The organism is Mesorhizobium sp. M0768, assembly GCF_040320195.1.
In the GTDB taxonomy this organism is placed as follows: Bacteria; Pseudomonadota; Alphaproteobacteria; order Rhizobiales; family Rhizobiaceae; genus Mesorhizobium.
On the sequence record NZ_JAMYPD010000012.1, the window covers coordinates 1 to 110,461 of the forward strand.

118 protein-coding genes and 1 pseudogene (1 of these 119 cut by a window edge) are annotated in these 110,461 nt (G+C 62.8%); 73 read left to right on the forward strand and 46 right to left on the reverse strand.

From position 1 onward, the window contains the following. Nucleotides 1-136: 136 nt before the first annotated feature. Both NKI08_RS16940 and NKI08_RS16945 read right to left on the reverse strand, forming a co-directional pair. Nucleotides 137-1,087, reverse strand: coding sequence for an alpha/beta fold hydrolase (locus NKI08_RS16940; RefSeq protein ID WP_352771006.1), 951 nt, complete (start codon nt 1,085-1,087; stop codon nt 137-139). Nucleotides 1,088-1,313: 226 nt separating this feature from the next. Beyond that, nucleotides 1,314-3,353: a lytic transglycosylase domain-containing protein gene (locus NKI08_RS16945; protein WP_352771184.1), complete on the reverse strand. Its 2,040-nt coding sequence runs from the start codon at nt 3,351-3,353 to the stop codon at nt 1,314-1,316. Nucleotides 3,354-3,680: 327 nt separating this feature from the next. Here NKI08_RS16945 and dapA point away from each other — a divergent pair, with 327 nt between their 5' ends. From dapA to NKI08_RS16965, 4 genes are all read left to right on the forward strand, one after another. Further along, nucleotides 3,681-4,562 (forward strand): 4-hydroxy-tetrahydrodipicolinate synthase, encoded by an 882-nt coding sequence (gene dapA, locus NKI08_RS16950; RefSeq protein WP_254820184.1) that lies wholly within the window; start codon nt 3,681-3,683, stop codon nt 4,560-4,562. A gap of 25 nt (nt 4,563-4,587) precedes the next feature. Beyond that, on the forward strand, nt 4,588-5,067 hold the full coding sequence (gene smpB, locus NKI08_RS16955; protein ID WP_023768487.1) for an SsrA-binding protein SmpB: 480 nt from the start codon (nt 4,588-4,590) through the stop codon (nt 5,065-5,067). A 106-nt stretch (nt 5,068-5,173) separates the two neighbouring features. After that, on the forward strand, nt 5,174-5,902 hold the full coding sequence (locus NKI08_RS16960) for a glycoside hydrolase family 25 protein (RefSeq protein WP_352771008.1): 729 nt from the start codon (nt 5,174-5,176) through the stop codon (nt 5,900-5,902). Nucleotides 5,903-6,009: 107 nt separating this feature from the next. After that, complete coding sequence (locus NKI08_RS16965) at nt 6,010-6,486, forward strand: hypothetical protein (protein ID WP_352771010.1); 477 nt, start codon at nt 6,010-6,012, stop codon at nt 6,484-6,486. A gap of 75 nt (nt 6,487-6,561) precedes the next feature. Here the strand turns inward: NKI08_RS16965 and NKI08_RS16970 are convergent, their stop codons facing one another. Together NKI08_RS16970 and NKI08_RS16975 are read right to left on the reverse strand one after the other, a co-directional pair. Then, nucleotides 6,562-7,239: a uracil-DNA glycosylase gene (locus tag NKI08_RS16970; protein WP_352771011.1), complete on the reverse strand. Its 678-nt coding sequence runs from the start codon at nt 7,237-7,239 to the stop codon at nt 6,562-6,564. Continuing rightward, the gene (locus tag NKI08_RS16975; RefSeq protein ID WP_023677774.1) at nt 7,236-7,817 is read right to left on the reverse strand and encodes a LabA-like NYN domain-containing protein; all 582 of its coding nucleotides are present in this window, start codon (nt 7,815-7,817) and stop codon (nt 7,236-7,238) included. Before NKI08_RS16975 ends, NKI08_RS16970 begins: the two co-directional genes overlap by 4 nt. Nucleotides 7,818-8,094: 277 nt before the next feature. On the opposite strand from NKI08_RS16975, the gene rpoZ reads away from it, so the two are divergent. The 19 genes from rpoZ to NKI08_RS17070 all read left to right on the forward strand — a co-directional run bounded on the left by rpoZ (nt 8,095) and on the right by NKI08_RS17070 (nt 26,754). Further along, a complete protein-coding gene (gene rpoZ / locus NKI08_RS16980; protein ID WP_023677773.1) occupies nt 8,095-8,496 on the forward strand; it encodes a DNA-directed RNA polymerase subunit omega in 402 nt (133 codons plus the stop codon). A 111-nt stretch (nt 8,497-8,607) separates the two neighbouring features. After that, the gene (locus NKI08_RS16985; RefSeq protein WP_352501814.1) at nt 8,608-10,836 is read left to right on the forward strand and encodes a RelA/SpoT family protein; all 2,229 of its coding nucleotides are present in this window, start codon (nt 8,608-8,610) and stop codon (nt 10,834-10,836) included. A gap of 93 nt (nt 10,837-10,929) precedes the next feature. Continuing rightward, nucleotides 10,930-11,508 (forward strand): orotate phosphoribosyltransferase, encoded by a 579-nt coding sequence (gene pyrE / locus NKI08_RS16990; protein WP_023677771.1) that lies wholly within the window; start codon nt 10,930-10,932, stop codon nt 11,506-11,508. A gap of 42 nt (nt 11,509-11,550) precedes the next feature. After that, on the forward strand, nt 11,551-11,961 hold the full coding sequence (locus tag NKI08_RS16995) for a VOC family protein (protein ID WP_352771014.1): 411 nt from the start codon (nt 11,551-11,553) through the stop codon (nt 11,959-11,961). 230 nt (nt 11,962-12,191) lie between these two features. Beyond that, a complete protein-coding gene (locus NKI08_RS17000) occupies nt 12,192-12,773 on the forward strand; it encodes a DUF2062 domain-containing protein (protein ID WP_023677769.1) in 582 nt (193 codons plus the stop codon). After that, nucleotides 12,770-13,183 carry a holo-ACP synthase gene (gene acpS, locus NKI08_RS17005; RefSeq protein ID WP_352467214.1) on the forward strand — a complete coding sequence of 138 codons (414 nt, stop codon included), beginning with the start codon at nt 12,770-12,772 and terminating at the stop codon, nt 13,181-13,183. Before NKI08_RS17000 ends, acpS begins: the two co-directional genes overlap by 4 nt. A gap of 77 nt (nt 13,184-13,260) precedes the next feature. Then, nucleotides 13,261-14,010 (forward strand): signal peptidase I, encoded by a 750-nt coding sequence (lepB, locus tag NKI08_RS17010; RefSeq protein ID WP_352471047.1) that lies wholly within the window; start codon nt 13,261-13,263, stop codon nt 14,008-14,010. Between the two features lie 4 nt (nt 14,011-14,014). Next, entirely contained in the window at nt 14,015-14,740 is a 726-nt protein-coding gene (rnc, locus tag NKI08_RS17015) for a ribonuclease III (RefSeq protein WP_352501816.1), read from the forward strand. After that, nucleotides 14,737-15,663 carry a GTPase Era gene (gene era / locus NKI08_RS17020; RefSeq protein ID WP_352771017.1) on the forward strand — a complete coding sequence of 309 codons (927 nt, stop codon included), beginning with the start codon at nt 14,737-14,739 and terminating at the stop codon, nt 15,661-15,663. The genes rnc and era overlap by 4 nt, the downstream gene beginning before the upstream one ends. A gap of 368 nt (nt 15,664-16,031) precedes the next feature. Continuing rightward, nucleotides 16,032-16,736 (forward strand): antitoxin Xre/MbcA/ParS-like domain-containing protein, encoded by a 705-nt coding sequence (locus tag NKI08_RS17025; protein ID WP_502899624.1) that lies wholly within the window; start codon nt 16,032-16,034, stop codon nt 16,734-16,736. A 363-nt stretch (nt 16,737-17,099) separates the two neighbouring features. Beyond that, complete coding sequence (locus NKI08_RS17030) at nt 17,100-18,188, forward strand: porin (protein WP_352771021.1); 1,089 nt, start codon at nt 17,100-17,102, stop codon at nt 18,186-18,188. A 117-nt stretch (nt 18,189-18,305) separates the two neighbouring features. Then, nucleotides 18,306-19,094 carry a DNA repair protein RecO gene (recO, locus tag NKI08_RS17035; RefSeq protein WP_352771023.1) on the forward strand — a complete coding sequence of 263 codons (789 nt, stop codon included), beginning with the start codon at nt 18,306-18,308 and terminating at the stop codon, nt 19,092-19,094. A gap of 151 nt (nt 19,095-19,245) precedes the next feature. Next, nucleotides 19,246-19,419 (forward strand): hotdog fold domain-containing protein, encoded by a 174-nt coding sequence (locus NKI08_RS17040; RefSeq protein WP_352771025.1) that lies wholly within the window; start codon nt 19,246-19,248, stop codon nt 19,417-19,419. Between the two features lie 84 nt (nt 19,420-19,503). Continuing rightward, nucleotides 19,504-22,221: a DUF2339 domain-containing protein gene (locus NKI08_RS17045; RefSeq protein WP_352771028.1), complete on the forward strand. Its 2,718-nt coding sequence runs from the start codon at nt 19,504-19,506 to the stop codon at nt 22,219-22,221. Nucleotides 22,222-22,376: 155 nt separating this feature from the next. Further along, entirely contained in the window at nt 22,377-22,895 is a 519-nt protein-coding gene (locus NKI08_RS17050) for a sigma-70 family RNA polymerase sigma factor (RefSeq protein WP_023719875.1), read from the forward strand. Continuing rightward, nucleotides 22,892-23,683 (forward strand): anti-sigma factor family protein, encoded by a 792-nt coding sequence (locus NKI08_RS17055; RefSeq protein WP_352471054.1) that lies wholly within the window; start codon nt 22,892-22,894, stop codon nt 23,681-23,683. The genes NKI08_RS17050 and NKI08_RS17055 overlap by 4 nt, the downstream gene beginning before the upstream one ends. Nucleotides 23,684-23,892: 209 nt before the next feature. Next, nucleotides 23,893-24,999: a peptidase C39 family protein gene (locus tag NKI08_RS17060; RefSeq protein WP_352471055.1), complete on the forward strand. Its 1,107-nt coding sequence runs from the start codon at nt 23,893-23,895 to the stop codon at nt 24,997-24,999. Continuing rightward, nucleotides 24,996-26,459, forward strand: coding sequence for a RimK family ATP-grasp domain-containing protein (locus NKI08_RS17065; RefSeq protein WP_352448993.1), 1,464 nt, complete (start codon nt 24,996-24,998; stop codon nt 26,457-26,459). Before NKI08_RS17060 ends, NKI08_RS17065 begins: the two co-directional genes overlap by 4 nt. A gap of 22 nt (nt 26,460-26,481) precedes the next feature. Then, nucleotides 26,482-26,754 carry a DUF3303 domain-containing protein gene (locus tag NKI08_RS17070; RefSeq protein ID WP_023719871.1) on the forward strand — a complete coding sequence of 91 codons (273 nt, stop codon included), beginning with the start codon at nt 26,482-26,484 and terminating at the stop codon, nt 26,752-26,754. Between the two features lie 129 nt (nt 26,755-26,883). Here NKI08_RS17070 and NKI08_RS17075 read toward each other — a convergent pair whose 3' ends face one another. The 3 genes from NKI08_RS17075 to ygfZ all read right to left on the reverse strand — a co-directional run bounded on the left by NKI08_RS17075 (nt 26,884) and on the right by ygfZ (nt 30,579). After that, entirely contained in the window at nt 26,884-29,022 is a 2,139-nt protein-coding gene (locus NKI08_RS17075; RefSeq protein WP_352771031.1) for a putative bifunctional diguanylate cyclase/phosphodiesterase, read from the reverse strand. A gap of 64 nt (nt 29,023-29,086) precedes the next feature. Beyond that, on the reverse strand, nt 29,087-29,719 hold the full coding sequence (locus NKI08_RS17080) for a YfbR-like 5'-deoxynucleotidase (RefSeq protein ID WP_023719870.1): 633 nt from the start codon (nt 29,717-29,719) through the stop codon (nt 29,087-29,089). Further along, nucleotides 29,719-30,579 (reverse strand): CAF17-like 4Fe-4S cluster assembly/insertion protein YgfZ, encoded by an 861-nt coding sequence (ygfZ, locus tag NKI08_RS17085; RefSeq protein ID WP_352771033.1) that lies wholly within the window; start codon nt 30,577-30,579, stop codon nt 29,719-29,721. The genes NKI08_RS17080 and ygfZ overlap by 1 nt, the downstream gene beginning before the upstream one ends. A gap of 83 nt (nt 30,580-30,662) precedes the next feature. On the opposite strand from ygfZ, the gene NKI08_RS17090 reads away from it, so the two are divergent. Continuing rightward, on the forward strand, nt 30,663-31,994 hold the full coding sequence (locus NKI08_RS17090) for a dihydroorotase (protein ID WP_352540781.1): 1,332 nt from the start codon (nt 30,663-30,665) through the stop codon (nt 31,992-31,994). Here NKI08_RS17090 and NKI08_RS17095 read toward each other — a convergent pair. The 4 genes from NKI08_RS17095 to NKI08_RS17110 form a co-directional block, all read right to left on the reverse strand. Then, on the reverse strand, nt 31,991-32,791 hold the full coding sequence (locus NKI08_RS17095; protein WP_352771035.1) for a hypothetical protein: 801 nt from the start codon (nt 32,789-32,791) through the stop codon (nt 31,991-31,993). The two genes, NKI08_RS17090 and NKI08_RS17095, sit on opposite strands and share 4 nt — an antisense overlap. An 80-nt stretch (nt 32,792-32,871) precedes the next feature. After that, nucleotides 32,872-33,129, reverse strand: a complete 258-nt coding sequence (locus tag NKI08_RS17100) for a hypothetical protein (RefSeq protein WP_023677749.1) — start codon at nt 33,127-33,129, stop codon at nt 32,872-32,874. A 372-nt stretch (nt 33,130-33,501) separates the two neighbouring features. Beyond that, nucleotides 33,502-33,879 (reverse strand): TIGR02301 family protein, encoded by a 378-nt coding sequence (locus NKI08_RS17105; protein WP_352771037.1) that lies wholly within the window; start codon nt 33,877-33,879, stop codon nt 33,502-33,504. 48 nt (nt 33,880-33,927) lie between these two features. Continuing rightward, the gene (locus NKI08_RS17110; RefSeq protein ID WP_352771039.1) at nt 33,928-34,353 is read right to left on the reverse strand and encodes an NUDIX hydrolase; all 426 of its coding nucleotides are present in this window, start codon (nt 34,351-34,353) and stop codon (nt 33,928-33,930) included. A gap of 123 nt (nt 34,354-34,476) precedes the next feature. Between NKI08_RS17110 and NKI08_RS17115 the strand changes: the two genes are divergently transcribed. Beyond that, nucleotides 34,477-35,238 carry an SOS response-associated peptidase gene (locus tag NKI08_RS17115; protein ID WP_352771041.1) on the forward strand — a complete coding sequence of 254 codons (762 nt, stop codon included), beginning with the start codon at nt 34,477-34,479 and terminating at the stop codon, nt 35,236-35,238. 55 nt (nt 35,239-35,293) lie between these two features. Here the strand turns inward: NKI08_RS17115 and NKI08_RS17120 are convergent, their stop codons facing one another. Continuing rightward, on the reverse strand, nt 35,294-35,443 hold the full coding sequence (locus tag NKI08_RS17120; RefSeq protein ID WP_023677745.1) for a hypothetical protein: 150 nt from the start codon (nt 35,441-35,443) through the stop codon (nt 35,294-35,296). Between the two features lie 412 nt (nt 35,444-35,855). Between NKI08_RS17120 and cysS the strand changes: the two genes are divergently transcribed. The 8 genes from cysS to rarD all read left to right on the forward strand — a co-directional run bounded on the left by cysS (nt 35,856) and on the right by rarD (nt 42,877). Beyond that, nucleotides 35,856-37,325: a cysteine--tRNA ligase gene (gene cysS, locus NKI08_RS17125; protein ID WP_352771044.1), complete on the forward strand. Its 1,470-nt coding sequence runs from the start codon at nt 35,856-35,858 to the stop codon at nt 37,323-37,325. Further along, nucleotides 37,322-37,708 (forward strand): VOC family protein, encoded by a 387-nt coding sequence (locus tag NKI08_RS17130; protein WP_352471065.1) that lies wholly within the window; start codon nt 37,322-37,324, stop codon nt 37,706-37,708. The genes cysS and NKI08_RS17130 overlap by 4 nt, the downstream gene beginning before the upstream one ends. Nucleotides 37,709-37,714: 6 nt before the next feature. Continuing rightward, on the forward strand, nt 37,715-38,206 hold the full coding sequence (locus NKI08_RS17135) for a GFA family protein (RefSeq protein ID WP_023677742.1): 492 nt from the start codon (nt 37,715-37,717) through the stop codon (nt 38,204-38,206). Beyond that, entirely contained in the window at nt 38,203-38,679 is a 477-nt protein-coding gene (locus NKI08_RS17140) for a GFA family protein (RefSeq protein WP_352771046.1), read from the forward strand. The genes NKI08_RS17135 and NKI08_RS17140 overlap by 4 nt, the downstream gene beginning before the upstream one ends. Further along, nucleotides 38,676-39,632: a prolyl aminopeptidase gene (pip, locus tag NKI08_RS17145; protein WP_352771048.1), complete on the forward strand. Its 957-nt coding sequence runs from the start codon at nt 38,676-38,678 to the stop codon at nt 39,630-39,632. Before NKI08_RS17140 ends, pip begins: the two co-directional genes overlap by 4 nt. After that, nucleotides 39,629-41,251, forward strand: a complete 1,623-nt coding sequence (gene cimA / locus NKI08_RS17150; protein WP_352471068.1) for a citramalate synthase — start codon at nt 39,629-39,631, stop codon at nt 41,249-41,251. Before pip ends, cimA begins: the two co-directional genes overlap by 4 nt. Nucleotides 41,252-41,254: 3 nt before the next feature. After that, entirely contained in the window at nt 41,255-41,794 is a 540-nt protein-coding gene (locus NKI08_RS17155) for a hypothetical protein (RefSeq protein WP_352501831.1), read from the forward strand. 150 nt (nt 41,795-41,944) lie between these two features. Next, on the forward strand, nt 41,945-42,877 hold the full coding sequence (gene rarD / locus NKI08_RS17160) for an EamA family transporter RarD (protein WP_023677738.1): 933 nt from the start codon (nt 41,945-41,947) through the stop codon (nt 42,875-42,877). Between the two features lie 55 nt (nt 42,878-42,932). Here the strand turns inward: rarD and NKI08_RS17165 are convergent, their stop codons facing one another. Further along, nucleotides 42,933-43,223, reverse strand: coding sequence for a muconolactone Delta-isomerase family protein (locus NKI08_RS17165; protein WP_352771050.1), 291 nt, complete (start codon nt 43,221-43,223; stop codon nt 42,933-42,935). A 155-nt stretch (nt 43,224-43,378) separates the two neighbouring features. Between NKI08_RS17165 and NKI08_RS17170 the strand changes: the two genes are divergently transcribed. Continuing rightward, on the forward strand, nt 43,379-44,230 hold the full coding sequence (locus NKI08_RS17170) for a LysR family transcriptional regulator (protein WP_352771052.1): 852 nt from the start codon (nt 43,379-43,381) through the stop codon (nt 44,228-44,230). A gap of 73 nt (nt 44,231-44,303) precedes the next feature. On the opposite strand, the gene NKI08_RS17175 is transcribed toward NKI08_RS17170, so the two are convergent. Beyond that, a complete protein-coding gene (locus tag NKI08_RS17175) occupies nt 44,304-44,915 on the reverse strand; it encodes an LOG family protein (protein ID WP_352471073.1) in 612 nt (203 codons plus the stop codon). Between the two features lie 114 nt (nt 44,916-45,029). Here NKI08_RS17175 and NKI08_RS17180 point away from each other — a divergent pair, with 114 nt between their 5' ends. The 4 genes from NKI08_RS17180 (at nt 45,030) to NKI08_RS17195 (ending at nt 49,313) form a co-directional block, all read left to right on the forward strand. Further along, nucleotides 45,030-46,535 (forward strand): LysM peptidoglycan-binding domain-containing protein, encoded by a 1,506-nt coding sequence (locus NKI08_RS17180; RefSeq protein WP_352771055.1) that lies wholly within the window; start codon nt 45,030-45,032, stop codon nt 46,533-46,535. A gap of 60 nt (nt 46,536-46,595) precedes the next feature. Further along, nucleotides 46,596-46,970 (forward strand): ArsR/SmtB family transcription factor, encoded by a 375-nt coding sequence (locus NKI08_RS17185; protein ID WP_352637880.1) that lies wholly within the window; start codon nt 46,596-46,598, stop codon nt 46,968-46,970. A gap of 19 nt (nt 46,971-46,989) precedes the next feature. Then, nucleotides 46,990-48,876 carry an ABCB family ABC transporter ATP-binding protein/permease gene (locus NKI08_RS17190; protein WP_352771057.1) on the forward strand — a complete coding sequence of 629 codons (1,887 nt, stop codon included), beginning with the start codon at nt 46,990-46,992 and terminating at the stop codon, nt 48,874-48,876. Between the two features lie 89 nt (nt 48,877-48,965). Further along, on the forward strand, nt 48,966-49,313 hold the full coding sequence (locus NKI08_RS17195; RefSeq protein WP_352771059.1) for an antibiotic biosynthesis monooxygenase: 348 nt from the start codon (nt 48,966-48,968) through the stop codon (nt 49,311-49,313). Between the two features lie 5 nt (nt 49,314-49,318). On the opposite strand, the gene NKI08_RS17200 is transcribed toward NKI08_RS17195, so the two are convergent. Further along, nucleotides 49,319-50,185 carry an SMP-30/gluconolactonase/LRE family protein gene (locus NKI08_RS17200; protein ID WP_352771060.1) on the reverse strand — a complete coding sequence of 289 codons (867 nt, stop codon included), beginning with the start codon at nt 50,183-50,185 and terminating at the stop codon, nt 49,319-49,321. 265 nt (nt 50,186-50,450) lie between these two features. Here NKI08_RS17200 and NKI08_RS17205 point away from each other — a divergent pair, with 265 nt between their 5' ends. The 3 genes from NKI08_RS17205 to NKI08_RS17215 all read left to right on the forward strand — a co-directional run bounded on the left by NKI08_RS17205 (nt 50,451) and on the right by NKI08_RS17215 (nt 52,447). Further along, complete coding sequence (locus tag NKI08_RS17205; RefSeq protein WP_352771062.1) at nt 50,451-51,149, forward strand: phosphatidylserine decarboxylase; 699 nt, start codon at nt 50,451-50,453, stop codon at nt 51,147-51,149. 3 nt (nt 51,150-51,152) lie between these two features. Then, nucleotides 51,153-51,968, forward strand: a complete 816-nt coding sequence (locus NKI08_RS17210) for a CDP-alcohol phosphatidyltransferase family protein (protein ID WP_023677728.1) — start codon at nt 51,153-51,155, stop codon at nt 51,966-51,968. A 215-nt stretch (nt 51,969-52,183) separates the two neighbouring features. Continuing rightward, on the forward strand, nt 52,184-52,447 hold the full coding sequence (locus NKI08_RS17215) for a hypothetical protein (RefSeq protein WP_352771064.1): 264 nt from the start codon (nt 52,184-52,186) through the stop codon (nt 52,445-52,447). A gap of 121 nt (nt 52,448-52,568) precedes the next feature. Here NKI08_RS17215 and NKI08_RS17220 read toward each other — a convergent pair whose 3' ends face one another. After that, complete coding sequence (locus tag NKI08_RS17220) at nt 52,569-54,791, reverse strand: AMP-binding protein (protein ID WP_352771066.1); 2,223 nt, start codon at nt 54,789-54,791, stop codon at nt 52,569-52,571. A gap of 157 nt (nt 54,792-54,948) precedes the next feature. Then, complete coding sequence (locus NKI08_RS17225) at nt 54,949-55,356, reverse strand: tautomerase family protein (RefSeq protein ID WP_352771068.1); 408 nt, start codon at nt 55,354-55,356, stop codon at nt 54,949-54,951. A gap of 112 nt (nt 55,357-55,468) precedes the next feature. Here NKI08_RS17225 and NKI08_RS17230 point away from each other — a divergent pair, with 112 nt between their 5' ends. Next, nucleotides 55,469-56,323 (forward strand): LysR substrate-binding domain-containing protein, encoded by an 855-nt coding sequence (locus NKI08_RS17230; protein WP_352771070.1) that lies wholly within the window; start codon nt 55,469-55,471, stop codon nt 56,321-56,323. A 196-nt stretch (nt 56,324-56,519) separates the two neighbouring features. On the opposite strand, the gene NKI08_RS17235 is transcribed toward NKI08_RS17230, so the two are convergent. Continuing rightward, nucleotides 56,520-57,428: a DMT family transporter gene (locus NKI08_RS17235; RefSeq protein ID WP_502899634.1), complete on the reverse strand. Its 909-nt coding sequence runs from the start codon at nt 57,426-57,428 to the stop codon at nt 56,520-56,522. Between the two features lie 320 nt (nt 57,429-57,748). Here NKI08_RS17235 and NKI08_RS17240 point away from each other — a divergent pair, with 320 nt between their 5' ends. Continuing rightward, nucleotides 57,749-58,255: an OsmC family protein gene (locus NKI08_RS17240; protein WP_352448969.1), complete on the forward strand. Its 507-nt coding sequence runs from the start codon at nt 57,749-57,751 to the stop codon at nt 58,253-58,255. Nucleotides 58,256-58,289: 34 nt separating this feature from the next. On the opposite strand, the gene NKI08_RS17245 is transcribed toward NKI08_RS17240, so the two are convergent. The 14 genes from NKI08_RS17245 to rpsF all read right to left on the reverse strand — a co-directional run bounded on the left by NKI08_RS17245 (nt 58,290) and on the right by rpsF (nt 70,656). Next, nucleotides 58,290-58,511 (reverse strand): hypothetical protein, encoded by a 222-nt coding sequence (locus NKI08_RS17245; protein WP_254820234.1) that lies wholly within the window; start codon nt 58,509-58,511, stop codon nt 58,290-58,292. A 133-nt stretch (nt 58,512-58,644) separates the two neighbouring features. Next, nucleotides 58,645-59,274: a hypothetical protein gene (locus NKI08_RS17250; RefSeq protein WP_352471082.1), complete on the reverse strand. Its 630-nt coding sequence runs from the start codon at nt 59,272-59,274 to the stop codon at nt 58,645-58,647. 80 nt (nt 59,275-59,354) lie between these two features. Beyond that, complete coding sequence (locus NKI08_RS17255; protein ID WP_254820236.1) at nt 59,355-60,095, reverse strand: SDR family NAD(P)-dependent oxidoreductase; 741 nt, start codon at nt 60,093-60,095, stop codon at nt 59,355-59,357. 74 nt (nt 60,096-60,169) lie between these two features. Beyond that, nucleotides 60,170-61,639 carry an amidophosphoribosyltransferase gene (purF, locus tag NKI08_RS17260; protein ID WP_023677717.1) on the reverse strand — a complete coding sequence of 490 codons (1,470 nt, stop codon included), beginning with the start codon at nt 61,637-61,639 and terminating at the stop codon, nt 60,170-60,172. 125 nt (nt 61,640-61,764) lie between these two features. Further along, complete coding sequence (locus tag NKI08_RS17265; RefSeq protein ID WP_023677716.1) at nt 61,765-62,436, reverse strand: CvpA family protein; 672 nt, start codon at nt 62,434-62,436, stop codon at nt 61,765-61,767. Nucleotides 62,437-62,483: 47 nt separating this feature from the next. After that, a complete protein-coding gene (gene radA, locus NKI08_RS17270) occupies nt 62,484-63,902 on the reverse strand; it encodes a DNA repair protein RadA (protein ID WP_352471084.1) in 1,419 nt (472 codons plus the stop codon). After that, nucleotides 63,902-64,507, reverse strand: a complete 606-nt coding sequence (locus NKI08_RS17275) for a hypothetical protein (protein ID WP_352771073.1) — start codon at nt 64,505-64,507, stop codon at nt 63,902-63,904. The genes radA and NKI08_RS17275 overlap by 1 nt, the downstream gene beginning before the upstream one ends. Nucleotides 64,508-64,532: 25 nt before the next feature. Next, nucleotides 64,533-66,023, reverse strand: coding sequence for a replicative DNA helicase (locus tag NKI08_RS17280; RefSeq protein WP_023677714.1), 1,491 nt, complete (start codon nt 66,021-66,023; stop codon nt 64,533-64,535). A 206-nt stretch (nt 66,024-66,229) separates the two neighbouring features. After that, nucleotides 66,230-67,198, reverse strand: coding sequence for a small ribosomal subunit Rsm22 family protein (locus NKI08_RS17285; RefSeq protein ID WP_352771075.1), 969 nt, complete (start codon nt 67,196-67,198; stop codon nt 66,230-66,232). 3 nt (nt 67,199-67,201) lie between these two features. Beyond that, a complete protein-coding gene (locus tag NKI08_RS17290) occupies nt 67,202-67,525 on the reverse strand; it encodes a YnfA family protein (RefSeq protein ID WP_352771077.1) in 324 nt (107 codons plus the stop codon). An 82-nt stretch (nt 67,526-67,607) separates the two neighbouring features. Further along, the gene (locus tag NKI08_RS17295; protein WP_352471088.1) at nt 67,608-68,897 is read right to left on the reverse strand and encodes a cyclopropane fatty acid synthase; all 1,290 of its coding nucleotides are present in this window, start codon (nt 68,895-68,897) and stop codon (nt 67,608-67,610) included. Between the two features lie 153 nt (nt 68,898-69,050). Further along, nucleotides 69,051-69,635, reverse strand: coding sequence for a 50S ribosomal protein L9 (gene rplI, locus NKI08_RS17300; protein WP_352542730.1), 585 nt, complete (start codon nt 69,633-69,635; stop codon nt 69,051-69,053). Between the two features lie 272 nt (nt 69,636-69,907). Then, nucleotides 69,908-70,156, reverse strand: a complete 249-nt coding sequence (gene rpsR / locus NKI08_RS17305; protein WP_006203718.1) for a 30S ribosomal protein S18 — start codon at nt 70,154-70,156, stop codon at nt 69,908-69,910. Further along, nucleotides 70,156-70,656, reverse strand: a complete 501-nt coding sequence (rpsF, locus tag NKI08_RS17310) for a 30S ribosomal protein S6 (RefSeq protein ID WP_292663863.1) — start codon at nt 70,654-70,656, stop codon at nt 70,156-70,158. The genes rpsR and rpsF overlap by 1 nt, the downstream gene beginning before the upstream one ends. A gap of 501 nt (nt 70,657-71,157) precedes the next feature. Here rpsF and NKI08_RS17315 point away from each other — a divergent pair. Next, nucleotides 71,158-71,214, forward strand: a pseudogene (locus tag NKI08_RS17315) (hypothetical protein); the annotation flags it as partial. Between the two features lie 926 nt (nt 71,215-72,140). Here the strand turns inward: NKI08_RS17315 and NKI08_RS17320 are convergent. Beyond that, nucleotides 72,141-74,066 (reverse strand): LTA synthase family protein, encoded by a 1,926-nt coding sequence (locus tag NKI08_RS17320; RefSeq protein WP_352771080.1) that lies wholly within the window; start codon nt 74,064-74,066, stop codon nt 72,141-72,143. Nucleotides 74,067-74,313: 247 nt separating this feature from the next. Here NKI08_RS17320 and fabD point away from each other — a divergent pair, with 247 nt between their 5' ends. From fabD to gmk, 9 genes are all read left to right on the forward strand, one after another. Continuing rightward, nucleotides 74,314-75,291: an ACP S-malonyltransferase gene (gene fabD / locus NKI08_RS17325; RefSeq protein ID WP_352771082.1), complete on the forward strand. Its 978-nt coding sequence runs from the start codon at nt 74,314-74,316 to the stop codon at nt 75,289-75,291. 52 nt (nt 75,292-75,343) lie between these two features. After that, nucleotides 75,344-75,565 carry a type II toxin-antitoxin system RelB family antitoxin gene (gene relB, locus NKI08_RS17330; RefSeq protein ID WP_352467166.1) on the forward strand — a complete coding sequence of 74 codons (222 nt, stop codon included), beginning with the start codon at nt 75,344-75,346 and terminating at the stop codon, nt 75,563-75,565. Further along, nucleotides 75,549-75,815, forward strand: a complete 267-nt coding sequence (locus NKI08_RS17335; RefSeq protein ID WP_352471092.1) for a type II toxin-antitoxin system RelE family toxin — start codon at nt 75,549-75,551, stop codon at nt 75,813-75,815. Before relB ends, NKI08_RS17335 begins: the two co-directional genes overlap by 17 nt. 54 nt (nt 75,816-75,869) lie before the next feature. Beyond that, on the forward strand, nt 75,870-76,607 hold the full coding sequence (gene fabG / locus NKI08_RS17340) for a 3-oxoacyl-[acyl-carrier-protein] reductase (protein WP_352471093.1): 738 nt from the start codon (nt 75,870-75,872) through the stop codon (nt 76,605-76,607). 187 nt (nt 76,608-76,794) lie between these two features. Further along, nucleotides 76,795-77,031, forward strand: a complete 237-nt coding sequence (locus NKI08_RS17345) for an acyl carrier protein (protein ID WP_006203723.1) — start codon at nt 76,795-76,797, stop codon at nt 77,029-77,031. Between the two features lie 34 nt (nt 77,032-77,065). Further along, on the forward strand, nt 77,066-78,328 hold the full coding sequence (gene fabF / locus NKI08_RS17350) for a beta-ketoacyl-ACP synthase II (protein ID WP_352454402.1): 1,263 nt from the start codon (nt 77,066-77,068) through the stop codon (nt 78,326-78,328). Nucleotides 78,329-78,421: 93 nt separating this feature from the next. Continuing rightward, nucleotides 78,422-79,648: an endolytic transglycosylase MltG gene (gene mltG / locus NKI08_RS17355; RefSeq protein ID WP_352471094.1), complete on the forward strand. Its 1,227-nt coding sequence runs from the start codon at nt 78,422-78,424 to the stop codon at nt 79,646-79,648. Nucleotides 79,649-79,786: 138 nt separating this feature from the next. After that, complete coding sequence (locus NKI08_RS17360; RefSeq protein WP_352471095.1) at nt 79,787-80,677, forward strand: YicC/YloC family endoribonuclease; 891 nt, start codon at nt 79,787-79,789, stop codon at nt 80,675-80,677. Nucleotides 80,678-80,710: 33 nt separating this feature from the next. Then, nucleotides 80,711-81,367: a guanylate kinase gene (gene gmk / locus NKI08_RS17365; RefSeq protein WP_023677701.1), complete on the forward strand. Its 657-nt coding sequence runs from the start codon at nt 80,711-80,713 to the stop codon at nt 81,365-81,367. Here gmk and NKI08_RS17370 read toward each other — a convergent pair whose 3' ends face one another. The 7 genes from NKI08_RS17370 to lptF all read right to left on the reverse strand — a co-directional run bounded on the left by NKI08_RS17370 (nt 81,368) and on the right by lptF (nt 89,414). Then, entirely contained in the window at nt 81,368-81,661 is a 294-nt protein-coding gene (locus NKI08_RS17370; protein WP_352501853.1) for a DUF1330 domain-containing protein, read from the reverse strand. Nucleotides 81,662-81,735: 74 nt separating this feature from the next. After that, nucleotides 81,736-82,569 (reverse strand): 16S rRNA (adenine(1518)-N(6)/adenine(1519)-N(6))-dimethyltransferase RsmA, encoded by an 834-nt coding sequence (gene rsmA, locus NKI08_RS17375; protein WP_352771086.1) that lies wholly within the window; start codon nt 82,567-82,569, stop codon nt 81,736-81,738. Nucleotides 82,570-82,636: 67 nt separating this feature from the next. Next, complete coding sequence (gene pdxA / locus NKI08_RS17380; RefSeq protein ID WP_352771088.1) at nt 82,637-83,656, reverse strand: 4-hydroxythreonine-4-phosphate dehydrogenase PdxA; 1,020 nt, start codon at nt 83,654-83,656, stop codon at nt 82,637-82,639. A gap of 12 nt (nt 83,657-83,668) precedes the next feature. Continuing rightward, on the reverse strand, nt 83,669-84,595 hold the full coding sequence (locus NKI08_RS17385; RefSeq protein WP_352453231.1) for a peptidylprolyl isomerase: 927 nt from the start codon (nt 84,593-84,595) through the stop codon (nt 83,669-83,671). A 117-nt stretch (nt 84,596-84,712) separates the two neighbouring features. Further along, on the reverse strand, nt 84,713-87,130 hold the full coding sequence (locus NKI08_RS17390; protein WP_352453232.1) for an LPS-assembly protein LptD: 2,418 nt from the start codon (nt 87,128-87,130) through the stop codon (nt 84,713-84,715). Next, nucleotides 87,130-88,215 (reverse strand): LPS export ABC transporter permease LptG, encoded by a 1,086-nt coding sequence (gene lptG, locus NKI08_RS17395; RefSeq protein WP_023677695.1) that lies wholly within the window; start codon nt 88,213-88,215, stop codon nt 87,130-87,132. The genes NKI08_RS17390 and lptG overlap by 1 nt, the downstream gene beginning before the upstream one ends. After that, complete coding sequence (gene lptF, locus NKI08_RS17400) at nt 88,212-89,414, reverse strand: LPS export ABC transporter permease LptF (RefSeq protein ID WP_352471099.1); 1,203 nt, start codon at nt 89,412-89,414, stop codon at nt 88,212-88,214. Before lptF ends, lptG begins: the two co-directional genes overlap by 4 nt. A gap of 354 nt (nt 89,415-89,768) precedes the next feature. On the opposite strand from lptF, the gene NKI08_RS17405 reads away from it, so the two are divergent. From NKI08_RS17405 to NKI08_RS17425, 5 genes are all read left to right on the forward strand, one after another. Next, complete coding sequence (locus tag NKI08_RS17405) at nt 89,769-90,935, forward strand: flavin-containing monooxygenase (protein WP_352771091.1); 1,167 nt, start codon at nt 89,769-89,771, stop codon at nt 90,933-90,935. 73 nt (nt 90,936-91,008) lie between these two features. Further along, nucleotides 91,009-91,392 carry a VOC family protein gene (locus tag NKI08_RS17410; RefSeq protein WP_352771186.1) on the forward strand — a complete coding sequence of 128 codons (384 nt, stop codon included), beginning with the start codon at nt 91,009-91,011 and terminating at the stop codon, nt 91,390-91,392. 49 nt (nt 91,393-91,441) lie between these two features. Then, entirely contained in the window at nt 91,442-92,938 is a 1,497-nt protein-coding gene (locus NKI08_RS17415; RefSeq protein ID WP_352471102.1) for a leucyl aminopeptidase, read from the forward strand. A gap of 38 nt (nt 92,939-92,976) precedes the next feature. Further along, nucleotides 92,977-93,426: a DNA polymerase III subunit chi gene (locus NKI08_RS17420; RefSeq protein ID WP_352771093.1), complete on the forward strand. Its 450-nt coding sequence runs from the start codon at nt 92,977-92,979 to the stop codon at nt 93,424-93,426. A gap of 92 nt (nt 93,427-93,518) precedes the next feature. Beyond that, nucleotides 93,519-94,436 carry an aminoglycoside phosphotransferase family protein gene (locus NKI08_RS17425; protein ID WP_352771095.1) on the forward strand — a complete coding sequence of 306 codons (918 nt, stop codon included), beginning with the start codon at nt 93,519-93,521 and terminating at the stop codon, nt 94,434-94,436. A gap of 37 nt (nt 94,437-94,473) precedes the next feature. Here NKI08_RS17425 and NKI08_RS17430 read toward each other — a convergent pair whose 3' ends face one another. Next, on the reverse strand, nt 94,474-94,938 hold the full coding sequence (locus tag NKI08_RS17430) for a carboxymuconolactone decarboxylase family protein (protein WP_352771097.1): 465 nt from the start codon (nt 94,936-94,938) through the stop codon (nt 94,474-94,476). A gap of 85 nt (nt 94,939-95,023) precedes the next feature. On the opposite strand from NKI08_RS17430, the gene NKI08_RS17435 reads away from it, so the two are divergent. The 5 genes from NKI08_RS17435 to NKI08_RS17455 all read left to right on the forward strand — a co-directional run bounded on the left by NKI08_RS17435 (nt 95,024) and on the right by NKI08_RS17455 (nt 98,613). Next, nucleotides 95,024-95,695: a TetR/AcrR family transcriptional regulator gene (locus NKI08_RS17435; RefSeq protein ID WP_352771099.1), complete on the forward strand. Its 672-nt coding sequence runs from the start codon at nt 95,024-95,026 to the stop codon at nt 95,693-95,695. A 4-nt stretch (nt 95,696-95,699) separates the two neighbouring features. Further along, entirely contained in the window at nt 95,700-96,311 is a 612-nt protein-coding gene (locus NKI08_RS17440; protein WP_352771101.1) for a hypothetical protein, read from the forward strand. Next, nucleotides 96,308-97,156, forward strand: coding sequence for a 23S rRNA (adenine(2030)-N(6))-methyltransferase RlmJ (locus NKI08_RS17445; RefSeq protein WP_352771103.1), 849 nt, complete (start codon nt 96,308-96,310; stop codon nt 97,154-97,156). Before NKI08_RS17440 ends, NKI08_RS17445 begins: the two co-directional genes overlap by 4 nt. Before the next feature lie 125 nt (nt 97,157-97,281). Next, entirely contained in the window at nt 97,282-97,734 is a 453-nt protein-coding gene (locus NKI08_RS17450) for a hypothetical protein (protein WP_352739653.1), read from the forward strand. A gap of 126 nt (nt 97,735-97,860) precedes the next feature. Next, on the forward strand, nt 97,861-98,613 hold the full coding sequence (locus tag NKI08_RS17455) for a sulfite exporter TauE/SafE family protein (protein ID WP_352617666.1): 753 nt from the start codon (nt 97,861-97,863) through the stop codon (nt 98,611-98,613). 38 nt (nt 98,614-98,651) lie between these two features. Here the strand turns inward: NKI08_RS17455 and NKI08_RS17460 are convergent, their stop codons facing one another. Beyond that, nucleotides 98,652-99,287: a TetR/AcrR family transcriptional regulator gene (locus NKI08_RS17460; RefSeq protein WP_352617669.1), complete on the reverse strand. Its 636-nt coding sequence runs from the start codon at nt 99,285-99,287 to the stop codon at nt 98,652-98,654. A gap of 62 nt (nt 99,288-99,349) precedes the next feature. On the opposite strand from NKI08_RS17460, the gene NKI08_RS17465 reads away from it, so the two are divergent. From NKI08_RS17465 to NKI08_RS17475, 3 genes are all read left to right on the forward strand, one after another. Further along, the gene (locus NKI08_RS17465; protein ID WP_352771106.1) at nt 99,350-99,880 is read left to right on the forward strand and encodes a DinB family protein; all 531 of its coding nucleotides are present in this window, start codon (nt 99,350-99,352) and stop codon (nt 99,878-99,880) included. A gap of 495 nt (nt 99,881-100,375) precedes the next feature. After that, nucleotides 100,376-100,795, forward strand: a complete 420-nt coding sequence (locus NKI08_RS17470) for a hypothetical protein (RefSeq protein ID WP_352771108.1) — start codon at nt 100,376-100,378, stop codon at nt 100,793-100,795. Nucleotides 100,796-101,280: 485 nt separating this feature from the next. Beyond that, a complete protein-coding gene (locus NKI08_RS17475; protein ID WP_352472598.1) occupies nt 101,281-101,877 on the forward strand; it encodes a glutathione S-transferase family protein in 597 nt (198 codons plus the stop codon). Nucleotides 101,878-101,954: 77 nt separating this feature from the next. Here the strand turns inward: NKI08_RS17475 and NKI08_RS17480 are convergent, their stop codons facing one another. Next, a complete protein-coding gene (locus NKI08_RS17480; RefSeq protein WP_292662341.1) occupies nt 101,955-102,605 on the reverse strand; it encodes an outer membrane protein in 651 nt (216 codons plus the stop codon). A gap of 419 nt (nt 102,606-103,024) precedes the next feature. Here NKI08_RS17480 and NKI08_RS17485 point away from each other — a divergent pair, with 419 nt between their 5' ends. The 7 genes from NKI08_RS17485 (at nt 103,025) to NKI08_RS17515 (ending at nt 108,610) form a co-directional block, all read left to right on the forward strand. Then, nucleotides 103,025-103,801 carry an SDR family oxidoreductase gene (locus NKI08_RS17485; protein ID WP_352771110.1) on the forward strand — a complete coding sequence of 259 codons (777 nt, stop codon included), beginning with the start codon at nt 103,025-103,027 and terminating at the stop codon, nt 103,799-103,801. Then, a complete protein-coding gene (gene uvrC / locus NKI08_RS17490) occupies nt 103,798-105,876 on the forward strand; it encodes an excinuclease ABC subunit UvrC (RefSeq protein ID WP_352771112.1) in 2,079 nt (692 codons plus the stop codon). Before NKI08_RS17485 ends, uvrC begins: the two co-directional genes overlap by 4 nt. 100 nt (nt 105,877-105,976) lie before the next feature. Next, on the forward strand, nt 105,977-106,573 hold the full coding sequence (gene pgsA, locus NKI08_RS17495) for a CDP-diacylglycerol--glycerol-3-phosphate 3-phosphatidyltransferase (protein WP_023719790.1): 597 nt from the start codon (nt 105,977-105,979) through the stop codon (nt 106,571-106,573). Between the two features lies 1 nt (nt 106,574). Next, nucleotides 106,575-106,832 carry a molybdopterin converting factor subunit 1 gene (gene moaD, locus NKI08_RS17500; RefSeq protein WP_023677674.1) on the forward strand — a complete coding sequence of 86 codons (258 nt, stop codon included), beginning with the start codon at nt 106,575-106,577 and terminating at the stop codon, nt 106,830-106,832. Between the two features lie 3 nt (nt 106,833-106,835). Next, nucleotides 106,836-107,315, forward strand: coding sequence for a molybdenum cofactor biosynthesis protein MoaE (locus NKI08_RS17505; protein ID WP_352771114.1), 480 nt, complete (start codon nt 106,836-106,838; stop codon nt 107,313-107,315). Nucleotides 107,316-107,380: 65 nt separating this feature from the next. Beyond that, on the forward strand, nt 107,381-108,148 hold the full coding sequence (locus NKI08_RS17510) for a YbaY family lipoprotein (protein ID WP_352771116.1): 768 nt from the start codon (nt 107,381-107,383) through the stop codon (nt 108,146-108,148). A gap of 192 nt (nt 108,149-108,340) precedes the next feature. Continuing rightward, on the forward strand, nt 108,341-108,610 hold the full coding sequence (locus NKI08_RS17515; RefSeq protein ID WP_352667151.1) for a hypothetical protein: 270 nt from the start codon (nt 108,341-108,343) through the stop codon (nt 108,608-108,610). 75 nt (nt 108,611-108,685) lie between these two features. Here NKI08_RS17515 and NKI08_RS17520 read toward each other — a convergent pair whose 3' ends face one another. The 3 genes from NKI08_RS17520 to NKI08_RS17530 form a co-directional block, all read right to left on the reverse strand. Beyond that, nucleotides 108,686-109,294 carry a class I SAM-dependent methyltransferase gene (locus NKI08_RS17520; RefSeq protein WP_352457647.1) on the reverse strand — a complete coding sequence of 203 codons (609 nt, stop codon included), beginning with the start codon at nt 109,292-109,294 and terminating at the stop codon, nt 108,686-108,688. 257 nt (nt 109,295-109,551) lie between these two features. Next, entirely contained in the window at nt 109,552-109,974 is a 423-nt protein-coding gene (gene ndk, locus NKI08_RS17525) for a nucleoside-diphosphate kinase (protein WP_352771119.1), read from the reverse strand. 239 nt (nt 109,975-110,213) lie between these two features. Then, nucleotides 110,214-110,461, reverse strand: the 3' portion of a protein-coding gene (locus NKI08_RS17530; RefSeq protein WP_352771121.1) for a DUF1905 domain-containing protein. Its footprint extends 49 nt past the window's final position; the window shows 248 of its 297 coding nt (coding positions 50-297); the start codon falls outside the window, past its right edge; the stop codon is at nt 110,214-110,216.

Consider the following 110,461-nt stretch of genomic DNA (forward strand, 5'->3'; position numbering starts at 1 on the left):
TGCTCCGGTCTCCCGTCCGCCACCGCACCTGCCTTCATAGCAGAGTCGGCAAGAAACAAGTTACAAGGATGCCGGCAGGCAGGTGAGGGGCGGTGCCGGCATTGATAAAATTATTTCACCGCTAATTCCGGAACTGTCAACGGCCGTCGGAATGCTTTGACCGACGCAAACCTGCGCGTGAATTACTGAGATTTACTTCAAGCCGCCCCGTCCGCTCGGCCCGGTCAAGAAAACCAGCGATCCTGCCCGGCAGGATCCCGGACTCCAAAAACGGTGCATGCCCCTGGCCGTCGGCGGTGATCGTCTCGATATCGGTATGGCGCGTCCGCATCTGCTCGAGCGTTTCGGCGGACAGCAGCTTCGAATTGGCGCCGCGTACGACGAGCATCGGGATGGCCGCCAGCGCGTCGAACTGTGGCCACAGATCTGGCAGCGGCCGGCTGGGATCGAGCTCCGCCAGCGTCTCGACCAGGTTCGGATCGAAATCGGGCAGAAATCCCTCCTCGGTCTCGCGGTAGAGGGCTGATGCCATCCGCTCCCAATCCGCATCGGTCAGCGCCGCAAAATCCGCGCCATGGGTACTGCGCAGGCCGCGGACCACCTCTGCGTACGCCTTCGGCCTGGGCGCGGGATCGAGATAGAAGCGGATATGGGCGAGACCTTGCGACTCGATCACCGGGCCGATGTCGTTGAAGACGATGGCCTTCAGCACGGGCGGCCGCATCGCCCCGAGCACATGGATGATCAGTCCGCCGCGCGACGTCCCAATGAAGGCTGCCTCCTCGATGCTCAGCGCCGCCAACCCGGCAAGGATATCGCCCGCCTCGATGCCGATATTGTAATGGCCGATATCGGCATCGTAGGCAGACTGCCCGCGCCCGCGATAGTCGAAGGCGACGACGTTGCGCTTCGCCCGCGTCGACAGGAAAAGCGCCAATTCGTGAAAGTCACGGCAATTGCGGGTCAGGCCGGGCAGGCAAACGACTGGCCAGCGGCCGGAATTCGCTTCGCCGTAGATGCGGGCGTGCAGGGACAGCCCGTCCGGCGCGGCGTAGAAGAAATCGGAGAAGCCTTCGTCGTTTGGCATGTACACTCGATTCCGTGCTGCTGTCAGATCGTTGCGACTGCTACAGGCGAGGGCAGGGGCGGTCAAATTGGGGCTCCTTCTCTGCTTGTGGGAGAAGGTGGATCGGCGCGTTAGCGCCGAGACGATTGGGGGTGTTGGACGGAGCGTTGTCGGAACCAAGCTGGAGCACCCCTCATCCGACCGAGCTTCGCTCGGCCACCGTCTCCCACAAGGAGAGAAGGAAAGGCTAACCCCGGCCGTTCACCAGATCTCCGACAATATCGTACTTGCCGGAGATACGCATCTTGTAGACCTCGTAATTCTCCATCACGCGCTGAACGTAACTTCTTGTTTCCGTATAGGGAATCCGCTCGATCCAGTCGACGACTGCGTCGACGTCCTTGCCGCGCGGGTCGCCGTATTTCGTCACCCACTGGGCGGCGCGGGCGGGGCCGGCATTATAGCCGGCGAAGGTCAGCACGTAGGAGCCGTCGAAGCGGCCGAGCTGCTCGCCGAGAAAGGCGGCGCCGAGCGTTGCATTGTAGCCGGCATCAGTGGTCAGCCGCGCCTGCGAGAAAGTCATGCCGGCCTTCTTCGCCAATTGCTTGGCCGTGCCTGGCATCAGCTGCAGCAGTCCGCGTGCGCCGGCGCTGGAGACGGCGCCGATGTTGAACTCGCTTTCCTGGCGGGCAATCGCATAGGCCAGCGCCTTGCCCGAGCCGGAAATGTTGGCGGTGTCGGGAATGACGCCGAGCGGATGCGACAGCGCGCCGACGTCGATGCCACGTGCGCCGGCGATCTTGCCGACCTTCAGCGCCATGAAATGGTTGCCTTGTCTTTCCGCCAGCATCGCAAGCAGCGCCAGTTCGCCGGGGCTGCTCAACTGCCCGGCAAGGTCGCGGTAGAGGGTTTCGGCATAGCGGTCATAGCCTGCCTGCTGCAGCCGTTCGATGGCGCTGACCGCCTCGCGGGTGGCAAAATTCCGGCGGTCGGCGGCACTTGGCTGGGGGTAGACGATGTTGAGGGTCTGCCGGCCGACGCGCTCGCCGGCGAGCTGGCCGTAAAAGGTCGTGCCGTAGCTGGCGGCGCGGCTGAAAAAATCCTTGGCATTGCCGGGCCCGCCGACTTCGGCGGCACGGCCGAGCCAGTAATAGGCGCGCGACAGCGACATCGGCCCTTGGGCGAGCTCCGCGATTTGCGCAAAATGCTTGGCGGCGGTGCTCGGGTCGTTGAGGCCGCGCAACGCGTACCAGCCTGCATGGAATTCCGCCTCGGCAGCATTGGCGGGACTTTCGGCGGCATGCGCGGCGACTATTCTGTAGGCGGTCTTCAGGTCGCCCTGGTCGACCAGCTCGCGCGACAGCACCCGGCGTTCGACCCACCAGGCGTCCGGATCGACCAGAGCGTCGCGGTCGCCCGGCGCCTTCAGCACCAGCGCGGCGGCATCGGAAAATTTCTGTTGCTTGCGCAGATATTCGGCTTCGGCAAACAGATAGCCGGCCGCCCGCTGCGCTGCCGGCACCGCCTTCAGCAGCTTGGCCGCGTTCTTGTCGCCTTTGGTGACTGCCGCCCAGGCATCGGCCAATTGCTGGGCGCCGGCGAGACCGGCGACGCGCAGCGCCGAAGCGACCCGATCGGCATAAAACATGCGCTCCATGCGGAAGCGATGGTCGGCGGCCGGGATCAGCGCGCCGAACTCGCGGATGACCGCCGCCTCGTCCCCGGCTTCGAGCTTTTCGGTGCGCCAGAATGGCGACAGCACCGAGCGCGCCGCCTTGGTATTGCCTAGCGCTACATAGGAGCGCGCAAGGATCACCACGCCCTCGAAGGTCAGCGGCTGGCTGCCGTCGAACGCCCGCACCACGACCTGTGGCGCGGGGTTCTCGCGATAGAGCGCGCGCTCGCTGTTCTTGCGCAAGGCGATCGTGCCCGGCCAGTTCGGCAGCATCTTCGCGGCATCGGCGATTTCGCCGCTCGGCACCTGGTCGCCGCCATAGAGCGCAATCGCCCAGGCAAGGATGTGCCGATCGAGCGATTTGGCCGGCAGCGCTTCGCGCACCTGGCGCGCGCGCTGAATGTCGTTTGCCGCAAGCGCATCGAGAGCGCTCTTCAGCGCCGCGACGCTGGCGGATGGCGAAGGGGACTGCTGCAGTGCATCGTTCTGCGGCTCCGTCATCGGGATCGCCGACGTGACCTGCCCATCGACGCTGCCGCCGATCGCCGCGCCAGGGATCAGCACAACGATCGCGCCGAGAAGCGCGAAAAGATGAGGCCGCCTGGTCGGCATGGATTTGGTCATTTCCTATTCTTCGATGCTACCACTGGCACAGATGAACTGCAGCCTATTCGTCTGTGATGAAGGGCCCGTAAAGAAAACCTTATCGAGGTCGTTCGAATTGCAATTGCTGGCGCAATGCTTGCCGCGCAACAATGTCGAGACTATGGTGCGCCGCTTCGCTTTCCGCTAGAAGGCGCGCACGACAAACACCTACAGCGCCGCGGGTCTTCTCAGACGCGCAAAGGACGCTGTAGCAATTTAAATTTGGCGCATAACCCTTTCCGAAATCGACTGCGATTTTCGGGGTCATGCGCTAGTCCCAAGGAGTTGGACGACATGCTAAGAGGCTCGCTGACCGCGCTCGTCACACCGTTCGAAAAGAGCGGCCGTTTCGACGAGAAAGCCTTTCGCGCGTTCATCGCCTGGCAGATCGCCGAAGGCACGACGGGCGTGGTCCCGGTCGGCACCACCGGCGAGTCGCCGACGCTGTCGCATGACGAGCACCGCCAAGTCGTCAAGGTTTGCATCGAGGTCGCCAAGGGCCGGGTTCCGGTCGTCGCCGGCGCCGGCTCCAACAACACCGAAGAGGCGGTCGGCCTAGTCCAGTATGCCGAGAAGGCGGGCGCCGACGCGGCTCTTGTCGTCACGCCCTATTACAACAGACCGACACAGCGCGGCCTCTATGCGCATTTCGCCGCCGTCGCCAAGGCAACCAGCCTGCCGATCATCATCTACAACATTCCGCCGCGCTCGGTGGTCGACATGAGCCCCGAGACGATGGGCCAGTTGGTGCATGACTTCAAGAACATCGTCGGCGTCAAGGATGCCACCGGAAAGGTCGAGCGGGTTTCGGAGCAGCGCGCCACCTGTGGCAAGGATTTCATCCAGCTCTCCGGCGAAGACGCCTCGGCGCTCGGCTTCAACGCGCATGGCGGCGTCGGTTGCATCTCGGTGACGGCAAATGTCGCGCCCAGGCTTTGCGCTGAATTCCAGGAGGCAACGCTTTCCGGCGACAGCGCCAAGGCGCTCGACCTGCAGGACCGTCTGTTGCCGCTGCACAAGGCGATTTTCATGGAGCCCGGCGTTTCCGGCGCGAAATATGCGCTGTCGAAGCTGGGCAAGGTCGAGAACGTGCTGCGCTCGCCGCTAATGACGGTCGAGCCGTCGACCGCCGAGAAGATCGACGCGGCGATGAAGCACGCCGGCTTGATAAACTAAGGATGAGGCGCCACCTCTCCGCATCATGAATCAAGTCAGAAAAGCCGATCCCAACAACAAGACCGTTGCGGAAAACCGCAAGGCGCGGTTTTCCTATGAGGTGCTCGACACGATCGAGGCCGGCCTGGTGCTGACCGGTACGGAAGTGAAATCGCTGCGCCAGGGCCAGGCCAATATCCAGGACAGCTACGCCTCGGTCGAGGGCGGCGAGATCTGGCTGATCAACTCCTATTTGCCGGAGTATCTGCAGGCCAACCGCTTCAACCATGAGCCGCGCCGCCGCCGCAAACTGCTGCTCAACAAGCGCGAGATGGCCAAGCTGGCGCAAAGCGTCGACCGCGAAGGCATGACGCTGGTGCCGCTGAAGATCTACTTCAACGACCAAGGCCGTGCCAAGCTGCTGCTCGCCGTTGGCCGCGGCAAGAAGCTGCACGACAAGCGCGAGACCGAAAAGCAGCGCGACTGGTCGCGCGAGAAGGGCCGGCTGCTGAAGGAGCGAGGGTGAGGAGCGGTCCGCGAAGCGGAGGAAAAGCCAGCGATTTGGCTTTTCGAGCGACGAACGCCCGGAGCCATAGCGGCGGGCAGGGCGGACCAAAAGGGATAGGTCTCGTTTGAAAAACCGGATCGTCTTGTGGGGCGCGGCCGGTCTGCTCGTGGCGGGCCTCGTTTTGGCCGGCGGCTATACCTACTTCCAGACATTTTCTCCGGACCGCGGCAAATATCCGGTCAGGGGCATCGACGTCTCCCATCATCAGCGGCAGATCGACTGGCGCCGTGTTGCCGCCGACGATGTCGCCTTCGCCGTGATCAAGGCGACGGAAGGCGGCGATCATGTCGACGATGCCTTCGCCGCCAATTTGCGCGGGGCCCGCGCCGCCGGTCTTGCCGTCGGTGCCTATCATTTCTTCACCTTCTGCAGACCGGGTGCGGATCAGGCACGCAACTTCATCTCGGTGGTGCCGCACGATCAGCCTTTGCTGCCGCCGGTGGTAGACATCGAGTTCGGCGGCAATTGCCCGCAGCGGCCAACTCCCGAACAGCTGAGCGCCGAACTCTCCGCCTTCCTCGGCCCGGTCGAGGCGGCGTTCGGCAAGACGGCGATCCTCTATGTGACCGACGAGGCGGCGCAAGCCTATGCCGGGCAGCTAGCCAGCCGCCCGCGCTGGCTGCGTTCGCTGGCGCTGCGGCCGGGCCATGACAACTGGATCTACTGGCAGTATCACAACCGGGGCCGCGTCGACGGCATCAGCGGCGACGTCGACCTGAATGTTCTCCAGGGCGGACCTGCGACGCTGGCCGCATTGTTTGCCGCAGCGCCTGAAGCGACAGCGTCGGATTGATGCTATTCCTGTCCACCAAAACACGCTCGATGGCACGAGGACAGAGCGACGAGGCGTTCCCCATCTGGCTATTCATATCGCAGGCGGCGCCGTGCTAAGTACATTTGATGCCGGAGCGCCCTTCATCAACCAATGACAGCAACGCCCCGCCTGCTGCGACGGACGGCGGCGACCCCCGCCTGGCATTTGTCTATGCGGAGGCGGTGCGTGGCCTCCAGCACCAGCAGGGCGTGGTTGAAAGTCTCAATACGCGCGCCGGCAATCTGATCTTCGCAACCGCGTTCGCGAGTTCTCTCCTCGGAGGCAGGGCGCTCCTGGATGGCGTGGGGCCCTGGGACTGGCTGGCGCTGATATTGCTTTTTCTTATCGGGCTGCTGGTCGCGATTATGGTGTGGCCGTACTATAACTATACGTTCCGTTTCGATCCAGAGAAGCTGCTCCAGGACTTCGTCGATCAGCACCCTCCCGCAACCCTGGACGGGATGCACCGAGCGCTTGCGCTGCGCATCAAATCCGACATGGCCAGCAATTGGCGGATCATCCAACGCCTGCGCGTCGCGCTGCAGCTTGCACTGTTTCTGTGATTGCTGGATCTCCTGGCCTGGTTGTTCGCGATCGCCCGAATCTAGGGCTCGTGCCCTGGCGGGCATCGTCCGACTCTATGTCTTCAGAAAAGCTTCTATCTGACTGAAGACGTTGACGAACATCGCTTCCGTCAACACGCCGGTATTGGTGTTGTAGCGCGAGCAATGATAGCTGGAAAACAGCGTGATGCCATTGGCCTGCTGCTGCCCACCATGCCGGAACGGATAGGCGGCAACGCGTTGGCCGAGCGCCCGCACGGTCGACTGGTGCGCGATCGAGCCAAGCGCCAGCACAGCGCGCAGATTTGGAAATCGCGCGATCGTCGGCACCAGGAACGTCCGGCAGGTCGCTATCTCGGCGCCAACCGGCTTGTTGTCCGGCGGCACGCAGCGCACCGCATTGGTAATCGCCGTACCGACAAGCTCCAGCCCGTCATCCGGTCGCGCTTTGAATTCGCCGCGCGCAAAGCCGTGCGCGATCAGCGTGTTGTAGAGCAGGTCGCCGGCAAAATCGCCGGTGAAGGGGCGCCCCGTCCGGTTTGCCCCGCGCAGGCCCGGCGCCAGCCCGACGATCAGCAGACGCACCGCATCCTCGCCTTCCGGCGGCAAAAAGGTCGGCACCGGCGCGTTGAACCAGGACGGCTCGCGCCGCCGCCACTCGGCGATGAAATCGTGCAACCGCGGGCAGAGCGGGCAATCGCGATCGGGTTCGGGGGAGACGACCAGGGGCGCGGTCAAGGTAACGACCGTCAATAGTCTTCCTCGTCGACTTCGGCCGGTTCGGGCCGGCGCACCGGCCGCTCCGACGGATCGCGGCCGACTTCATTCTTGAGCGTCATCAAGTCGATGAAATGATCGGCCTGGCGGCGCAGATCGTCGGAGATCATCGGCGGCTGCGAAGCCATGGTCGAGACGATCGACACCTTGCGCCCGCGCCGCTGCAGCGCCTCGACCAGCGTGCGGAAATCGCCGTCGCCCGAAAAGATGACATAATGGTCGACGACATCGGCAAGCTCGAGCGCATCGACGGTCAGCTCGATATCCATATTACCCTTAATCTTGCGCCGGCCGGTCGAGTCGGTGAATTCCTTGGCCGGTTTGGTCACCACCTTGAAGCCGTTATAGTCGAGCCAATCGATCAGCGGCCGTATCGAGGAGTATTCCTGATCCTCGACCAGCGCGGTGTAGTAATAAGCGCGCAGCAGATAGCCGCGTTTCTGGAAGCTCGCCAGAAGTTTGCGGTAATCGATGTCAAAGCCCAGCGCGCGCGAGGTGGCGTAGAGATTGGCACCGTCGATAAAGAGAGCGATTTTTTCACGAGGATCGAACATGGAAAATGTCCTTTTTCGAAATAAGCGGTCGTCTAAATGCGTGGCGACTATCGGCCGGTCTGATAGTAGACCTGTTGGCCTCCATCGTTCGAGATAACGCCAGTTTTACGGCAATCCAAGGCACCATGCCGCACCGCAAGCAATTGTGATCGGCGCTGTGTCGCCGCAGGCGGCCCGCGTCAGAGCTGCGCACCGCCATAAAAGCTTGTATTTTGGCGGCGTTCGGGTTATGGACCGCGCCTGTTTTCCATAAATCCAGGCATGAAAGGGGCAACTCATGGCCCGCGTAACCGTTGAAGATTGCATCGACAAGGTCGACAACCGCTTCGAGCTGGTGCTCTTGGCCGGCCACCGCGCCCGTCAGATCAGCCAGGGCGCGCAGATCACCGTACCGCGCGACAACGACAAGAACCCGGTCGTTGCGCTCCGCGAAATCGCCGAAGAGACGCTGTCGCCGGACGACCTCAAGGAAGATCTCATCCATTCGCTGCAGAAGCATGTCGAGGTCGATGAGCCGGAAGCCGACGGCGAGGCGATTGCCGACCAGACCGGCAGCGCCGTTGCAGCCACCGATGCCGACGACGCCGAGGACAACGTCACCTTCGATCGCATGACCGAAGAAGACCTGTTGGCCGGCATCGAAGGCCTGGTGCCGCCGGAAAAAAGCGACGATTATTGATCTTAGCGACAACTGCCGACACTTTCGCGTCGGCAGTTTCGTGGCTATCTATGACATGCGCCGTACGCCAGTGCGGCGCATGATTCATTTCAGCATTGCGAGATCCCGCCCATGATGCGTCAGTATGAGCTTGTCGAGCGCGTGCAGCGCTACAAGCCTGACGTCAACGAGGCGCTGCTCAACAAGGCCTATGTTTACGCCATGCAGAAGCATGGCCACCAGAAACGCGCCTCCGGCGACCCGTATTTCTCGCATCCGCTCGAAGTCGCCGCCATCCTCACCGAAATGCACATGGACGAGGCGACGATCGCCGTTGCCTTGCTGCACGACACGATCGAGGACACCACGGCGACCAGGGCCGAGATCGACGAATTGTTCGGCCCGGAAATGGGCAAGCTGGTCGAGGGCCTGACCAAGCTGAAGAAGCTCGACCTCGTCTCGAAGAAGGCCGAGCAGGCGGAGAACCTGCGCAAGCTGTTGCTGGCGATCTCGGAAGACGTGCGCGTGCTTCTGGTCAAGCTCGCCGACCGCCTGCACAATATGCGCACGCTCGACCATGTGCCGGAAGCCAAGCGCCTGCGCATCGCCGAAGAGACGATGGACATCTATGCGCCGCTGGCCGGCCGCATGGGCATGCAAGGCATGCGCGAGGAGCTGGAAGAGATTGCCTTCCGCTTCATCAATCCGGAAGCCTACCGCGCCGTCACCGCACGGCTGGCCGAAATCTTCGAGCGCAACAAGGGCGTGCTGTCGGAGATCGAGAAGGCGCTCTCCGCGCTGTTCGACAAATATTCGATCAAGGCCGAGGTCAAGAGCCGGCAGAAGAAGCCGTGGTCGGTGTTCCGCAAGATGGAAGCCAAGGCGTTGTCCTTCGAGCAGCTGTCCGACATCTTCGGCTTTCGCGTCGTCGTCGATACCGTCGAGGACTGCTACCGGGCGCTCGGCGCCATCCACACCACCTGGTCGATGGTGCCCGGCCGTTTCAAGGACTACATCTCCACGCCGAAGCAGAACGACTACCGCTCGATCCACACTACCATCGTCGGCCCGTCGCGCCAGCGCGTCGAATTGCAGATCCGCACCTATCAAATGAACAAGATCGCCGAATACGGCGTCGCTGCTCATTCGATCTATAAGGATACCGGTGGCAAGATGAATGGTGCCGCCCATGCGATCTCGAAGGAAACCAATGCCTATGCCTGGCTGCGGCGCACCATCGAGCAGCTTGCCGAAGGCGACAATCCCGAGGACTTCCTCGAAAACACCAAGCTGGAACTGTTTCAGGACCAGGTATTCTGCTTCACGCCGAAGGGCATGCTGATCGCGCTGCCGCGCGGCGCCACGCCGATCGACTTTGCCTATGCCGTCCACACCGACGTCGGCGACACTTGCGTCGGCGCCAAGGTCAATGGCCGCATCATGCCGCTGATGACGGAGCTGAAGAACGGCGACGAGGTCGAGATCATCCGCTCGAAGGCGCAGGTCCCGCCGGCGGCGTGGGAATCGGTGGTCGTTACCGGCAAGGCACGCTCGGCCATCCGCCGCGCCACCAAGAACGCCATTCGCAAGCAATATTCGGGTCTCGGTATCCGCATTCTGGAGCGCGCCTTCGAACGCTCTGGCAAGACCTTCACCAAGGAAAGCCTGAAGCCGGTGCTGCACCGGCTGGCGCGCAAGGACATCGAGGATGTGTTGGCCGCGGTCGGCCGAGGCGAAGTTGCCTCCACCGATGTCATGAAGGCGGTGTTTCCCGACTACAAGGACGAGCGGGTCACGCTGGTAGCGCCCAAGCAGCGCGAGGAGGGCTGGTCGAAGATCCGCAACGCCGCCGGCATGCTGTTCCAGATTCCGGGCCGCGCCGCACGCAAGGACAAGAACCAGCCGCGCGACGACGCGGTGCCGATCCGCGGTGTGCGCGGCGATCTGCCGGTGCGCTTCGCGCCGGAGGGGGCAGTGCCAGGCGATCGCATCGTCGGCATCGTGCAGCCGGGAACCGGTATCACCATCTATCCGATCCAGTCGCCGGCGCTGCAGGCCTTTGACGACCAGCCCGAGCGCTGGATCGACGTGCGCTGGGATATTGACGAGCGTACCAAGGAGCGGTTCCCGGCGCGCGTCTCGGTCACCGCCATCAACGCGCCGGGTTCGCTGGCCGACATTGCACAGGTCGTCGCATCCAACGACGCCAATATCCACACTCTGTCGATGGTGCGCACCGCGCCCGATTTCACCGAAATGCTGATCGATCTCGAAGTGTGGGACCTCAAGCACTTGAACCGGCTGCTGTCGCAGCTAAAGGACAATTCGAGCGTCAGTGACGCAAGGCGCGTGAATGGGTGAATAGTGAATAGTGAATAGTGAATAGTGAATAGTGAAGAGGGTGCTCTCACTACCATTCACCATTCACCATTCACCATGGACATGGAGTGAACGATGAACACCGATGAAGTGCTGGGTATTTTTCGCGAGGCCGGCGCCGTGCTCGAAGGGCATTTCATCCTGACGTCGGGCCTGCGCAGCCCGGTCTTTCTGCAGAAAGCGCGTGTTTTCATGCATGCCGACAAGACTGAGCGCTTGTGCAAGGCGCTCGCCGAAAAGATCCGCACTGGCGTGCCCGGCAGGATCGACTACGTCGTCGGCCCGGCGATCGGCGGGCTGATCCCGGCCTATGAGACCTCGCGCCATCTTGGTGCGCCGGCGATCTGGGTCGAGCGGGAAGGGGGCGAATTCAGACTGCGCCGTTTCGAGATCGCCAAGGGATCGCGCGTTGTCATTGTCGAGGACATCGTCACCACCGGCCTGTCGATCCGCGAGACCATCGACTGCCTGCGCGGCCTTGGCGCCGAAGTCGTTGCCGCCGCATGCATCATCGACCGCTCGGCCGGCAAGACTGATGTCGGCGTGCCGCTGATCGCGCTCGCCGAATATGAAGTTCCGGCCTATCCGGCCGACAGGCTGCCGCCCGAGCTCGCCGCCATACCGGCGATCAAGCCGGGCAGCCGCAATATCTAATGCATGTCGCCCAAAAGTGTGCGGCGGTTTTGGGACAACGACATGCATAAAAACAAGTCAAGAGGCGCTGCCGTGATTGCCGGCATCGATCATTTCGTGCTGACAGTTCGTTCGGTGGACGATACCTGCGCCTTCTATCAGCGCGTGCTTGGCTTCAAGCGCCTCGACGAGCCGGACCGACCAACGGCGCTGCTGTTTGGAATGCAGAAGATCAATGTGCATCAGGTCGGGCGTACCTTCGAGCCGAAGGCCAAGGCGCCGACGCCGGGCTCCGGAGATTTCTGCTTGATTGCTGCCCGGCCGCTCGCCGAGATATGTGCCAACCTCGCCGCCAATGGTGTGGTGATAGAGATCGGCCCGGTCGAGCGTGTCGGCGCTCGGGGCGCGATGATGTCGGTCTATTTCCGCGATCCGGACGGCAACCTCGTCGAGGTCAGCGAATATCGATCCTAAGTGACGCTCCTTAAATTCGCCGCGATCATGCCCTGTTCAGAACGGCGATACCCAAGGCTGGCGCGACCGGCCACCGAGCGGATGCCCTCGGCCTCGTTGTTCTTCGGCCAGCGCATCGCTATATCAAAGTCGTAGTTGCTTTTCGGCGACCGCAGAGCGCAGCATAGGCTGTCGCGCCTGGCTGGAAAGGCCGGCGTGAAGCCATCGACGGAACTAGGAACAGGAACAGAGTGCTTTTTCGACGGCGCAAGCCTGATGGTTTTTTCGAGCGGGTGCGTACTTATTTGTGGCCGCGCCGCTCGTTCTCGCGCTCGCTGCGGTATTTCTCCAAACGCATCCTGCGGCTTAGGGCCACGCCGCATGCCGTGGCCGCCGGTGTTGCGGCGGGCGTATTCGCGTCGTTTTTCCCGCTTGGCTTTCACTTCATCATTGCTGCCATCCTGTGCTGGCTGATCGCCGGCAATCTGGTCGCGGCAGCACTCGGCACGGTCTTCGGCAACCCCCTGACCTTTCCACTGCTATGGGCCGCCTCCTGGGAGGTCGGCAAGCTGATCCTGCATGAACACCTGCCGGCGCATGGCCCGCCCGCGCATCTCGGCGACATGCTGCATAATCTTTCCTTTGCGCAATTGTGGGGACCGGTGCTGAAGCCGATGACGATTGGCGCAATACCGCTCGGCCTGGTTTTCGGCCTGCTGTTTTACGGCATCACCCGCTGGGGCATGGTCACTTTCCACGAGCAGCGCCGCAAGCGTCTGGCCGAAAGAGCGGCAAAGGCTGGAAAAACCGGGCCGGAAGTTCCTGCCGAATGATTATCGGTATCGGCAGCGACCTCATCGACATCAGACGCATCGAGAAGTCGCTGGAACGCCATGGCCAACGCTTCATCCAGCGCATCTACACCGAGATCGAACAGGCGCGGTCCGAAAACCGCGCGGCGCGTGCGGCCTCCTACGCCAAGCGTTTCGCTGCCAAGGAAGCTTGCGCCAAGGCATTGGGCACCGGTATGGCGCAGGGTGTGTTCTGGCGCGACATGGGGGTCGTCAACCTGGCCAGCGGCAAGCCGACCATGGCGCTGACCAATGGGGCGGCAGCGCGGCTGGACGAAATTCTGCCTGAAGGGCACCGCGCGGTGATCCACCTCACCATCACCGATGATTTTCCGCTCGCTCAAGCCTTTGTGATCATTGAAGCGTTGCCGGTCGAAGAAGCGCCACATTGATTGCATCTGACCACCGGCATGACGTTGCCCAGCGCGCGCCGAGACTCTATACCATCCAACGCACAATCGAGGACGACATGAGCGTGGCTGAAAAAACCCAGAAGAAATCCGGCGGACTTGGCGAAACCGTCAGCGTCATAGTCCAGGCCCTGCTGCTTGCGCTGGTCATCCGCACGCTCCTGTTCCAGCCGTTCTCGATCCCGTCCGGGTCGATGCGGCCGACTTTGCTCGAAGGCGACTATCTCTTCGTCACCAAGTGGTCCTACGGCTTCTCCCGCTATTCACTGCCGTTCGGGCCGAACATCTTTTCGGGCCGCATCTGGGGCTCAGAGCCGAAGCGCGGCGACGTGGTGGTGTTCAAGTTTCCGCCGGATCCTTCTGTCGATTATATCAAGCGCGTCGTCGGCCTGCCGGGCGACAAGATCCAGGTCAAGGATGGCCAGCTCTTCATCAATGACGTGGGCGTGCCGCGCGTCAAGGTCGGGCAGATCGACAACCGCGACATCACCGAGGAGAACGGGCCGGTCGATGTCTATCGCGAGACGCTGCCGAACGGCGTCAGCTACGACACGCTCGACCTGACGCAGGCTTCGATCGGCGACAATACCAAAGAGTTCAAGGTGCCGCCCGGTCACTATTTCATGATGGGCGACAATCGCGACAACTCGTCGGACAGCCGCTTCACCGTCGGCTTCGTGCCGGACGAGAATTTGGTCGGCCGCGCCAACCTCATTTTCTTCTCGATCGGCGGCAGCGCCAGCCCGCTCGAAATCTGGAAATGGCCGTCACTGATGCGCGCCTCGCGCCTGTTCCATTTCGTCAATTAGGGCCATGGCGGCGACGAAACGGCTGACCGCCGATGCGCTCGCCGAGGCGCTCAGGGAGCGCACCGGCCACAGTTTTGGCGACCATCAGCGTCTGCAGCGGGCGCTGACCCATGCCAGCGCTCGCGGCAGTCACGCCGGCATCGACTACGAACGTTTCGAATTCCTGGGCGACCGCGTTCTCGGCCTTGTCGTTGCCGATATGCTGCTGGCGGCATTTCCCGACGCCGCCGAGGGTGAGCTGTCGCTGAGATTGAACGCTCTGGTCAACGCTGAAGCCCTGGCGGAAATTGCCGAGGAGATCGGCCTGCCGGAACTTATTCGCGCCGGTTCGGACGTACGCGGCCTCGACGGGCGCAAGCGCGTCAATCTGCGCGCCGATGCATTGGAATCGCTGATCGCCGTGCTCTATCTCGACGGAGGGTTGGAAGCGGCCCGTGCCTTCATCCACAAATACTGGCAGCCGCGCTCGCAAGCCATTGACGCCGCCCGTCGCGATGCGAAAACCGAACTCCAGGAATGGGCGCATCAGGCGGCAGGCGCAGTGCCGGTTTACATAATCGACAGCCGCGAGGGACCGGACCACGATCCGCTGTTCACCGTCAGTGTCAAGGTCGGCGCCTATCCGCCGGCGACCGGCAGCGGGCGCTCCAAGCGCGAGGCGGAGCAGGCTGCAGCCGCGGCACTTCTGCAGCGGGAAGGCGTCTGGCTCGATCAAGGGAGTGCCGCATGACCGCCACCGAAGCTCCGGCAACAGAAGCTCCCGCTACCCGCTCCGGCTTCGTCACGCTGATCGGCGCGCCCAATGCGGGGAAATCGACGCTGGTCAACCAATTGGTCGGCGCCAAGGTGTCGATCGTGACGCACAAGGTGCAGACCACGCGCGCTATCGTGCGCGGCATTGCCACCCACAACAACGCGCAGATCGTCTTCGTCGACACGCCGGGCATATTCAAGCCGAAGCGCCGGCTGGACACCGCGATGGTGACCACAGCGTGGGGCGGTGCCAAGGACGCCGATATCGTGCTGCTCTTGATCGATGCCGAGCGCGGCATCCGGGGCGATGCCGACGCCATCCTCGAGCGGCTGAAGGATGTTCGGCAGCCGATGGTGTTGATCCTCAACAAGGTCGATCGGGTGAAGCACGAGACGTTGCTGGCATTGTCGGCGGCAGCCAACGAAAGGGTGCCGTTCAAGCGCACCTTCATGGTTTCGGCGCTGACCGGGTCCGGCTGCAAGGACCTGCTCGACTGTCTAGCCGAGACCCTGCCGGCCGGACCCTGGTACTACCCGGAAGACCAGATCTCCGACCTGCCGATGCGCCAGCTCGCCGCCGAGATCACCCGCGAAAAGCTCTATCTCAGGCTGCATCAGGAACTGCCCTATTCCTCCCATGTCGAGACGGAGAAATGGGAAGAGAAGAAGGACGGCTCGGTGCGCATCGACCAGACCATCTATGTCGAGCGCGACAGCCAGAAGAAAATCGTGCTCGGCCATAAGGGCGAGACGATCCGCGCCATCGGCCAGGCGGCACGCATGGAAATAGCAGGCATACTCGAACAGAAGGTGCACCTCTTCCTGTTCGTCAAGGTGCGTGAGAACTGGGGTGACGATCCCGAGCGCTACCGCGAAATGGGGCTCGAATTTCCGCACTGAGCCTGTTTGGGCGATCCGCAGAGCGGCCTGTTGGCCGCCTCAGGATTCTGAGAGGTCGCCGGGGTGCCCGATCGGTCGACTTGCATCTTGAACAGCCGCCGAATCAATCCGGGAGGCCATGCGCCGACCACGTTGGTCGAGCCGTTTCTTATTGGCACCGGCGCGGCCCGAAATCCTGAGCGGGTTCTGAGAAATTTCCGATATTTCATGCAGAACCGGCCAGTTAGACCGGTTCGAGCACCTGCCGACACTGCGATCGTCCATGGTTCCCGTTCGTCGTCTCTCCGTCACACACTCTGCCTATAGGCTGTGCGAAAGACCCGCTTCCGAGCAAACCGGAACCGGCGGGCAAGCAGCCAGATCAGGACATGACAGGGACTTGGAATCGCATCGACCGCATCCGTCAGACCGAGTTTGCAAACGCCGTCGCTGTTGAGATCGAGCGCGTGCTGGCGCGGCAAGGCAACGTGACGAACAGCGATGCGGTCGTTGCAGCGGGCAGGGTCGCCGGCGCCGTTGCCGCCGCCGTCGCTTTGCTTGCGCCGACCGACATCAGTGCGATCGACACCATGCAGGAAAGATTACCCGGCATGGCGTCGCGTTTCGTGCGGATATTGGCAGACGAAGCGGCGGAACGCCGTGCCCGGACGCATCTGTCGACGGCGCACGAAGGCCAAGGGGCAGACATCCAACGCCTGGCCGGAACGGGCGACCTCGACTCGATGCGGCTCGAGGAGTGGGCCGGTCGGGTCGCCGGGTCGACGTTCCTGCAGCAAAATCTCGGCATATCGCGCTCGACCCTGCATCGCTGGCAGCGGAGCGGCACGGTCGTTGCGTTGCGCACCGGTGGCCGCAAACATGTATTTCCTTTGGCGCAGTTCATCGACGGCAGGCCGGCGCCGGGTATCAAGGAAGTGTTATCCGCGATGCCCGATCCACGGCATGCCTGGTCGTGGCTGATCGGCCCCGCGCCCGGCCTCGCCGGACGTATTCCCATTGAAATGCTCAAACGGGATCTGGTGGCGGAAGTCTTTCTTGCCGCACAGAACGCAGCGATGGCGAAGTCGGCTTGATCTCGCTGCCAACGTTAGAAGTCTATTCCAAAAAAAAGAACACGTAGAAGGAATGCATGTCGGGTGCCGATCGGTTTGCCGGCTGATGGCATAAGTATATTTTTGTACAATTGTGACAGTGTCTCGTTTGTTCCGATGGGCAAATGTGAAGCAAATATGAAGTGATATTTGTGCAACATGGATTTATTCTGTTATGCAAACATTGATTATTTTTGGAATGTCATTGAGACTGGAATGCGGATGAGTATGTTCGCCGCCTGAAGAGGGGGTGCGGTGCGCGCCTTTTTCGACGTGGGTGAGGCGTTCAGCCGTTCAACCCATGAATCCAAAGCCATTTTTAACTTTGACTGGAGAGGTCAGAAAATGAATATCAAGAGCCTTCTTCTCGGCTCAGCCGCGGCATTCGTCGCGGTCTCCGGTGCGCGCGCCGCCGACGCTGTTGTGGTCGCCGAGCCGGAACCCGCCGAATACGTCAAGATTTGCGACGTCTACGGCGCCGGCTACTTCTACATTCCCGGCACCGAGACCTGCCTGCGCATTGGCGGCTATGTCCGCTATGACGCCAGCTTCGGCGACGCCGGCCGCGTTTTCGATGGCGCGACGACACACGACCTTTTGGACGGTGACGAGCAGCAGACCTGGAACAAGAATGCCCGCTTCGATTTGAAGACGTGGACCGGCCAGGAAACTGAGCTCGGCACGTTGAAGACCTATACCGAGACCCGTTTCAACTTCGGCAATACCAAACGCACCGTGAGCGGTGTTGATTTCAGCGTGCAGGACAACAAGGCGGTTACCCTGAACTTCGCCTGGATCCAGCTTGGAGGTTTGCGCGTCGGTAAGGATGAAACTGTCTATGATTCGTTCATCGGTTACGCCGGCAGCGTCGTCCAGGACACTATCATTCCTTACGGCACCAAGGACACCAACCTGATCAGTTACTATTTCGACGGCGGCAATGGCTTTACGGCAGTCGCCTCGGTCGAAACGGGCTCCGGCGCTGACCAGTCGATCGACAGCTACGTTCCGTTTGTCGTCGGCGGCGTGAAATACAAGGGCGACTGGGGTGCGATCACTGCGGTCGGCGCCTATAACAGCACGTCGGAAGAATGGGCCGGCAAAGCTCGCCTCGACGTCAAGCCGATTACTGAGCTGACCCTGTTCGTGATGGCGGGCTACGGCAGCGACGACAACGTCGCGAAGAACTTCTACAAGCCGTGGACTGGCAACCTTGCCGTCTGGGGCGGCGGCAGCTACGCCGTCAACAAGAAGACCTCTTTGAACACCCAGGTCTCCTATACCGACGACCAAGACTTCGCCGTTGCGGCCAACGTCGCCTACACCATCGTTCCTGGTTACACGATCACCGCCGAAGTCGATTATTACGACAATTTCGATGCCGACGATGCCGACGCGATCGGCGGCATCTTCCGCTTCCAGCGCTCGTTCTGATCAAACGACGATCTCGCAAAAAACGGCCCGTAGCGATACGCTACGGGCCGTTTTGGTTTGGCGGCGGATACGTCGCTCACCTTGATTTCGCCATCCAACCGGTGACAAGCTCTCGTCATGGAATGGCGCGACGAGGGAATCATTCTCGGCACCCGCAAGCATGGCGAAACCAGCGCCATTCTCGAGGTGATGACGCGCGCGCATGGCCGCCATCTCGGTCTCGTGCGCGGCGGCCGTTCGCGCAAACAGCAGCCTGTCTTGCAGCCCGGCAATCGCGTCGACTTGTTGTGGCGGGCGCGGCTCGACGAGCATCTCGGCACCTTCCAGGTCGAGGCTATCGAGATGAACGCCGCCCGGCTGATGGACAGCGCCGTTGCCGTCTATGGCCTGCAGACGATGGCCGCGCATTTGCGTCTTTTGCCCGAGCGTGACGCCCATGGCGGCCTTTACGAGACGCTTGCGGTGATGATCGCTCATCTCGACGATGCCGATGCCGCCGGCGAGCTGGTGGCCCGCTTCGAGCTGCTGGTACTCGACGAACTCGGTTTCGGCCTCGATCTCAGCCAGTGTGCGGCGACCGGCACCAGGCAGGACCTTGCCTATGTCTCGCCGAAATCCGGCCGCGCCGTGTCGCGGGCGGCGGGCGCGCCGTGGCGCGACAAGATGCTGGCGCTGCCTGCCTTCCTGCAGCGCGGCTCCGGGCTGCGCGCCGATCCGGCGGCGATCGAGGACGCCTTCCGGCTGACCGGCTTCTTTTTGACCCGCCATGTCTACGAACCGCGCGGCATCGAGCCTCCTGGCGCCCGCGCCGGGTTTCTCGCCGCCTTGCGCAGGCATCATTCACCCGGCCGTGAATCCGGCAAGGCAAGCGCCGGGGAAGCCGCCACCGGGGAAACCACCAGATGAGCGAAGTTGAACCTGATCCCGAAAACGTTTCGCCGCTCGGCCTTGGCACCATTTCGCAGGTCGGCGAGGCCATGCGACGGCCGAGTTCAAAGCGAATTTGACGCGGCCGATCACGCCAAGGACGGGCGAGGTGGTGTGCGAGGGCAAAGTAGTGCACAAGGGCAAAGTAGTGCACAAGGGCAAAGTAGTGCACAAGGGCAAAGTAGTGCACAAGGGCCGCACGCTGACGGTTTCGGAAGCGGCGCTGAACGACGCCAACGGCAAGCTGCTGGCTTTCGGCACCGAAACATGCTCGATCTTTCCGGCCAATCTGGCGGCACGTTGAATGGACCGGCCGTTTGGCCGCCGCATTTGAATGTCACTGAACATTGAATGTCAGTGACAACTGGCTTGGTTTGGGGGAACCGCCATGTTTGAAAGCCTGATTGGCCTCGTCGCCATCATCGCGCTGTTCGTCATCATTTCACGCCAGCAGAGCCGCATCGGCCTGATCGAGCGCGAGCTTGGCGCCTTGCGCAGCCTTGTGCTTTCGGGCACGCCCGCGCTGCCGCCGCAAGCCAAGGAACCGGCTGCAAACGACAGCAAACCGGCGGATGCCGCAATCCCGCTTGCGGTCACAGCCGACATGGCCGTATCGCCACGGCCCGCAGCGGTCATGTCAGCTACAGAGGCCGATGCCGATACAACGGCGCCGTCCGCGCCGGAGTCGGCGCAACCGGCGGCAGCGGCGAAGGCAGCTCGCCAGTCCGACGTCGAAACGGCGCTCGGTACCCGCTGGGCGGTCTGGGTCGGCGGCATCGCGCTGGCGCTGGGTGGCTTGTTTCTGATCCGCTACACCATCGAGGCCGGCATTTTCGGGCCACGCGTGCGGCTTGTCATGGCGGCGGCACTCGGGCTGGTGCTGGTCGCCGGCGGCGAGTTCATCCGGCGCACCGGCTTCAGGGTGCCGGTGCAAGGTGCTGCCGGTGCCTATATCCCGGCGATCCTGACGGCGGCCGGCGCTTTCATCCTGTTCGGTACCGTCTACGCCGCATACAGCATTTACGGCTTCATCGGCCCGACGCTCGCTTTCACGCTGCTCGGCGCCATCGGGGTGGCGACGATCGCGGCAAGCCTGGTCCACGGTCAGGCGCTGGCCGGCGTCGGCCTGCTCGGTGCCATGGTGACGCCGCTGCTGGTCGCCTCGCAGGCGCCCAATCCGTGGGCGCTGTTCGGCTATCTGGCGATCGTGCTCGCCGCCACCTGCGTCATTGCTCGCATCCGCGACTGGAGGCTTTTGACGGCCGCAGCCTTCGTCGCCACGGGCGTCTGGACCATCTTCTATATGACCGACGCGCCGGGGGCGAACCTTGCCGTCATCCTCTTTATCGACGGAGTGACACTGGCCGTGCTCGCCTTCGTCTGGCTTGGCCGCCGCGACGATGCGGGCGCCGGCAGCGGCTTCGACTGGCCGTCGATCGCGCCGGGCTTCTTCGTCGGCCTTTCGGCGCTGGCCCTGTTTGTCGATCCGGCCTTCGTCGCCATCCGCGGTGCATTGCCGGGGGCCGCCCTTGTCGCAGCCCTGGTGGCGGTGGCGCTCTACCGGCCGCGGGCGCTTGCACTGCTGCACGCCGCCGGGCTGGCGACGGTACTGGTCTATCTCGGCATCATTCCGCCGACCACGATCGCTTCAGATTTTTCGGGTGGCGCTCTCGGCGTCGACGGCATGCCGGTCGTGGCGTCCGATGCCTTGATGTTCAGGGTCGGCATCGCTCTCGGCCTGGTCTTCATCGGCGCCGGCTTTTGGGCGGCGCGCCGTTTTGCGGCCTCTGGCTGGCTGCGCGCCGCCGCATGGGCGGCCTGGAGCGCTGTCGCGCCACTGGTCATCCTGCTGGCGCTCTGGTCTACCTTCGGCAATCTCGACCGAGACCTTGCTTATGCGGCGGTCGCAGCCGTTTTGGTCGGAGTCTTCGTCGCCGGCGGCGAGTGGATAGCGCGCGGCGAAGCGCCGCCGCTAACCGGCGGCGCTGCTGTCTCCTTTGCGCTCGGCGGGGCGGCGATTGCCGGCCTGCTGATGCTGCACATGGCCTTTGGTTCCGGCTGGACAACCATCCTGCTCGGAGCAGCCGCCGCCGTGCCGGCGCTGGCGACGCGCTGGCGTAGCTATCCGGTGCTTGGCTGGATTTCCGTTGGTGCGGTGATTGCAGTGCTTGGTCGCGCTGCCTTCGACCCGACCATCGTCGGTGCCGAGTTCCTGTCGAAGACGCCGGTGTTCAACTGGCTGCTGCTTGGATATGGCGTGCCGGCGCTCGCTTTCGGTTTTGCCGCCTGGCAGCTTGCCCGAACCACCAACGGCCGACCGCGCCTCGCAATGGAGGCCGGCGCCGCGCTGTTTGCCCTGCTCACCGTCGCCATGCTGGTGCGCCATGCCATGCATGGCGGCGTCATCGATACGGCTGCTGCGACGCTTGCCGAACAGGCGATCTACACGCTGATCGCCATCGGTGCCGGTGCCATCCTGGTCGCCATCGACATGCGCTCGCCAAGTTCGGTGCTGCGCTACGGCTCGATTGCAGCGGGCGTGGTCTCGGTCGCGTTCATCGTCCTCCAGCATTTTCTGGCGCTGAATCCGCTGCTGACGGATGAATCGACCGGCAGCATTCCGGTGTTCAATCTTCTGTTCCTCGCCTACCTCTTGCCGGCGGTTGCGGCCGGCGCACTGGCGCTCTATGCCCGCGACAAACGACCGAAATGGTATGCAGCGATGCTGGCGATGGTGGCGGCGGTGCTCGGCTTCGCCTATGCCACGCTGTCGGTCAGGCGCCTGTTCAAGGGCGAGTTCATCGGGCTGTGGAGCGGTCTCGGCCAGCTCGAGACCTATACTTATTCGGCACTGTGGCTGGTCATCGGCGTGGTGCTGCTCACCGCAGGTGTATGGCTGAAGTCGCAGGTGCTGCGCATAGCGTCGGCGGCGCTGATCTCGATCGCCGTGCTCAAAGTCTTCATCTTCGACATGTCGGAACTGGAAGGCGTGTTGCGGGCGCTGTCCTTCATCGGCCTCGGCGCGGTGCTCATCGGCATCGGCCTGTTCTATCAGCGGCTGCTGACAAGGGCGGCGAAAGCAAAGCTCGAGACGAGCAATAGCTGACGATTTCAATTTGGCCGGGAATAAACCTGCCACTGGCAGCGTTATTCATTTGCTTGGGTGACCGGGGCGGCGGACCGCTTCGCGCTGGCCGCTTGCGCCGCGCTGCAAAGGCGCGTTCAATCATCACGGACAGGGGCCCTCCAGAACCAGCGGTCATGGACGAAAAGAAGGCAGCAATCCTTGGTGAAATACCGCGTCTGCGTCGCTATGCACGCTCGCTGTTGCGCGACCGCGATTCCGCTGACGATCTCGTCCAGGATTGTCTCGAGCGGGCACTTGTGCGGCTCGACAATTGGCAGACAGGAGAAAGCCCCAGGAGGTGGCTGTTTACGATCATGCATCATTTGTTCATCGACCAGATGCGCAAGGTGAACCGGCGCGGCGAGGCAGCGATGCTGCCGCTCGAGGCGAGCGAGGCGCAGGCAGCACCCGCCGAGCAGGTCGAGAGCATCGCCTCGCGCGAGATCGTCGACGCGCTGCAGGCGATCAGCCCTGACCGGCGCGCGGCACTTGTGATGGTCGCCATCGAAGGGTTTTCCTACGCCGAAGCCGCCAACATCCTTGGGGTTCCCGCCGGCACCTTGATGTCGCGCATCGCGCGCGGGCGCGAGGAACTGCGCGCGCTGCTTGATGATACCGCGCGCCGCCGGTCGATAAGGATCGTCGAGAAATGAGCCGACGCGATTTCTCCGAACGCGACATCCACATGGCTCTCGATGGCGAGTTGCCGGGCGATGAGCGGACGGCCTATGAGGCATGGCTCGAGGCCAATGCCGAGATGAAGGCCAGGAGCGCACGCTACGCCGCCGACCGGGCAGCGTTGCGCGCAGCCTTTAACGGCGTGCTGGACGAGCCCGTCCCGGTGCGGCTGACCAAGGTGGTGCTTGGCGAGGCGCCGGTGGTCAGAGTGTCGCCATCGCGCTCGCGTTGGTGGCTTGCGGCCGCCGCTGCCGCCATCCTGGTGATTGGCGGCGCTGGCGGCTACCTTGCCGGCATCGGCCGCCTCGGCCTGGAAAACACGGCCGAAGACCAGCTTGCCGAAGAGGCGATCGCCGCCCATGTCATCTATGCCGCCGAAAAGCGGCATGCGGTGGAAGTGCCGGCAAGCGATAAGGATCATTTGCAGAGCTGGTTGTCGAACCAGGTGGGTTTGAAGCTCGTCGCACCGGATCTGGCGGCGCAAGGTTTCCAACTGGTCGGTGGCCGGCTGCTGCCTGCCGGCCAGGGCAAGGCCGCGATGCTGCTTTACGAGGACGACAAGGGCGAGCGCATTTCGCTCTTCGTCATCGCCGAATCGGCAGCCAAGGCCAAGGGCACTTATGGGGAAGAAGATGGTCCTGAGGCCGTCTACTGGCTGGACAAGGGTTATGGCTGCGCCGTCGTCGGATCGCTGCCGCGCGAGCAGCTGGCCGCAGTGGCCAAGAGCGCCTATGGCCAGCTTCTGGCGGGCTTGAAAAGCTGAGCAGGATCTCGTTTTTCCGGAGCCGCGCCGATGCCGAAACACGAAGGTCGTTTCAAAGCCTTTGCGCGACCTGCCTGCCTTGAAAACTGTCACAATTCGGCCCTAATCGAGGTGCGATAGCGCTTGCTGAATGCTGGCACTTCGGCTGGTGTGACCGATGTTTAGACTAGGGCAGTTTCCACAACCCAATCGAGGTTTTCTGAGCCCGCATGCCTGCCGAGATTCGCAAGGCCCGCGCGTCCGACGTCGATGACCTCGCCGCCATCGAAAAAGCTGTTTTCTCGAGCGACCGCATTTCTCGCCGCTCTTTTCGCCAACTGATCGAACGCGACACCGCCGAACTGCTGGTTGGGGAGAACGATGGCCACGTCGCCGGCTATGCGGTCGTGCTGTTTCGCAAGGGCAGCGGCGTCGCGCGGCTTTATTCGATCGCCGTCGGTCCATTTTTCGGCGGCCGCGGCGTTGGCCGCCTGCTGCTGGAACAGGCTGAAGCCGCCGCTTTCGAGCATGGCCGCATGATGCTTCGTTTGGAAGTCCGCGAGGACAACCCGCGCGCCATCCAGATCTACGAGCAGAGCGGCTACCGCAAGATCGGTCGTGAACCGGACTACTACGAGGATGGCGCCACTGCGCTGCGCTATGAAAAGACCTTGCGCGGCGACATTCCGGTCGCCACCGAAGTGCCGTTTTATCAGCAGACTTGCGAATTCACCTGCGGACCATGCTGCCTGATGATGGCGATGGCTAACTTCGACCCCGGATTCGTGCCGGATCCGGTTATGGAAATCAGGCTGTGGCGTGAGGCGACGACCGTTTTCATGATGTCGGGGCCGGGCGGCTGCGAACCGTTCGGGCTGGCCGTCGCCGGCTATGAGAGCGGGCTTGCTGCTGAGATCTATGTCTCCTTCTACGGCGCGCTGTTCCTGCAGTCGGTGCGCAGCGAGGACAAGCGCCGGGTGATGGAGCTGGCGCAGGTCGACTTTCGCCGCCGCGCGGAACTTTACGGCATCCCGGTGAATTACCGTTCATTCGGGCTTGACGACATTCGCACCGCGATCGCAGAGGGAAAACTGGTACTGGTCCTGATCAGCGGCTTCCTGATGTTCGGCAAGAAGGTTCCGCACTGGGTATTGGCCATCGGTGACGACGGCGATCATATCCTGATCCACGACCCCTGGGTCGAGGACGAGCGGCAGGAGACGATCCTCGATGCTGCCAATATTCCCGTGCCTTACGGCATCTTCATGAACATGGCGCAATTCGGCCGCGACGGATTGCGCGCCGCCATCACTCTCGGAAAGCGCGACAGCCAATGACCTGGGTCATCCTTACCGGCCGGCAGAACGATCTCGACCAAGTGGCGACGCCGCACAAGATCATCACCAATCGCGACTACCTTGCCCATCCGGCACTCTTTCGCGGTCAGCGGCCGAAGGTAATCAACCTGTCGAACAATTACGGCTACCAGAGCCGCGGCTATTACGCGTCGCTGCTTGCCGGTTCGCGCGGCCATAAGGTCATCCCGACGGTCGAAACGATGATCGACCTGTCGGAGCGCAAGCTCTATGAGCACGCGTTGCCGGAACTCGAACTCGCACTCAACAAGTGCCGCAAGGACCTGGGTGGCGCTTTTCCGCAGAAGGTCTGCATCTTCTTCGGCATCGGACCATCCAGGATCTGGGACCGCTTCGCAAAACTTCTGTTCGACTGGTTCCGTGCCCCGGCGCTCGAGCTCCACATCAGGGACAGCGCCGAATGGGCCTCGATCCGCAAGATTGGCTTCCATCCCCTGGCCAGGATGACCGAGGACGAGGAAACGCACTTTCTCCAGTGCCTGGAGACCTACACCAACCGCGAGTGGCGCGACACCAAGGGCCGCACGCCGGCGCGCTACACTTTCGCAACGCTGGTCGATCCGCATGAGGAACTGCCGCCGTCAGAGATTTCGTCGCTGCGCCACTGGGCCAAGATCGCTGAAAAGATGGGCGTCGAAATCGAGCCGATCACCAAGCGGGATCTGGCCAAGCTCGCCAACTACGACGCGCTGTTCATCCGCGAGACCACTTCGATCTCCAACCACACCTACCGCTTTGCCCGCCGCGCCCAGCAGGAAGGCATGCCGGTCATCGACGATCCGCTGTCGATGATCCGCTGCACCAACAAGGTCTATCTCAACGAGCTGATGACCTACAACAAGGTACCGGTGCCGCCGACGGTGATGATTGCCGGCACCTCGGACCTGGAAGTTGCGGCACAGACGCTGGGCTTCCCGCTGGTGCTGAAGATCCCAGACTCCTCGTTTTCGCGCGGCGTCAAGAAATGCGGCACCTTCGAAGAGTTGAAGACGCTCGCAACCGAATGGCTGGAGGATTCCGACCTCCTGATCGCGCAAAAATTCATTCCGACGGAATATGACTGGCGCGTCGGTGTCCTCGGCGGCCAGCCCTTGTTCGCCGTCCATTATCTGATGGCCAAGAAACATTGGCAGATCGTCAATCATAAGGCCAACGGCAAGCCCGACCAGGGCGGCATCAAGACCTTCACCCTGAAGGAAGCACCGGCCCACGTCGTCGAGACGGCGGTGAGCGCGGCGCGCTGCATTGGCGACGGCCTCTACGGCGTCGACCTCAAGGAAACCAGGGACGGCGTCTTCGTCATCGAGGTCAACGACAACCCCAACCTCGACCACGGCTGGGAAGACTCCGGCGAAAAAGACGAGGTCTGGGTGCGGCTGACGCAGTGGTTCCTGGAGCGGCTCGACCGGCCGGGGCGATAATATCCGAACTGAGGGGAAAAAGATGCTGTTCTTCGTAACCGAGGATTTTCGCGGCTGCGACCGCAAGGAGATCTACCGCCGTTTCCGCGACCAGGGCCGCCTGAAGCCGGACGCGCTTCTCGTGCACCACAGCTGGATCGCAGCGGATATGAGCCGCTGCTTCCTGCTTGTGGAGGCCGATGACGTCACGCTCCTGCAGCGGTGGGTCATCGAATGGGCGGATCTGGTCGAATTCGAGATCGTTCCCGTGGCGACGAACAAGGATATGGTGGAGGCATTGAGCGGACATCTCTGACCCGTTGGGAACCTCCTGGTTCGCCACACCTGAATGCCGCCTTCTCCTATCAAGGAATTAACACGCGGATCGAGCGTCATCTCAAGGAGATCTAAGCCGGTTGCCCGCGCTTCCGCGAGACTGTCGCACTTAGCCGGACTGCCGGATCGTCGCGCTCGACTTCAGCAGCCGATTAATGTCCGACGCCTTTGACGGCACCCCGATCAAATAGCCCTGGGCCTCGACACAACCCTCCTTTTGCAGGAATTCAAGCTGCGCTTCGGTCTCGACACCTTCGGCGGTGACGGTGATGCCCAGCTGTGCGCCAAGCCCGATGATGGTGCGCACGATCGCCGCGGTATCGCGACTGTCGATGTCACGGGTGAAAGAGCGATCGATCTTGATCTTGTCGACGGGAAAGCGCCTGAGGTAGCCCAGCGACGAATAGCCGGTGCCGAAATCGTCCAGCGCGATGCGGACGCCCAGATCGCGTAGCTGCCTGAGTGTCTTGAGCACCAGATCGCTCTCGTCCATCAGCACCGTTTCGGTGATTTCCAGTTCAAGCCGGTTGGCCGGCACGCCCGAGAACGCCAGTGCCGAGATAACGCTGCGGGCAAAGGTACCGCTTTTGATCTGCACGGCGGAGACATTGACTGCGATGCGCCAAGCCGCCCAGCCTGCCGCGGTCGTGCAGGCTTTTCGCAGCGCGCATTCTCCAAGCGGCACGATCAGCCCGGTCTCCTCGGCGGCCGGAATGAAGTCGTCCGGCCGTACCAGGCCGCGCACCGGCGAACGCCAGCGCATCAAGGCTTCGGCACCGACGATTTCGCCGGAGGCGATGTTCATGATCGGCTGGAAATCCAGCTCGAATTCCCGGCGCGACAGCGCTGCCCTGAGATCGATTTCGAGCGCCCGGCGTGCCCGCACCATCGCGTCCATGGCTGGTTCGAAGAAGCGGTACAGGTTGCGCCCTTCGCTCTTTGCCCGATAGAGCGCCATATCGGCATTTTTCAGCAAAGTGTCGGCGTCCTTGCCGTCATTCGGAAACAGCGCGATGCCGAGACTGATGCCGACACGCATGTCGTGTCTTTTGTCGCGAAACGGCTTTCCGATGATCTCGACGATGCGTTTGGCCAGCTTTTCCGCGTCGCCCGGGCTTTTGAGATTGAACTGGATGATAACGAATTCGTCGCCGCCGAAGCGGGCGACAACGTCCGTCTCATTGCGCAGGCACCGTTGCAGCCGTTCGGCCACGCATTTCAGCAGCCAGTCGCCGGCGGGGTGGCCCCAGCTGTCGTTGACCGCCTTGAAGTGATCGAGGTCGAGCGAGAATATCGCCAGCGATCCGTCTCTCGTCTCACTCAGGGCTTGGTCGAGCCGTTCGCGAAGCATCGAGCGATTGGGCAGGTTGGTCAGTGTGTCGTGGTGCGCAAGATGGGTCATGCGCTCTTCCACGCGCCTGCGCTCGGTGACGTCGTCGAACGTCGCGACCCAGCCGCCGCCGCTCATCGGCCGCCGCGCAACCAGCAGCGTCCTGCCGTCAGCGAGATGGCGATGCGTTACGTGTGTTTTCCCCGCCCGCAGGCAGGCTTCGATTTGCGAGATTTCGCTGTCGGGGTCGAGCTTTGTATAAATGCCCAGTTCCAGCAGCCGCTTGAACGCATCATGGTGACTCATGCCAAGCGGGAAGTCGGCCGGTCTGACATGATAAAGTTCCAGGAAACGTTCGTTGCGCACGATCAGCTTGCCATCCGCATCGTACATCAAAAGGCCTTGCGACATGTTGGCAAGTGCCGCGTCGAAACGGCGGTGCTGCTCCTTCAACTCCTGCTCGGCGCGCCGTTGCTCGGTGATGTCCTCGTAGATCGATACCCAACCGCCTGACGCCAGCGGCCGGTGCGAAATGTTGACGATACGCCCGTCTGCAAGCGTTTCCTCATAGGTGGAAGGTTTTGCCTGGTCGATATAGGGCTTGCGGATAGCATAGAGTTGCTCAGCGCTTTGCGAGGCGATGCCGATATCCACGCTGTGCTGGAGGATGTCGAAAAACCGGATGCCGGGGCGCACCACTTCGGCGTCGAGGCGAAAGATACTGATGTAGTTCCCGTTGCAGATGATCATCCGTTCATCGGCATCGAACATGCACAGGCCATGCGACATGTTCTCGACCGCTGCCGAAAAACGCTCGTTCTGTTCGCGCAGCTCGTCTTCAATAGGTTGCGGCTGACCAACGCCTTTGGCCCTCCGTCGGCGGACGGACGAACCAGCCTTGATACCGGCAACGGGCATGAGGCAAGCCTATGGACCATGGTTAACCATGGCACTGTTGTCCCTGCCGGTTAATTTACCGTTTTCAGCCGGCTGGAACGGCAGTCTGGCGTCGCGACTTTTCGATCGCCGCAAAGCGTTTGAGAAAGGCATTCTGCGCCCAAGTCACCGAGCGCGGCGTGACGTCGAAGCGCTCGGCGTTGAAGCCGCGCGGCCTGCCGAAGAACTCCGTCGCCTCTGCCGTCGAAAAACCCGCAAGCAGCGTTGCTTCGAAATAAGCGGCGATCTGATCCGCTCGCTTGATCTCCTTGCGCAGTCCCGCGTCGAGTTCGGCCGGCAGTGAAAAGCGCAGATGGATGGCGCGCTGCAGCCTGATCTCGCAATCCCTGTAGCTGCCGCCCATCACGGATTTGAACGGCGAGATCATGTCGCCGATGACATATTCCGGCGCGTCGTGCAGCAGCGCCGCCAACCGCGCGTCGGCGTCGGCATCCGGCATCAGCTCGCCGACAAGCGTTTCGACCAGCAGCGAATGCTGGGCGACAGAAAAGGCGTGCTCGCCTCTGGTCTGGCCGTTCCAGCGTGCGACGCGGGCAAGGCCATGGGCAATATCGGAGATCTCGATGTCGAGCGGGGAGGGATCGAGCAGATCGAGCCGTCGGCCGGACAGCATGCGCTGCCAGGCGCGCGGCGGCGCCCCGGCGCGATCGGCAGCCATCAGGCATCCTCCGCGCCGATGGCTTCCTGCGGAAAGCTGAATTTCGCCCAGGACGGGATAGCGAGCGACACGGCGACATCCTCCGCCAGGATCGGCAGGCCGGCGTCGAGCGCTGCCTTGACCCGGTCGATGCGGGCAATGGCAAGGCCTGTCCTGGCCGCGGTCGAGCCAAGCGTGCCGACCGGTCGCCCCTCCACGGTCAACTCTGCGCGCGAAGTGGGCAGGGTGCGTTCGGCCGAGACAATCAACACCCGACGCCTGGCAGTGCCTCGATGCTGCATGCGCGAGACGACCTCCTGGCCGACGTAGCAGCCTTTCTTGAAGCCGACACCGCCGATCTCGTCGAGCAGCACGTCATGCGGAAAAGCGTCGCCGAGTTGGTAGTCCGCACCGCTTTCGGCAATGCCATGGGCGATGCGAAAGGCTTGCCATGCGGCAAGGTCGCCGCCATCTGCGGTGTCATCGTAGAAGCGCTTGACGGCAGTATCGACAAACCGCGCATCAGCAAACGGTGCTGATTCAAATTGCGAAGTGGTTGAATCGCTTCCCCATGCGACGGCCACAACCGGCTGATCCAGCTTGGCAATTTCGACTTTGGCGCGCAATTTGTAGAGCGTCAGCCGGCGCATGAAATCATCGGCGGTCTCGGTACGGCATTCAAGTCGGAAAGCATTTTCGCCGGCGCGCGAGATCAGGAAGTCGAAAAGGATCTTGCCTTGCGGCGTTAGCAGCGCGCCGGGCTTTGCTTCGCTGCTGCCGAGCACGTCGAGGTCGGTGGTCAGGATGTTCTGTAAAAAGTGCTCGGCATCCGGCCCGGACACGGAAACGAGTGCGCGATCTCTGAGCGGGGCAAAGGGCATGGTGGGAAAACGAGCCTGATCTTGCAAAACTATCGGCCATTACGTAAGCCGCTGGCACTTCCCCCGCAAGAGACCGGATCCGTATGGCCCCCATCTACGATCTCATCCTGACAGGCGGCACCGTGGTCAATCACGACGGCCAGGGTTTTCGCGACGTCGGCATCAATGGTGGGCGCATCGCTGCCATCGGCGACCTCCGCCAGGCGTCGGCCGGTGAGACGATCGACTGCCGTGGGCTGCACATCCTGCCGGGCGTCGTCGACAGCCAGGTGCATTTCCGCGAGCCGGGCCTGGAGCACAAGGAAGATCTGGAGACGGGCTCGCGGGCAGCGGTGCTCGGCGGCGTCACCGCCGTCTTCGAGATGCCGAACACCAATCCGCTGACCACCAGTGAGGCAACCCTTGCCGACAAGGTGCGGCGTGCCACCGGCCGCATGCATTGCGACTTTGCCTTCTGGGTTGGCGGGACCCGCGACAATGCAAAAGACGCTGGCGATCTCGAGCGGCTGCCTGGTGCGGCCGGCATAAAAGTTTTCATGGGCTCGTCCACCGGCGACCTGCTGGTCGAGGACGACGAAGGCGTTGCCTCGATCCTGAGGAACACACGCCGCCGCGCCGCCTTTCACTCCGAGGACGAGTTCCGGCTGCGCGAGCGGCTTGGCGAGCGCATCGCGGGCGATCCGTCCTCACATCCGGTGTGGCGCGACGAGATCGCTGCGTTGCGCTGCACGGAGCGCCTCGTGCGCATCGCGCGCCAGGTCCGCGCCCGGATCCATGTGCTGCACATCTCGACCGCCGAGGAGGTAGGCTTCCTCGAGCAGCACAAGGATGTCGCGACCTGCGAGGCGACGCCGCATCATCTGACGCTGAGCGCCGATGATTATGCGCAGTTGGGCACCCTGATCCAGATGAACCCGCCGGTGCGCGCCACGCGCCATCGCGACGGGGTCTGGTACGGCGTTGCGCAAGGCATCGTTGATGTGCTCGGCTCCGACCATGCGCCGCACACGCTGGCCGAGAAGGCAAAGCCTTATCCGGCGTCGCCGTCCGGCATGACCGGGGTGCAGACGTTGGTGCCGATCATGTTGGATCATGTCAACGCCGGCCGGCTGACATTGCAGCGCTTTGTCGACCTGACCAGCCACGGCCCGCAGCGTATTTTCGGCATCGCCAGGAAAGGCCGTATTGCCGCCGGCTACGATGCCGATCTGACCATCGTCGATCTGAAGCGCCGCGACACCATCGCCAACGCCCAGCAAGGCTCCAAGGCCGGCTGGACGCCTTATGACGGCAGGCAGGTGACCGGCTGGCCCGTCGGCACCATCGTGCGCGGCCGGCGCGTGATGTGGGAAGGCGAGATCGTCACGCCAAGCCAGGGCAGGGCGGTGGAATTTTCCGAGGCGCTGGCGCGCTAGTCGCCGGCGACGAAGAACGTCCATTGTCCGGTCGGCGTGATGCCGACGCGGTAGAAAATGTAGGCACCAAACTGCTTCATGTCGTCATAGTCGCTGGCGGTGACGATCTTGAACAGCTCGACCCGCTGCCTGGCATCGAGCTTGTCCAGCGGCAGGGCGAAGAAATAGGGCCAGACATAGAGATCCTGCGGCGTGCCGGCATCGACATGGACAAAACCGGCACTGAGCACTTCTTCCAGGATGGCGAGGATCTCCTGGCCTTCCGTATCGCCCGAAAGGCCCTTCAGGAAGGCGATCGGGTCGCCCTCGATGTCCCCCAGCGACAATTGGGTCATCGTGTCGCCCTTGCCGATCAGCGGCCGAAGTTTTTCGATGTCGCCGCTTTTGCAGGCCTCGACTATCAGATCGTGCATGCGCCTGACCGGTTCCGGCAACTTGGCCAGGTCGTAGACGACTTCGGGCACGGGCGCGTCCGGATCGACATGCGGATTGGCCATGCCGCCATCGTTGGCCGGCCCTTTCGGTTCGGTTTGTTCCGGCTCGTCGGATGGCGTCGGCTGGCTGGCCGGTGGTGGCGTCGTGCCGAGCGGGCCGGGCATCGGCACGGTACTTCCGGGCGGCGACATGTCAGCGTCGGGCGGCGTGACCGGTGAGGGAAGGTCTTCGCGCTTGATCTCGCTGAGGGCTTGAGAGGGACTGCTCGCAAGAAACAGTGCAGAAGGAATCATGGCGCAGGAAGCGGTGAACCAAATGCTGAGGACCAGGCCGCGCGGCTTGCCTGATATCGAAAAATTCACCGCCTGCTACTCCCTGGTTCCAGCCCATCCATGTGCCCGGACACGATGTCCGGCGGCGCGCCGTCGTCAAAGAACGGGGGTCAGTGACGCAGTCTTTCGGGCTCGAAGGCCCCGGCAATCACCTTTTCACGCATGCGATCGAGCAGGGCAAGCGCCGAGGTCTCGCCATTGGTGCGCAGCATTTCGCCGAATGCCGTTTCGAGGGCCGCCTCGGCGATGATTTCCGGCTCGATCCCGGCCGACAATCCTTCTGCCCAGGCTTCGCTGTGGCTTTCCACGGCGGTCAGGCGCTTTTCTTCCCTGACCAGCGCGTCGATGTCGTTGACGCCATGTTCCATTGCGATGTCCACCCTTTCAAGCGGTGATCCGTTGGACAGGGATCAAGCTTGAGTTGTCCCTTTTACACGCAGGCGCAGTAAGTATTTGTAAATGCGACATTTTTTTGGTCGTCGTCTACAAATTCCGTCGCGTCCAGCAAACCTGCGTCCGATCCGTTTCAAACTTAGCCGATTAGGCAGGCCAAGGGGACGGAAACCTTCAGTTTGAGTTAATTTCACATCTGCGCGCTAACGTTTCGTTAACATAGTTGCAAAAGTGCAACATCAGGTTTGCACCAAGACCTCACTCGAGGCAAGCGGAGAAGCGTCGAACGCGTCCGCCGCAACGGCGCCGACCCTTGATGCGGCTTTTCCGCAAAGCGGCTGCCGCCGTCAGTTTCCGTAGCGCGAGGCGATGTCGCGAGACAGCGTCTCGCCTTCCTTCATGTAGCGGCTGATGGCTTCCGTCGCCGAGGCCGTGCATTGCGTATAAGTACCGCCGAACGACCGGTAGCCGCGGTTGAAGCTGGCGATGAAGCGGGCGCGCCGCTCCGGGTTCGGATTTTCCGATGCGATCAGTTTTTCCATCTCGGCTCGCCACCGATCGCCCTTCTCGCCACACAGATTACGCAGGAAATGCAGCGAGCCGAGCACTTCCGCCAGCCGCATCAGCCCGGGCTCGAACGGTGCTTCGGCGGCAATCGCCGGGCGCGCACCGACAACCACACTGACGGCGAGGCATGCGGCGAGAAACGAAGACGTGCGGGTCATGGGTCCTTGTGCTGAAACAATTTGTCGCCTGCAAGGCGATTCTCTGGCTCAGATCTCGCCGTCTTTGTCGGGACCGAGTAGATCGTCGGCAATTTCAAACACTGCATCGGCGAGCGGCATCGCTGTCATTTCGGCCAGCGTATAGAAACCCGCGGTCTCGGCATCGTCGCTGGCCACCGCCTCGCCGCCAGCATACTCGGCCCCAAACACCGTCAGCCAGTAGTCGATAGGATGCCCGTCGCCGCTGCCGTCGATGTGGATTTCCCGCAGCGGCCGGTAGCTGCGCGCCTGCAATCCGGTCTCTTCCAGCAATTCGCGCCGTGCTGCCTGTTCCAGCGTCTCGCCGGCTTCGACCTTGCCGCCGGGAAAGGCATGGAGACCTTGCGAGGGCGGCCTGGCCCGCTTGACCAGCAGCACCGTGTTCTCGCGCACGACGCAGACCGAGACTGCCGGAATGATCTTGCGTGCTTCCATGGGCTTCGGATCGCTCGATTGGCATAGCCCGTTGTGGACCGGCCGCCGGCGAACAGCTTTAGCGGTTGCGAAAGGCGGATTCCATGGCCACTTTCACATGCCACCAATTCGAGAGCTGAATTCATGTGCGGACGCTTTGCTTTGACGGCCACTCCGGACCAGACCGCCGCCTTTCTCAGCCTAGCGGAACTTGAGGAGTTTCCGGCCCGCTACAACATCGCGCCGACGCAGCCGGTGCTGATGGCGTTCGCCGGATTGCCACAGGCGCCGGGCTCGAACCTGCCCGACCGCCGCTCGATGCTGGTGCGCTGGGGCCTGATCCCGGCCTGGGTCAAGGATACGCGTAACTTCCCGCTGCTGTTCAACGCGCGTTCTGAGGGGGCTTCGGAAAAGGCGTCGTTTCGCGCTGCCATGCGCCATAGGCGCGCCCTGGTACCGGCTTCGGGATTCTACGAATGGCACCAAACCGGTGGCAGAAGAGGGCAGCCCTATTGGGTGCGGCCAAGGGGTGGCGGGCTTGTCGCCTTCGCCGGGCTGATTGAGACCTATGCCGAGCCGGGCGGCTCGGAAATGGACACCGGCGCCATTCTGACCGCCCACGCCAATGCCGACACTGCCCATATCCACGACCGCATGCCGGTGGTGATCCATCCCGAAGATTTCGCGCGCTGGCTGGATTGCCGCACGCTCGAGCCGCGCGACGTGGCCGATCTGCTGAGACCCGCCCAGCTCGATTTCTTCGAAGCGATCCCGATTTCCGACCTCGTCAACAAGGTCGCCAATACCGGGCCGGAGATTCAGGAGAAGGGCGTCGTCGAGCTTGAGCCCGACAAGGTCAAGCGCCGGAAGTCCGGCGCGAACGACAGTCAGATGAGTTTATTTTAGCAAAAGCTACTATTACTGGTTCGCCGTGAGCGCCTCAATCTTCCCGACGGCATTCTCAGGCAGCGCGCGGCGAAACGATTTTTTGCGCCGGCTTCTTCTTCTTCGCGGTGTGCAGAAGAGCTGCGACGATTGCTGCCGGGCCGATCGCCCGGTAATGGCTGGCGAGCGCCGGTTGCTTGGCGCGGTTGGATTCTTGCTTAGGCATTGTTCTCTTCCCTGGTAACGTCTTCGTGTCTGCGTTTGCTGGCCGAATCCGACCAAATCGTGACGCTTGCTGATCTAGCCGGCGAATGTTTCATCACAGTGCCGACCTGTTTAATAAAATGTTTCAGTGGCTCAATTCCTGTGAGCCAACGATATTTTTGGCGAAGGTAGCGACTTGACGGCAACACCGGGCAAGGCGATAAAGCCGGCCATGAGAACGTCTTTCGCCATTTGTGGCATTTGCATTATTGGCTAGCCTCGCGCTGGTCCTGGACGTTTTCGCCTCATCTCCTCCCAGATTGGACAAACGCCCCGGCCAGCAGGCTGGAGCCGATTCGCGCCTCGGCGTAACCGACTCCATCCAGGCACGATCCCAAAAGGTCATGCCAAAGTAACACACCGGGAACGCACGTATGTCTGACGCATCGAAGAGCCTGCGCCTCTACAACACGCTAACGCGGAGCAAGGAGGATTTCTTCCCGATCGATCCGCGCAACGTGCGCATGTATGTCTGCGGCCCGACGGTCTATGACTTCGCCCATATCGGCAATGCGCGGCCGGTGATCGTCTTCGACGTGCTGTTCCGCTTGCTGCGCCATCTCTACGGGCAAGCGCACGTCACTTACGTCCGCAACATTACGGACGTCGACGACAAGATCAACGCTCGCGCGCTGCGCGATTTCGGCGGCGAAATTGCATCGGGCAAGCTGTCGCTGAACGAAGCGATCAGCCGGGTCACCGAAAAGACCGCCGGTCAGTTCCACAAGGACGTTGCGGCGCTCGGTTGCCTGGAACCGACGGTCGAGCCGCGCGCCACCGAGTTCGTCGAGCCCAGGCCCGACGGCAAGGTCGACATGATCTTCTTGATTCAACGCTTGATCGAACGCGGCCATGCCTATGTCGCGGCTGGAGAAGTCTTGTTCGACACCGCTTCCATGCCGGATTATGGGCAGTTGTCGAAGCGCAATCTCGATGAGCAGCAGGCCGGCGCCCGCGTCGCCGTCGATGAGCACAAGAAGAACCCGCAGGATTTCGTGCTGTGGAAATTGTCTTCGCCCGAGGAGCCGGGCTGGGACAGCCCGTGGGGCAGGGGTCGGCCGGGCTGGCACATCGAGTGCTCGGCGATGTCGGCCGCCTATCTCGGCGAGGTGTTCGATATCCATGGCGGTGGTCTCGACCTGATCTTTCCGCACCACGAGAACGAGATCGCGCAATCGCGTTGCGCCCACGGCACCGAAACGATGGCCAAGGTTTGGATGCACAACGGTTTCCTGCAGGTCGAGGGCCAGAAGATGTCCAAGAGCCTGGGCAATTTCTATTCGATCACCGAATTGCTGGAGACGGATACCTTTGGCGGCCGCAAATGGCCGGGCGAGGTGCTCAGGCTGGCGATGCTGATGACGCACTATCGCGAGCCGATCGACTTTTCCGTGCGCAAGCTGGAAGAGGCGGAGAATACGCTGCGCAAATGGAAGCGGGCGGCCGATCTGGCGCCGCCGACGGCAAAGCCGGTGCCGGCGGATGTGATCGAAGCGCTGTCGGATGACCTTGCCACCTACGCCGCATTCCAGTTGCTGACGCAGTTGGCTGGTGATGCTGTTGATTTCAACGCAGGTAGCGGCAACGCAGCCGCCGAAGACAACGATGCTGCCGCTTCACTGAAGGCATCGCTTCTGTTCCTCGGCTTCGACATCGCAACAGCCAAGGTGGATGAAGACGCCATTGCCAAGGCGATCGCCAAACGCCTCGCGCTGATCGCCGCAAAGAACTGGGCCGAGGGCGACCGCATCCGCGACGAGTTGCTGACGCAAGGCATCCAGTTGAAGGACGGCAAGGACCCCGTCACCGGCGAACGCATCACCACCTGGGAGGTAAAAAGATGATCGATCATCTCGGCATCACCGTTTCGGATTTCGACGCGTCGAAGGCTTTTTACGACAAGGCGATGGCGCCGCTCGGCGCCGCGCTGCTCTACATGGTGCCGCAGGAATATACCGGCGGCGCCAAGGTCGGCGGCTACGGCCGCGACCGGCCGGTGTTTTGGCTGCATGCCGGCAAGGACAAGCCGAAGGATCATCAGCATGTCGCGTTCACGGCTCGCAGCCGCGCCGAGGTCGATGCCTTTCACGCCGCGGCGATTGCCGCCGGCGGCAAGGACAATGGCCGGCCGGGCCTGCGCCCGCACTACCATCCGAACTATTATGGCGCTTTTGTTTTCGATCCCGACGGCAACAATGTCGAGGCGGTTTGCCATGCCCCGGAGTAGTGCGCGATGAGCCTCGACAACAGACCAGTCTATACAGGCGGCTGCCAGTGCGGCGCGGTGCGCTTCCGCGTCGAAGGAGCTCTCGGCGATGCTTCCGTATGCCATTGCCGCATGTGCCAGAAGGCGAGCGGCAATTTCTACCTGCCGCTGGTCTCGGTGCGCGGCGCAAGGCTGGACTGGACGCGCGGTGAGCCCAAACGCTTCCGCTCGTCCAACGCGGCTTTGCGCGGTTTCTGTGCCGAATGCGGCACGCCGCTGACCTTTGAAGCGCCCGACGGGGTGGCCCTCGCCATCGCCACATTCGACCACCCCGAGGAGATTGCGCCGACCATCCAATGGGGTGTCGAAGCCAAGCTCCCGTACGTGGATCACGTCCACGAATTGCCAGGTGAGGAAACGATGGCCGACGTCTCGTCGGCCTCCTATCTCGCCGATCTCGTCTCCTACCAACATCCCGACCACGACACCGAACAATGGCCGCCGGAGGAAAAATCATGACCGAAACCGTTCGTACCGGCGGCTGCCAGTGCGGCGCCGTGCGCTTTCGCATCCACGGGGCGCTCGGCCACCCGTCCATTTGTCATTGCCGCATGTGCCAGAAACAGTTCGGGTCGTTTTTCGGCGCGCTGGTGACAGTGCCGAGCGACGGCGTCGAATGGGTGCGCGAGGAGCCGAGTTACTTTCAGTCGTCGGTCAACATCGATCGCGGCTTTTGCGCCCGCTGCGGCACACCGCTGACCTACCGCCAGCCCGGCGCGCTGGAGATCGCCATCGGCGCCTTCGACGACGGTTCCGATCTGGCGCCGCAGATCCAGGTTAACTACGCCGCCAGGCTGCCTTGGGTCGAGACGATCTTCGACGCGCCGATCCATGACGACCCGGATTTCTACGCGCGACAGGAATCCATCATCTCCTTCCAGCATCCCGATCACGAGACGGCCAACTGGCCGCAGCAGGGCCTGAAATTATGAGCAGCGAATTCCGTACCCTCTATCCCGAGATCGAGGCTTTCGAGTCCGGCATGCTCGACGTTGGCGATGGCCATCAGGTCTATTGGGAGCGCTCCGGCACCAGAGGGGCCAAGCCGGCTGTTTTCCTGCATGGCGGGCCGGGCGGCACCATTTCGCTAAAGCACCGGCGGCTGTTCGATCCGAAGCTGTACGATGTCATCCTGTTCGACCAGCGCGGCTGCGGAAAATCGACGCCTAATGCCTCGCTTGAAGCCAACACCACCTGGCACCTGGTCGCCGACATCGAGCGCCTGCGAAAAATGTGCGGCTTCGACAAATGGCTGGTGTTCGGCGGTTCGTGGGGTTCGACGCTGGCGCTGGCCTATGCCGAGACCCACTCCGAGCGGGTCAGCGAACTGGTCGTGCGCGGCATCTACACGCTGACCCGCGCCGAACTCGAATGGTACTACCAGTTCGGCGTGTCGGAGATGTTCCCCGACAAGTGGGAGCGGTTTCTGGCGCCGATCCCGGAGGCCGAGCGCGGCGACATGATGGCCGCCTACCGCAAACGGCTGGTCGGCAGCGATCCTGTGGCGCAGGTCGAGGCAGCCCGCGCCTGGAGCCTGTGGGAGGGCGAGACGATCACGCTGCTGCCGGAACCGGAAACCAGCGGTCCCTTCGGCCAGGATGATTATGCCCTGGCTTTCGCCCGCATCGAGAACCACTATTTCGTCCATGCCGGCTGGCTGGAAGAGGGACAGCTGCTGCGCGATGCATGGAAGCTTAAGGATATCCCGGGTACCATCGTTCACGGCCGCTACGACATGCCGTGCCCGGCGCGCTACGCCTGGGCGCTGCACAAGGCGTGGCCGAAAGCGGATTTCCATCTGATCGAAGGCGCCGGCCACGCTTATTCGGAGCCGGGTATCCTCGACAGGCTGATCCGCGCAACGGACATGTTTGCCGGGAAATGACCATGGCTCGCGAGCGCCTTTATCTGTTCGACACCACGCTGCGCGATGGTCAGCAGACGCCGGGTATCGACTTCTCCGTCGAGGACAAGATCGCCATCGCCAAGCTGCTCGACGAGTTCGGCATCGACTACGTCGAGGGTGGCTACCCCGGCGCCAATCCAACCGACACCGCCTTCTTTGCCGAGCGTCGCACGGCCGATGCCAAGTTCGTTGCCTTTGGCATGACCAAACGGGCAGGAGTGTCGATCTCGAACGATCCTGGGCTTGCCGCGCTGGTCCAGTCGAAGTCGGACGCCATCTGCTTCGTCGCCAAGAGTTGGGACTACCATGTCCGCGTCGCGCTCGGCTGCACCAATGAGGAGAACCTCGAGGCGATCAAGGCCTCGGTCGAGGCGGCGCTCACTGCTGGCAAGGAGGCGATGGTCGACTGCGAGCATTTCTTCGACGGCTTCAAGGCCAACCCCGATTATGCGCTGGCCTGCGCCAGGACGGCCTACGATGCCGGCGCGCGCTGGGTGGTGCTGTGCGACACCAATGGCGGCACGCAGCCCTCCGAGGTGCGCGCCATCGTCGAAAAGGTGATCGCCGCTGGCATACCGGGCGACCATCTCGGCATCCACGCCCATGATGACACCGGCCAGGCGGTGGCGAATTCGCTTGCCGCCGTGGATGCCGGCGTCCGCCAGATCCAGGGCACGCTGAATGGCATCGGCGAGCGCTGCGGCAACGCCAACCTGATCTCGATCGTGCCGACATTGGCGTTAAAGCCGGCCTTTTCGGGCCGCTTTGCTACAGGCATTTCGGCAGAGGCGTTGACCGGTATATCGCGCCTGTCCCGCGCCTTCGACGAGTTGCTGAACCGTGCGCCCGAAGCGCAGGCGCCCTATGTCGGCGCCTCCGCTTTTGCTACCAAGGCCGGCATCCATGCCTCGGCGCTGGCAAAGGAGCCGGCGACCTACGAGCATGTGCCGCCAGAGACCGTCGGCAACCGCCGCCGCGTCATGGTTTCGGACCAGGGCGGCAAGGCCAATTTCCTGGCTGAGCTGAAACGGCGTGGCATCGACATGCCCCGGGACGACCATCGCCTCGACGCGCTGATCGCCGTGGTCAAGGAGCGCGAGGCCGAGGGCTATGCCTACGAAGGTGCCGACGCCAGCTTTGAGCTTTTGGCGCGCAAGATGCTGCACGGCCTGCCGGAATTCTTCCGCGTCACTTCTTTCCGCTGCATGGTCGAGCGCCGGTTCGACGCCAACGGCCAGCTGAAGACGGTCTCGGAGGCGATCGTGAAAGTGCTGGTCGAGGGCGAGGAGAAGATGTCGGTGGCCGAAGGCCACGGCCCGGTCAACGCGCTCGACATTGCGCTGCGCAAGGATCTCGGCAAATTCCAGAGCGAGATCGCCGATCTCGAACTGGCCGACTTCAAGGTGCGTATCCTCAACGGCGGCACCGAGGCGATCACCCGCGTGCTGATTGAATCGCATGACGGCACCGGTGCGCGCTGGTGGACGGTCGGCGTCTCCGAAAACATCATCGATGCTTCCTTCCAGGCGCTGATGGATTCGATCGTCTATAAGCTGATGAAGAACCGCGACATGGCGGGCTTGGCGGCGGCGGAGTAAGAAATGGGCTTTTCGATAAGCTGGCTGGGCTTTCGCGGTTACGGGATAAAGGAAGCTGCGGCGTTGTTCGGACGCGAGATTGGCGATCCATCGGAGATTTTCGAAGCGCCTGTGAACGCCTATGCCAGCGAAAAGAACTGGGCGATCATCATCCTCGATCCCTGCAGCTTTCCGAACCCGCCTCAGCAATATCTGGCCGCGATTTCGCAAGAGCGGGAAATCGTGATCGCGCACATAGAAGAGCATGTAATGTTCGCGCGCGCCGAGCTCTGGCGCGACGGAAGGAACATCTGGAAAGTCTGGCACAGCGGCGACAAGACCGTGCGGGACTTGCATGTCACGGGTGATCTCCCTGCGTCTTTCGAAGCGCTGAAGCAACAGTGTTTTTCAAAGCAGGATGAAGAAGATAGCAAAGGTACAGAGGTCGATCTTGTTTTTGACCTTCCCCTCGATCTTGCGGCGGAACTGACGGGCTTTAGGCACGATGAAGGTTCGCCCGACAACGTCTTTTTCGAACTCAAGGAGAAGCCTGCTCCGCCTTGAGACCGTGTCGTGCCGGGCCTGCAATCACTCTCGCAGACAGCGGCAATTGTTCGACGTTTAGCGGTCGTGTTGAACCATCAGCAAGACTCCATTGATCCATCAGCAATTTGCGATGGTTTTGGGCAAGCCGCTGGCGCATAGCCTTGGGCCATGACTACCCAAGCACTTCACATCGAGGCCGATACCAAAGCTCGTCGCGGCTTCCTGCTGGCGCTCGGCGCCTACCTGCTTTGGGGGCTGCTGCCCTTCTACATGAAGGCTGTCGCGCATCTGCCGCTGGCCGAAGTTATCGCCCACCGCATCGTCTGGTCGGTGCCGATCGCGGCCGCTGTCCTGGTCTGGGCCGGTCGCACTGCCGATTTCAAAGCGGCAGTTCGTTCGCCGCGCATCATTTCGATGGCGGTGCTGACGGCGGCGCTGATCTCGGTCAACTGGGGCATCTATGTCTGGGCGATCGCGGTCGACCGCACCATCGAGACCGCGCTCGGCTACTACATCAACCCGCTAGTCAGCGTCGTTGTCGGCGCGCTGCTCCTCGGCGAGCGGCTCGACCGCCTGCAGATCGCGGCGGTGGTGCTGGCGGCAATCGCGGTCGCGGTGCTGACCATCGACGCCGGCAAACTGCCCTGGGTGTCGCTGGTGCTAGCCTTTTCCTTTGCCGCCTATGGCTTCTTCCGCAAGACGCTGCCAATCGGCCCGAGCCAGGGCTTCCTGCTTGAAGTGCTGCTGCTGTCGGTGCCGGCACTCGGCTACATCATCTTCCTGATCGCCACAGGACAGGATCATTTCGTCTCCAGCTCGCTGAATGACACCGCCTTGCTGATCGGCTGCGGTCCGGTCACCGCCGTGCCGCTGCTATTGTTTGCGTTCGGCGCCAGGCTGCTGCGCCTCTCCACCATCGGCATCATGCAATATATCGCGCCGACGATCGTCTTTTTGATCGCGGTGCTGATTTTCGGCGAACCTTTCGGCAGTGTTCAGGCCATAGCCTTCGGGCTGATCTGGGCGGCACTGGCGATGTACTCCTGGTCGATGTTTTCTTCGGCGCGCAAGACCGTTTCCGCATCAGCTCGAGCCGCGTAACGAAGAAAGACGGCTGGCCGGTCTTAATGCCGGCAGCCGCGTCTTTCACGAGCGCTCAGCGCTTCGGCTCGAAGCCGGGATATGGCTGCAGCGGCACGACGGCGGCAATATCCATCATGCCGGCCTTGACCAGCGGCAAAGTTGCAAGATCGTGGCGCACGTCGGCATCGCTGCCGGCTTCGAACATCATGCCGCTGCCGGGAATGTCGCCCCGATTCCACACCTGACGCACGGCGCCTTCGGCATAGAGCGTGCGGCGCTGCTCGGCCTCGCCAGGCAGCAGCGGCGCGAAATCGGCGTCGGTGAACTTTTCGGTGTTGCGCGCTAGAAGGGCAAAGAACTGCATCGGAATCTCCTGATGTTGGCCGTTGGAATGGCGGAAATATTCGCTTCTGCTGGCCAGACAGTCCAAGACTGATTAGGCTAAATTTGAGACCTCACGGGACTTGAGCATCGAAGCAACAATGTTCGACCTGCGCCAGCTTCGGCTATTTCATCACGGTGGCCGAAACCGGCAACGTCGGGCGTGCCGCCGAATTGCTGCACATCTCGCAGTCGCCGCTCAGCCGTCAGATCATTCAGCTGGAGGAGCAGCTGGGCGTCGCACTGTTCGAGAGGGCGAGGCAGCGTGTTCATCTCAATGCGGAGGGCCGCGCTTTTCTTGCCGAGGCGCGTGCGCTGCTGGCCCATGCAAGACGGCTGGAGGAGCTCGGCCGCAATCTCGCCAGCGGTACGGTCGGCCGTCTCGCCATCGGTTATGTGGAAGGTGCGGTCCATGCCGGGCTTGTCGCTCGGATGCTGCGCCAGTTTCGCCGCGACCGGCCCGAATTTCATCTTCAACTGAAGGGTCAGCGTTCCGCCGCCCAGATCGAAGCGCTGCGCGAACGATCGCTCGATCTGGGCCTCGTCTACACGCCTCCTTCTGCCGACGATCCCGACATCGCCGCCATGCTCATCATGCGCGAGCCGCTGGTTCTGGCGATGCCGAAAGGCGATCCATTGGCAGAAATCGCGGAGATACTGCCGCAGCAACTGGACGGACGCACCTGGATCACGGTGGTGCGCCAGCCTGACGACACCAACCGCAGCCAATTTCTCGCCGCCTGCGCGAAGGCGGGCTTCCTGCCCGACATTGCCTATGAGACGACCGATCCGTTGACGTCGTTGGGCCTGGTCAGCGCCGGGCTTGGGCTGGCGACGGTGCAGGCCAGCCTGCGGAGTGCCGCGCCGCCTCAGACCGTGTTTCGCGATCTGCCGTGGTTTGAACGCACCGTCTCGATCCATCTCGCCTGGCGGCGTCAGGACAAGCGTGCGGTCATCGGAGACTTGAGGAAGGCAGTAGGCAAGGAGTGAATAGTGAATAGTGAATGGACAGGCGCCGGTTTGGAAAGTCTTCTACTTCACCATTCACCATTCACCATTCACTCTACATCTTATCAATCACCGACTGCACACCCTCCGTCGGTGCATCGACGGAGGATCCCGCCACCATGATAGCGGCGACGATTGCTTCCGGATCCTCGACCACCAGCGGCTTGACCCGTTGCGCCGTGTGGATGAAGCCCTCCGTTGCCATGTGGTCGAGCAACGCCAGCATCGGATCCCAGAACCCTCCGACGTTGCCGAAGACGATCGGCTTGCGGTGATGGCCGAGCTGCGCCCAAGTCATGATCTCGACGATCTCCTCGACCGTGCCGATGCCGCCGGGCAACGCCACAAAGGCGTCGGATTTCTCAAACATCCTGTGCTTGCGCTCGTGCATGTTGTCGGTGATGACGAGCTCGTCGAGCCGGTTAAGCGCGGTTTCGGTCGCCTCCCGGTTGATCAGAAAGCGTGGAATTATGCCGGTTACCTTGCCACCGGCCTTTAATGCCCCTTCAGCGACGGCACCCATGATCCCTTTGGTGCCGCCGCCATAAATCAGACGCAGGCCGGACTTGCCGATCGAGCGGCCAAGCAGGTGTCCGGCCTTGATATAGGTCTCATCTCGGCCCGGGGACGAGCCGCAATAGACGCAGACAGATCGAATCGTGTTCATGTTATGATTGGTGATAGGGACTATAGGCATGGTCAAGCCCCGGGGCGGGCTTTTTCTTGTCGGCTTTGGCAAAACAGGCTAGACCGAAATTAGGTGGCTAAGGGGCAGGGAAACATGGCAATTAATCCATTGAAGGCGTTTTTGTTCGCGGCTGGCGGCTCTGTCGCAGCAGCGGGAACCGCCTATGTATCGGGCGCACTCGACCCGTATCTCAATTCTACCCGGCCTGCGGAGGTCGCGGCGCTGACGCCGCCGGCTTCGAAACCGGCCGCTCCGGCGACCGAGGACCAGCTGCCGCCTGCGTCTGCCGCGTCCACCGATGCGGCAGCGCCCGCCGCGCCGGCCACAGCAGGTGCAATCGTGCCGACCTTCGACATCGTGCGCGTCGAAAGCAACGGCTCGATCGTCGTCGCCGGCAATGCGGCGCCCAACGCCAAGGTCGAGATTCTCAACGGTTCGGCTGTGCTCGGCTCGACGGTCGCCGGTCCCGACGGCGCCTTTGCCATTATTCTCGACGATCCGCTGAAGCCCGGCGACTATACGATCACGCTGCGCTCTACAGCTGGCAATGTCGTGACCGCCTCGGCGCAGACCGCCGTCGTTTCGATCCCCCAGAATTCCACCGGCCAGGTGCTGGCAATGGTCGAGGAGCCGGGCAAGCCGTCCGAACTGCTCACTGTTCCGGCCCCTCAGGCGAAATCTGACGCCTCGCCGCCTGTCGGCGAACAGGCGGCCGTTCAGCCACCCGCCACGGGCACCGAATTGCCGGCTGCCGCAGCGCCGGCGCCAGCCGCCCCGGCGGCTGATGTTCCAGCAGCGTCTGCTCCTGCCGCGCCGGCCGCTGTTGAAGCCGCGCCGGCTCCGGCAGCGCCCGCCACACCGGCAGCGCCCGCTACTTCCGCGGCGGAGCGGAAGATCGTCGTCGAAGCTGTCGAAATCGACGGCAACAAGATTTTCGTTGCCGGCGTCGCCGATCCCGGCCGCAAGGTGCGTGCGTATGCCAACGATATCCTGCTCGGTGACGCGAAGACCTCGCCCGACCGCCACTTCCTGGTCGAAGCGACACGCGACATCCCGGTCGGCACCTACACCATCCACGTCGATGCGCTCGATGCCGACGGCGTGACGGTGGTTGCCCGTGCGGCTGTGCCGTTCGAGCGCGAGCCTGGTGAGGCGGTTGCGGCCGTGGCGCCGGCCGAGCAGAAGCCCGCCGGGATAAAACCAGCCGAGCCGAATGCTCCGGCGACCGAAGGCGCACCGGCAACGGTCACCGAAACGCCCGCAACTGCCCCCGCTCCTACAACCGAGGCCCCGGCCGAAACGGCTGTCGTAGCGCCTCCGGGCGAAACGGCCGAGACCGTGGCGCCAAAGCTCGAACATGCCGATGGCGCAGTCATCATCCGCCGCCATGACACGCTGTGGCGGATTTCGCGGCGGGTCTATGGCCAGGGCATGCGCTACTCGACCATCTATCTCGCCAACCAGGACCAGATCAGCAATCCGAACCGAATCTGGCCGGGGCAGGTGTTCAAGGTGCCGGAGAAATCGAAGGAAGGCGAGCCCGCCGATCTCAAGGCAATGGGCGACCAGATGACGACGGCGCCAGTCAAGGCCGAATAGCCGTTCTGCCCATCAGGATAGCTTGCGGCAGGGCCAGTCATCGTTTATCGCCGATGGACGATGACCGAATCCCCCCTCGTAACGGACCGAAGCCGCGCGGCAGATGAACGCGCGCCGGCCAACTGCACGCCGGCCAACTGCATGCCGGATAGCCGCGCTGTCGCTGTCCGGCTCGCGGCCCTTTCGCATCCAGCGCGGATCGAAATTCTCAAACACCTTTCCGCAAGCCGTTCCTGCTGCTGTCGCGAGGTCGTCGAGCATCTCGACCTGGCGCAGTCCACCGTTTCCCAGCATTTGAAGATCCTGGTCGAGGCCGGGCTGATCCGCTTCGAGCCTGACCGCCAGCGCTCCCGCTATGAGCTCGACCGCGCCGCGCTCGCCGATGTTTCGGCATCGCTGGCCGCGCTGGTCGATTCCTGCTGCTCCGGCCGCTAAAATCATAAGGTAAACAAGAATGGCCGAGAAAACCGTTTCCGCAGATTCCGGCTCGACCTTCAGAACGTTGCGCAATCTCTGGCCCTATATGTGGCCGGCCGACCGCGCCGACCTGAGGGCCCGAGTGGTATGGGCCACCGTACTGCTGGTTGTCGCCAAGCTGACCCTGGTGGCCGGACCCTATTTCTTCAAATGGGCGACCGACGCACTGGCCGGCGATAGCAAATCGCCGCCGCCGCTGCCGGACCTGCTGCTGGCGCCGGTCATGCTGGTCGTCGCCTACAATGCGGTGCGGCTGGTGCAGCTCGGCTTCAACCAGTTACGCGATGCCCTGTTTGCACGGGTCGGCCAGCATGCGGTGCGCCGGCTCGCCTTCCGCACCTTCGTGCACATGCACGAACTGTCGCTGCGCTTCCACCTCGAACGGCGCACCGGCGGACTGTCGCGCGTCATTGAGCGCGGCACCAAGGGCATCGAGACGATCGTCCGCTTCACCATGCTGGCGACGGCGCCGACAATCGTCGAATTCGCGCTCACCGCCGGCATCTTCGCCGTCACCTATGGCTGGCTATACGTCTTGGTGATCGCGGTCACGGTCTGGCTCTATGTCTGGTTCACCGTCAGGGCGAGCGATTGGCGTATTTCGATCCGCCGTGAGATGAACGAAAGCGACAATGAAGCCAGCACGAAGGCGATCGACTCGCTGCTCAACTACGAAACAGTCAAATATTTCAATAACGAAACCATGGAGGCCGAGCGGTTCGACCGGTCCACGGCGCGCTACGAGTTGGCGGCGACCAGGACCTGGACCTCGCTTGGCTGGCTGAACTTCGGCCAAGGTGTGATCTTCGGTATCGGCATGACCGTCGTCATGGTGATGTCGGCGCTCGAGGTGAAGGCGGGCACACAGAGCGTCGGCGATTTCGTCTTCGTCAACGCCATGCTCATGCAGCTTTCGGTGCCGCTGAATTTCATCGGCATGATCTACCGCGAAATTCGCCAGGGCCTGACCGACATCGAAAACATGTTCGATCTGCTCGACGTCAAGCGTGAAATCGTCGATCGGCCGGGCGCCAAGCCGCTGGTCGTCGATGCAGGCGGGGTCGAGTTCCGCGACGTACATTTTTCCTACGACCCCAACCGCAAGATCCTGAAGGGCATCAGCTTCGAGGTGCCAGCCGGCAAGACGGTCGCCATTGTCGGCCCCTCCGGAGCCGGCAAGTCGACCATTTCGCGGCTTTTGTTTCGCTTCTACGACATCCAGCGCGGCAAGATTCTGATCGACGGCCAGGACATTCGCGACGTGACGCAGGAGAGCTTGCGCGCTGCCATCGGCATGGTGCCGCAGGACACGGTGCTGTTTAACGACACCATCGCCTACAACATCCGCTACGGCCGCGTCGGCGCGAGCGAGGAGGATGTGCGCAAGGCGGCAGAATTGGCCCAGATCGGACCGTTCATCGAGCGGCTGCCCGACGGCTATCGCTCAATGGTCGGCGAGCGCGGATTAAAACTGTCCGGCGGCGAGAAGCAGCGGGTGGCGATTGCCCGCACCATTTTGAAGGCACCGCCGATCCTGATGCTCGACGAGGCGACCTCGGCACTGGACAGCCACACCGAGCAGGAGATCCAGGCGGCACTCGACCTGGTCAGCCAGGGCCGCACCACCCTCGTCATCGCCCATCGGCTGTCCACAGTGATTTCGGCCGACGAGATCATCGTCCTGCAGGATGGCCAGATCGCCGAGCGCGGCACCCATGTCGCCTTGATAGCCAAGCGCGGCCTTTATGCATCGATGTGGGACCGCCAGCGCGAGGCAAGCGAGGCCGAGGAGCGGCTGCGCATTGCCCGCGAAAGCGACGAGTTCGGCGTCATCGTCCGCCGCCGCACCTCGGAGGTGAGCTGAAAATTCGTGCTTGACCTCAACTTAAGTTGAGATCGTAGGCCGTTTTGGATCGCAGCAAGATGCGTCGTTCAAAAACGGAGACAATCGATATGAATGGGATAAATCAGGCAGTTAGTGGCGGCAGTGTATTCCGGTTGGACAAGTTTGTCGTTCCGGCCAACGCCCGCGAGGAGATTCTTGCCAAGGTCCGGATGACGCATGAATTGCTGCGCCAGCAGCAAGGGTTCGTCCAGGATTTCCTGCTCGAGCAATTCTCGGGGCCGGGCGAGTTCAACCTCGTGACCATTGTCGAATGGGAAGGGCAGGCCGCCGTCGACAAGGTCGTGCCGATCATCAAGGCTGCGCATGAGCGCAGCGGCTTCAATCCTCAGGAGACCATTTCGCGACTTGGCGTCAAGGCCGATATTGCCAACTATCAGCGGATTCCCGGGATGTAAGCTCTCTACGGCCAGCCGGCGCCCGGCGCAGTAGCGTCGACGCTGAGCACTTGGCCGGTACGGGCATCGCTGATCATATGTTCGAAGCCGCGCCATTCGGCGGCGACGATGAACAGCGTTTTTCCCTCGCTGCCGCCGAGCATGCAGGCAAAGCAGCCGCGGTCGACATCGACGCTTTCGAGCATCGCGCCGCCCTCGCACACCCGCACGCAATGCCGGTTCGGAACGTCGGCATACCAGGCCGCACCTTCGGCATCGAGGCAGATGCCGTCGGGAAAACCGTTGCCGAGATTGGCCCAGATCCTGCGGTTGGAAAGGCCACCATCGGCAGCGATGTCGAAGGCGGTCAGCCGGTTGGCGTGGGACTCGGCAACGACCAGCGTCTTGTTGTCGGGCGTCACCGCCATGCCATTGGCGAACGCGAGGTTCTCAGCCACCTGCTGAACCGAGCCGTCAGGCGCGACCAGCACGATGGCGCCGGGGCCGAAATGCTGGCCGAGGGCCGGAGCAGGCCCACCGCCATTGACGTATATGTTGCCGCGCCCGTCGACCACGATCTCGTTCCACGGGCTCTTTGATAGTTGTCTCAGATCGGCATGGGTGACCAATGTCCCGTCTGCCTCCTGCCTGAGGATCAGCCCTTCGCGGCCGGACACGACAAGCAGGCGCCCGTCCGGCAGCCAGTCAATGGAATAGGGCAGGGTGGCCGGCACGGTGAGCACGATCTCGCTGTTGCCTAGGGTGTCAACGGCGATGATCTGGCCTGTGCCCCAGTTGCAGAGCCACAGCCGGCCGTCGTGCCAGCGCGGTGACTCGCCGAAGGCCAAGCCGTTCATCACCACTTGCACTTGCCTGGCTGCTGATTTCTGCATGGGCCGAGAACCTCCGGGTTTGCGCAAATCGTCATGGCCGAAAGGTCGATGAGAGGCGCTGTCTTGCCAAGGACGGGCGAGAGTGCTGCGTTCCGACAATCGCAATGAACATTTCCGGTTGATCACTTCGGCAGTCCGGATGCTGCTAACAGCATCCCGAAACGGCGGCGACCGCCACCACCCGAGCGCTCTCATTGTCGCGTTGCGACCGCGGGGTGTTTCCGCTATTGAGGCCGGACTTGGAAACCAAGGTTGCCCTCATCCCATGAGCCTCGTTGACACGATCAAGAATGTGTTCGTTCCGATCCATCGCGAGGGTTATCCCTTTATCGCTGCGTTCGGCGCGGCGACGCTCTTTCTTGGCTATTTCTCCTCGACCCTGTTCTGGATCGGTCTCATCCTGACGGCCTGGTGCGCCTATTTCTTCCGCGATCCCGAGCGCGTCACGCCGATCGACGACCGGCTGGTTGTCAGCCCGGCCGACGGCATCGTCTCGGCGGTTGGCCCGGCCGTGCCGCCGCGCGAGCTTGGCCTCGGCGGCGGCGAAATGACCCGCATCTCGGTATTCATGAACGTCTTTTCCTGCCACGTGAACCGCTCCCCGGTGCGCGGCCGCATTTCCAGGATCGAGCATCGGCCAGGAAAATTCCTCAACGCCGAGCTCGACAAGGCAAGCACCGAGAACGAGCGCAACGGGCTGGTCATCGAGAGCCCCAATGGAACGGTCGCCGCGGTGCAGATTGCCGGCCTGGTGGCGCGGCGCATCGTCTGCTGGGCCGAGCCCGGCGGCGCCATCGGCATCGGCGAGCGCTTCGGGCTGATCCGCTTTGGCTCGCGCGTCGATGTATTCCTGCCCTCGACCGCGACGCCGCGCGTCGCCGTCGGCCAGACCGCGGTTGGCGGTGAGACGGTGCTGGCGGAATTCGGCGGCGTTGCCGCAACGCCGCTCGTGCGGATCTCCTGACCGGTGGCCCCGCCGTTCAAGAAATTCGAGGCGCATGGCGGCGGTGGCCCGCGCATTCGCGAAATCCCCATGCGCATGGTGCTGCCCAATCTGGTCACCGTGCTCGCCATCTGCGCCGGCCTGTCCGGTATTCGCTTCGGCTTCGAGGGCCGCTTCGAGCCAGCGGTGGTGATGGTGCTGCTCGCCGCCTTCCTCGATGGTATCGACGGCCGTCTGGCGCGAATGCTGAAGGCGACTTCCAAATTCGGCGCCCAGATGGATTCGCTGGCCGATATCGTCAATTTCGGCGTGGCACCGGCGCTGGTGCTCTATGCCTTTCTGCTCGACAGGGCAGGTTCGCCGGGCTGGATCGCGGCCCTGCTGTTCACCATCGCCTGTGGGATGAGGCTTGCCCGTTTCAACGTGCTCGACGAAGAGCTCGACCGTCCGCAGTGGCAGACCGAATATTTCGTCGGCGTGCCGGCGCCGGCGGGTGCGGTGTTGGTGATGCTGCCGCTCTATCTGTTCTTCCTCAGGCTTGGGCTTGAACCCAGCCGCCTGGCAGCCTTCATTGCCACCGGCTTTACAATATTGGTGGCGTTCCTGCTGGTCAGCAGACTGCCCGTCTATTCCGGCAAGAGCGTCAGGATACCGGGCGACAGGGTGCTGCCGATCATCCTCGCAGTCGTCCTCTACGTCCTGCTTTTGATGACCTATCCCTGGTATACGCTGACGGCCTCGGTTGCCGGCTATCTGGTCTTCTTGCCGTTCAGCGTGCGGGCCTATTCGAGACGCGCCAAGCGCGAAGGCGAGAAGGTGCCGTCCTCGGATATTGGCTGACGGATTTGGTGCCAGTTCGCGTTGCGGCTGGGAGTGCATGATTCCAAAAAGGCTCGCAGAGCACGCGGCGCTGTGGAACGCACCTCAAAAACCCCGTTTTCGGAACTTGCTGGGCGGCTAGACCGTTTGTGTTGGTAGGTCCGCCTGAGCGGCTGCTCGTGATACGTCGTCAACGTAGCGCAAGCTGCCGCATCGGGCGCAGAAAACGAGGAGAAATGGCTATCATCCTCATCGGCGCGTTACTGACTGTCGCCGGCCTCGTGTATATGGCGATTGCGGCCATCATGCGCGGGCGGCTTAGTGAGCCGGCCGCTGTCTCCACCGCGCCGGACAGTTCGACGCCCAATCTCGCAACACCAGGTCCGACTCTGGAGCCGCGACGACGCGGGCTCCGTTTTCTCGGCCTGTCGCAGAACTGGCCGGGCCTGCTGATGATGGCCATCGGCGTCATTCTGCTGTTGTCGGTGGTAGTCCTCTAATGCATTCGCGCAAAAGTGTGCAGCGGTTTTGCGATAACGACATGCATAAAAACAAGAATCTAAAGCGCGTCGCACAAGGCCGGTCGAACGCGACGCGCTTTAGAATTTTCGACAGCAAGCCTCAGGCGGCTGCGCTCAGTCCCAGCCTCTCGAGCGCCAGCTTTCTAGTCGAGACATAGTCGGTCTTGCCGGAGCCCAGTACCGGGATCTCCTCGACCTTGACGATGTCGTTCGGCACCATCAGTTCGGCCGCCCCGGCTTTTTTGCCGAATTTGCGCAATTCGTCGGGATCGGCATTGTCGGCCGTGGTGACCAGAACGAGGCGCTCGCCGCGCCGCTTGTCCGGCACTGCCACCACGGCGTGATGCTCTTCCGGCCACAGCGACTGCACCAGCATCTCGACCGCGCCAAGCGATACCATCTCGCCGGCTATCTTGGCGAAGCGCTTGGCGCGGCCGCGAATGGTGATGAAGCCTTCGCGATCGACCGAAACGATATCGCCGGTGTCGTGCCAGCCTTCGAGCGGCTGCAACTCGCCCGGCCGGTCGCCGGTCATGTAGCCCATCATCAGGTTCGGCCCGTCGAGCCACAGCCGGCCGGCGTCGCTGATGCCTTCGACCGGTTCGAGTTTCATGCGCATGGCCGGCAGCAGCCGCCCGACCGTTCCGTCGCGGCCGTGGATGGCGGTGTTGACGGCAACCACTGGTGCGGCCTCGGTCAAGCCAAAACCTTCGATGATCTCGGCCTGGAAGCGCTCGCGGTAAACCCGGCGCGTCTCCGGCTTCACCGCCTCGGCACCGGCCACGACGAAGCGCAGGCTGGAAAAATCGCCGTCCTTGGCGGTGCGGGCATAGTTGGCGAGGAACGTGTCGGTGCCGAACATCACCGTCGGCCGGACCTTGCGCGCCACCTCCGGAATAAGTTTGTAGTGCAGCGGTGACGGGTAGAGGAACAGCTTTACTCCGGTGACCAGCGGCAGGATGGTGCCGCCGGTCAGCCCGAACGAGTGGAACACCGGCAGCACGTTGAGCAGGATATCGGCCGGCGAGATGGTGATGCGGGCTTCCGCCTGCATCGCATTGGCAAGAAGATTCCGGTGCGACAGCACCACGGCCTTGGGCGTGCCTTCCGAGCCGGAGGTGAACAGGATCACCGCCGGCTTGGCCGCATCCTGGCGCTGCAACGGCCGGCGCCACAGCAAGGCGGCTGCGGCCTTGTCCAGCACGGTCACGCTTGCGCGGACATCCTCCAGCCACAGCAGTTTCGCCCCGCCCTTTTCCACCGCCTCGACGATGTCGGCGAGGTTGGCCTTTTCGACAAAGGCGCGTGAGGAGACCACGGTGCGGATCATCGCCGTGCGGACGGCGGCGGTGACGCTGGCCGGGCCGGCGGTATAGTTGATCATTGCTGCCACCCGCGCAGCCGACAGAAGTCCGACGAACGACAGCACGACGCCATTGGCGTTGGGCAGGAGCAGCCCAACCGCTTCGCCCGGCGCTGTTATTGCCTCGAACCGTCGGCCCAAAACCCTGGCGCCGATGAACACTTTCCGGTAGCTCAGGGCACCGCCAATGACGTCCTCGATTATTGGGTGCGAAGCGCCAACACGGTCGGCCGCATCGCGCATGGCGAGGAACAGCCCTCGGTCGAGATCACTGCCGAAAAGCCTGGCCTCGGCGAAGCGATCAAACAGCGCATTGGTGTTGGAGGCCTGATCTGGGTTCCGCGCCACCAGCTCGGCGATGGTCATCGGCTCCAGCGCGCTGATCGACAGCTGCGGAAACCAATGGCGCGGCGCCTTGTCCGCCGGCGTCAGCGAGGCCGGCAGGCTGCGTGCGCCGGCAACGAAGATCGGCACGATACGAGCGTCGGCCTGCATGGCGATACGGGTGATGGCGCGAAACAACCGAAACGACTTGACGTCTGGCTCGACCGCATCCGGCAGGTAAACGGCGAGCCGGCCCTTGCCCTTCAGCACCCGCACCAATCTGCGGCTGACGAAGACATGCTCGGCGTTGAAGGCGATGGTGCGGCCGAGCTCGCGCCACGGCTCCAGCCACGGCGATCTGGCCGAAGCCTGGTCGAGGATGTGCAGCGTGTCCTCCGGCAGCAGCGACAGCATCAGCGCCGGCTCGATGCGTGACTGATGCCAGATGACATAGATGACCGGGGCCACCGACCTGCGCGCAATCTTGATGCGCTCGTCGCTGATCCGGTAGGCGAGCTTGAACGGCACGTAGAGCAGCGCCTGGCTCAAACGCAGGCCGAGGCGGAACTTCTCCACCACGCCGATCAGCAGCCAGGCCGCGACAAGACCCGCAAGCAGCGCCAGTGTCAGGATCATCGCCGCATCTCCCAACGATCTCACGTCGCGGCTCTTCACCGGCCGCTTCGGGTGAGAACCTAGCCGAAGTTGGATCAACGTCAATGCGGCTCCATTTTTCCTTCTCTCCTATGGTTTGATTCGCCTATGTTTGATTCGGCTCGGCTGCTTATCGCAGCTACGCCGCTTTCATCCTTCCGCTGATGAAGCGGAATTCCTGCGTCTTGCCGCCAAAGCCATAGGCGGCCGCAGGCACTTCATGCACGAGGACGTAGCTTTCCTCATGCACCTTACCCAGCAGCCGGCCGAATGCCGCGAAAATTGCCTGTAGATACGCCTCCAGTTCGAGCTTGGTGTTGGTACCGTCGACAACCTTGATGTCGAGCCAGGCCGTGTTGGTGCCATGCTCGGCCAGCGACTTGCCGCCGGCGAACCAGTGCTCGGGGTCGTGATAGGAAATGGCAACAGCTGTGATCGTCGCGTCCTTGCGCAGATGCGTGGCCGTCAGTTCGGTCACTTCCTTGGCAATGGCGGCGGACAAAGCGGCATCGGGCTTGCCGGTAACGCTGACATTGATGATCGGCATGTTTCTTCTCCTCGGTTTCAAGCGGCCTCTTCGCCGTCGAGAAAATCATGCCATCGTCCTTTGATCAAAAAAATCGAATTGTTTTTGATAAACACTTTGATAATATCGAATTATGCAGTTGTTCGATCCCGACCTCCTCAAGACTTTCCTCGCTTTCGTCGATGGCGGTTCCCTTGCGCGGGCCGCGTCGATCGTCGGTCGCTCGCCGTCCGCAGTGACCGCGCAGATGCAGCGGCTGGAGGATGTTGTCGGCGAATCGCTGCTGGTGCCGCAGGGGCGAGGGCGCGGCCTGACGCCGACAGGCGAGGATCTGATCGTTCACGCGCGTCGCATCCTTGCCGCGCACCGCGAGGCGTGGCTGGCCCTCAAAGGCGCGCACGCCGACGGGCGCGTCGCCATCGGCACCACGCAGGATTTCGCCGACAGCGGCTTGCCGCAGCTTCTCAGGGCTTTTGCTGTCAGCCATCCGCGCGTCAGGATCGAACTGCGCGTCGGCCGTTCCGCCGAACTGGCGCAGGCTTTGCAGGCCGGCACCCTTGATCTGGCCATTGCCATGCGGCAGGTGCCGACACGGGACGAAGTCGGTGTGCTCAAGGAACCAATGATCTGGCTTTGCTCACAGAACGGGCTGGCCACCCGCCACGACGAACTGCCCCTGGCGCTGCTCGATCCCCATTGCGGGTTTCGCGAAGCGGCGACCAGTGCACTCGATGCGGCCGGCCGTCGCTACCGCATTGCTGCTGGCAGTGCCAGCCTTGCCGGCCTGCGTACGGCGGTGCACGCCGGCATCGCCTTGACGTTGAGGACGGCGCGCTTCGCTCATTCCGGCATCGTCGAGGCGCCGAGCGATCTTGATCTGCCGCCGGTGCCGGTCGCCGAATTCGCCGTCCGCTTGCGTGAGGATGCCGACCGGCCGGCGCAGGATCTGGCAGCGTTGTTCAGCGGCAACCTGGCCTTGGCCAATTGAGCCAGCAAAGAAAAAGCCGACCTTGCGGTCGGCTTCTGAGTAGGACGGGCCGAGGGGTTTGGGGGGACTTGGGGTGGCCCGTCGCAGCCATAATGCCTGAGCCCTATGATGGTTCCATGACTTTTCAAATTAATTTTCAGGACCGGATTTCTCGTGATCGGACCACCAACTCGCGCTCGGACGCGGCGAGGATTGGTCATGCATCCGCTGCGCGCTGCCTGGCCATCAGCCAGTCGCGGCCGGCGTGAGCGAACACCGCGCAAAGCACGATGGCGCCACCGACCATGCTGGCTGCCGGCGGGATCTCCGCCAGGAACAGGAAGGCAAACAGGATCGCGAATGGCACTTCAGCTGACCCCAGCAATCCGGACTCGGCCGCCGGAATAAGCCGGGTGCCCTCCGTCCACAGGATCGAAGCCAGCGCGAACGAGGCGCCGAAGGTGGCTAGAAGCACAGCGTCCCTGGCCGAGACAGCCAGCGGATCGGCGACGAACCAGCCGAGCACGAACAAAAGGAATGCCGACACCGCACCCGCCCACACCACCGGCGTGTCGCGGAAGGCGCGCACCATGATCATGTAGAGCGCGCTGCCGATCGTCATCAGCAGCGCCAGCCCGTCGCCGAACAAATGGCCGGTGCCGAAGCCGGACCAGACCATGATTGCCACACCGCATAATGACACAGCGGCGGCGGCAAGCGTCTGCAGCCGGAACGGCTCGCGGACCAACAGGAGGGCCAGCAGCGCGGTGACGAACGGGGCCGTGGCATAGATGATCGCGACATTGGCGACAAAGGTGAACTTGAACGCCGAGATAAAGGCGATGCTCGCGAGCGCGCCCTCGATCGCCAGCAGCCAGCCTCGCCAGCCGAGCCGCAAGCTGTCGCGACCGCCGGAGCGCTGGCGGCGCCATAGGACATAGAGGCTGATCAGGATCGAGCCGACGAAGCCGCGCCAGCAGGTAATGGTCAGGGGGTCGGCATGGATCGATTTGGTCAGCACGCCGGTGAGGCCGAAGACGGCCGCCGATGCCGAGACCAGGATGATGCCGAGGGTACGCTCGCGGGCGCTTTCCACTGTGCATGGCATGTCCAGCGATCCCGTCATCTCACCAGCCTACGCTGCCCCTTCCTGACACCATAGTGTCAGCTTGAGGCGTCCTGCATCGAAAACAGCAGGTAGGCAGCCCCGGTGAACAGGATTCCGACAAGAACCCGTTCGCGGGTTTTCACGATGGCGATATCGGCCATATGTCCGGCGGCCTTACGAATGTGTTGCGAGAGACGGTGTGATGGCGTTGGATGCTCCCCGTATCGTCAGGCTATACCGGCGAAACCCTGCCAAGCGCTACGCCAGCGGGGACTGGCGTTTGGGCAGGCGGCATCGCCGTTAGGCAGCGAAGCCAGGCAACTGTGGGAGAGAAACGAATGGACGCGATCGCATTGAAGGCCATGCAGGCGCCGCTGAAGGTGGCCTATCGCGACGACGCCTCGCGCGCGCTGATTACTCTCCGCGCCAAAGGCTCGATCGATGACCAATCGATCGCCTGCAAGGTCGAGACAGGCAGGGCGATCGCCATTGCCGGGCTGCATCCGGCGACCGGCGGCACCGGGCTCGAACTCTGCTCCGGCGACATGCTGCTGGAGGCACTGGTGGCTTGCGCCGGCGTCACGCTGAAGGCGGTGGCCACGGCGCTGGAATTCAAGCTTGGGGCCGCCACGGTGGAAGCCGAAGGCGACCTAGACTTTCGCGGCACGCTTGGCGTGGCAAAGGATGCGCCGGTTGGCTTCCGCGCCATCCGGCTGACATTTGGCCTCGACACCGACGAGCCGCAGGAGCGCATCGATGCGCTGCTCAAGCTGACCGAGCGCTACTGCGTCGTGTTCCAGACCATCAGTCAGAAGCCGGAGCTGACGGTAAGCGCGCGACGCTGACGATCTCCCCCTCAAGGGGGGAGATCACGCTGTCCTACTGCGCCGACGGCTCCTCGGCGTCGCCCTCGTCGGCGAAGGGCGAGGCGCTCGGCACGCACTGCACCGACCAGCCGGCCGGCGTCGGTTGCTTCTGGTATTCGGTTATGGCGAAGGCGCACTGTTCGCGGGTGTCGAATGTGCTGGGCAGCACGACCATGCCGCCTTGCGGGCCGGCGATCACCAGATACCAGACTAACGCTACGCTCGGTGCCGCCATGAGTATTTCCTCGCTCTGCTTGTTTTGGGAGTCGCACGATCCTAGCAACTCCGGCCCAGGGGCGAAAGCTGGGCCAAAGCGCGGCGTTAAGCCACGGTATCACAGCCACGTGATGTCGGGTCGTTTTTTTGGTTCAGTTCGCCGCAAAACAATAGAACAGGCCGTCGCCGCCGGTGCCCTTCAGCGCTTCCTGGCTGCAGCCACCGCGTGACGCATGCGAGGAATTCCACGATTTGGCGGCTGCCGAATCATCGAGGCCGGTACGATCGTGATGACCCATCATCGCCACACCTTCTGCTCCGCTCAGCGTCCAGTCGCCGCAGGTCTGGTCGGCTATTTTCGTGCCATCCGGCTTGGAGCCGGTCAACACGTCGTGCCGGTTGGGCGCGTCGCCGCGGCCGTTGACCATTTGGCCCTTTTCGTCGAGTGCCGTCTGTTTGGTGATGGCGTTGGCATCGCTATGCAGGGAAGCGACATCATCGGCGATCTTGACGCCCTTGGCGTTGAACCACGGGCCTTTGCCGATACGGTCGCGTGCATCGGTATCGCTGGTCGAGAGATAGGCGCGCCATGTCTTGCCGGTAACGCCCGCGGCTTCGGCCAGTGAACTACAATGGGCGTCGGCGCCGGCGAGACCGCCGAGATCGGCGCCTTTGCCAGAGCCGACGCTGGTGACGAAAAAGCTCATCGTTGCCTCCTGCGACGACGCGGCGCCGATCACTGCAAGCAGCGCGGTGGCAGTCAAGAGAAGCAGTCTCCGCATATGGTCCTCCGTTTCTCGAATTGTGGCACCCGAACAACGTTGGTGCCGGCGCAATTCTTCCGGCAAAATGCGATGTGTGGCTACTCCGGCTGCCGGTAGGCGACAAAGCGATTGTGCTTGGCCTGGAAGATCAGCCCGGTCTCCTTGAGCGTGGGGCTGGCCAGCGGCACGATTCGCTTGGCGATCTCCGAAGGGTGCGGCAGTGTTTCAGGATCCTCGCCGGGTACGGCCTGCGCCCGCATCGCGGTGCGCGTTGCCCCGGGATCGGCGGCATTGACCCTGAGCGGCAGGTTTTCGGTCTCATGCGCCCATGAACGCGTCATGGCCTCGACCGCCGCCTTCGACGCCGCATAAGGCGCCCAGAAGGCGCGTGCGGAGTGGGCAAGGCTGGAGCTCAGCACGATAGCACGGCCGGCATCGGAAAGCCTGAGCAGCGGGTCGACCGAGCGGATCAGCCGCCACGTTGCGGTGACGTTGATGGTCATCACTTTCTCGAAGGTCTTGGCCTCGACATGGCCGATCGGGGCGATGACGCCGAGCACGGCGGCGTTGGCGACCAGTATGTCGAGCTTGCCCCAGCGCTCGTGGATGGCGCCGCCCAGCCGGTCGATCCCCGCCATGTCGGCAAGATCGAGCGGTACCAGCGTCGCCTGTCCGCCACCTGCCTTGATCTGGTCGTCGAGTTCTTCCAACCCGCCGACGGTGCGGGCAACCGCAATCACATGCGCACCGGCGGCGGCAAGCTCCCTGGCGATGAAATAGCCGATGCCGCGCGAGGCGCCGGTGACGACCGCAACGCGGCCGGAGAGGTCAAGGCTCATACGATGGATTCCGACAGGCAAGGTGAAACCGCCGTGAGGGGCTAAGGGGAGGGAGACAAACGGACCGGCAAGGCCTACGACCCGCCGGCCGCTAACAGCGACAGTGTGCGCACATTGTCGGAGCCTTCGAAGTCGGCAAGCCGGGTCGGATACTGGCCGGTGAAGCAGGCGTCGCAGAATTGCGGCTGCTCGTTGTCGCGGCCGGCCTCGCCGACGGCGCGGTAGAGCCCGTCGATCGACAGGAAGCCGAGCGAATCGACGCGGATGAACTCGGCCATCTCCTCCACCGACATGCGCGACGCCAGCAGCTTCGACTTTTCCGGTGTGTCGACGCCGTAAAAGCAGGAGGCGCGCGTCGGTGGCGAAGCGATGCGCATATGCACTTCCTTGGCGCCGGCATCGCGCACCATCTGGACGATCTTCTGGCTGGTGGTGCCGCGCACGATCGAATCATCCACCAGCACCACGCGCTTGCCTTCGATCATGCGGCGGTTGGCGTTGTGCTTGAGCTTGACACCCATGTGGCGGATCGAATCGCCGGGCTGGATGAAGGTGCGGCCAACATAGTGATTGCGGATGATGCCGAGCTCGAACGGAATGCCCGCGGCCTGCGAAAAGCCGATCGCCGCCGGCGTACCCGAATCCGGCACCGGCACGACGATGTCGGCCTCGACCGGACTTTCCTGCGCCAGCTCGGCGCCGATGCGCTTGCGCACTTCATAGACGTTGCGGCCTTCGACCGACGAATCCGGCCGCGCGAAATAGACATATTCGAAGATGCAGAAGCGGGTCTTCTGCGGCTCGAACGGGAACAGGCTTTCGATGCCCTTGCTGGTGACGACGACCATTTCGCCGGGCTTCAGGTCGCGCACGAAACGCGCACCGATAATATCGAGCGCGCAGGTCTCGGAGGCGAGAATCCAGGCGCCGTCGAGATCGCCGAGCACCAGCGGGCGGATGCCGAGCGGGTCGCGGCACCCGATCATCTTCTTGGACGTCATCGCCACCAGCGAGAAGGCGCCTTCGACTTGGCGCACCGCATCGATGAAGCGCGAATTCAGGTCGCGCTCCTTGCTGGTGGCAACCAGGTGCAGGAGCGTTTCGGTGTCGGAGGTGGAAGAGAAGATGGCGCCTTGCTTCTGCAGGGCGCGCTGAACGGTCATGGCGTTGGTGAGATTGCCGTTATGGGCGACGGCAAAGCCGCCATCGGCAAGTTCGGCGAAGAAAGGCTGGATATTGCGCAGACCGGCGCCGCCGGTGGTGGCATAGCGTGTGTGGCCGATAGCACGGTTGCCTTGCAGGCTGTCGATGACACGCTGCTTAGTAAAGGTGTCGCCGATCAGGCCGACATGGCGTTCGACATGGAATTGGGTGCCGTCATAGGAAACGATGCCGGCCGCTTCCTGGCCTCGATGCTGCAACGCATGCAGACCGAGCGTTACGATGGCTGCGGCGTCCTGCCGGCCGAAAATGCCGAACACGCCGCATTCGTCGTGGAAATGGTCATCGGCTTCGGCGGAAAGCACGTCGTCTGCGTCTGCCACTGAGGCTGCCATTGGGGCTCAAGCTCCGCTAAAGTCGCCATATAAGGTCATAGCGCATCGAAAGCAACGCACGTCGTGCGGCGTTCACATGATCGACAGTCTTGAGCCTGGCAAGTCCGTCGAAATCAGTTTGCCGGCGCCGGGTTTGCAGGTGCCGGCGTCGCGGGCGCATTGTCGGCCGGCGGCGCATCGCTGTCGTCGGGTGCCGGAGCAGTGGCGTCGTCGCCGGCGGCAGGGGCTTCCGCTGCAGGCGCGTCGGGGGCCAGAGGCGTCTCGGTGGCCGGCTGATTCGGATTGAGCTTGTTGAGGATGGCGTTTTCCGGATCCTCGGGCAGCAGGCTTTCGAGCTTGGCGCCGATCGATTCGAGCAATGGCTTTGACTTGGCGTTGGCAATCCAGCCTGGAGCCTTGGCGCCGGCCAGCCAATTGAAGAAAAGCAGCGCGACAGCGACGACCAGGATGCCGCGCGCCGCGCCATAGAGGAAGCCAAGTGTACGATCGAGCGCGCCGATCCTGGAATCGATGATCCAGTCGGCGAGCTTCATGGTGATGACCGAAACGACGATCAGCGCGACAATGAAGACGATACCGGCGGCCGCCGCCATGGCGGCCTTTTCGTTGTCAACATAGGGCTGAATGTAAGGCAGCACCGGCTTGTAGAAGAAGAAGGCGGCGGCCGCGGCGGCTGCCCAGGAGATGATCGACAGGATCTCGCGAGAAAAGCCGCGAACCATAGCGAGCATCGCCGAGACCAGGGTGAAGCCGACGAGAATTCCGTCAAGCAGCGTAATCGGCATGTTTTTCGCCCCACTCCGATCTCTTTTTCACGGCCCGACGAGCCGCATCACTCTTGCTCGTCGGCGCGGCTGCGCCTAGAGCCGGCTATGCGCGCCACGAGATCGGCAAGCTCGGTGGGCTGGAAAGCGCTGGCTCCGATCCCCCCGACCGCATTACCACCAACAAGTTCCTCGCTGCCCAAGGGCAGAACCGCGCGTCCGAAACCCAGCTTTTCGGCTTCCTTGAGGCGCTGCTGCGCATGCGCAACCGGCCTCACCGCACCCGACAGGCTGATTTCGCCGAAATAGACGCAATCGGCGGGAAGGGCAAGACCGGTGAGCGAGGAAACCAGTGCCGCCGCCACTGCCAGGTCGGCCGCCGGCTCCGAAATGCGGTAGCCGCCGGCAACGTTGAGATAGACGTCGTGCGTGCCGAAGCGGACGCCGCAATGGGCTTCCAGAACCGCCAGGATCATCGACAGCCGGGCACCGTCCCAGCCGACGACGGCGCGGCGCGGTGTGCCCAGCGTCGATGGCGCCACCAGCGCCTGGATCTCGACCAGCACCGGCCGTGTGCCTTCCATGCCGGCGAAAACCGCGGCACCGGGCGACTTCGCATGGCGCTCACCGAGGAAAAGCTCGGACGGATTGGCGACTTCCCGCAAGCCCTTATCCGACATTTCGAAGACACCGATCTCATCGGTTGGCCCGAAGCGATTCTTGACCGTGCGCAGGATGCGGTAGTGGTGGCCGCCTTCGCCCTCGAAATAGAGCACCGCGTCGACCATGTGCTCGACGACGCGCGGTCCGGCGATCTGGCCCTCCTTGGTGACGTGGCCGACCAGAACGATCGCCGCCCCTGTGGATTTTGCGTAGCGGATCATCGCCTGGGCGGCGGCACGCACCTGGGTCACCGTGCCGGGCGCCGAATCGGCCATATCGGTCCACAGCGTCTGGATCGAATCGAGAATGACCAGATCCGGCCGCTTGCCATCGGCGATGGTGGCGAGGATGTCCTCGACATTGGTTTCGGCGGCGAGCTCGACCGGGGTGTCGGCGACGCCGAGCCGCTGGGCGCGCAGCCTGATCTGCGCGACCGCCTCTTCGCCCGAGACATAGACGATGCGGTGGCCCTTTGCCGCCAGCGCGGCCGCGGCCTGGGTGAGCAGCGTCGACTTGCCGATGCCGGGATCGCCGCCGACCAGCAGCGCCGAGCCGCGCACGAAGCCGCCGCCGGTGGCGCGGTCGAGTTCGCCGATGCCGGAGACGATGCGCGGCGCGTCCTCGATGTCGCCGGAGAGGCTGGTCAGCACCACCGCGCGGCCTTTGCGTGCATTGCGCGTATTGGCCGGGCCGGAACCTATGCCGCCTGACGTGCCTTCCTCGACCAGCGTGTTCCACTCGCCGCAGGCATCGCATTTGCCGGCCCAGCGCTGATGCACCGAACCGCAATTCTGGCAGATGAACTGGATACGGGATTTGGCCATCAGTTTATTGGTTCCAAGAGGTATTTGGAACGATCCCAGTAAATCGGCAAAGCATTTTCGACTGTATCGAAATGAGTGCGGCGCTGGCCGTTGCTCTGAGCCCAATTGTCGTATGCCGACCAACATGCATAGATGAACAAATTTACCGCCAAATCATTGTCTCGCCTGACTGCTTCATGCAGCGTTTCGAACAATCGCCTGAGCGCTAACGAGAGGCGGCGGTCCTGAAGCCGATGCATGAGAAGGAATGCACACCCGATCGCAGCGACAGACGTACTCTGCCGAGAGTCCCCTGACCAAAGTGCCAAAAGGCCCAGAAGATTATCGATGTCGCGAGTCGTTCCCAGCTTCCAAATCCGATAGAGGCCGGTCACTGCCGCGCTTCGCGAATAGTCTTCGACATGCTTGGCAAGGAATTTCCTCACCAATTCAACGTTCTCGGGCGTCGGTTCGCTTGAGTAGCAGAACACCAGCAAACCGGCGTGCGATTCCGTGCGAGAAATTGACCCGGCAGATATCAAATATTCAGTGAGTTGCGCGCGTTCATCCTCGGAGATGTCATACTCTTCGAATTTTATCCTTTGGTAGATATCGCTAAAGTCCAATCGGCTGCTCCGCGACAATGCATGCCTACTCGAACCGATCCGGCAAATGATGCTCTTCCGCAAGGTCCGAGAAGCGGGTGAATTCGCCCTGGAAGGCGAGGCTGACCGATCCCGTTGGGCCGTGGCGCTGTTTGGCGACGATGACCTCGGCCTTGCCGCGCATCTCGTTCATCTCGTGTTCCCATTTGATGTATTCGTCGGTGCCCGGCTTCGGCTCGCGGTTCTTCAGATAATATTCCTCGCGGTAGACGAACAGCACCACGTCGGCGTCCTGCTCGATGGAGCCCGATTCGCGCAGATCCGAAAGCTGCGGGCGCTTGTCGTCGCGGCTCTCGACCTGGCGCGACAGCTGCGACAGCGCGATGATCGGCACGGCCAGCTCCTTGGCTAGTGCCTTGAGGCCGGTGGTGATCTCGGTGATTTCCTGGACGCGGTTTTGCGAGGATTTCGCGCTCGATCCCTGCATCAGCTGGATATAGTCGATAACGATGACGTCGAGGCCGCGCTGGCGCTTCAGGCGACGCGCGCGGGCCGACAGCTGAGCGATGGAAATGCCGCCGGTCTGGTCGATGAACAGCGGGATTTTCTGCATTGTCTGCGAGCAGGCGACCAGCTTTTCGAAATCCATCTCGCTGATCTCGCCGCGCCGGATTTTCGACGACGGGATTTCCGTCTGTTCGGAAATAATGCGGGTGGCCAGCTGTTCGGATGACATTTCGAGCGAAAAGAAGCCGACGACGCCGCCATTGGCCGCCTTGAACGAGCCGTCCGCCTGCTGCGCCGGGACATAGGCCTCGGCGATGTTGAAGGCGATATTGGTGGCGAGCGAGGTCTTGCCCATGCCGGGGCGGCCGGCAATGATGATCAGGTCGGACGACTGAAGGCCGCCCATGCGGCGGTCGAGATCGCGCAAGCCGGTAGCAACGCCCGACAAATGCCCGTCGCGCATATAAGCCGCATTGGCCATGTCGACGGCGGTCTTGACGGCATCGGTGAAGCTCTCGAAGCCGCCATCGTAGCGGCCGGTTTCGGCCAATTCGAACAGGCGCCGCTCGGCATCCTCGATCTGGTCGGAGGGCGACATGTCGACCGGCGCGTCATAGGCGATGTTGACCATGTCCTCGCCGACAGTGATTAGCGCGCGCCGCGTCGCCAGATCGTAGATGGCGCGGCCATAGTCGGTGGCGTTGACGACGGTGACGGCCTCGACCGCCAACCGCACGACATATTGCGCCACCGTCATGTCGCCGACCTTCTCGTCGGCCGGCAGGAAGGTCTTCAGCGTGATCGGCGTCGCGATCTTGCCCATGCGGATGAGCTCGGCCGCGACCTCGAAGATCTTTCTATGCAGCGGCTCGTAGAAATGGCCGGGCTTCAGGAAGTCGGAGACGCGGTAGAAGGCATCGTTGTTGACCAGTATGGCGCCGAGCAGCGCCTGCTCGGCCTCGATATTGTTCGGCGCCTCGCGATAGAGCGGTGTTTCCGCCACGCCGAATTTTCGTGCTGCCTCTGCCATGATGTCCCCGGTCCTGATCCCCGTCTTTCGATATCAGAACGAGACAAGGCGGTGATGACTTATCTGCATCAGTCCCCAACCAACCAACTTTGATGCCCGCGATTCACAGCCAGGATCTTTCGGTGGAAAGAATCTCGATTGACTCGAATCAAGATGGCGAGCCTAGCCGTTCTCAGGCGAGAACAAAACAGGAAAATAGCTGCCGGTCATTCCGGCAAGGCATCACCCCAATCCAGTCGCCGCGCGGCCTTGAACGTCTCGCCGTCGCGCTTGGTGAACAGTCGCTCGGCAGCACCCCCTTCCTGTTCGCAAAGCTTCAGCAAGACCTTGCCGGACCCCGACTTCGGCGGTGCGATCACTCGCGCTCGAGGCGGAGCGGCCGGATGGCGGGAGGCCGCGACAAAGATGAATTTCTCGTCCTCCCACGGCACCTCGGCATCCTTGGCCAGACGGTGTAGGCGCGAGCGGGCGACGCGGCGGGCGAAATGGCACCAGTCGGGGGCAACGAGCGGGCAGGGCGCCTCATGCGGGCAGGGCGCAAGCACGTGCGCGCCCGCCTCGATCAACTGCCGCCGCACGGCAAGAATACGCTGCCAGCCGGCCGGCGTGCCCGGCTCGACCACCAGCAGCGTGTCTGCGGTCAGCTGCCAGAGCCGGTCGACGAGTTTTGCCAGCGATGCCGGCGCGATCTCATCCAGCACATAGGCTGAAGTCACCAGCTCGGCCGGCTCCAGATCGACCAGGTCGATGGTGATGTCGCCGGTCCGCCAGGCGGTCCTGGCCGTGATCGCATCCGCAGCAAGTGCTTCGCCGACCCTTCGTACCGCGGCGCCGGCCTCGAATAGCACCGCCTGTTCGAGATCCGGCCAGAGATTGATTGTGGCCCAAAGCACCGTGCCAGGGCCGGCGCCGACATCGAGCAAGGTCTTCGGAGCATAGTCGGGCCGAGACTCGCCCACCGCATCGAGGCTGGCGCGAACGGCCGCATAGGTCGCCGGTAGCCGCGTTGCCAGATAGGCCTTCACCGCCATGTCTTCGGCCATGTGCAGGCGACCGTCGCGCAACTCGGCGCGGTAGCGGTCCGACAGCGTCTTTGCCGCTTGCTTAAGCATCGGCAACGGCACTTTTTCGAGGAGGCGGTCGACGCCTTGTCTAAGCGGGACGGGCAGTTCCATCGCTTAGGCAGTCCGAGGTGCGAGCAGAATGACCGAGGCGCCAACGATGCAGATCGCGGCACCGGCAAGATCCCAGCGGTCGGGGTGCACGCCTTCCGCCAGCCACAGCCAGGCCAGCGAGGCGGCAATGCAGATGCCGCCATAGGCGGCGTAGGCCCGGCCCGCCGCGCTGGTGTCGACCAGCGCCAGCAGCCACGCGAATAGCACGAGCGAGACGAGACCGGGCGCCAACCACAGCGGCGACTTGTCCAGCCGCCACCATGCCCAGAACGAAAAGCAGCCGGCGATCTCGGCAAGTGCGGCGGCGACGTAGAGGAGGTAGGTCATGAAAAAAGATCCCGCGTTTGACGGGACCCTTTTCAGCGTGCCGGCCGGCAATGGCAAGTGGCGATGGCGTGATGCCGGCAGTCTACTCCGGATCCGCCACCTTGCGGCGGCGAGTGGGCTTGGCCACCGGAGCCTTTTCGCGACGTCCAAGATCGCGCATCTCCAGCGCCTTCTCGCAACTGGCCATGTAGTCGCGCGTCATCGGCAGCGTGTCGTTCTTCTTGGCAATCTGGATCTGGAAGATCACCAGATCCTGCCAGCGGAAGGCAGCTTCCGAGGCGGCAAGATAGAACTCCCACATGCGGCAGAAGCGCTCGTCATAAATCGCCCTGGCCTTGTCGCGGTTGGCCGCGAAGCGCTCGCCCCAATGCTTCAGCGTCTCGGCATAATGCAGCCGCAGAACCTCGATGTCGGTGACGACGAGCCCCGATTTTTCGATGGCCGGCATCACTTCGGATAGCGACGGGATGTAGCCGCCCGGGAAGATGTACTTGCGGATGAAGGCGCTGGTTGCCCACGGCACGCCGGAGCGGCCGATCGTGTGCAGCAGCATGACGCCGTCCGGCTTCAGCAGCGTCGCCGACTTGTCGAAGAAGGTGCGGAAATGATTGACCCCGACATGCTCGAACATGCCGACGGAGACGATGCGGTCGAAACGTTCATTGAGTTCGCGATAGTCCTTGATGTCGAAATGCACCCGGTTTTGCAGGCCTTGCGCATGGGCGCGGTCGGTGGCGACGCCGTGCTGCTCGGTCGACAGCGTCACGCCCTGTACGTCGACGTCGAACGCCTTGGCTAGATAGAGCCCAAGCCCACCCCAGCCGGAGCCGATATCAAGAACCGTCTGGCCGGCCTTCAGCCTGAGCTTGGCGGCGATATGGCGCTTCTTGGCCGCTTGTGCCTCATCGAGCGTCATGTCCGGCTGCTCGAAATAGGCGCAGGAATATTGCATGTCCTCATCGAGGAAGAGGCGGTAGAGGTCGCCCGACAGATCGTAATGGCGCTGCACGTTGCGGCGCGCCCGCGACGCCGTGTTGATCTGCTGCAGGCGCCGGAAGGCGTGGCGCAGACCTTCGATCGCCTTCGACCAGGTGGCATCGATACCGCCGCTGCCCATGTTCTGGAAGGCAATCCGCATCACTCCCAGCACGCCGCCCTCAAGAATGTCGAGTTCACCGTCCATGTAGGCTTCCGGCACCGCCAGCATCGGATCGAAGGTTATTGCGCGCTCGGCATGCCTTGTCTTGATGTGCATGTGCACCGGCTCGCCGCTGCCGTCACCGAAAGTCACCATCGAGCCTTGCGGCCCTGTCACCTTGAGATTGCCTGTGCGGACCAGGCGGTCGAGAACGCGTTTCAGCAGAATATTCATGACCAATTGTCCCCTCTCGGCCAGACATGCTGTCCTATTCTGCATCAAGATATAGGGGTTCGAAAAGTTCCATTTGGCATAAAAATGCCCGGGTACGAGGCCCGGGCATTGGTCCAGAATAGCGATTAGCCGGCGAATGCCGACGAATGACGATCAGCCGTTGTCTTCGCCGCCTTCGAACTCCGCATTCGGATCGAAGAAGTTTTCCGGCCGCGCATTATCGTTGATGTCCTCGCCGTAGATGGCTTCGGCGGTGGTCAGTGTTTCGCCCTTGGCCTGGCGCTCGGCTTCGTCGGCCGTGCGGGCAATGTTGAGCGTGATGGTAACCTCGACTTCCGGGTGCAGCGCGATCGCCACATTGGTGACGCCGATGGTCTTGATTGGCTGGTTGAGAAGGATCTGGTTGCGGTTGACCGAAAAACCTTCCGCCGTCACCAGCTCGGCGATGTCGCGCGTCGAGACCGAACCATAAAGCTGACCGGTTTCGCCGGCCGAGCGCACGGCGATGAAGCTCTTGCCGTCGAGCTTTTCTGCAATCTGCGCGGCTTCGGACTTGCGCTCCAGGTTGCGGGCTTCAAGCTGGGCCCGCTGTCCCTCGAACTTCTTCTTGTTAGTTTCGTTGGCGCGCAGCGCCTTGCCTTGCGGCAGCAGGAAATTGCGGGCAAACCCGTCCTTGACCTTGACGGTATCGCCCATCTGGCCGAGGCGGGAAACGCGTTCGAGAAGAATGACTTCCATGGTTTTGTTCCTTCGCTTGGGCGCTGTCCTCAGGATCGGCGCCGAGTTGTCTGGAACAGGTCAGGAAGCTGGGGCGTCGTCGCCTGTGTCGCTGTCCTGCCTGTCGCGGCAGTTAGGATCTCTTGTTGAAATCCAACCCGGGATTTGGTGTTCGATCCGGCTACGCCCGTCGTGGCCGGTGAAAAGCGGGCGGCGAACCGCCCGCTGGCTAGACCATGATCCCGAAAAGTGGAAACCGATTTTCGGATAAGATCATGGTCAACTAATCAGTGTTAGCGGACTACGTAGGGCAGCAGGCCGAGGAAGCGGGCGCGCTTGATCGCCTTGGCGAGCTCGCGCTGCTTCTTCTGGCTGACGGCGGTGATACGCGATGGAACGATCTTGCCGCGCTCGGAGATGTAGCGCTGCAGAAGCCGCACGTCCTTGTAGTCGATCTTCGGCGCATTGGCGCCGGAGAACGGGCAGGTCTTGCGGCGACGGTGGAAGGGGCGCCGGGTTGGGATCTGGTTGATGTCGACCATTATTCTGCGGCTCCTTCAAAGCCTTCGCGCGGACGGCGCGGGCCACGATCGGCACCGCCATCCCCGAAGCTGCGCGGCGGACGATCACCACGGTCACCGCGATCGCGGTCGCCGAATGAGCGCGGGCCACGATCGCCACGGTCGCGGTCGCCGAAGCCGCCGCGTTCCGAGCGCTCTTCGCGCTTCTGCATCATTGCCGACGGACCTTCCTCATGCGCATCGACCTTGATGGTCAGGAAACGCAGCACGTCCTCGGACAGGCCCATCTGGCGCTCCATCTCGTTGAGCGCGGCCGGCGGGCAGGTGATGTCCATGAGTGTATAATATGCCTTCCGGTTCTTGTTGACCCGGTAGGTGAGGGACTTCAGTCCCCAGTTCTCGACCCGGCCGACGGACCCGCCATTCGCGGTGATGACGCCCTTGTACTGTTCGACAAGCGCATCGACCTGCTGCTGCGAGAGGTCCTGCCGAGCAAGAAACACATGTTCGTATAGAGCCATAGTGTTCGTGCCTTTCTTCGTTTCTCTCCCGGTTCCCGGCGGCAAAAGCCTCTGCAACTTCTCTGACCCGCAATCCTTGCGAAGGCGGGGAAGAAAGGAGCATGACGAGACGGTCGAGAGCGGAGACACGGGAGGCGGAAGCGCTTCTGGCTTCACGCGAAGGTTTCGAAAAACCTCCGGCCCTCCGTTCAGCCCCCAGCAAGGACCGGCAGATTGCGGGCGTCTATACAGGAATTTGACCGCAAAGCAAGGCCAAACGACGGAGCAAACGGCCCTACCGTCCCAGAGCGCCACGGGTCTCGACGGCAAGGCTTACGGATTCCTGAAACCGGACCTTAACCACCATGCGAAGTTCCAGCACCGGCGGGCGTGGCGGCAACCCGTCGTTCATCATGCAGATGCAAAAGCAAACAGTCTGCGCGAGTTCGGCACCAAGGCGGTTTGGGGACAAAAATGCTTTTCGACAAATTCTGCCGTTCGAAGAGCGGCAACTTTGCCCTGATGCTGGCGTTCGGGCTGCCTGCGGTTCTGACCGCCGTCGCCTTTGCCGTGGACGTGTCCACCTTGATGAGGGCCAAGGTCAGCTTGCAGAATGCACTCGATGCCGCGAACCTTGCATCTTCGCATCTCGGCGACATCGAGGCTTCGCGCAAGGACGTCTTCGACCGCTACTTCCAGACCAATGTCGCCGGCCACAGCGAGTTGAGGAACGCCGAAGCGACGCTTACCGTGGAAAGGGGCCTCAATTACATCCAGACCAAGGCTGTCGCCACGGCGGACGTCAATTTGAACTTCGCCTTCCTGTTCGGCAACGACAAGCGCATCACCGTCGATGCCGGCGCCGTCGAATCGACCAATCAGCTCGAAGTCGTGCTGGTGCTCGACAATACCGGGTCGATGGCCAGCAACGATCGCATCGGCGCATTGCGGACGGCGGCGACGGCCCTGATCGATATGCTCGAAGCGGCGAAGTCGCCGACGCGCAGCGTACGTGTCGCGGTGGTGCCGTTCGTCACCGCCGTCAACGTCAAGGGCGAGGACTACGATCCGGCCTGGAAGCGACGGCGCGCCGTTCAGGGCGTCAGGCACGACCAAAACGGTGCTGCTGCTCACCGACGGCGAGAATGTTGTCTATGGCGCGAAGGATACGCCACAGAAGTCGGACTATGGCTCCTACGGATTCCTGGCCTCGGGTCGGTTTGGATCCAGCGACCAGACCGCGGCTGCGCGCAATGTCGACGATTGGACAACCAATGTATGCAACACATTGAAGAAGCAGGACGTGCAGATCTTCACAGTGCTGCTGCAGGCCGACACCGCAGCCAACCGCAAGCTCTACGAGGCCTGCGCATCGTCGCCGTCGGATTATTACCCGACCAACGACGTCAGTCAGCTCGAAAGCGTCTTCCTGAAAATCGGAAGCTCGATTTCGCAGCTGCACTTGACGAACTGAACGACGTCGGCCGCTCTCCCGCCGCCGCTGCTCAACTCGTGTGTGCAGCCACTTTGCCCGTGGTTTCGGGGAAGAAATCGGGCGCCGCATGGCGCTTGCCGAACATCATGTCGTATTGCAGCAGACGGAAGTCGCGGATTGCCGGATCGATCTCTTTCTGACGCGACCAATCGGGGGTGGCGTCGCCCCCCGGTGCCAAAAGCAAATTGCGGTCGATAACGCGGTAGCGCTCTCGCAACTGTCCGAGGAAGCCGGTGTAATAGGGATGGCTGATGCCGGCTGTCTTCAGGATATGGTAGGGCAGGAAGGACGGGCTGACGGCGCCTAGATCCTCGGCCGGGCCGCTGCGATTCGACCAGACGATCAGCGGCGTCTGGTGGTGCAGCAGCATCTGGTCGGCTGCCTCCTTGCGCGGCGCAACATTGTCCTTCAGGAAGCCGGTCTCGACGTAGACCGGCCCAAGCGGCGGCAGATGGTCGCCGAAGAACGCGATGACGGTCGGCCGCTCGCGTTTCTTCGCCCATTCGATCAGCCGCTCGAGGCCGCGGTCCGCGTCGGAAGAGCCTTCGGCATAGCTCAACAGCGATTCACGGGCCCATTGGCTGATCGGCGCCTGCACCTTGTGGGTCGGATTGTTATAGCGAGACGGCTCATACGGCCCGTGGTTCTGCAGGCTGACGGCGAAAAAGAACACCGGCTCGGCGCTGGTATCGGCTTCGTGGATGATCTCGTCGGTCATCGCAGCGTCCGACGCGAGCGGTCCGCGCTTCTGCATGGGCGGCAACGTCTCCTCGGACTTGAAGTCGTTGAAGCCGAAATCGGCATAGACGGCCCCCCGGTTCCAGAACCAATTGGTGCCGGGATGGATGGCGCGCGCCCGGTAGCCCTGACTTTTCAGGAAGGTCGCCAGCGAGGGAGTCGGTGTCCGCACATATTGCTGGTAGGGAATGCTGCCCGCCGGCAGGAAGGCGTTGGAAAAGCCGGTCAGGGCCTCGAACTCGATGTTGGCCGTCATGCCGCCGAACTCGGGCGAGAACATGTAACCCGTGCGCAGTGCCCGCACATTGGGGATAGGGTCGGGTGTGATGGTGACGCCAGGCAGCTTGGTCGGATCCCAGAAGGATTCGCTCATGACGACGATGATGTCGGGCTTCTCGGCAGGTACCGAGGCGGTCACCTGCGGTTTGCCGATCGCTTCGATCGCCTTGTCGGAATAGCCGGGCGGCGCCGAGACATGCGCCATCGGAACGTTAAGCGCGAAGGCGAGCGCAAAACCGTTTGAGGCATAGTTTTCCTTCTGGTCCCACATGATCGGGATGATCTGCAGCCGGTCGCGCGTCCACGAGAAAGTGGCATAGTCCATGATGGAAACGAAGAAGGCGATCAGCGGTACTGTCAGCGTCAGCCGGGCAAGGCGGCCCTTGTGGCTGAGCGCCGGAACGCGGCGGCGCCATAGCCGCCAGCCATAGACGAGCAGCGACAGCCCGCCGACGATGCCGATCGCCAGGGCAATGGCGGTTCCCGGGCGATCGCGTACCAGAAGCGGCATCAGTGCCACGATCTGCCGGGAATAAAGGAAATCCGTCGGATAGAGCGGATCGCCGAGATACAGCGACTTCTGGTGGCCGACGAACGCCAGCGACAATGTCAGCGGCGCGACGATCATCAGGCTCTGATGACTGCGGCCGAGCACGGCGTCGAGGCCGATGAGGATCAGCGCAAAAATGATGATCGTGGTCCAGCCGGGTTTGAAAGGCTGCAGAAAGAAATCAATGGTGCCGGCAAAGTTGCCGCGCACGATCAGTTCGATGGCAAACACAAGGATGGCCGCAGCCAGCAAGCTGATAAGGCCATAGCGGATGACAGGCCATTTGCGCGCCGGCAGATAGCCGGTCGACGGATCGCCTTCAAGAAACTGGGGCGCCGCCTCGGCTGCGCTCTGCTTGGTCTTTGCCACTTCAATAGTTCCCCGGCCCGCAACAAAAGCGTCACTCGATTGTCATCGAACTGTCACGCAAAGCCTAGCGCCTGTGGCGGAAATAAGAAGAGCCAGCAAACAAATCGTGAGCGGTTTTCATCATGAGTGATCGCCAAAAAGCCTGCCGAAACAGGCACTCGGCCGATATTACGCGATCAAGGTTGGACTTGACTTGGCCGCACGCCTTGCGTCACAGGCAACGTGAACCAGCAGCTGGGAGCCGCCGATGGCCATCGCATTCACCTTTCCGGGGCAGGGCAGCCAGGCTGTCGGCATGGGCAAGGACCTCGCCGATACCTTTGTGGAATCGCGGCGGATCTTCGAGGAAGTTGACGACGCGCTCGGCGAAAACCTATCGAAGCTGATCTGGGAAGGCCCGGAAGAGACGCTGACGCTGACCGCCAACGCCCAGCCGGCGCTGATGGCGGTGTCGCTTGCCGCAATCCGGGCGCTGGAGGCGCGCGGCTTCTCCCTGAACGGCAAGGTCACCTATGTCGCCGGCCACTCGCTCGGCGAATATTCGGCACTTGCGGCCGCAGGTTTCGTTTCGGTCGCCGACGCCGCCCGGCTGTTGCGCATCCGCGGCAATGCCATGCAGGCGGCTGTGCCGGCCGGCGAGGGCGCCATGGCGGCGATCATCGGGCTGGAACAGGCCGACGTCGAAGCTGCTTGCGCAGAGGCCGCCCAGGGCGCCGCCAAAGATCCCGCACAAGCCTTGGTTTGCCAGATCGCCAATGACAATGGCGGCGGCCAGCTGGTGATCTCCGGCGCCAGGCCAGCGGTCGAACTGGCGGCGAGGCTATGCACGGAGAAGGGCGCCAAGCGGGCGCTGATGCTGCAGGTCTCGGCGCCCTTCCATTCGGCATTGATGAAGCCTGCGGCCGAGATCATGCGGGAGGCGCTGGCCGCCGTGACGAAGAGTGCGCCGGTCGTGCCGCTGGTCTCCAATCTTACGGTGACCCCGACGAGCGATCCCGACGAGATCGCCCGCCGACTCGTCGAACAGGTGATCGGGCGCGTGCGCTGGCGCGAAACGGTGGAGTGGTTCGGCAGCAACGGCGTTGTGACGCTTTACGAAGTGGGCGCCGGCAAGGTGCTGTCGGGGCTGGCCCGCCGCATCAACCGCGACATTGCCACCAGCAGCATCGGATCGGCGGCGGAGGTCGAGACGGCACTTGCCGCCTTGGGTGACCACGTAGCTTGAATTCATCAGTGCTTGCCGCTACATGAATACATGTATCGCAACAAGGTGCGGCATGCCCACATCGATCCGCCTTTCTCCTGAAGTCGAGCAGCGCCTGGATTTTCTCGCGGCCAAGACTGGTCGCAGCAAGGCCTACTATCTGCGCGAGCTCATTGAACGTGGTCTGGAGGACTTGGAGGATTACTACCTGGCTGCCGAAGTCGTTGAGCGGATCAGGCGTGGTGAAGAAGACGTCATGAGAGCCGAGGACTTCTGGCGTGGCCTGGACGCTTGAATACGCCCACTCGGCGCGAAAATTTGTCGAAAAACTGGATCCGCAGACACGTCACCGTATCCGTGATTTTATTGAAAACCGCATTGCCGTTCTCGACAACCCGCGTGAACTCGGCAAACCGCTGAAGGGCCCGCTCGCAACCTTTTGGAGATATCGCGTCGGGGATTATCGCATCATTTGCGATGTGCAGGATAACCGGCTCGTCATTCTGGTGGTAACCATAGGCCACCGCGGCAACGTTTACAGATAGCCGAACTCACCGGCCCGTATGATTGGCCAGTACGATTTGGGAAGAGGATAAAGCATGTTCGAATTGACCGGCCGCAAGGCGCTCGTCACCGGCGCATCGGGAGGTATAGGCGAGGCGATCGCCCGCGTGCTGCACGGCCAGGGCGCCATCGTCGGCCTGCATGGCACACGTATAGAGAAATTGGAGGCGCTGGCCGCCGAACTGGGCGACCGGGTCAAGCTTTTCCCGGCCAATCTTTCCAACCGCGACGACGTCAAGGCGCTCGGCCAGAAGGCGGAAGCTGACCTCGAAGGCGTCGACATCCTCGTCAACAATGCCGGCATCACCAAGGACGGGTTGTTCGTGCGCATGGCTGACGCCGACTGGGATAGCGTGCTCGAGGTCAACCTGACCGCCGTGTTCCGGCTGACCCGCGAGCTTACCCATCCGATGATGCGGCGCCGCCATGGCCGCATCATCAACATCACTTCAGTGGTTGGCGTCATGGGTAATCCCGGCCAGACCAACTATTGCGCCTCCAAAGCCGGTATGATCGGCTTTTCCAAATCGCTGGCGCAGGAGATCGCCACCCGCAATATCACCGTCAACTGCGTCGCCCCGGGCTTCATCGAATCGGCGATGACCGCCAAGCTCAACGACAAACAGAAAGAGGCGATCATGGCGGCGATCCCGACCCGGCGCATGGGCACGGGCGCCGAAGTCGCCTCAGCCGTCGCCTACCTCGCTTCCAACGAGGCAGCCTACGTCACCGGCCAGACCATTCATGTGAATGGCGGCATGGCAATGATCTAACACTTGGGAAAACGCTTCATTCCGTCTTGGATGCACGGGATTTTTCGTGTAATGCCGCCCGCAACCCGGCGGTTCGGGCAAAAACCGGTCCTGTTCCGCTGCGTTTCCGGCAGGACCATCTTTCAGCTTGATTAGCGGCATTCTGCCCGCTAACGAAGACAGACAACCAAAAGACGAGGATGCCCAAATGAGTGACACCGCAGAGCGCGTCAAGAAGATCGTCATCGAGCACCTTGGCGTCGATGCCGACAAGGTGACGGAGCAGGCGAGCTTCATCGATGATCTGGGCGCGGACAGCCTCGACACGGTCGAACTTGTCATGGCGTTCGAAGAAGAGTTCGGTGTCGAAATCCCGGACGACGCCGCCGAGACCATCCTGACTGTTGGCGATGCGGTGAAATACATCGACAAGGCCTCCGCCTGACGCTATTTGCAGTCATCACCGGGGAGGACCTGCGATGAGGCGTGTCGTCGTCACGGGCCTTGGGCTGCTTTCGCCGTTCGGCATGGGCTTCGAGCACAGCTGGAAGGAGCTTCTGACCGGCCGCAGCGCAGCCAAGCGCATCACCGAATTCGAGGTGGAAGATCTTGCCTGCAAGGTCGCCCACGTCATTCCGCGCGGTGACGGCTCCAATGCCACTTTCAATCCTGAAGCCGTTCTCGAGCCGAAGGAACTGCGCAAGATCGGCGACTTCATTCTGTACGGGATCGCGGCCGCCGACGAGGCACTCAAGGATTCCGGCTGGCAGCCGAAGACGCATGAGGAACAGTGCGCCACGGGCGTGCTGATCGGTTCGGGCATCGGCGGCATCGAAGGCATCGCCGAGAATGCGATGATCCTCAAGGAACGCGGTCCGCGCCGCATCAGCCCATTCTTCATCCCTGGCCAGATCATCAACCTCGTCTCCGGTCAGGTCTCGATCCGGCATGGGCTGAAAGGCCCCAACCATGCCGTCGTCACCGCTTGCTCGACCGGTGCGCACGCCATCGGCGATGCCGCCCGGCTGATCATCTGGGGCGATGCCGACGTGATGGTCGCAGGCGGCGCCGAAGCGCCGGTGACGAGACTGTCGGTCGCCGGGTTCGCCGCTTGCCGCGCGCTCTCCACCGAGCGCAACGATGCGCCACAAACGGCCTCACGCCCCTATGATCGCGATCGCGACGGCTTCGTCATGGGCGAGGGCGCCGGTGTTGTCGTGCTCGAGGAGCTCGAACACGCCAAGGCCCGCGGCGCCAAGATCTATGCCGAGGTCACCGGCTACGGTCTGACCGGCGACGCCTATCACATCACCGCGCCTGCCGAGGACGGCGACGGCGCTTTCCGTTGCATGACCGCGGCGCTGAACCGGGCGAAGCTGACGCCGGCCGATGTCGACTACATCAACGCGCACGGCACCTCGACCATGGCCGATACGATCGAACTCGGCGCCGTCGAGCGGCTGGTCGGCAACGCCGCCTCGAAGATATCGATGTCGTCGACCAAATCGTCGATTGGCCACCTGCTGGGCGCGGCTGGTGCTGCCGAGGCGATCTTTTCGATCCTCGCCATTCGCGACAACATCGCGCCGCCGACCATCAATCTTGACAATCCGGAGCGCGAAACGGCGATCGACCTGGTGCCGCACAAGCCGCGGGCCCGGCAGATAGACGTGGCGCTGTCCAACTCCTTCGGCTTCGGTGGCACCAACGCCTCGCTCGTCTTCCAGCGCTACAATGGCTGACCGCTCTGCCGGTTTCCGTCTGCCGTCAATTTTGCCATATTCGCCCCTACTCTGCCCGAGGGGATTCGTCGCAAGATCAAATGGTAGGGCGCTATGAACACAAATCCGGCCGATAACGGGGAATTCGGGCAACGGCCAGCAACGCCCACGCCCGGCCCGATCGTGCCGAAGACGGCCAGCGAGGCGTTGCGGCCCGAGGCCGGCACGCCGCCGCCGAAGCGCTCGCGTGCCTCGCGCAGCCAGTTCGTCGTGTTCATGAACTTCGTCATCTCTTCGGTGATGCTGATGGTGCTGGCGGCAGGCGTTGCGCTGTATTTCGGCAAGCAGGAGTTCAACGAGCCCGGCCCGTCGGCCAATGGCGACACTTTCCTGGTCAAGCCGAATAGCGGCGTCCAGGAGATCGCCGACCAGCTTGAGCGGCGAGGGCTGATCAGCGACGCCCGCATTTTCCGCCTTGGCGTGCGCGCCTTCGGCAATGATTCCGCCCTGAAGGCCGGCGAATACGAGATCAAGCCGCAGGCGTCGATGCACGATATCATGGAACTGCTGAAGAGCGGCAAGTCGGTGATGTATTCGCTGACCATCCCCGAGGGGCTGACGGTCGAGCAGGCGCTGCAACGGATCGCCGAGCAGGACGCGCTGACCGGCGATATGCCGTCGACCACTCCACCTGAGGGCAGCCTCGCCACCGACACGCTGCGTTTCACCCGCGGCGCAACACGCCAGCAGATGGTCGACAAGCTTCTGGCCGACCAGAAGAAGCTGGTCGACGAGGTCTGGCAACGCCGAGCGCCGGATCTGCCGATCGCCAACGTTGAGGATTTTGTCACCCTGGCCTCTATCGTCGAGAAGGAGACCGGCAAGGGCGATGAACGCTCGCGCGTAGCCGCCGTCTTCCTCAACCGGCTGGCCAAGGGTATGCGGCTGCAGTCGGACCCGACCATCATCTACGGCCTGTTCGGCGGCAAAGGCAAACCCATCGACCGCCCGATCTATCAGTCGGACATCCAGAAGCCGACGCCCTACAACACCTATCTGATCAACGGGTTACCGCCGACGCCGATCGCCAATCCCGGCCGTGCGGCGCTGGAGGCTGTCGCCAATCCGTCGAAGACCAGCGATCTCTACTTCGTCGCCGACGGCAGCGGCGGGCACGTCTTTGCCTCGACGCTCGATGAGCATAACGAGAATGTCGCTCGCTACCGGGCACTGCTGAAAAAGCAGGCGCAGGACGCCGCCAAGGCCGGAGCAACCAATACCGGAGCCGACACGCCGGCGGGAGCCATCGTTGACGATGCAGGCCCCACCGCCGCCCAGTAGGGCCGGACGCCATCAGTTTGGCCCTGTGCATATCCGGGTGGATGTGCAAGGGCTGCCATGGCATTGAAATTCACATGGTCCTGTCCGGAGAAAATCGCTCCGGCTTGAGGGGCATTCGGCAAAGGGACGCACGGCTACATGAACTTGCAGAGCATGACCGGTTTTGCGCGCAGTGTCGCCGAACACGACGGCACTTCGATTGCCTGGGAAGCCAAGTCCGTCAACGGCAAAAGCGTCGAGGTCAGGCTGCGGCTGCCGCAAGGTTTCGACCGGTTGGAGCCGGCCGTCCGGCAGACGGTGCAGAAGCGTTTTGCGCGCGGCAATTTCCAGATGACGCTGACCATTGGCCGCGCCGCCGGCGCGCAAGCGCAACCCGTGGTCAACGAGGCTTTCCTGAAGGATCTGGCGGGCTTGGCCAAGCGGCTGCAGGAGCAGTTCGGAGTAGCCCCTGCGGCGGCCGACGGCCTGCTTGCGCTGCGCGGCGTCCTCGACATTCCCGAAACCATCGAAACCGAAGAGGCGCGCAGTGCGCTCGATACCGCAATACTGTCGGCGCTGGAAGCAGCACTGAACGGGCTGCACCAGGCGCGCCAGGGCGAAGGTGCGGCACTTCGTTCCCTGCTGTCCGGCCATATCGATGCCATCGAGGCGCTGACGCTGCGGGCCGAGGCCGATCCATCACGCGAACCGGCCACGATCCGCGAAAGGCTCGCCGAGCAGATCCGCCTGTTGATGGACGCGTCTGCCAACCTGGACGCCAGCCGGCTGCATATGGAAGCGGCGTTCCTGGCCACCAAGGCCGACATACGCGAGGAGATCGACCGGCTGAAGACACATGTGGCGTCAGGCCGGGCGCTGCTCGGCGGCGGCGGCGCCATCGGCCGCAAGCTCGATTTCCTGGCACAGGAATTCAACCGCGAATCGAATACGCTGTGTTCCAAGTCGAATGCTGCCGCGGTCACCGCCATCGGGCTGGAACTGAAGGCGGTCGTCGACCAGTTTCGCGAACAGGTCCAGAATCTGGAATGATCCCGATGCCAAGCCACATGACTGCCAAGCCCCATGACCGCTAGGGATGTGGGTTCCCGCATTCGGCGCCGCGGGCTGATGCTGGTCTTGTCGTCGCCGTCAGGCGCCGGCAAGTCGACGATTGCGCGCAATCTGCTGGAGAGCGATTCCAGCCTGGAATTGTCGGTCTCGGTCACCACGCGGCCACGCCGCGGCAGCGAGATCGAGGGCGTCCATTACCACTTCCGTACCATGCGCGAGTTCGAGCGGCTGCGCGATTCCGATGCGCTGCTCGAATGGGCGGAGGTGCACGGCAATTGCTACGCGACACCGCGCGAGCCGGCTGAACAGGCGCTGGCCGAAGGCCGCGACATGCTGTTCGACATCGACTGGCAAGGCGCTCAGCAGCTCAAGGAGAAGATGCGCGCCGACATCGTCTCGATATTCATCCTGCCGCCATCGATGAAGGAATTGAAGGCGCGGCTGAAGCGTCGCGCCGAGGACCAGGAAGCGGTGATCGAGACGCGGCTCAAGAACGCCCGCAACGAGATCGAGCACTGGAAGGAATATGATTTCGTCATCGTCAACGACGATCTCGACCGCGCTTTCGCCGAGGTGCGCGGCATCGTCACCGCCGAACGGCTCAGACGCGATCGCCGGCCCGGCCTGTTCGATTTCGTCTCGGGGCTGCTTGACGAGAAGACGGATTGATCAACGCGCTATCCCCTCGACCAGCATCAGATTGCGGCTGAGCGCGGCGTCGCGCAGCTCCAATGCAGCGGCGTATTCGGCCGAGCGATACCAGCGCCGCGCCGTGTCCATGTCGGGGAATTCGACGATGATCAGCGGCCCGGGAGACCAGTCGCCTTCCAACATTTCCACCTTGCCACCGCGTACCAGATAGCGCCCGCCGTGCTGGGCGATGGAGGCAGCCGCGCGGATGCGATAAGCTTCGATCGCCTCTGCGTCGCGGATCGTGACGTCGGAAATGACATAGGCGGCCATTGCTTGTCTCCGGGCAGGTTTGTCCGGCTATCTATGCCGTGAGAGCGGAAATTCCACGCAGACGCGTCCCGGCATCACACCGCGTTGGTCAGGCGAACGAACTCCTCGACGCTCAGCGTCTCGGCGCGCCTGGTCGGATCGATGCCGGCACGGGCAAGCAGCGCCTCGCCGCCGAGGCTTTTCACGCTCTGCCGCAGCATTTTCCGGCGCTGGCCAAACGCCGCTTCGGTGACGCGGCTGAGCCGTTTCACCTCTGCCGGCAAGGGGCTGGCGCGCGGCACCAGATGCACGACCGAGGACGTCACCTTGGGTGGCGGCGTGAACGCCTGCGGCGGCACGTCGAAGGCAATCCTCGCCTCCGTCCGCCAGCCTGCCAGCACGCCGAGCCGACCATAGGCATCGCTGCCGGGGCTGGCTGCAATGCGTTCGGCGACCTCGCGCTGGAACATCAGTGTCATCGATGTGTAGAAGGGCGGCCACTCGGTAACGGTCAGCCAGCGGATCAGCAATTCGGTGCCGATATTGTAGGGCAGGTTGGCGACGATTTTCGCCGGCCCGCCGCTTTCCCCTTTAGCAAGCGCTGCAAAATCGGCTTTCAGCGCATCGCCGGCTACGATCTCTAGCCGGCCCGGATAGTGGTTCGAGATCTCGGCCAAGGCCGCCAGGCAGCGCTCGTCGCGCTCGATGGCGACGACCCGCCGGGCGCCGTTGAGGAGCAGGGCCCGGGTCAGCCCGCCCGGACCGGGACCGACCTCGATAACCGTAACGTCGCTCAGGTCGCCGGCGGTTCGCGCAATCTTGCTTGTCAGGTTAAGGTCGAGCAGAAAATTCTGGCCCAGCGCCTTTTTCGCCTGCAGCCCATGGCGCTCGATCACCTCGCGCAGTGGCGGCAGGCCGTCTATGCTCATCGGGCTGGGCTCATCAGGCGGGCTCATCGGGTTAAGGCCATCGAATATGGCTGATTGGGCTCAGGGCCTACGGCCTTTTCCCGGTATCGGCAAGAACGCGAGCGAGTTTCAGCGCTGCAATCAGGCTGCCGGCACGGGCGATGCCCTTGCCGGCGATGTCGAAGGCGGTGCCGTGGTCGGGCGAGGTGCGGACGAAGGGCAGGCCGAGTGTGACGTTGACCGCCTCGTCAAACGCCAGCGCCTTGGCCGGGATCAGCGCCTGGTCGTGATACATACAGAGCGCCACGTCGTAGCCGGCGCGGGCGCGAGCATGAAACAGCGTGTCGGCCGGCAACGGCCCGAAGGCGTCGATCCCTTCCTGCCTCAGCCGGTCGACCGCCGGGCGCACGATCCGCTCGTCTTCGGTGCCCATGGTGCCGCCTTCGCCGGCATGCGGGTTGAGGCCGGCAATGGCGAGCCGCGGCTTGGCAATTCCGAAGCGGTTCGCAAGGTCGGCGGCGGTGATGCGGCCGGTGGCGACGATAAGGTCCGTGGTCAGCGCTTTCGGCACCTCGGCCAGCGCGATGTGGATGGTGACCGGCACGGTGCGCAGGTCCGGTCCGGCAAGCAGCATCACCGGTATCACTTCGGTGCCGGTGTGAAGCGATGCCAGATGCGCCAGATATTCGGTGTGGCCGGGAAAGCGAAAGCCGGCGTCGTAGAGCGGCTTCTTGGCAATGGGGCAGGTGACGACTGCGGCGGCGCGGCCGGCCAGGCAGTCGGCAACTGCGCGGTCGATCGCCTCGATGATGCCGGCGGCGTCGGCTGGATCCGGGCGGCCGGGACTGTCGACGAAACGGGCAGCAAGCGCCACCACCGGCAGCGCGCGCGAAAACACCCCCGGCGCTAACGCCGGCGTCGTCTCGGCAATCGCGATATCGGTGCCGAGCCTGTGCGCTCGCGCGGCAATCAGTGCCGGATCGGCAAGGAGATAAAATGACGGAACGCCAGCGCTTTCGCGGGCCTGCCAAGCAGCGATGGCGATGTCCGGCCCCACGCCGGACGGATCGCCGACGCTCAACGCCAGCGGAAGCTCTGCGTCAGCCACGGCGCGTCGACTTCAGCGCTCGATTATGCGGGCTTTCTTCCGCAACTCCTCGACATATTTCTTCGAGAGTTCGTCGGCGTTCTTGTCGCTCGAACCTTCACTCTGGAACACCATCTGCGCGGCTTTGTCGTCTGACACTTCGCGCGACGAGCAGATGCCGATGAATTCGACACCGCGGTCGGTTTCGCGCGTCGTGGTGGCGCCGCCGACCTTTGTAGCCTTTATCTGCTCGGCCCAGTCCGCCGGCAATTGCGGCGCCAGCACCCGGCCGAGATCGCGAACGGTGACATCGATCAGGCCCTTGGCGAATTCGCGCGTGGTGTTGCAGCCGTTGAAGCGGGCGCGCATAGCGTCGGCTTCGCGTTTGCGCTTGGCCAGCGTCGCGCTGCGCTCGGCCGCCGGCACCACGAAGATGACCTGCTGCAGCATGTACTCTGTGGCGCTCGGTTTGCTGCCGCCTTTTTCGAGCATGCGCTTGACGAGGTCCTGCTCGCTCATGGCGCCGCCGCCGTCGCTAGAACGGTGACGCGCCGTCAGCGCCTGGTTCCAGGCCATCTGCGCCCGGATAAAGTCCTTGAAATGCTCCTTGGTGACGCCGGATTGCGCCATCGCGCCGTCAAGCTGCTTGAGCGGCATCTTGTTGCTGGTGGCGAAACGCTGATAAGCGGCATCGACCTGCTCGTCGCTGATGCGGATGCCGAGCCGCCGGGCTTCGGCCAGGCGCAGCGTCTGGTCGATCATTTCCTGGCCGGCATCGCCCTTTCTGTGCTGCAGGCGCAGGAAAGCGGCCCGATGCTGGATGTCGCCGGTGGTGATCGGTATATTGTTGACGACGTATTTGATCTCGGTGGCGAAAACTGGCCGTGTCACCGCGGTGGTCGAGAACGCCACCAGCAGCGCGAACCCTGCCGAAAAGAGGTATTTCCTCATCGAAAGCATCCCAATTCCATCCCGATTCAGCCGAACCTATCCCAGTTCAGGCCGTCAAAATTCGTGCCTGCTCTATGCGGCGAAACAATGTCGTCCGCCAGCCGCCCCGTTGCCGACCGCTGCCCGTTATTGAATGGTGTCGATGGAGCGTTGCGACGAGCCGAAATCGCCGAGCGTGCGGAACGACAGGTTGAAGCCGACGTTCTGCGATACTTCCTTGGTGTTCAGGTCACGTCTTTCCGAAAACGTCATCAAATAGGTAAAGCACGAATCACTATAGGCAAAGCCGACCCCGTCCTTGACCAGAACGCTCTGCTCCAGATCATATGTGCCGGTGCCAAAGACGCGCCAATTCTCGGCAAGATGTGTCGAGGCGCCGAGCGTAACCTCATGGCGATCGGTTGAGAAGCCATAGAGTGGCTGCGCCTGGATGAAGGCGTATTTGGCGCTCAGCGATACCGGCAGGCCTGAAAAGGCGGCCTTTACCTCAGCGCGGCGGATCTCGAAGCTTTGCTCGTCGAAACGGCCGCTGACCGAGCCGGAAAACCCGCTGGGGCTGTTGAAGCCGACAAGGCCGACATAGTCGGAGGTTGCAGTTTCAAGGCCTGAATAGGCGCCGACATTGACCAGGTCCGGCGTGCCGAACGAGTTCTGGCCGCCCAGCTGGTAGGATTGGCCGAACACCGCATTGGTGCCCCAGCCATTGTCATATGCGCCGGAATAGCGCAGCCCGACATTGGCGCGTGTGCCGCCTTCCATGCGGTCATAGCCCGAGAATTTGTCGCGCTCGAACAGCGTCGTGGCGTCGAAGACGAAGCTCTGGGCGTCCTCGTTGGGGACCGCCAGCCCGCCGACATATTGCTCGTTCGGACGCATGAATACCTGCGCCATCGGTTCGAAGACATGGCTGGAACTGGTCATCGAAAACAGCACCGGCCAGCGCATCTCAAGGCCGGCGGTCGCCATGTAGCGGGCAAGCGATGAACGCATATCGTCCTCGACGCCGAGATTGGTCGCCATCTGGTTGACGGCGTCGAGCGAGGCCGAGGAGGCGTTGACGTAGCCGGCGTCGCCCCGCAGCGCCAGAAGCGGTGTCAGCAGCAGCCCGCCATCGGTGGTGAAGGTGCGCTTCCATTCGGCTTCCGCGGTAAGGCGCCCGGATTGACCGTCGATGCCGCGGACGTTGTTGACGGACGAAGGGATGCCCGAATTTGCAAGAGCCGTATCGAGCCTGTCGCGGTCAATGACCCGCGCGTTGACGTCGAACGACAGCTGCCCGCCGGCCACCGGCGTGTCGGGGATATAGGCGTAGTCGAGCGAGGGCAGCACCCAGGGCTGCTTGGCGGCGCGTGCAGTCGGATCGCTGGCGAGCGTGTCTTCCTGAACCTCAAAGTGCATGGCGCGCACGTCGAAGTAATTGCGATCGTTGAGCCCCGTCAGGTACACGTCGGAGCGGTGCACGCTATCGTTGAAGCCATCGATGTCGTAGGTGCGCGAGAAATTCTTATCGCTCTGCAGCAGGATGTCCCAGCCGAAGTCCCAGCGCGGGTTGATGGCGAACTGGCCCTGGGTGCCCATCATGCCGCGGAACCTGTTCGGGTCGCCTTCGGTACCCGAATTCACGTTGTGGCCATTGTCGTCGATGAAGGCGTCGGGATTCTCCTGCCGGATGCCCGCAATCTTCAGGCTGTACTGACCGTTGTTGAAGCGCTGCCTCCACTCGGCCTCACCGAGGAAACCTTGCTTGGTATAGCCGCTGCCAGTGACAGTGAGATCGTAGGTCGGCGAGAGCGCGAAATAATAGGGGACTTTAACACCGACGCCGAGATCGCTCTTGTAGGCGACGCCGGGGATCAGGAAGCCGCTCTTGCGCTTGACCGTTGGGTCGGCGATCTCGAAAGCCGGCAGATAGGCCAGCGGAAAGCCGAAGAACTCGAAATTCGAATTCTCGAAGCGAACCGTCTTCTTCTCGCCGTTCCAGATGATCTTCCTGGCCTTGATACGCCAGGTCGGCGCTTTGTCGGGCTTGTCCTCGCACGGCTCGCAGGCGGTGTAGACGCCATTGTGGAACGTCGTCAGCACGCCGCCCATGCGCTCCGCGCTTTCGGCGGCGAAATACGCCTTGTCTATGGTCTCGACCCGCAGCGCGTTGACGAAGCCGTCGGCGAAATCGTCAGTGATGTCGGCATGCTGCGAATAGATTTTGGTGCCGTCGCTATTGACGAGTTCGACATTGCCGCTGGCGACGAGGCGTTTGGTGTTGCGGTTGTATTCGACCCGCTGGGCGACGAGACGGTTGCCGCCGTAGTCGATCTGGACGCCGCCGACGGCCGTCACGGTCTGCTTGTCGTTGTCGTAGACCAGCGTATCGGCTGCCAGCAGCATCTGCGTGCCGCTCGGAACCTTCGTTGCCAGCTCACTGACGTCCTGGGCGAAAGCCGGAGCAACCGGGGCGGCGCTGGCAAGCAGGCATGCCAAGGCGCTCGCCGCAGAGAGGCGTGCCAAACCGGCGTGCCTATGGCTGCGCAAAACCGCCTCCCTCACTAGCCGTCTTCCTTGTATAGCAGGAATGTCACCCCGAAGAACATAGCCACGACAACCGGGACCCAAGCCGCTACGGCCGTGGGTACGAATCCCGCTACGCCGAATGCCTTGACCAGCACCGAAACGACATAAAGCAGAAACCCGGCCACGATGCCACCCAGAATCATCGTTGCCGACTGCCCCATCCTCGCAAATCGCATTGATACCGTTGCCGCAATCAGCGTCATCGCGACAAGCAGGAACGGCAGCGCAATCAGGGAATTGAACTGCATGGCGAAGGCATTTGCCTTGAGGCCGAAGGAGCGGGCCACTTCGATCTTGCCGGGCAGATCGTAGAAGGGAATGGTCTCAGGGCGCGCCAACCGCTCTTGCACGAATTCCGGCTTGAGATTGGTCGGCAGCCGATCGCTGGGTAACGACTGGATGGTACCGTCCCGGAACACCTTGACGTCCTGCAATTCCCAGTAGCCGTCCCGCAAGAAGGCGCGCGCCGCATCCTTGCGCTCGATGATGTCGCCTTGCGGGCTGAAGCTGAAGAAGACCGCGTCGGCCATCTCCAGGCCTTGATTGAGAATGGCGCGCGCGCCGATGATGGTGTCGCCGGCGTTGGTTTTCTGCCTGATCCAGGGCGCAGCATCGGCCGAGACGCTGTTCGACTTGCCCGAACGGAGCTGGGTCTCGATCTCCTCGGACCAGGAATAGGCGTGCGCGGCTACCGGATTGATGACGCCGACCGACAAGGCTCCAAACAGCAGCGCCCCGATGCAGCACGGCAGCAGGAATTGCCATGCGGAAACCCCGGCGGAACGGGCAATGACCAATTCGTATTTGCGGTTGAGCGACACCAACGTCGCCATCGCCGAGAACAGGCCGACGAACGGCACCGTCTGCAGCATGATCATCGGCATCCTGAGCCCCGAAATGGCGAACGCAGTTGCGTAGGTGAAGCCCGGCACGCCGGTCGTGCGGCCGGAAAGCTCGGTGAAATCGATCAGGAACACCAGCGCCAAGAGGCCGATGAAGAACCAGATGGTGATCGTCACATAGCGAAAGAAGAAGTACCGACCCAGAGTCCAGCCCATCAGCCGGCTCCCTGTCCGGATGCGCCACGCCCGGCAAAACGGAGCTTGATGGCGCTCCAGCCGTCACTGAAGCGGCCGGCAAGATTGGTTATCCAATCGGCCCAGGCAACCGGCAGTTCCATGGTCCGGTTGGAAACAATGAACCAGATGGCGATCGCCGATGCCACGATCGGGACGCCGTAGACCATATAGGCATATTGCGGCACCTTGTCGGCCTTGCCGGCGGCAAAGAACCCGAGCCAGCGCACGAACAGCGCGATCGCGATTGCCGTGATCAGCGGGTGCACACGCGCCTCGCGATGCGAGCGCGCATCTCCGGCAACGGCGAGCGCGATCAGCGCGAAGACGAGCGAATAGGACCACTCGGAAAAACGCTGGTTGAGTTCGGCCAGGTACCTGTTCGGCTTTTGCTGGTACATCTTGTCGTTCGGACTGGGATTGAGCAGATACTGGGTCGTCCGGTCCTTCGGCAAAAGCAGGATGTCAGATGATGCCGACATGAAAGCGGACAAGTCGAAGGCGTAGGAGGTGAACCGGATCACCGAGAGGTCGCCGGTCATGGTTTTGCGATGGATGACGCCGTCATTCATCATCAGCACCTTCTCGTCGCCGCGTTCGATGATGCTGCCGGTCTTGGCGTAGTAGATGAGATTGACGCCTTCTTCGCGCGAATCGGCGACGAAGATGCCGCCGAGGCGGTTGTCGGGAAGCCGTTCGCCAACCTGCAGGAACAGGCCGTCGTCGATCTTGCGGAAGGTGCCTTCCTGGATGATCAACGACAACAGATCGGCACGCGATGACGCAATCAACTCGCGGTTCTTCTGCCGTGCGTAAGGGTCGACGCCATTGTCGACGGCGAAGGAAAAAACGCTGGCTGCAAGTGCCAGAAGCATGATCGGCCTGACGATGGTCCAGCGTGAAGCGCCGGCGGCATTGATGACGGCCAGCTCCGAATCCGAATTCATCACGCTGAGGATCTGGGCGACCGCGACCACCAGGGCGAACGGCACGACGATCGGAACGATCGTCGGGATGATCAGCGCTGCGACTTCGAAGAAGGTGAGGGCCGACTGACCGCTATCGGTGACGAGGTCGATGCGGGCGAGCACCTGAGTCGTCCAGACGATCGCCAGCGTCCAGACGAGCGCCAGCGCGAATACCGCGAAAGCACGGCGCATGATGTAACGTTCAACGACCTTCATGAAGGCTTTTCTCGGCGATTTCGAACGGCATCATGCCTTGGAACAAGGTAGTCGTCCGGCGCCGGCTGCACAACTGGCTCAGTTTGGCGGTTCGATCTGGGTTCTGTCCCGGATCGCAAAATCCGCTGGGCCGGAGTGTCGGCGGCAATGGATAAGAAAGAGCGAACATTGTTGGTTAACAACAGGTTGCGGCGGGAAGCGGGGCCGTGCCGCGACGAATCGTGGATGGTTCGATATCGCATATGGGAGCGATTTCGGCCAAAGTCTTGTCAAATGCGGCAAAACGACCAAATGTCGCGCCGGTCGCGACCGCCGCGGCGTGATAAGACGGGTCAGGATCTGTTGAGTCCCAGCATGGAAGCGGAAAAATTGCGCGGTCAAACCGGTCGGGAAACGGTCTTTGACGGCGCGATCGTGGTCGGCGCCGGCGCGGCCGGCCTTGCCGCCGCCCACGCCTTGATGAAGGCCGGCGTACCGACGCTCGTCCTGGAAAAGGAGAGCCGGCTTGCTGAACCCTGGCATCGGCGGCACCAGCGGCTGCACCTCAATACGCATCGCGATCTCTCGACGCTGCCCGGCATCGGCTATCCCGCAGGCACCCCGGCTTTTCCGCATAAATCGGCCGTCATTCGCCATCTGAACGATTTCAGCCAGGCGCATGGTCTGCCGGTCGCATTCGGCGTTGCCGTTGAAGAGATCACGTTCGATGGCGATCACTGGACCGTGCGGACGAACGCCGGACGTCGTCTGGCGCGTCATGTCGTCGTCGCCACCGGGCGCGACCGGCAGCCGTTTATTCCTGCGTGGAAAGGCATGAAGGATTTTGCAGGCCGGATTATCCATTCGGCCGATTTTGGCGAGGCGAAGGACTACGTCGGCAAAAGGGTGCTGGTCGTCGGAGCCGGCAATTCGGGGTTCGACGCACTCAACCATCTTGCGAATGCAGATGCCCAAAGCATCTGGCTGTCGGCCCGCAACGGCCCGTCGCTGCTGCCGAAACGCATCGGCAAGGTCGCCGTCCACAGGCTTTCACCGTTGATGGCGAGCTTGCCGGTGCGGCTGGCCGATGCGGTGATGGCGACAACCCAGCGCCTGGTTTTCGGCGACCTGACGAAATTTGGGCTTCCGCCGGCTCCCATAGGCGGTGCGAGCCGTCTGAGCGCCGACTACACCGCGATCGCAGCCGATGACGGCGCGGTTCGCGCCATAAAGGCAGGCACGATCGTGGTGGTGCCACCATTGCGGGAATTTACCCACGACGGCATCGTATTGAATGACGGCAGGTCGATCACGCCCGATATCGTCATTGCGGCGACCGGCTATCGCACCGGTCTGGAGCAGATGTTCGGCAAGCTCGGCGTTCTCGACGGCAAGGGCGTTCCGCTTTTCAACGGCGGCGATGCCGATCCGAAATTGCCCGGTCTGTGGTTTACCGGCATGCGGCCGAGCATTCGCGGTTGTTTCGCTAACGCCCGCATTCAGGCCAGGGCGATAGCGGCGCGGATTGTCAAGCAGCGATGATGAGCCGGACTATGCCGACTGTTCCGCCCGCAATAGACACGCCTTGTTGAAAGGTGCTCGAACCGAAAGGTCAATGGTCATGACGCCAGTCAGCATTCGCTACATGGTCGATGATGTCGCCGCCTCGACCGACTTCTACTGTGGACATCTGGGCTTCGCTGTTGAACAGGACGCGCGACCGGCTTTTGCTTCCGTGACACGCGGCGCTTTACGGCTCCTTCTAAGCGGCCCCGGCAGTTCGGGTGCACGGGCGATGCCGGATGGCCGGCAGCCGGTGCCGGGAGGTTGGAATCGCATCCTGTTGGTGGTGCCGGACCTGAAAGAAGAGGTTGCGCGCCTCAAGAGTGCTGGACTTGTCTTTCGCAACGATATCATAACGGGCGTCGGCGGTTCCCAGACGCTGCTCGAAGATCCATCGGGCAATGTTATCGAGCTGTTTCAACCCGCCGCTCACTGACGAACGTTTCTCGCAATAATCCAACTCACTTCCCCGAAAGCAGGACATGATGAATTCGAGACCCTCGATCGCCTTTGCCAAATTCGCCGCGCCCAAAAAAGGCAGCGTTTTCGTTCTGGTGACCGACGAGGGCGGCCTCAGCGATGCCGCCAGGGCTTGCGATCCGGCAAAGACCCTCGAGCGGGCTTTTCCGGTCGCCGACTTCACCGGCAAATTCGCCAGCCTGGTCGAAGTGCTGGCACCGGAAGGGACATCGATCGAGCGGCTGGTGGCGGTCGGTGCCGGCAAGGGCTCCAATCTCGATGATTACGCCTGGCTGAAGCTCGGCGGCACGATTGCCGCATCCTTTCGCAAGGCAACCGAAGTGGCCGTCGTGCTCGATCTTCCCGGTGCGGCCGTCAGCGGCAGGCAAGCCGTTCAGCTTGCAGCGGGCATCCTGCTGCGCAGCTATTCCTTCGACAAGTACAAGACCAAAAAGAACAATGGTGACGACAGGCGCGAGCCAAAAAAGCCGGTCAAGGTGACTATTCACACCGCCGATCCGGCAGCTGCAAAGAAGGCCTTCGCCGATGAAGCGGCGGTGATCGACGGCGTCTTGCTGGCGCGCGATTTGGTCAATGAACCGGCCAATGTTTTGGGACCGGTGGAATTCGCCGCCCGCATCGCCGAACTGGAGGCGCTCGGCGTCACGGTCGAGATCCTGGCCGAGAAGGAGATGAAGAAGCTCGGCATGGGTTCGCTGCTGGGCGTAGCGCAGGGTTCGCCGCGTGGCGCCCGCATCGCGGTCATGCGGTGGGACGGCGGCAAGGCCAAGGAAAGCCCGGTCGCCTTCGTCGGCAAGGGCGTCACCTTCGACACCGGCGGCAATTCGATCAAGCCGGCGTCGGGCATGGAGGACATGAAGGGCGACATGGGCGGCGCTGCTGCCGTCACCGGACTGATGCACGCGCTGGCCGCGCGCAAGGCGAAGGTCAATGTCGTCGGCATTGTCGGGCTGGTTGAAAACGCCGTCGACGGCCACGCTCAGCGACCGGGCGACATTGTCACCTCGATGTCGGGTCAGACTATCGAAGTGCTCAATACCGACGCCGAGGGCCGCCTGGTGCTGGCCGATGCGCTCTGGTACTGCAACGACCGCTTCCAGCCGAAATTCATGATCAATCTGGCGACGCTGACCGGCGCCATCATGGTCGCGCTCGGCCAGCATTATGCCGGCCTGTTCTCCAACAATGACGAGTTGGCGGACCGGTTGACGGCGGCCGGACAGGCGACGCAGGAGCGGGTGTGGCGCATGCCGCTCGGTGCCGAATACGACAAGCTGATCGATTCCAAGAATGCTGACATGAAGAACATCGGCGGCCGCCATGGCGGCGCCATTATCGCCGCGCAGTTCCTGCAGCGCTTCGTCAAGGACACGCCCTGGGCGCATCTCGACATCGCCGGCACCGCGATGGGCGCGCCTTCCAACGAGATCAACCAGTCATGGGCTTCCGGCTTCGGCGTCAGGCTGCTCGACCGGCTGGTGCGCGATCATTACGAGCAATGAGCGGCTGGGGCGGGACTCCGACAATGTAGACTGAACGCATGGCCGAGATTCTGTTTTATCACCTGACCGAATCGACGCTGGAGGATGCGTTGCCCGGCCTCCTGGAGCGCAGTATCGATCGCGGCTGGCGTGCCGTGGTGCAGACCGGCACCGAGGAACGGCGCGACGCGCTGGACCAGCATCTGTGGACTTTCCGGGACGATTCGTTCCTCGCCCACGCAACGGATCGCGAAGCTCATCCGGCCGAGCAGCCGGTGCTTCTGACCGTCGGCCCTGACAATCCGAACCAGGCGCAGATACGCTTCCTGGTCGATGGGGCGGTGCCGCCGGAGCTTGGCGGCTACCAGCGCGCCGTGTTCCTGTTCGACGGCCACGATGCAGCCCAGCTAGAGGCGGCACGCACGCACTGGAAGATAATGAAGGAGGCCGGCCACACCGTGACCTACTGGCAGCAAACGCCCGACCGGCGCTGGGAGCGCAAGGCTTAGAGAATTTGCAGCCAAGTGGAATCACTGGCGCCGCAAGAGTGCGACGACAAATAGATGGACCGCCGGCTATTCAGAAGACCGGAGCAAGCCCGATGCCGCCCGATGAACGAACGCCAGGCATGCCGATAGATGCCGCACTTGTTCGCCGGCTGATTGCCGCGCAGTTCCCCAAATGGGCGGACCTGCCGGTAGAGACGGTCGAGCCTGGCGGCTGGGACAACCGCACGTTCCGGCTGGGCGACAGCATGTCGGTGCGGCTGCCGAGCGCTGCCGCCTATGTCGCCCAGGTCGAGAAGGAGCATCGCTGGCTGCCCCGCCTGGCGCCTCACCTGCCTCTGCCGATACCCGTGCCGCTGGCCAAAGGCGCGCCCGGGGAAGGCTATCCATGGCCTTGGTCCGTCTATCGCTGGCTTGGCGGCAGACCGGCGGCTGGTGGACTGATTGCCGATCTTACTGAGTTCGCCCGTTCGCTGGCCGGCTTTCTGGTTGCGCTCTACCGGATCGACGCTGCCGACGGGCCACCGGCAGGGCAGCATAATTTCCACCGCGGTGGCCGGCTTTCGGTCTACGACGCCGAGACCCGAGCCGCGCTCTCGGCGCTGGGCGGCCGAATCCACACGGCCGCCGCCGTGGCGGTGTGGGCGAGGGCCCTTGCCTCGCTATGGCATGGGCCGCCGGTCTGGGTCCATGGCGACGTCGCCTCGGGCAATCTGCTCGTCGAAGATGGCAAGCTCTACGCGGTCGTCGATTTCGGTAGTTCGGCTATCGGCGATCCTGCCTGTGATCTGGTGATCGCGTGGACGGAATTTTACGGCGAGAGCCGTCAGGCGTTCCGCGACGCCATTGCCCTTGACGAGCACAGCTGGGCGCGCGCACGGGGCTGGGCGTTGTGGAAGGCGCTGATCGTCGCTTCGGGACATGACGGCAACCAGCGCGAGGCGGAAAAATCGTGGCGGGTCATCGATGAGGTGCTGGCGGATCACACAAAACAGTCGAAGCGGGAAGGCTAATTCAGTCTGAACGCGTCCCGCTCTAATAACGAAAGCATTACTGCCCGCCCATCTCCTTCCTGAACGTATCGAAATCGACCTGCATGCCGTTGAAGATGGTGCTCCAATGGCGGGTCAGCGCTGAAACGGCGACCGCCTCCTGGATCTCCTCGTCGGTGGCGCCGGCGCGCTTGGCGTCCTGCGTATCCGACCAGATACAGTAGTTGCACGGGATTTGCGCCGCCACCGCCAGCGAGATCAGCGACTTGACCTTCGGCGGCAGCGCCGTCTTGTCGCTGAGCTGGATGGCCTTGACCTCGGCCCATGCACCGGGCAGACCGGCTTTCGGGAACTGCTTTACGAAACCGGGCACCCCGCCCATGGTCGACTGGATGTCCTTGACGGTCGCGTCATACTCATCGGCATAAGAAGGAGCTGCAGCCAGGGTCAGCACACAGGTGGCGGCGAGCAGGAAGCGGCGGATGGAAGAATGCGTTGATGAAAGAGTACGATAGGCAGACATGACATTCTCCTCTGGCGTTTGTTGGCCTTACGGTGTAAGGTAACGTCGAAAATGAACCTTACAGCGTAAGTTGTCAAGCGGCACCATGGACACATCGATCAAAAAAAAGCGACCGCGCGGCCGGCTGTCTCGCGAGATGATCGAGGATGCCGCTTTGAAGGTGATCGAGAGCGAGGGCCTCGCCGGGTTTTCGATGCGCAAGCTGGCGGCAGAACTCGGCTGCGAAGCCATGAGCATCTATCACCACTTTCCTTCGGTGGCGCACCTCTTCGAAGCCTTGGTGGATCGGCTGATCGGCTCCCTCGAAATGCCCGACGCGGACCTCCCTTGGCGACAAAGGTTACGCATTGCCGTGCAGGATTTCCGCCGCGTCGCGCGTGAGCACCCGGCCTTTGCCACGTTCCTTGTAACCTACCGGATGAATTCGCCGACCTGTCTCACTTGGCTGAACGGCATCCTTGGCCTGTTCGAGGCCGGCGGCTTCGGACCGCAACTGGGTGCGCGGCTGTTCCGCACCACCGGCTATTATCTGATGGGTGCCATCCTCGACGAGACTGCCGGCTATGCAAAGGGGCCTTCGGCCGTGACCATCGTCAGCGACGAGCAACTGGCGCAGGATTTTCCAAAAGTAGCTGCGGCCGGACGTTATTTCGGCACCGCCGAGTTCGACCGGACGTTTGATCTCGGCCTTGACATGCTCCTGGACGAAATGGAGAACGCCCGCGACTGCGCCAGCGCGCCGAACACCGGGTCTTGACGTCATGCGCTCCCTGTTCGCTCTGATACTGCTCATCGGTACCGGCATCGGCGTCGTCTATCCTTGGGCGATGACCAATTTCTCCGGCCATGAGATCGGCACCTGGCGGGTTTACGACCGGGGCCGGTTCAAGCCGGTGACCGTGCCCCTGAGCGCACGCGACGGGCCGCTACGCCTGCTGGTCGACCTTACGGCGAGAGCCGAGCGCATCGTCTCGCAGCAGCGCACTGTGTTGACCCTCACTGCCGCCACCGGCGGCAGGGCGGTGCTCGCCTCGACGCTGCAGTTCAATCACTCCGACAATCCGCGCCAGGTCAGCCCGCAACTGCCGGACAGGATCTTTCGCGACGAGGCCGGCCTGATCCCGACCATTACCCCTGGTTCCTACATCTTCACCGTCGGTCCGGGCGACGCCGAAGGCATTCCGATGCGGGCCGTCGATCTCGTCCTGCGCTCGGGTGCCGGCGAGGTCGACCGCCGGGCCCACCCGGTCGGTTTTTCCCTGATGGCGGCCGGCCTGGTCGGGCTGGTGCTGGCATTCCGTTTCGGCGGCCGCCGGCCGCAAAATCCAAACTCGCAGCCGCCACCGCCGCGCTGGGGCAGGGGCTCCAATTGAACTATCGCCACGCCTACCACGCCGGGAACTTCGCCGACGTCGTCAAGCATGTCGTGCTCAGCCGGCTGATCGAATATCTGAAGCAGAAGGACAAGGCGTTTCGGGTCATCGACACCCATGCCGGCATCGGCCGCTACGATCTGTCCTCGACCGAAGCGCAAAAGACGGGCGAATGGCAAGGCGGCATCGGCCGGCTGGTCGACGCCGCACTCGATGCGCCGGCGGCGGCACTGCTGGCGCCGTATCTTGAAGCCGTACGTTCGCTCAATCCGGACGGCGGCGTGAAAAAATATCCGGGTTCGCCGTTGATCGCCCGGCACCTGATGCGCAAGCAGGACCGGCTGTCGGCGGTCGAACTGCACCCTAAGGATGCCGCCAGGCTGAAGGCGCTGTTCGACGGCGACTTCCAGACCCGGGTGATCGAGCTCGACGGCTGGCTGGCCCTCGGCGCGCATCTGCCGCCAAAGGAAAAGCGCGGCCTCGTGCTCATCGATCCGCCTTTCGAGGAAGAGGGCGAGTTCGGTCGCTTGGTCGACGGGCTGCAAAGAGCCCATCGGCGCTGGCCAGGAGGGATTTACGCGCTGTGGTATCCGCTCAAGGACCGCAGGGCGGTCGCCGCCTTCCGCAAGGCGCTGAAGCAGACGGGCATTTCGAAGCTGCTCGACATCGGTTTTGAGATCAGGCCGGACGCCGTCGAGCCGAGCCTCGACGGCTGCGGCATGGTGGTGGTCAATCCGCCCTTCACGCTGGAAGGCGAGTTACGGACGCTGCTGCCGGCGCTGCACCGGCTGCTTGCACTTGAGCAGCCGTCGCATTGGACGCTGGACTGGCTGGCGGGAGAGTAGTTTGAGGGCGTGGCCCTGCCGTTCCGTCAGCGCAACCATCGTCACCACAACCACGGTCGCTACAACCGCTTGACCGCGCGTCAGCGAATCCGCACAGTGCGCGCAGTCGACCTTGAGAGGCTGCCATGACTCGCTTTGCCCAATCCGCCCTTGCCGCACTGCTCGCCTTTTGCACGCCGCTGGCCGCGCCTCTTGGCGTCACCCAGGCAGTCCAGGCGGCCGACCTTGCAATCTATACCGACGAGGATAGCGGCGTCTGCGGCGAGGCCTGGGTCCTGAACAAGATCACCGACCGCTTCTCCTATCAGGTGCATCATGTGCCGCATCTGCCCGACGTGCAGATCGTCGACTTCCAGCGCATCCACCAGCATCGCTATCTGCCGGCCGACGACATCTGGCCGATCGGCCGCCGTTATTGCGGCGCCACCGTCAGCCTCTCCGACGGCCGCGCCCGCACCATCTGGTACCTGATCGAGGAAGGCCAGGGCTTTGCCTCGATCGGCGACAATGTCGAATTCTGCGTCTCGGGCTTCGACCGCTGGATGGTCTATAACGGCCGCTGCCGCGTCCTGCGCTGACCAGCGCACTCGCTGATTCCGACTTTTTAGCACCGGCCACCTGATCGACCGTCACCGTTTCCATGCGGCGCAGCATTCGCGGGAAGCGCGATCTGCTGTCACGAGTTTGCGGGGAAACAGCACCACATGGATTCGCTTGTTTATACTGTTGCTCTCGGCGCGGTCGTTGCAGGCTTCGTCCAGGGGCTTTCCGGGTTCGCTTTCAGCCTGGTTGCCATGTCGATTTGGGTTTGGACCGTGGAGCCCCAGCTTGCTGCTGCCATGGCGGTCTTTGGGGCGCTCACCGGTCAGATCATCGCTGCCGTCACCGTCCGCCGGGGTTTTGATCTCAGGCTTCTGCTGCCCTTCCTGATCGGCGGGACCTTAGGGATTCCGGTCGGTGTCGCCATCCTGCCCTTGCTGGATGTGCAGTTGTTCAAGCTGGTCTTCGGCGCGCTGCTGGTCGTTTGGTGTCCCTTGATGCTCTTTGCGCGTCGCCTCCCTCCCATCACGGTCGGAGGTCCTGTTGCAGACGGCGCAATAGGTCTGGTCGGCGGCATCATGGGTGGACTTGGCGGCTTCACCGGCCCGGTTCCAACGCTGTGGTGCGTGCTGCGCCAATGGGAAAAGGACAGGCAGCGTATTGTTATCCAGAATTTCAACCTTGTGACCCTCTCCATGACGATGGCTGCCTATCTTGCGGCCGGAAAGATCAAGCTCGAAATGCTGCCGATGTTTGCCGTCGTCGCGCCGGCGATGTTGATACCGACACTCCTTGGCGCGAGACTCTACATCGGCGTTAGCGAGACGACTTTTCGAAAGATCGTCCTCACACTCTTGGCCGCATCAGGTGCGGCATTGTTGGCATCGTCCTTGCCGCACCTCATAATCCGGGTTTGAACGACACACAGAAATCCCGACTTCCGCCGTGCCATGCGCTATCGACCGATACGGCCCGCTCCCGATAGGTAGGCGCAGATCAGTTCGACGAGTTGCTTTTGCAGCTCCGGCGCGGCGAGCATGTTCCGGCGTGCCGCGTTGTGGATCACACCTTCGATCGCTGATGACAGCACGCGCGCCACGGCCTCCGTGTCGGCGCCTTTCCTTGGCTTGCGATAAGTGGCGACAGCAGTCGCATAGTGATTGAGGTATTGTGCCTGGAACGAAGCATGGGCGGCCCTGGAGCCGCGATCGCCCGGCGCCTTGTCGAGCAGCACCTGATGTAGTGTCGGGTGAATGCTGTGCGCGGCGATCATGCCGCGCACCAGCTCCTGCGCGAATTTCCTGAGCGGCTTTTGGTCTTCCGCCGAATCGCGAATGACTGACAGCACATGATCGAAGTGACGGCGCCGGACGGCGGCGAGCAGGGAAAGCTTGTCGGGAAAATACTGGTAGAGCGTGCCGATGCTTACACCTGCTGTCTCGGCAACCTTGTTGGTGGTGAAGCCGGCCCACCCCAGCCCGCTCAGAACATGAGCCGCCGCCTCGATGATCGCCTCGACGGTTGCCCTGGAACGCGCCTGGCGCGGCTGTTTGCGCATGCGCGGATGCGGTTTTGCAATGCGAGTAGACACGTTCGCCCATTCTCCTGAAAATATAAACAACATACTCGCATTTCCGAAAAAGGACACCGACCATGAATGCGCTCGCTCTGCTTCGCAGCCTGTTTGCCTATCAGGCCTGGGCCAACGACGAACTGCTGGAAAAGCTCGCGAGTCTCGACCCGCATGTTCACGGCAAGGAACGGCAGGCCGTGATAGGGCTCATCGATCACAGCCATGTGGTGTCGCGGATATTCTCGGCGCACCTGGTCGACGCAAGCCATGGCTACTCCGCCGATAGCACCGAGGACACGCCGGCGTTCGACGAACTTCGCGCCGCAGTCGCAGCGACCGATCGCTGGTATCTCGATTATCTCGAAACCGTCTCGTCGCGGCAGCTGTCCGAGCCCGTCGCATTCGTGTTCACCGACGGGGATAAGGCATTGATGTCGCGACAGGAAATGCTGACCCACGTCGTACTGCACGGCGGCTATCATCGCGGCGAAGCGGGGCGCATCCTGGCGCAGATTTCGGTCATGCCGCCATGGGATACCTTCGCCGTCCATCTCCACAGGGCCGAGCCTTCGCGCCGGCTGCAGATGAGCCGTGAGCCGCTCGGCGCCTGAACGGCCGAGCGCATTCGATCACGCGGTCGGCTCGACCGGATCTATCGAGCGATATCCTGTCCTTCAGAAATGCGAGCTATCTGCTTACTTTCATCGCGTCGTGCAAGATAGTGCAGCGGCGTGCTCGTCGCGTTGCTTCCTACTTACCTGTAGTTTATCTTTTCGAACAAGACGAGGCGGGCGACCGCCTTCGTTCTTGACAATGTTCGCGCTGAGCGTCGGACGTTGAAGCGCAAAAGCTGGTCGAAAAGGTCCTGAGCTTGACGAGAAGACCGGTCGAGATAGAGCGACCAGAATTTCTGTCGCAGAACTTCGCTGCGGGACACAAAGATTCGCAGCCGGTTTTTGCGCGGGTAAAATGGTCGCGCGCTCGCCGTAACCGAAACTTAAGCTGCAAAAATCATTCTAATGCTTCGCTGGCTAGCAAGCCGCGAGTCAGATATGCAATGCGCGCCGGGTCAATAACGGCCGTCGGCACAACGGAAGGGGCATGATATGGCTAAGCAGTCATCCAAAGCGCCGGCATCCAAGGCACCGGCAAAGTCACCGGCAAAGAAAGCACCGGCAAAAGCAGCCGCGGCAAAGGCCGCAACTGCTGTGAAGAAAGCAGCACCCGCGGCCAAAGCGAAGGCCGCTGCGCCTAAGGCAAAAGCAGCGCCGGCCAAAAAGCCGGCCGCCAAGGCCGCGGCAAAACCGGGCGTGAAGAAAGCAGCACCTGCCAAGGCAAAAGCAGCACCGGCCAAGGCCAAGGCTGCACCGGCCAAGAAGCCGGCTGCAAAGGCCGTGGCGAAGCCCGCTGCGAAGAAGGCAGCACCGGCAAAGGCCGCCGCTGCGAAATCTTCCGCAGCAGTGAAGAAAGCAGCGCCCGCGGCCAAGCCGAAGGCAGCGCCCGCAAAGGCGAAGGCCAAGAAGTAGTCGCCGTTCTCCGATCGCCGGGGACAGTACTCAAGACAGCCATGGCGGGATGCCTAATAGGCGCCTCGCTTGCTGGCTGACGGTCGGGCAGGACGAGAAAGAGGCGGGAGGAAGACATCTTTTCGCAGCTCCCAGGACTTCGCCGTGCGGCGAAGTCCGGTGGGATTTTCGTGGCTGCCAAAACCAACCTTCGGTGCAAGGCCTAGTTGGTAGTTGCTCGGATCTGGATTGTCCGACGCGCTCGCGTCTGCCGACGCACCTCCGATTCATCGCATCCGAACGCGAGACAATGGTTGTACGCTGGCGGCGCGGTTTTCCGCCTCTGGCCGTTGATGAACCCTGCATGATCGGTCAACGGTGCCCATGCACGAGCCCCTGTCGGAATCGATTTTCGGTGAGGGTCATGCACGAAGTCACAATGCTACCGCATCCTTTGCGCGTCCAATGGGGCATATGGAGCTGTAGCCGGCAAACAGGAATCGACAATGCCCAGACTGCTCTACGCGTCTACTTCTCCCTACAGTTCCAAGGTGCGCATGGCAGCACTACATGCCGGCATCGCCGTCGATCTCGTGCCGATAAAGACCGAGGAAAGACCGGCCGCGCTGATCGGCGCCAATCCGCTCGGCAAGATCCCGGTGCTGGTGCTCGACGACGGCCGCTCGGTCCATGACAGCCGCGCCATCACCCAGCATCTCAACCGGATGTCGAAGAACGCATTGTTTCCGCGCAATCCCGACAAGCGCCTCGAGGCGGAGGTGCTGGAGGCATTGGCCGACGGCATCTGCGACTGCGCGCTGTCGATGGTCTACGAGCGGCGCACACGGCCGGAAGAGATGGTCTACCAGCCTTGGCTCGAGCGCCAGTGGACGAAGATTTCGGACGCGCTCGATCTGCTCAACGCAAACCCGCCGAAGCTGCCGAAGAAAATCACCCTCGGCCAGATCGCATTGCGCGCCTGCCTCGGCTATCTCTCGCTGCGCTTCGCTGGAAAATGGGAAAAGGGCCGCGGCCGGCTGACGCGCTGGGCGGCACGCTTCGACGAGAAATTCCCGGAGCTGAAGCCCGCCATCCCGGCTTGAGGGCGGGCGGCCCCAACCGGTGCCACAAAAAAAGCCGGGCGCGAGGCCCGGCTTTTTCGTGTCGTGGCTTGGACGACTTAGAACTTCATACCGACGCCGAAAGTGACGCGATTGTCGGTCGACTTGACCTTGCCGATACCGTCGAAGTCCTTCCTGCCGAAGTCCGTGTAACGATACTCGACACGGCCGAACACATTGTCGGTGATCTTGATGTCGGTACCGACGCCGGCTGTCCAGCCAAACTGCGTGTTGGTGTCGCTTACGCCGGCAGCTTCAATCTTCTGGTTCTTCAGCGCGCCACCGGCGGTGCCGTAGAGCAGGATGTCCGGGGTGACAGCGTAGCCGAGGCGGGCACGCAGCGAGCCCTCGAAGCCACCCTTGGCCTCGATGCCGGCATCGTCGCCCTTGACGCCGTTGTAGCCGATATCGGCTTCGGCACCGTAGACGAAGTTCTCCTGCTGCCAGTTATAGCCGCCGAAGACGCCGCCGACAAAACCCTTGGTGTCGACGTCGACGCCAATGTCTTTGGCTTTGGCGTGGCCAGCGAAGCCGTAGCCGACGCTCACACCGGCATAGGGACCGGCCCAGGATGCGACCGGAAGTTCTGCGATCGGGGCAGGTGCCGGCGGCTCTTCCTGAACCACGTCCGCGGCATAGGCGGTTCCGCCGAGGGCGAACAGCCCAAACGCCACCGCGAGCGGTCGCGCAAATTTAAGATTGGCTTGCATTGTTCTTTACTCCTTAAGCCACAGGACACAGGCTTGTTGTTTATGAGCGCCCTCAACCCGTCCGGGGGATGAAACGGATCCGGCGTTCAACGGTTCCAAATGTCGTGTCGAAATGCGGCTGAAGCGAACCTGAACTTGGGTCATTCCCTGGCACGAATGAGGCAGAACCTTGACGTTGCATCTTCGCAACAGCGAATGTCAGCAGGTTCGCCGTGCTGCACTGCACACGGCTTGGTGTAAGGGCTCCAGAGCCCTATATTGCGGGCGGGCTGGCCCGAATTCCGGTCGAGCCAAAACGCCCACCGGGCACTTTGCCACAATCCTGCCCCAGGTGGAAATGGGATTTAACGCTTGGCGGGCCATAATTTGCCGGCGCGATCCCGGCAGGCCGGAATCGGCATCGGATTAAGGATTGACAGATGAGCAAGGTCGCCGCGACGGCACTGGTGACGGGCGGTGCGAAACGGATCGGCAGGGCGATCGTCGAAGATCTTGCCGCGCATGGTTTTGCCGTCGCCATTCACTGCAATCGCTCGCTGGCCGAGGCGGAGGCACTGGCGGCCGAAATCAACAGTGGTCATTTTGGTCGACATGGCCGGGCCGCAGTGATTGCTGCCGACCTGACCGAGATGGACGCCGTCAGCAACCTGGTCGGTCGCGCGGCGGCGGCGCTCGGGCCGGTGTCGCTGCTGGTCAACAACGCCTCGCTGTTCGAGCACGACAGCGTTGAGGATTTCGAGTGGCCGGCCTGGGATCGCCATTTCGCCATGCACGTCAAGGCGCCGGCGCTGTTGGCACAGACTTTCGCCCGGGCCTTGCCGCAGAACAGTGAGGGGCTGATCGTCAACATGATCGATCAGCGCGTCTGGCGGCCGACGCCGCGTTATTTCTCCTATGCGCTGTCGAAGTCGACGTTGTGGGCGGCGACCGAGATGATGGCGCAGGCGCTGGGTCCCCGCATCCGTGTCAACGCCATTGGTCCTGGCCCGACCTTGAAGAACACGCGCCAGCACGACAGCGATTTCGATGCTCAGATTGCCGGGCTGATCCTGAAACGCGGCCCGGAATTGCCGGAATTCGGTGCCACTATCCGTTATCTCTGGGCGGCACGCTCGGTCACCGGCCAGATGATCGCGCTTGACGGCGGCCAGCATCTTGCATGGCAGACGCCCGATGTGACAGGCATGACGGAATGAGCCCCATGGACCAGAAACAAAAAACGCGCGGTGGCGCCGACGACCTGCCGCCCGAAATCGACCTCGAGGACGAGGCGGCCGAGGAGGTCGTCGAGCCTGCAGCCAGCGGTCCGGACGTTACCTTCACCGCCATCGACTGGACCCCGCATGCCGGCGACGCCGACGGCATGGTCGGCGCCGAGGTGATCCAGACGCTGGTAAAGCGGCTGCCCAATGCGCCCGGCGTCTACCGCATGATGAATGCCGCCGGCGACGTGCTCTATGTCGGCAAGGCACGCAGCCTGAAGAAGCGGGTCACCAGCTACGCGCAAGGCCGGTTCCACACCAGCCGTATCGGCCGCATGGTGCGCGAGACATCGACGATGGAGTTCGTCGTCACCCGCACCGAGATCGAAGCGCTGCTGCTTGAAGCCAACCTCATCAAGCGCTTGCGGCCACGCTTCAACGTGCTGATGCGCGACGACAAGTCGTTCCCCTATATCCTGTTGACCGGCGACCATGACTCGCCCGGTATTTACAAGCACCGCGGCGCGCGCTCGCGCAAGGGCGACTATTTCGGCCCCTTCGCCTCGGCCGGCGCGGTTGGCCGTACCATCAACTCGCTGCAGCGCGCCTTCCTGCTCAGGAGCTGCACCGACTCCTTCTACGAGAACCGCACCCGGCCTTGCCTTTTGTTCCAGATCAAGCGCTGCGCCGGCCCGTGCACCGGCGAAATCTCGCACGGCGACTATGCAAGGCTTGTCGCCGAGGCGAAGGATTTTCTCTCCGGCCGCAGCCAGAAGGTGAAGACGGAGATCTCCGCCGCCATGCAGCAGGCTTCGGAGAACCTCGATTTCGAACGCGCCGCCATCTATCGCGATCGGCTGGCGGCGCTGTCGCATGTGCAGAGCCATCAAGGCATCAATCCGCAGACCGTCGACGAGGCCGATGTCTTCGCCATCCATCAGGAGGGCGGCCAGCTCTGCATCCAGGTGTTCTTCTTCCGCACCGGCCAGAACTGGGGCAACCGCGCCTATTTTCCCAAGGCCGATCCGGCGCTCGAAGCCGGCGAGGTGCTGGGATCGTTCCTGGCGCAGTTCTACGACGACAAGCCGACGCCACGCACCATCCTGTTGTCGCATGGCGTCGAGGACCAGGAATTGCTGGCGGAGGCCCTCTCCACCCGCGCCGGCCGCAAGGTGTCGATCTCCGTGCCGCAGCGCGGCGAGAAGAAGGACCTGACCGACAACGCGCTGCAGAACGCGCGCGAAGCGCTCGGCCGGCGGCTCGCCGAAACCTCGACCCAGGCGCGGCTGCTCACTGGCTTTGCCGAGACCTTCGGCCTGGAAAAACCGCCGGTGCGCATCGAGGTCTATGACAACTCGCACATCATGGGCACCAACGCCGTCGGCGCCATGGTCGTCGCCGGGCCGGAAGGTTTTGTGAAGAACCAGTATCGAAAGTTCAACATCCGCTCGACCGAGATCACGCCGGGCGACGATTTCGGCATGATGCGCGAGGTGATGCAGAGGCGCTTCTCGCGGCTGTTGAAGGAACATGGTGACGCCCCGCAAACCGAGGGCGCGGACGAGGCGAGCCCTACCGCACCGGGCGACGATATCGAGGACGCGGGCGGCTTCCCGGCCTGGCCCGACGTCATCCTCATCGACGGCGGCCAGGGCCAGATGACGGCGGTGCGCAAGATTCTCGCCGATCTCGGCATCGAGGACCGCGTCGTGGCCATCGGCATCGCCAAGGGTCAGGACCGCGATGCCGGCCGCGAACGCTTCTTCGTCAAGGGCAAGGCCCCATTCTCGCTGCCCGTTCGCGATCCGGTGCTCTATTTCGTCCAGCGGCTGCGCGACGAAGTCCATCGCTTCGCCATCGGTTCGCACCGCGCCCGCCGCAAGAAGGAGATGGTCAAGAGCCCGCTCGACGAGATCAGCGGCATCGGCCCCGGCCGCAAGCGCGCGCTGCTGATGCATTTCGGCACGGCCAAGGCGGTCAGCCGTGCCGCCGTCGAGGACCTGGTCAAGGTCGACGGCATTTCCGAGCAGGTGGCGAAATTGGTCTACAATCATTTTCACGAGAGCTAAGACCTATTGCCGATATTTCGGCTGGCTAATCGATTCTGGCCTGTTGACCCCCCACATTCGCTTCTGATTTGACTAAGCAGGCAGAAAGAGTTCCCAAAACATGTCCCAGCGCGCATTCAACCTGCCCAACATGCTCACTTACGCCCGCATCCTGGCGGTGCCGCTGGTGGTGCTGTGCTTCTTCCTGGAAGGGCATCTGAAATCGAGCGACTTCGCGCGCTGGTCGGCGCTCATCATTTTCCTGCTCGCCTCGATCACCGATTACTTCGACGGCTATCTGGCGCGCGCCTGGCAGCAGACCTCCAACATCGGCAAGATGCTCGACCCGATCGCCGACAAGCTGCTCGTCGCCACATGCCTGCTGCTGCTTGCCGCCGACACCGATCGCCATGCCGGCATCGCCGGCTGGTCGCTGTGGGCGGCGATCATCATCCTGTGCCGCGAGATCCTGGTCTCGGGCCTGCGCGAATATCTGGCGGCCTTGAAGGTCTCGGTGCCGGTGACGCAGCTCGCCAAATGGAAGACCACCATCCAGATGATCGCCATCGCCTTCCTGCTGGCAGGTCCCGCCGGCGACAAAATCTTCCCGCTGACCACCCAGACCGGGCTGGTGCTGCTGTGGATCGCAGCCCTGGTGACGCTCTACACCGGCTACGACTATTTCCGCGCCGGCCTCAAGCACATCATGGATGAATAAAATGTCGACGAAGCTCATCTATTTCGCCTGGGTGCGCGAGCGGATCGGCAGACCGGAGGAAGAGGTCGAACTGCCGGCCGGCATCGAAACGGTCGCCGACCTCTTGCGCTGGCTGAAATCGCGCGGCGAGGAGTACGAGAACGCGCTGCAATATCCTGACGTGATCCGCGTCGCCATCAACCAGGAACATGTCGAGCACCGCGAGAAGATTGCCGGCGCGCGCGAGATCGCGCTGTTCCCGCCGATGACCGGTGGCTGAACCATGTCCGCGGTGGTGCCGGTCGTGCGCATCCAGGCGGAGGATTTCGACGTCGCCGCCGAGATCGCCAGGCTGACCAGGGGTCGCAACGATATCGGCGCTGTGGTGACCTTCTCCGGCCTTTGCCGCGACGAGCAAGGCAGGCTCTCGGCGCTCGAGCTCGAACATTATCCCGGCATGGCCGAAGCCGAGATTTCCCGCATCGCCGGCGAGGCAATCGAGCGCTGGCCGCTGCAGGGGCTCACCGTCATCCATCGCCACGGCAAGATCGCGCCCGGCGAAAACATCGTGCTGGTGGTGTCCGCTTCCGCCCACCGGCAGGCGGCGTTCGAGGCCGCGAATTTCCTGATGGACTATTTGAAATCACGGGCGCCGTTCTGGAAAAAGGAACACCATAGCGACGGTTCCGAGGGCGGCTGGGTCGACGCCAAGGATGCCGACGACAAGGCGGCGAGCCGCTGGAAGCAGCCGCCGTCCGAATAAATCCCGCGCCAGCCATTCATTGACCGCAATCCTGCGAGATCTTTGGCCGGAAGGGGAGCAGGATCATGCTGGACAGGATCGCCGAGTTCTTCATCTTCGGACTGGTGCCGCTAGCCGTCGGCATACTTGCCGTTCCGGATCGTTCGGTGGCTGCCGAAAGGTCCCTCAAGGGCGAGGTGATGTATCGCGAGCGCATCGCGCTGCCGCCCAATGCCGTGCTTTCCGTGCAGCTTGCCGACGTGTCGCTGGCCGACGCGCCGGCCGCAATCATCGGCGAGCGCAAGGTGGTGCCGGCCGGCCAGGTGCCGATCAAGTTCGAGATCAGCTTCGACCCGCGGGTGATCCGGCCTGATATGACCTACGCGCTGCAGGCGCGCATCACTGTCGATGACCGGCTGCTGTTCGCCACCGATACGCGCCATCAGGTCGACCCGCTCAGCGACGCGCCACAGACCATCATGCTGAAAATGGCGGCGCCGGGCGACGAGCCGGCGGCAGCCTCCGTGTTCGGCCAAAGTTGGCTGGTCGAATATATCGACGGCATCGGCGTGATTGCCGAGCCACGGGCGACATTCCGCATCAGCGAAGCCGGCAAGGCCGGCGGCAGCGGCCCTTCCAACGTCTATTTCGCCACCGCTAGGATAAACGGCTCGACGATCGCTGTCAGCGACATCGGCTCGACCTTCAAGGCCTGCGCGCCTCAGGTCATGGCCGAGGAAAAGGCGCTGTTCGAGGCGCTGGCCAAAGCAGCATCCTACCACGTCGACGCCGGCAAGCTTGTCATCGCCGACAGCGACGGCCGCGACATCCTGCGTTTCAACGCCGCGAGCTAGCGCTTAGTCCGCCCCGATTGGCCTGCGGCAGCCGCATGCCGATCACGATGTGTTTCAGCGGGAATAGGCCGGGCAGGGGGCGCGTTAGTTCTTCATAAAATGGCGGGTAAGGCAAAAGGGACGTTTGTCCCTTCGTTGAAGCCGCCAGAATGGCTGCGGCTCGTTCTGGCCTTAACTCAAAGGAGTCCAGACATGAAAACGCACACGCTTATCCTTGCCGCCACCGGTGCATCGCTCCTTGCCTTTACCGGCCTTGCCAAGGCGGACGACCATCTCGTCAATGCTCTTGACCACGGTCTCAAAGCGGACAGCCAACCGTTCCAGACCAACAAGGCCGGCCATAGCGGCGATCTCGCACCGGGGCAGGGCAGCCCGTTTTCAGGTGAAGAGACCAAGACCCCGTCTACCGACACGCCAGCGGCGAATGAACATGCGAACGTGAAGGAACGCCAGGCGAAATAGACCGGCAGAACCCGCCGCTAGGGGGCGGCGGGCGACATGTATCGGGCGACGATGCCGCATCTCATGCGATATTTCTCAATTCGTCGCGAGTTTGAATACCGCGCCATAGTGATAGGGCGGCACATCAACCAGCTCGGCGAGCTTGAACCCGCTCGCTTCCACCGACGCGGTGGTCTGTTCGGGTGACAGCCTCAGCTCGGTCTTTGGCCCGCGCGGCTCGCCCAGGACCGTGGTTTGCTCGCGCGGATACTGGTGCCAGTTGACGATGGCAAAACGACCCGCAGGGCCAAGCGTCGCGCGCACGGCGCGGGCAAGCCGCGGCCGATCCGGAACGCCGTGGAAAGCGTTGGCGATAAAGACGAAGTCGACGGTTTGAGGCACCAGCCTGGCAAGGTCATAGGCGTCGCCCGCCAAAAACTCGCAATTGCCAGCGCCTCCTTCGGCCAGCCGCCGCCTGGCGACTTCGAGCAGATCGGCATCGATGTCGATAGCGATCACATGACGGGCGACCCTGGCGATTGGCAGCGTGAACCAGCCGTCGCCGCAGCAGAGATCGACCACGTCCGTGCCGGGCTTCATGCCGACCGCCGCCAGGACGCTGGCGGGCTCGGGCCACAGCGCTTCCCACCAGCCGCCGGTTGGCATTTCGGTGCCTTGGAAGAAACCGGGAATGGTGCTGGTCATGGCCTGGTCGGCTCCATTGTCGGGACCGCGTTTGATCCGCCCCTCCGAGCTTAACGCACCCGTGACCCGTCGAGGAGCCTGAAGCTGAAAATGTCCGCCACTGCATGTCGCGCAAAACTGTGCAGCGGTTTTGCGATAACGACATGCATCAAGACAAGAACCTGAAGCCCGTCGCATGAGACCGGTCGAACGCGACGCGCTTTAGCAAAAAAGGCCGGCGTTGCGCCGGCCTCTTTGATGGGGTTCGGGATGCCGGCTCAGCCGACGATCTCGGTGCCCGAGAACCAGTATTTGATCTCCTGCGCGGCGGTTTCCGGCGCATCGGAACCGTGCACGGAATTCTCGCCGATCGACAGCGCGTGCAGCTTGCGGATGGTGCCTTCGGCGGCGCTTGCCGGATTGGTTGCGCCCATCACTTCGCGGTTCTTGGCAATGGCGTTCTCGCCTTCCAGTACCTGCACGACTGTCGGGCCCGACGACATGGATTCGACCAGCTCGCCGAAGAACGGACGCTCCTTGTGGACGGCATAGAAACCTTCCGCCTCGCGGCGGCTCATCCACACCCGGCGCGAAGCGACGACGCGCAGGCCGGCATCTTCCAGTATCTTGGTGATAGCGCCGGTGAGATTGCGACGGGTCGCGTCCGGCTTGATCATGGAAAAGGTGCGTTCGAGCGCCATGGGATCGTCCTTGTGATGGAGAGTGGAATTGAAGGTGGCGGGCTCTATACAAGCCGCCCGCCGCCTTGCCAAGGGGAGGCCGGCGCAGCGCGCATTTCTGCGCTGGGCAGCGGACTTTCAAGTCGAACCATGCCGCCGCTCATCTTTTTGTTGAGCATCGGATTTTCCGACAACCGGTACCCACTTTGGATCCGGCCGACTGGGCTATAGCGCGTCGTCGTCAGCCTGACCCAACGTCGTCATAACTGCATCTCGATCGTCAGGTTGGCCGTGTCGCCAGCCCCGAGGCCTTCGCGGACCCGCACCGCGGTCTTGATCGGCAAGAGCAGGCTGCCGGATTTCTTGTCGGGAAACAGCGATGTCCGCCATCTGGTCTGGCCGATGACGGCTTCCACGCCAAGCGAGCCCCAGGGCCTTGCCATCCCCACCATCGCCGTCTTGATCCGGGCTCCAAGCTCGGGCGGCAGCGTTACGAAATGCCAGCCGC

Excerpts from the sequence above, each read along its gene's own strand:
- NKI08_RS17295 (WP_352471088.1), bottom strand. The coding sequence starts at position 68,897 with ATGAATATTCTGCTGAAACGCGTTCTCGACCGCCTGGTCCGCACAGGC.
- NKI08_RS17470 (WP_352771108.1), top strand. The coding sequence starts at position 100,376 with ATGGCTAAGCAGTCATCCAAAGCGCCGGCATCCAAGGCACCGGCAAAG.
- NKI08_RS17520 (WP_352457647.1), bottom strand. The coding sequence starts at position 109,294 with ATGACCAGCACCATTCCCGGTTTCTTCCAAGGCACCGAAATGCCAACC.
- acpS (WP_352467214.1), top strand. The coding sequence starts at position 12,770 with ATGATTATCGGTATCGGCAGCGACCTCATCGACATCAGACGCATCGAG.
- pgsA (WP_023719790.1), top strand. The coding sequence starts at position 105,977 with ATGTCCCAGCGCGCATTCAACCTGCCCAACATGCTCACTTACGCCCGC.
- NKI08_RS17465 (WP_352771106.1), top strand. The coding sequence starts at position 99,350 with ATGAATGCGCTCGCTCTGCTTCGCAGCCTGTTTGCCTATCAGGCCTGG.
- NKI08_RS17265 (WP_023677716.1), bottom strand. The coding sequence starts at position 62,436 with ATGCCGATTACGCTGCTTGACGGAATTCTCGTCGGCTTCACCCTGGTC.
- NKI08_RS17200 (WP_352771060.1), bottom strand. The coding sequence starts at position 50,185 with ATGCAGAAATCAGCAGCCAGGCAAGTGCAAGTGGTGATGAACGGCTTG.
- mltG (WP_352471094.1), top strand. The coding sequence starts at position 78,422 with ATGAACACAAATCCGGCCGATAACGGGGAATTCGGGCAACGGCCAGCA.
- NKI08_RS17185 (WP_352637880.1), top strand. The coding sequence starts at position 46,596 with ATGACCGAATCCCCCCTCGTAACGGACCGAAGCCGCGCGGCAGATGAA.
- NKI08_RS17410 (WP_352771186.1), top strand. The coding sequence starts at position 91,009 with ATGGTCATGACGCCAGTCAGCATTCGCTACATGGTCGATGATGTCGCC.
- NKI08_RS17175 (WP_352471073.1), bottom strand. The coding sequence starts at position 44,915 with ATGAACACGATTCGATCTGTCTGCGTCTATTGCGGCTCGTCCCCGGGC.
- NKI08_RS17105 (WP_352771037.1), bottom strand. The coding sequence starts at position 33,879 with ATGACCCGCACGTCTTCGTTTCTCGCCGCATGCCTCGCCGTCAGTGTG.
- fabF (WP_352454402.1), top strand. The coding sequence starts at position 77,066 with ATGAGGCGTGTCGTCGTCACGGGCCTTGGGCTGCTTTCGCCGTTCGGC.
- NKI08_RS16945 (WP_352771184.1), bottom strand. The coding sequence starts at position 3,353 with ATGCCGACCAGGCGGCCTCATCTTTTCGCGCTTCTCGGCGCGATCGTT.
- NKI08_RS17415 (WP_352471102.1), top strand. The coding sequence starts at position 91,442 with ATGAATTCGAGACCCTCGATCGCCTTTGCCAAATTCGCCGCGCCCAAA.
- NKI08_RS17120 (WP_023677745.1), bottom strand. The coding sequence starts at position 35,443 with ATGCCTAAGCAAGAATCCAACCGCGCCAAGCAACCGGCGCTCGCCAGC.
- rpsF (WP_292663863.1), bottom strand. The coding sequence starts at position 70,656 with ATGGCTCTATACGAACATGTGTTTCTTGCTCGGCAGGACCTCTCGCAG.
- rsmA (WP_352771086.1), bottom strand. The coding sequence starts at position 82,569 with ATGAGCATAGACGGCCTGCCGCCACTGCGCGAGGTGATCGAGCGCCAT.
- NKI08_RS17515 (WP_352667151.1), top strand. The coding sequence starts at position 108,341 with ATGAAAACGCACACGCTTATCCTTGCCGCCACCGGTGCATCGCTCCTT.
- pip (WP_352771048.1), top strand. The coding sequence starts at position 38,676 with ATGAGCAGCGAATTCCGTACCCTCTATCCCGAGATCGAGGCTTTCGAG.
- uvrC (WP_352771112.1), top strand. The coding sequence starts at position 103,798 with ATGAGCCCCATGGACCAGAAACAAAAAACGCGCGGTGGCGCCGACGAC.
- NKI08_RS17435 (WP_352771099.1), top strand. The coding sequence starts at position 95,024 with ATGGACACATCGATCAAAAAAAAGCGACCGCGCGGCCGGCTGTCTCGC.
- NKI08_RS17480 (WP_292662341.1), bottom strand. The coding sequence starts at position 102,605 with ATGCAAGCCAATCTTAAATTTGCGCGACCGCTCGCGGTGGCGTTTGGG.
- NKI08_RS17455 (WP_352617666.1), top strand. The coding sequence starts at position 97,861 with ATGGATTCGCTTGTTTATACTGTTGCTCTCGGCGCGGTCGTTGCAGGC.
- NKI08_RS17440 (WP_352771101.1), top strand. The coding sequence starts at position 95,700 with ATGCGCTCCCTGTTCGCTCTGATACTGCTCATCGGTACCGGCATCGGC.
- NKI08_RS17135 (WP_023677742.1), top strand. The coding sequence starts at position 37,715 with ATGAGCCTCGACAACAGACCAGTCTATACAGGCGGCTGCCAGTGCGGC.
- NKI08_RS17065 (WP_352448993.1), top strand. The coding sequence starts at position 24,996 with ATGACCTGGGTCATCCTTACCGGCCGGCAGAACGATCTCGACCAAGTG.
- recO (WP_352771023.1), top strand. The coding sequence starts at position 18,306 with ATGGAATGGCGCGACGAGGGAATCATTCTCGGCACCCGCAAGCATGGC.
- NKI08_RS17225 (WP_352771068.1), bottom strand. The coding sequence starts at position 55,356 with ATGCCGATCATCAATGTCAGCGTTACCGGCAAGCCCGATGCCGCTTTG.
- radA (WP_352471084.1), bottom strand. The coding sequence starts at position 63,902 with ATGGCCAAATCCCGTATCCAGTTCATCTGCCAGAATTGCGGTTCGGTG.
- relB (WP_352467166.1), top strand. The coding sequence starts at position 75,344 with ATGCCCACATCGATCCGCCTTTCTCCTGAAGTCGAGCAGCGCCTGGAT.
- lepB (WP_352471047.1), top strand. The coding sequence starts at position 13,261 with ATGAGCGTGGCTGAAAAAACCCAGAAGAAATCCGGCGGACTTGGCGAA.
- NKI08_RS17050 (WP_023719875.1), top strand. The coding sequence starts at position 22,377 with ATGGACGAAAAGAAGGCAGCAATCCTTGGTGAAATACCGCGTCTGCGT.
- NKI08_RS17475 (WP_352472598.1), top strand. The coding sequence starts at position 101,281 with ATGCCCAGACTGCTCTACGCGTCTACTTCTCCCTACAGTTCCAAGGTG.
- NKI08_RS17235 (WP_502899634.1), bottom strand. The coding sequence starts at position 57,428 with ATGACGGGATCGCTGGACATGCCATGCACAGTGGAAAGCGCCCGCGAG.
- NKI08_RS16965 (WP_352771010.1), top strand. The coding sequence starts at position 6,010 with ATGCCGGAGCGCCCTTCATCAACCAATGACAGCAACGCCCCGCCTGCT.
- NKI08_RS17505 (WP_352771114.1), top strand. The coding sequence starts at position 106,836 with ATGTCCGCGGTGGTGCCGGTCGTGCGCATCCAGGCGGAGGATTTCGAC.
- NKI08_RS17075 (WP_352771031.1), bottom strand. The coding sequence starts at position 29,022 with ATGCCCGTTGCCGGTATCAAGGCTGGTTCGTCCGTCCGCCGACGGAGG.
- fabD (WP_352771082.1), top strand. The coding sequence starts at position 74,314 with ATGGCCATCGCATTCACCTTTCCGGGGCAGGGCAGCCAGGCTGTCGGC.
- pyrE (WP_023677771.1), top strand. The coding sequence starts at position 10,930 with ATGAACACCGATGAAGTGCTGGGTATTTTTCGCGAGGCCGGCGCCGTG.
- NKI08_RS17060 (WP_352471055.1), top strand. The coding sequence starts at position 23,893 with ATGCCTGCCGAGATTCGCAAGGCCCGCGCGTCCGACGTCGATGACCTC.
- dapA (WP_254820184.1), top strand. The coding sequence starts at position 3,681 with ATGCTAAGAGGCTCGCTGACCGCGCTCGTCACACCGTTCGAAAAGAGC.
- NKI08_RS17240 (WP_352448969.1), top strand. The coding sequence starts at position 57,749 with ATGGACGCGATCGCATTGAAGGCCATGCAGGCGCCGCTGAAGGTGGCC.
- NKI08_RS17110 (WP_352771039.1), bottom strand. The coding sequence starts at position 34,353 with ATGGAAGCACGCAAGATCATTCCGGCAGTCTCGGTCTGCGTCGTGCGC.
- NKI08_RS17420 (WP_352771093.1), top strand. The coding sequence starts at position 92,977 with ATGGCCGAGATTCTGTTTTATCACCTGACCGAATCGACGCTGGAGGAT.
- NKI08_RS17205 (WP_352771062.1), top strand. The coding sequence starts at position 50,451 with ATGAGCCTCGTTGACACGATCAAGAATGTGTTCGTTCCGATCCATCGC.
- NKI08_RS17385 (WP_352453231.1), bottom strand. The coding sequence starts at position 84,595 with ATGCTTTCGATGAGGAAATACCTCTTTTCGGCAGGGTTCGCGCTGCTG.
- smpB (WP_023768487.1), top strand. The coding sequence starts at position 4,588 with ATGAATCAAGTCAGAAAAGCCGATCCCAACAACAAGACCGTTGCGGAA.
- moaD (WP_023677674.1), top strand. The coding sequence starts at position 106,575 with ATGTCGACGAAGCTCATCTATTTCGCCTGGGTGCGCGAGCGGATCGGC.
- ygfZ (WP_352771033.1), bottom strand. The coding sequence starts at position 30,579 with ATGCCCTTTGCCCCGCTCAGAGATCGCGCACTCGTTTCCGTGTCCGGG.
- gmk (WP_023677701.1), top strand. The coding sequence starts at position 80,711 with ATGACCGCTAGGGATGTGGGTTCCCGCATTCGGCGCCGCGGGCTGATG.
- NKI08_RS17055 (WP_352471054.1), top strand. The coding sequence starts at position 22,892 with ATGAGCCGACGCGATTTCTCCGAACGCGACATCCACATGGCTCTCGAT.
- NKI08_RS16985 (WP_352501814.1), top strand. The coding sequence starts at position 8,608 with ATGATGCGTCAGTATGAGCTTGTCGAGCGCGTGCAGCGCTACAAGCCT.
- NKI08_RS17360 (WP_352471095.1), top strand. The coding sequence starts at position 79,787 with ATGAACTTGCAGAGCATGACCGGTTTTGCGCGCAGTGTCGCCGAACAC.
- NKI08_RS17245 (WP_254820234.1), bottom strand. The coding sequence starts at position 58,511 with ATGGCGGCACCGAGCGTAGCGTTAGTCTGGTATCTGGTGATCGCCGGC.
- cysS (WP_352771044.1), top strand. The coding sequence starts at position 35,856 with ATGTCTGACGCATCGAAGAGCCTGCGCCTCTACAACACGCTAACGCGG.
- NKI08_RS17510 (WP_352771116.1), top strand. The coding sequence starts at position 107,381 with ATGCTGGACAGGATCGCCGAGTTCTTCATCTTCGGACTGGTGCCGCTA.
- NKI08_RS17140 (WP_352771046.1), top strand. The coding sequence starts at position 38,203 with ATGACCGAAACCGTTCGTACCGGCGGCTGCCAGTGCGGCGCCGTGCGC.
- rpsR (WP_006203718.1), bottom strand. The coding sequence starts at position 70,156 with ATGGTCGACATCAACCAGATCCCAACCCGGCGCCCCTTCCACCGTCGC.
- rarD (WP_023677738.1), top strand. The coding sequence starts at position 41,945 with ATGACTACCCAAGCACTTCACATCGAGGCCGATACCAAAGCTCGTCGC.
- rplI (WP_352542730.1), bottom strand. The coding sequence starts at position 69,635 with ATGGAAGTCATTCTTCTCGAACGCGTTTCCCGCCTCGGCCAGATGGGC.
- NKI08_RS17080 (WP_023719870.1), bottom strand. The coding sequence starts at position 29,719 with ATGGCTGCCGATCGCGCCGGGGCGCCGCCGCGCGCCTGGCAGCGCATG.
- NKI08_RS17290 (WP_352771077.1), bottom strand. The coding sequence starts at position 67,525 with ATGACCTACCTCCTCTACGTCGCCGCCGCACTTGCCGAGATCGCCGGC.
- NKI08_RS17255 (WP_254820236.1), bottom strand. The coding sequence starts at position 60,095 with ATGAGCCTTGACCTCTCCGGCCGCGTTGCGGTCGTCACCGGCGCCTCG.
- NKI08_RS17230 (WP_352771070.1), top strand. The coding sequence starts at position 55,469 with ATGCAGTTGTTCGATCCCGACCTCCTCAAGACTTTCCTCGCTTTCGTC.
- NKI08_RS17045 (WP_352771028.1), top strand. The coding sequence starts at position 19,504 with ATGTTTGAAAGCCTGATTGGCCTCGTCGCCATCATCGCGCTGTTCGTC.
- lptF (WP_352471099.1), bottom strand. The coding sequence starts at position 89,414 with ATGAAGGTCGTTGAACGTTACATCATGCGCCGTGCTTTCGCGGTATTC.
- ndk (WP_352771119.1), bottom strand. The coding sequence starts at position 109,974 with ATGGCGCTCGAACGCACCTTTTCCATGATCAAGCCGGACGCGACCCGT.
- NKI08_RS17100 (WP_023677749.1), bottom strand. The coding sequence starts at position 33,129 with ATGGAACATGGCGTCAACGACATCGACGCGCTGGTCAGGGAAGAAAAG.
- NKI08_RS17215 (WP_352771064.1), top strand. The coding sequence starts at position 52,184 with ATGGCTATCATCCTCATCGGCGCGTTACTGACTGTCGCCGGCCTCGTG.
- NKI08_RS17165 (WP_352771050.1), bottom strand. The coding sequence starts at position 43,223 with ATGCAGTTCTTTGCCCTTCTAGCGCGCAACACCGAAAAGTTCACCGAC.
- NKI08_RS17070 (WP_023719871.1), top strand. The coding sequence starts at position 26,482 with ATGCTGTTCTTCGTAACCGAGGATTTTCGCGGCTGCGACCGCAAGGAG.
- cimA (WP_352471068.1), top strand. The coding sequence starts at position 39,629 with ATGACCATGGCTCGCGAGCGCCTTTATCTGTTCGACACCACGCTGCGC.
- rnc (WP_352501816.1), top strand. The coding sequence starts at position 14,015 with ATGGCGGCGACGAAACGGCTGACCGCCGATGCGCTCGCCGAGGCGCTC.
- NKI08_RS17115 (WP_352771041.1), top strand. The coding sequence starts at position 34,477 with ATGTGCGGACGCTTTGCTTTGACGGCCACTCCGGACCAGACCGCCGCC.
- NKI08_RS17180 (WP_352771055.1), top strand. The coding sequence starts at position 45,030 with ATGGCAATTAATCCATTGAAGGCGTTTTTGTTCGCGGCTGGCGGCTCT.
- NKI08_RS17190 (WP_352771057.1), top strand. The coding sequence starts at position 46,990 with ATGGCCGAGAAAACCGTTTCCGCAGATTCCGGCTCGACCTTCAGAACG.
- NKI08_RS16995 (WP_352771014.1), top strand. The coding sequence starts at position 11,551 with ATGCATAAAAACAAGTCAAGAGGCGCTGCCGTGATTGCCGGCATCGAT.
- NKI08_RS17090 (WP_352540781.1), top strand. The coding sequence starts at position 30,663 with ATGGCCCCCATCTACGATCTCATCCTGACAGGCGGCACCGTGGTCAAT.
- era (WP_352771017.1), top strand. The coding sequence starts at position 14,737 with ATGACCGCCACCGAAGCTCCGGCAACAGAAGCTCCCGCTACCCGCTCC.
- NKI08_RS17430 (WP_352771097.1), bottom strand. The coding sequence starts at position 94,938 with ATGTCTGCCTATCGTACTCTTTCATCAACGCATTCTTCCATCCGCCGC.
- NKI08_RS17250 (WP_352471082.1), bottom strand. The coding sequence starts at position 59,274 with ATGCGGAGACTGCTTCTCTTGACTGCCACCGCGCTGCTTGCAGTGATC.
- NKI08_RS17280 (WP_023677714.1), bottom strand. The coding sequence starts at position 66,023 with ATGGCAGAGGCAGCACGAAAATTCGGCGTGGCGGAAACACCGCTCTAT.
- NKI08_RS17425 (WP_352771095.1), top strand. The coding sequence starts at position 93,519 with ATGCCGCCCGATGAACGAACGCCAGGCATGCCGATAGATGCCGCACTT.
- NKI08_RS17195 (WP_352771059.1), top strand. The coding sequence starts at position 48,966 with ATGAATGGGATAAATCAGGCAGTTAGTGGCGGCAGTGTATTCCGGTTG.
- NKI08_RS17450 (WP_352739653.1), top strand. The coding sequence starts at position 97,282 with ATGACTCGCTTTGCCCAATCCGCCCTTGCCGCACTGCTCGCCTTTTGC.
- NKI08_RS16940 (WP_352771006.1), bottom strand. The coding sequence starts at position 1,087 with ATGCCAAACGACGAAGGCTTCTCCGATTTCTTCTACGCCGCGCCGGAC.
- NKI08_RS17025 (WP_502899624.1), top strand. The coding sequence starts at position 16,032 with ATGACAGGGACTTGGAATCGCATCGACCGCATCCGTCAGACCGAGTTT.
- NKI08_RS17130 (WP_352471065.1), top strand. The coding sequence starts at position 37,322 with ATGATCGATCATCTCGGCATCACCGTTTCGGATTTCGACGCGTCGAAG.
- NKI08_RS17030 (WP_352771021.1), top strand. The coding sequence starts at position 17,100 with ATGAATATCAAGAGCCTTCTTCTCGGCTCAGCCGCGGCATTCGTCGCG.
- fabG (WP_352471093.1), top strand. The coding sequence starts at position 75,870 with ATGTTCGAATTGACCGGCCGCAAGGCGCTCGTCACCGGCGCATCGGGA.
- NKI08_RS17220 (WP_352771066.1), bottom strand. The coding sequence starts at position 54,791 with ATGATCCTGACACTGGCGCTGCTTGCGGGTCTTGTCGCGGCCTGGCTG.
- NKI08_RS17370 (WP_352501853.1), bottom strand. The coding sequence starts at position 81,661 with ATGGCCGCCTATGTCATTTCCGACGTCACGATCCGCGACGCAGAGGCG.
- NKI08_RS17345 (WP_006203723.1), top strand. The coding sequence starts at position 76,795 with ATGAGTGACACCGCAGAGCGCGTCAAGAAGATCGTCATCGAGCACCTT.
- NKI08_RS17485 (WP_352771110.1), top strand. The coding sequence starts at position 103,025 with ATGAGCAAGGTCGCCGCGACGGCACTGGTGACGGGCGGTGCGAAACGG.
- NKI08_RS17405 (WP_352771091.1), top strand. The coding sequence starts at position 89,769 with ATGGAAGCGGAAAAATTGCGCGGTCAAACCGGTCGGGAAACGGTCTTT.
- rpoZ (WP_023677773.1), top strand. The coding sequence starts at position 8,095 with ATGGCCCGCGTAACCGTTGAAGATTGCATCGACAAGGTCGACAACCGC.
- NKI08_RS16975 (WP_023677774.1), bottom strand. The coding sequence starts at position 7,817 with ATGTTCGATCCTCGTGAAAAAATCGCTCTCTTTATCGACGGTGCCAAT.
- NKI08_RS17155 (WP_352501831.1), top strand. The coding sequence starts at position 41,255 with ATGGGCTTTTCGATAAGCTGGCTGGGCTTTCGCGGTTACGGGATAAAG.
- NKI08_RS17285 (WP_352771075.1), bottom strand. The coding sequence starts at position 67,198 with ATGGAACTGCCCGTCCCGCTTAGACAAGGCGTCGACCGCCTCCTCGAA.